Origin of the sequence: Pseudomonas sp. R1-18, assembly GCF_051132095.1 — a bacterium.
GTDB lineage: Bacteria > Pseudomonadota > Gammaproteobacteria > Pseudomonadales > Pseudomonadaceae > Aquipseudomonas.
Map to the genome: position 1 here is coordinate 855,578 of NZ_CP071658.1, position 112,052 is coordinate 967,629.

The window sequence follows — 112,052 nt, forward strand, 5'->3', positions numbered from 1 at the left end:
GGCCGCGTTGGCGAGAAGGTCGCGTCCAGCCTGTGCACCATCGTCGACGACGGGACTTTGGCCGGTCGCCGCGGTTCGCTGAGCGTCGATGACGAAGGCACGCCAACCGAATGCACCACCCTGATCGAGAACGGCATTCTCAAGGGTTACATGCAGGACAAGCTGAACGCCCGTTTGATGGGTGTTGCGCCTACCGGTAACGGTCGACGTGAATCCTATGCGCACCTGCCGATGCCGCGTATGACCAACACCTACATGCTTGGCGGTCAGAGCGACCCGCAGGAAATCATCGCCTCGGTAAAGAAAGGCATCTACTGCGCCAATCTGGGTGGCGGCCAGGTCGATATCACCAGCGGCAAGTTCGTGTTCTCCACCAGCGAGGCCTATCTGATCGAGGACGGCAAAATCACCGCGCCGGTCAAGGGCGCGACCCTGATCGGCAACGGGCCGGAAGCGATGAGCAAGGTGTCGATGGTCGGCAACGACATGTCGCTGGACAGCGGCGTCGGGACTTGCGGCAAGGACGGGCAGTCGGTGCCGGTGGGCGTCGGTCAGCCGACGCTGAAGATCGATGCGATCACGGTCGGTGGCACGGGCAATTGAATGTGAGCCGGGGCTGGCGGTGCGTCGCCAGCCCCAAGGTCGAAATCAGCGCAGGCCGCGTTGAATTTCGTCCAGCTCGCGGATGTATTTGAAGATTTTGCGGCTGGTGGCCGGCGGTTTGTTGCGCGCAACTTCGTGTTGGGCCTGGCGGATCAAAGACCGCAGTTGCTGGCGATCGGCGTCCGGGTACTCGACAACGAATTTTTCCAGGTCGCTGTCGTCGCCCCCGATCAACCGGTCGCGCCAGCGTTCCAGCGCGTGGAAGCGTTCGTTGTACTGGCGAGTGGAGGCATCGAGTTGGTCGAGCAGTTCCAGAATGGCTTCCTGGTCCTGATCGCGCATCAGCTTGCCGATGAACAGAATGTGCCGTTTGCGCGCGATATGAGCCGTGTGCTTGGGCGCTTCGGCCAGGGCCTTGCGCAGCGCATCGGTCAACGGCAGCTTGGCCAGCACGTCGGGCTTGAGTGTTGTCAGTCGCTCGCCGAGATCAACCAGAGCATGAAGCTCTCGCTTGACCTGGGTTTTGCTTTTCTCCCCGTCGAGGGAGTCGTCGTAAGAATCAACCATGGGGGCAGTCCGCAAATAAACGCCGCCATGATAACCAGTCGGGGGCCGCTTGTCCGGCCCGCTCGGTATTCGGCCTGTGCCGGAAGCAGAATTTGATGGAGAAAGTCATGAGTGCAACCCAAAGCGTCGGCCCGCAGGCCCTGCCCGAACTGCAAGACCAGGTCGAGCAGATCATCGCCGAAGCCAGGCGCCAGGGCGCCAGCGCCTGCGAGGTAGCGGTTTCGCTGGAGCAGGGGCTGTCGACATCCGTACGTCAGCGTGAAGTCGAGACAGTGGAGTTCAACCGCGACCAGGGTTTCGGTATCACCCTGTACGTCGGCCATCGCAAAGGCTCGGCCAGCACGTCGGCCAGCGGTGCCGATGCCATCCGTGAAACCGTCGCAGCAGCGCTGGCCATTGCCAGACACACTTCCGAGGACGAAAGCTCCGGGCTTGCCGATGCGGCGTTGATGGCGAAGGAAAACAAGGATTTCGACCTGTTCCATGCCTGGGACATCAGCCCCGAACAGGCCATCGAAAAGGCGTTGATCTGCGAAGCCGCGGCGTTCGATGCCGATAGCCGGATCAAGAACGCCGATGGCACCACGCTCAATACCCATCAGGGCTGCCGGGTGTATGGCAACAGCAATGGCTTTATTGGCGGTTACGCGTCTACGCGGCACAGCCTGAGCTGCGTGATGATCGCCGAAGGCGACGGCCAGATGCAGCGCGACTATTGGTATGACGTAAGCCGCCAGGGCGAACTGCTGGCCGATGCGCAAAGCATTGGCCGCAAGGCTGCACAGCGTGCGGCCAGCCGTCTGGGCGCGCGCCCGGTTCCGACCTGCGAGGTGCCTGTACTGTTTTCCGCGGAGCTGGCCGGCGGCTTGTTCGGCAGCTTCCTTGGCGCGATTTCCGGCGGCAATCTTTACCGCAAATCATCGTTCCTCGAAGGCGCGCTGGGCCAGCGCCTGTTTCCCGAGTGGCTGACGATCGATGAGCGCCCGCATCTGATGCGCGCCATGGGCAGCTCCGCGTTCGACGGTGACGGCCTGGCCACCTATGCCAAACCGTTTGTCGAAAATGGCGAGCTGGTGTCTTACGTGCTCAGCACTTATTCGGGCCGCAAGCTGGGTCTTCCCAGCACGGCGAACGCTGGCGGAGTGCACAACCTGTTCGTCACTCACGGCACCGAAGACCAGCAAGCGCTTATCCGCCGGATGGGCCGCGGGTTGCTGGTGACCGAGCTGATGGGCAGCGGTCTGAACATGGTGACCGGCGATTACTCGCGCGGAGCGGCCGGGTTCTGGGTAGAGAACGGTGAGATCCAGTTCCCGGTCCAGGAAGTGACCATCGCTGGCAACATGCGTGACATGTTCAAACAGATCATGGCCGTTGGCAGCGATCTGGAACTGCGTGGCAACATCCGCACCGGCTCCGTACTGATCGAGCGGATGACCGTAGCCGGTAGCTGACATTCCTTTCCGCCTGCCTCGTTCAATGGGGGCGGAACGTCTCGCGTTCCGGCCCCACATGTCAGTCATCCTGCCGATAGCCGCCATCTGCCGCGCCCCTCTTGTTTTGATTCTTGATCTCATTTAATAATGAATATCATTGTCTGACAGGCGTCGTGACGAGTTCCGACGCTTCTGGAGGGATGTCATGCAGCATTGGAAACGCACTATCGAGCAAGCCAATCGCTGTTTCAGCCTCGGCGAATGGGTTGAAGCCCGCGAGCTGTATCTTCAAGCGCTGGCGCTGGCGCAAGTACTATTCGAGCGCTGGCCAGACGCTGATGAGGCGGTGGCCGCCTGTGTCATTTCCCACCACAACCTGGCGGACCTGCATCTGAGTCTCGGCCAGCCGGAAGAGAGCGCCGAATACCTGTGCGCCGTCCACCAACTGTTATTACAGACCGTGCAGAACAACCGCTTGCCGCCAGCCTTGCGTGAGGCTGCGCTGCGTCACAGCAACAAGACCTACGTCGAGCTGCTTGGCTTTATCAGCGAGCACGGCGAATACCCGCGTACCCATCGGTTGCTGAACAGCAACGGCGAGCACTCAAGCTCGGCGGTGCTCGGCGATTCAACCGCTAGTCTTTCCTACGGAGTACATTGATATGCCTTACACGCTGCCTGCAATGCCTTACGCCTACGATGCGCTGGAGCCGCACATCGATGCGCAAACCATGGAAATCCATTACACCAAGCACCATCAGACCTATATCAACAATCTCAACACCGCCGTTGAAGGCACCGAGTTCGCCGAATGGCCGATTGAAAAGCTGGTCGCCAGCGTCCAGCAGCTACCGGAAAAACTGCGCCCTGCGGTCATCAACCAGGGCGGCGGGCACGCCAACCACACGCTGTTCTGGACGGTCATGGCCCCCAACGGCGGCGGCCTCCCAAGCGGCGCGGTGGCCAAGGCCATTGACGAGCAGCTGGGCGGGTTCGACAGTTTCAAGGAGGCCTTCACCAAAGCGGCACTGACTCGCTTCGGCAGCGGCTGGGCCTGGCTGAGCGTGACTCCGGAGAAGAAACTGATAGTAGAGAGCAGCGGTAACCAGGACAGCCCGCTGATGAATGGCAACACGCCGATTCTCGGTCTGGACGTCTGGGAGCATGCTTATTACCTGCGCTACCAGAATCGCCGTCCCGAATACATCAACGCGTTCTACAACGTCGTCAATTGGGACGAGGTTTCGCGGCGTTACGACGCAGCGCTGGCCTGATTCCGCGTCACCCGCGCGCTCCTGCAAGGCAACCATGCTTGCGGAGCGTGCCTGCGGAGCCTGTCCGGGCGGCGCTTACTCGCCTTCGTCGAATTTGTTGTTGATCAGTTCGACCAGACCATCCAGCGCGTCCTGCTCGCCTTCACCTTCAGTCGACAGATGAATTTCTGTGCCTTTGCCGGCAGCCAGCATCATCACGGCCATGATGCTTTTGCCGTCGACCATGCTTTCAGGTGTGCGACCTACCCGGATCTGGCAAGGATATTTGCCGGCTACGCCCACGAACTTGGCGGCTGCGCGGGCATGCAGCCCCAGTTTGTTGATGATGGTGATTTGACGAGCGGGCATCGCAGTGAAAATCCTTCAGCTTAGGTCGCGGTGGCGGACTTGAACGTTCTTGAGTGTCTGTTGCAGCACCTTGCCCAACCGTTCGGTCAGGTAGACGGAGCGGTGGTGCCCGCCAGTGCAGCCGATAGCGACAGTGACATACGAGCGATTGCTGGCCGCGAAGCGGGGTAGCCATTTGTTGAGGTAGGTGGAGATGTCCTGGAACATTTCCTCGACGTCCGGTTGCGCCGCTAGGTACTCGATAACCGGTTGCTCCAGACCTGAATGGTCGCGCAGCTCCGGTTTCCAGTAGGGATTTGGCAGGCAGCGAACATCGAACACCAGGTCGGCGTCCACGGGCATGCCACGCTTGAAGCCGAATGACTCGATGAGAAATGCGGTCCCGGGCTCCGGCTTGTTGAGCAGCCGCAGTTTGAGGGTGTCGCGCAACTGATAGAGATTCAGATGCGTGGTGTTTATCTTCAGGTCCGCCAGATCAGTGATCGGGCCGAGAAGGGTGCTTTCGTCACGAATCGCTTCGGCGAGCGAACGATCCGATGTGCTGAGCGGATGACGCCGCCGGGTTTCGGAAAACCGCTTGAGCAGTGTCGCTTCGTCCGCATCCAGATAGAGCACGTCGCACTGGATATTGCGGGCGCGCACTTCGGCGAGCATCAATGGGAAGCGGGTCAGGTGGCTGGGCAGGTTCCGGGCATCGATGGAGACCGCCAGCAACGGCTCAGCCAGCTCGGTATTGATCAGCGCACGTTCGGCGAGCTCCGGAAGCAGGCCGGCCGGAAGGTTGTCAACGCAGTAGAACCCGCTGTCTTCCAGCACATCGAGCGCCGTGCTCTTGCCGGAGCCTGAGCGGCCACTCACGATGATCATGCGCATGTTCAGTGGCCGTTCTGTACGTCCAGCACCACTTGATAAAGCGTTTCACCGCTTTCGGCACTGCGTAGGCGGTCGCGCACTTCGGCACGGTCCAGCATGCTTGCGATCTGACGCAGCAGCTCCAGGTGTTCATCGGTGGCGGCTTGCGGGACCAGCAGGACAAACAGCAGGTCGACCGGAGCGCCGTCGATGGCATCGAATTCCACAGGTGCATCGAGGTGAATGACTGCGCTCACGGGTGCGGTGCAGTTGGGCAGGCGGCAGTGAGGAATGGCGATGCCATTGCCAAAGCCTGTCGAGCCCAGCTTTTCGCGGGCAACGAGGCTCTCGAAAACGGTTTGCGAATCCATTTGTGGCACTTCACGGCCGATCAGATTGGCAATGGTTTCGAGTACGCGTTTTTTACTGCCACCCGGCACGTTCACGAGAGAACGGCCGGGGGTCAGGATATTTTCAAGTCGGATCATTTGAATGAGAGTTAGCGAGCTGTCGCACCTTTAAGGATGTTCTGCTGCTTTTCCTTATGCTTGAGCAATTGTCTGTCTAGCTTGTCAGTGAGCAGGTCGATGGCTGCATACATGTCGTCGTGTTCAGCATTCGCTACTACTTCCCCTCCGGGAATATGCAACGTGGCCTCAACCTTCTGCTTCAGCTTCTCGACCGTCATGATGACCTGCACATTGGTAATCTTGTCGAAATGCCCCTCCAGCTTCTTGAGCTTGAGCTCCACGTATTCACGCAGGGGCTTGGTCACTTCCAGTTGGTGTCCACTGATGTTGACTTGCATACAGCTTCTCCTTTGCCAGTGCATAAAGAGGTGGGCTGAAGACCCACCGCTGGAACGCTGTGGCGCGGCCTGCATCACATCAGTCGCTTACGCTCGCTCGACGGTGCGATCCCGAGAGATTCACGGTACTTGGCGACTGTGCGGCGGGCTACTTGAATGCCTTGTGCCTCCAGTAAACCAGCGATCTTGCTATCACTCAACGGCTTTTTCTGATTTTCGGCGGCAACCAGTTTTTTGATGATTGCGCGAATCGCCGTGGACGAGCATTCGCCGCCCTCGGAGGTGCTTACGTGGCTGGAGAAGAAGTATTTCAGCTCATAGATACCGCGTGGCGTATGCATGAACTTCTGCGTGGTAACGCGCGAGATCGTCGACTCGTGCATGCCAACCGCCTCGGCGATGTCATGCAGAACGAGCGGCTTCATCGCTTCATCGCCGTATTCAAGGAAGCCGCGCTGATGCTCGACGATCTGAGTGGCAACCTTCATCAGCGTTTCGTTGCGACTCTGCAGGCTCTTAATGAACCAGCGGGCCTCTTGCAGCTGATTGCGCATGAACGTGTTGTCGGCGCTGGTATCGGCGCGACGGACAAAACCTGCGTATTGCGGATTGACTCGCAGGCGCGGAACCGACTCCTGATTGAGCTCAACCAGCCAGCGTTCGTTGTCCTTGCGCACGATCACGTCAGGGATGACGTATTCCGGCTCGGTCGACTCGATCTGCGATCCAGGGCGCGGGTTGAGGCTCTGTACCAGTTCGATCACCTGGCGCAGTTCGTCTTCCTTGAGTTTCATGCGGCGCATGAGCTGCGCGTAGTCACGGCTGCCCAGCAGGTCGATATATTCGGTGACCAGACGCTGCGCTTCGGCGAGCCATGGCGTTTTGCCGGGCAGCTGGCGCAGCTGCAGCGCCAGACACTCGCTCAGGTTGCGGGCACCGATGCCGGCTGGTTCGAACTGCTGGATACGGTGCAGAACGGCTTCGATCTCATCCAGTTCGACATCCAGCTCCGGATCGAAGGAATCGAGGATCTCTTCGAGGGTTTCGTCGAGATACCCCTGATTGTTGATGCAGTCGATCAGGGTGACGGCAATCAGCCGGTCCTTGTCGGACATCGGGGCGACGTTCAGTTGCCAGAGCAGGTGGCTCTGCAGGCTTTCACCGGCCGAAGTGCGGGTGGTGAAATCCCACTCGTCATCGTCGTTGCTCGGCAGACTGCTGGCACTGGTCTGGTAGACGTCTTCCCAGGCGGTATCCACCGGAAGCTCATTGGGGATGCGTTCGCCCCACTCGCCATCCTCCAGATTGTCCACCGTGGATGCGGCGGTTTCCTGATAGGTCGGTTCCTGAACCTCGACGGTGGGCTTTTGATCGATGTTGTCTGCCAGCGGGTCGGAATTGTCGAAGTCGTCGCCTTCTTCCTGGCGTTCCAGCATAGGGTTCGACTCCAGCGCCTCCTGAATCTCCTGCTGGAGGTCCAGGGTCGATAGCTGGAGCAAGCGGATGGCCTGTTGCAGCTGCGGCGTCATCGTCAGCTGCTGGCCCATTCTCAAGACTAGCGATGGTTTCATGGCAGGGGCTTAAACCTTATTCGCCGGCGCACATGCGCCATCCACTACAGGGCGCCGAAGCGCCAACTTAAGCAAATTATATGCCTGAAACCGGAGGCTTTGCCTAGAGCGTCGTGACAAATAAAGCATTGTCAAGCCGGGCCTTAGGCATGAATCGCCTGAGCGGGCGACTCTCGGGATCTTTACAGGCGGAACTCGTGGCCGAGGTAAACCTCTTTCACCAGCTGGTTGGCCAGAATGGTTTGCGCGTCGCCCTCGGCGATCAGCTGTCCATCGTTCACGATGTAGGCTGTTTCGCAGATATCAAGTGTCTCGCGGACATTGTGGTCGGTAATGAGCACACCGATGCCTTTGGCCTTCAGGTGATGGATGATCTGCTTGATGTCGCCAACAGAGATCGGGTCAACGCCTGCGAATGGTTCATCGAGCAGGATGAATTTCGGGGCCGTCGCCAGCGCCCGCGCGATTTCCACCCGACGACGTTCACCACCCGACAGGCTCATGCCCAGGTTGTCGCGAATATGGCTGATATGGAATTCCTGCAGCAGGCTCTCCAGTTCCTTGCGACGAGCAGCCGTGTCGAGTTCCTTGCGGGTTTCAAGGATGGCCATGATGTTGTCGGCCACGGAAAGCTTGCGAAAGATCGAGGCTTCCTGCGGCAGGTAACCGATACCGGCGCGTGCGCGACCGTGCATTGGCTGGTGGCTGACGTCCAGATCATCAATCAGAACGCGGCCCTGATCCGCCTGGACCAGACCGACGATCATGTAGAAGCAGGTCGTCTTGCCGGCACCGTTGGGTCCCAGCAGGCCGACGATCTGACCGCTTTCGATGGACAGGCTGACATCGCGCACGACCTGGCGGCTCTTGTAGCTTTTAGCCAGATGCTGGGCTTTGAGCGTCGCCATTTACTGGGCCTTCTGCGGTTGTTCGGATTTCTTCTTCGGCTGGATGACCATGTCGATCCGCGGGCGAGGCGTGGTGACCTTGCTGCCGCCGTTGGCGCGGCCGGCGCTCACGATCTGCCTGACGGTGTCGTAGACGATCTTCTCGCCTTCGGACGTGTTGCCATCGTTGACGACCTTGGCCTTGTCGATCAGCACGATGCGATCCTGCGCCGCGTAGTACTGAATCGTCACGGCGTAAGCCTGCACGATCGGTTTGTCCACCGAAGGCTTCTGCTCGTAGTACGCAAGGTTGCCGACCGACGTGAACACGTCGACTTCGCCCTGGGCATTACGGGTGATGGTCACGGTGTTGCCAGTGATCTTCATCGAGCCCTGGGTGATGATCACGTTGCCCTTGTAGGTCGCAACGCCTTTCTTGTCATCGAGCTGAGCGTCGTCGGACTGGATGTGGATCGGCTGATCCCGATCGGTTGGCAGGGACCAGGCGCTCGCGCTTCCCAGTGCCGCGCCCAGACCGAGCAAAAAAGGAAGGGTTTTAACGAGCCTCATACTGTCCTCTTACGTTGGACAGCAGGTCCATCCTGCCGTCGTTCAAATACGCTTTCATTCCCTTGGCCGTAGTCGCACCGCCGCCGGCGTCGATTCTAACGACTTGCTGGGTCTGCGCATATTGCTTCTGCGGGAATACGGTCATGCGACTACTGGTGATGATAGTCGTACGTTTCTTTTCATCGGTGCGCGCGATACGCACGGCGTCAATCAGCTCGACTTCTTCGCCACCAGGCGAAACCTCGCCGCGCTCGCTCTGGATGTGCCACGGGAACGCGGTCCCACGGTACATCTGCAGATCGGGTGTGGTCAGCAAGGTCACGTCGGTCGCTTTCACGTGTTCGACCTTGTCGGCAGTCATCTCGTACTGCATCTTTCCGTCAGGCAGGTACTGAACACTACGCGCGTTGATCGCGTAAAAGTCGATGGCAGCCTCGTCGACGCCGGCGGCGGGCTGGTCCATGAAGCGTTCCGGGCTGACGTTCCAATAGCCGGCCGCAGCGACCAACAGGCCGATCACGCCGAATACCAGGAACTTGCGAATTTTTTTGCTCAACATGATCGGCTTCTGGCTTCTATAGATAGGCGGCATGGGCCGCTTCGAGGTTGCCCTGAGCGCTCAGGATCAGCTCGCAGAACTCACGCGCAGCGCCTTCGCCGCCGCGCGCCTGCGTCACGCCGTGCGCATGCTGGCGGACGAAACTCGCCGCGTTCGCAACCGCCATGCCTAATCCGACCCGTCGAATGATCGGAAGGTCCGGAAGGTCGTCGCCCAGGTGCGCGACCTGTTCGTAGTCGAGATTGAGCGTGGCGAGCAATTGATCGAGTACAACCAGTTTGTCTTCCCGGCCTTGAATCAGATGCTCGATGCCGAGACTCTGGGCGCGTCGCTCTACCATCGATGACTTGCGGCCACTGATGATTGCGGTCGTCACGCCTGAAGCGATCAGCATCTTGATGCCCTGACCGTCCAGTGTATTGAAGGCCTTCATCTCGCTGCCGTCCTGCAGAAAGTACAGGCGACCGTCGGTCAGAACCCCGTCCACGTCAAAGACGGCCAGTTTGATCTGCTTGCCGCGTTGCATCAGTTCAGTAGTCATCGCAGTACCTTCCATTACATGACACCGGCGCGCAAGAGATCCTGCAGGTTGAAAGCGCCGACCGGACGGTCGTCCGCGTCCACGACGATCAGCGCGCCGATCTTGAAGTCTTCCATTATTTTCAGCGCCTCGGCGGCGAGCATGTCCGGGCGGACAGTCTTGCCATGGGCAGTCATGACGTCGTCGATGGCGCACTGGCGGATATCCAGCGCGCAGTCCAGCGTGCGACGCAGGTCACCGTCAGTGAAGATTCCGGCCAGCTTACCATCCGGCTCGACGATGGCGGTCATGCCCAGGCCCTTGCGTGTCATTTCGAGCAGTGCGTCACGCAACGGCGTGCCGCGCTGAACCATGGGCAGGCTGTCGCCGCTGTGCATGACGTTCTCGACTTTGAGCAGCAAGCGCCGCCCAAGTGCGCCGCCTGGATGGGAAAATGCGAAATCTTCCGCGGTAAAGCCACGGGCTTCGAGCAAAGCGACTGCCAGCGCATCGCCCATGACCAGCGCCGCGGTCGTCGACGACGTCGGAGCAAGGTTGAGCGGGCAGGCTTCGTGTTCCACCCGAGCGTTGAGATTGACATCAGCCGCTTTGGCCAGCGTCGAGTCGGGGTTGCCGGTCAGGCTGATCATCTTGATGCCCAGGCGCTTGATCAGCGGGAGCAGCGTGACGATTTCGCTGGTGGAGCCCGAGTTGGACAGCGCCAGGATAATGTCGTCCGAGGTGATCATCCCCATGTCGCCGTGGCTGGCTTCGGCGGGATGAACGAAAAACGAGGTGGTACCAGTGCTCGCCAGCGTTGCTGCGATTTTATTGCCCACGTGTCCGGATTTACCCATGCCGACCACTACAACGCGGCCTTTGCTCGCCAGGATCATTTCGCACGCGCGTACGAAATCCGTGTCGATGTGCGCGAGCAGGCCTTCGATAGCCTCGATTTCAAGGCGAATGGTGCGTTGCGCGGATTGAATCAGGTCGCTGGATTGGCTCATGTGTTGAATCAGTCAGACTGTGAAAAGGCGGCGATTATAGCGGTAATGTAGATTTCCCTCACGTCTGATCGTCGCCGTGTGTTCTCAAGGCGTTTTCGTGCGTCTTCATTACCGTGTAAATGGCTGGCCAGATTCAAATGGCTTTCACAGAACAACAATGGATATTCATCGGTACGCCGGTTCTCTTCTTGGGTGGCATGTCGGTGGGTGATATAGTTCGCCGCTTGTTCGGCCCACCCGGGCGGCGCCCATCCCGCAGGGCTGTGCAGCCAGCGGACCGGGCCGTATCGCAAGGAGTTTAGATGAGTGCCGATGACGCCTACGCGGTCGAGTTGAAAGGACTTTCCTTCAAACGAGGGACGCGCAGCATTTTCAATAATGTCGATATTCGTATCCCGCGTGGCAAGGTCACCGGGATCATGGGGCCGTCGGGCAGTGGCAAGACGACCCTGTTGCGCCTGATGGGCGCCCAGTTGCGGCCCAGCGCCGGTCAGGTGCTGGTCAATGGCCAGAACCTGCCGGAGCTGTCGCGCAGCGATCTGTTCGATGCGCGCAAGCAGATGGGCGTGCTGTTCCAGAGCGGCGCGCTGTTCACGGACCTGGATGTGTTCGAGAACGTTGCGTTTCCACTGCGGGTTCACACTCAGCTGCCCGAAGAGATGATCCGCGATATCGTCCTGCTCAAGTTGCAGGCCGTCGGCCTGCGCGGGGCGGTCGAGCTGATGCCGGACGAACTGTCCGGCGGCATGAAGCGCCGTGTGGCGCTGGCGCGTGCAATCGCTCTGGACCCGCAGATTCTCATGTATGACGAGCCTTTCGTCGGGCAGGACCCGATTGCGATGGGCGTTCTGGTCCGTCTGATCCGGCTGCTCAATGACGCACTGGGCATCACCAGCATTGTGGTTTCCCATGATCTGAACGAGACGGCGAGCATCGCCGATTATCTGTATGTGGTGGGTGACGGCCAGGTGCTGGGGCAGGGTACGCCTCAAGAGCTGATGACCTCGGACAACCCGCGCATCCGTCAATTCATGACCGGCGAGCCGGACGGCCCCGTGCCGTTCCATTATCCGGCGCCGGATTTCCGCGAAGACCTGTTGGGGAAGCGCTGATGCGCAAGAAGTCACTGATGGACCGCGTTCGCCTGCTGGGACGCTCGGCCCTGGATATCGTTACCGTGCTGGGTCGCTCCGGCCTGTTCCTCAGCCACGCGCTGCTCGGGCGGGGCGGGCTCGGCGGCAGTTTTCAGCTGCTGGTCAAGCAACTCTATTCCGTCGGGGTGATGTCGCTGGTCATCATTGTGGTGTCCGGCATGTTCATCGGCATGGTGCTGGCGCTGCAGGGTTACAGCATTCTGACCAAATACGGTTCGGAGCAGGCGGTAGGCCAGATGGTCGCCCTGACTTTGCTGCGCGAACTCGGGCCGGTGGTGACCGCGCTGCTGTTCGCGGGTCGCGCCGGGTCCGCGCTGACCGCCGAGATCGGCAACATGAAGTCCACCGAGCAGCTGTCGAGCCTGGAAATGATCGGCGTCGACCCGCTCAAGTACATCGTCGCGCCTCGCCTGTGGGCCGGGTTCATCTCACTACCTATCCTGGCCATGATCTTCAGTGTGGTCGGCATATGGGGTGGGTCATGGGTGGCGATTGACTGGCTGGGAGTCTATGAAGGCTCCTTCTGGTCGAACATGCAGAACAGCGTTTCTTTTCCCGGCGATGTGCTCAATGGGGTCATCAAGAGCGTCGTATTTGCCTTCGTCGTGACCTGGATTGCCGTGTTCCAGGGATATGACTGCGAACCCACTTCCGAAGGGATCAGCCGTGCCACGACCAGGACGGTCGTTTACGCATCGCTGGCCGTGCTGGGCCTGGACTTTATTTTGACCGCCTTGATGTTTGGAGATTTCTGATGCAAAACCGCGCCATCGAAACCGGTGTCGGCCTGTTCCTGCTGGCCGGAATATTGGCTTTGCTCCTGCTGGCCCTGCGAGTCAGCGGTCTGAGCGCCGGAGCGACCAATGACAGTTACAAACTTTACGCATATTTCGACAATATCGCGGGTTTGACTGTCAGAGCCAAGGTCAGCATGGCTGGCGTGACTATCGGCAAGGTCACCGCGATCGATCTGGATCGCGACACCTTCACCGGTCGTGTCACGCTGGAGATCGAGAAAAAGGTTGATAACCTGCCTTCGGACTCCACCGCGTCGATCCTGACGGCCGGCCTGCTGGGTGAAAAATATGTCGGTATCAGCGTGGGCGGCGACGATGCATTGCTCAAGGATGGCGCGACCATCCATGACACCCAGTCATCGCTCGTGCTGGAAGACCTGATCGGAAAATTCCTGCTCAATACCGTGAGTAAAGACGCCAAGTGAGGAGCTTCAAATGATCTCTATTCTGCGCCGAGGCCTGCTGGTATTGCTGGCTGCCATGCCTCTGATGGCCAACGCGGCCGCCGCACCGACCGCTCATGATCTGGTTGACCGTACGACCAGGGAACTGCTGAGCGACCTGGAACAAAACAGAGAACAGTACAAATCCAACCCCGGCGCCTTCTACGATGCCTTGAATCGCATTGTCGGCCCGGTGGTGGATGCCGATGGCATCTCGCGCAGCATCATGACCGTCAAATATTCGCGCAAGGCGACGCCTGCGCAGATGCAACGCTTTCAGGAAAACTTCAAACGCAGCCTGATGCAGTTCTACGGCAACGCTTTGCTGGAATACAACAATCAGGGCATTACCGTATCGCCGGCGAAAGAAGAGGGCGCCGATCGCACCAGCGTGGAAATGCTGGTCAAGGGCAACAACGGCGCGACTTACCCTGTTTCCTACACGCTGGAAAAGATTTCCGGCGAGTGGAAAGTGCGTAACGTGATCATCAATGGCATCAACATCGGCAAGCTGTTCCGTGATCAGTTCGCAGACGCCATGCAGCGCAACGGCAACGACCTGGACAAGACCATCGACGGCTGGGCCGGCGAAGTGGCCAAGGCCAAGCAGACCACCGACGAAGCTACCCAGAAGGCGGCGCAATGAGCGAGTCCGCCGTCCGTCTTGTCGGACCGGGTGAGCTGAAGCTGGTCGGTGTACTGGATTACCGCACCGGGCCGCACCTGCGCAAGCAGGGCGCGGCACTGATCAAGTCAGGCGATCTGCGTGAATTGGTCCTCGATTGTTCTGGCGTGGAGAAGTCCAGCAGCGTGGGTCTGGCACTGGTGCTGGCATTCATGCGTGACGCCGACGAGGCCGGCAAGTCGATCAAGGTCCGATCGCTGCCCGAAGACATGCGTAAAATCGCTCAGGTGTCCGGTTTGAGCGAGTTGTTGGACATCCATTAACAGGTCGTATCGGAAAAGCCCTTTGTCTGGCATCCCCCGAGCGGGGTTCGCATAACATGGGCTTTTTTGTATGATGGCCGACCCGCGCGCGTCCGGCGCCGATCGAGGTTAAGCATGCAGGCCGTAGAAGTTAAAAGCTTCCTTGAAGGAAAGCTGCCCGAAATCAAGGTGGAAGTTGAAGGCGAAGGCTGCAACTTCCAGCTGAACATCATCAGTGACGAGCTGGCCAGCCTGAGCCCCGTCAAGCGTCAGCAACAGATCTATGCCCATCTGAACCCTTGGATTGCCGATGGCAGCATCCACGCGGTAACTATGAAATTTTTCAGCCGCGCTGCCTGGGCCGAGCGCACCTGAGCCAATTGGTGTCGAGATTCTAATGGATAAATTGATTATTACCGGCGGTGTTCGTCTTGATGGCGAAATCCGCATTTCCGGTGCAAAGAACTCTGCCTTGCCGATTCTCTCGGCAACCTTGCTGGCCGATGGGCCGGTAACCGTTCAGAACCTGCCGCACCTGCACGACATCACCACCATGATCGAGCTGTTCGGTCGCATGGGCATTGAGCCTGTGATCGACGAAAAGCTCAGCGTCGAGATCGACCCGCGGACCATCAAGACCCTGATTGCACCGTACGAACTGGTGAAAACCATGCGCGCGTCGATCCTGGTTCTGGGCCCGATGGTTGCGCGTTTCGGTGAAGCTGAAGTCGCATTGCCCGGCGGTTGCGCCATTGGTTCGCGTCCGGTCGACCTGCACATCCGCGGCCTCGAAGCCATGGGCGCGATCATCGACGTCGAAGGCGGCTACATCAAGGCCAAGGCACCTGAAGGTGGCCTGCGCGGCGCCAACTTCTTCTTCGATACCGTCAGCGTGACCGGTACCGAGAACATCATGATGGCGGCCAGCCTGGCCCGGGGTCGCAGCGTGCTGCAGAACGCCGCGCGCGAGCCTGAAGTCGTCGACCTCGCCAACTTCCTGATCGCCATGGGTGCGAAAATCCAGGGCGCGGGCACCGATACCATCACCATCGATGGCGTCGAGCGCCTTGGCTCCGCCACCTATAAGGTGATGCCTGACCGTATCGAGACCGGCACCTATCTGGTAGCCGCCGCGGTTACCGGCGGTCGCGTCAAGGTCAAGGATACCGATCCGACGATCCTCGAAGCGGTTCTGCTCAAGCTTCAGGAAGCCGGCGCTGAAATCACCACCGGCAACGACTGGATCGAGCTGAACATGCACGGCAAGCGTCCCAAGGCCGTCAACGTGCGTACCGCGCCGTACCCGGCGTTCCCGACCGACATGCAGGCGCAGTTCATCTCGCTCAACGCCATTGCCGAAGGCACCGGCGCTGTGATCGAAACGATCTTCGAGAACCGCTTCATGCACGTGTACGAAATGCACCGCATGGGCGCGCATATCCAGGTCGAAGGCAACACCGCCATCGTGACCGGCACCGAAACCCTCAAGGGCGCGCCAGTGATGGCGACCGACCTGCGCGCATCGGCCAGTCTGGTGATCTCTGCCCTGGTGGCCGAAGGCGACACGCTGATCGACCGCATCTACCACATCGACCGTGGTTACGAGTGCATCGAAGAGAAGCTGCAGATGCTGGGCGCCAAGATCCGCCGCGTTCCGGGCTAGTAACGGTCGGCCCCGCGCCATGCCGGCGTCGGGGCCGCATGCGTCACGACAAGTATTTCCTGATAAGGAATCACGTTTTCCATGTTGACCATCGCATTGTCCAAGGGCCGCATCCTTGACGACACGCTGCCGCTTCTCGCTGAAGCCGGCATCGTGCCGACCGAGAATCCGGACAAGAGCCGCAAGCTCATCATCCCCACGACGCAGCCCGACGTTCGCCTGCTGATCGTGCGCGCTACCGATGTGCCGACTTATGTCGAGCATGGCGCCGCCGATCTGGGCGTAGCAGGCAAGGACGTGCTGATGGAGTACAGCGGCCAGGGCCTTTACGAACCTCTGGACCTGCAGATTGCCAAGTGCAAGCTGATGACCGCGGGTGCCGTCGGTGCCGTAGAGCCCAAGGGACGCCTGCGCGTCGCAACCAAATTCGTCAATGTTGCCAAGCGTTATTACGCCGAGCAGGGTCGTCAGGTCGACATCATCAAGCTGTACGGCTCGATGGAGCTGGCGCCTCTGATCGGTCTGGCCGACAAGATCATCGACGTTGTGGACACCGGCAACACGCTGCGCGCCAACGGCCTCGAACCTCAGGAGCTGATTGCAACCATCAGTTCGCGTCTGGTGGTGAACAAGGCTTCCATGAAAATGCAGCACGCGCGCATCCAGGCGCTCATCGACACCCTGCGCAAGGCAGTGGAGTCGCGACACCGCGGCTGACCCGATCACGCGACGCTGAGTCGCGTCCAGCTATCCGTGTCATAGCCAAATTTTCTCAGGTGCCTGCGCGGATAGCTTGGTAGCTTTAGGCACCTGAGCATCCGCCAATTATTGAGGCCCTCGCTATGACCACTTCCACTGCAATACGCCGACTCGATGCTGCCGATCCGGATTTCGCCCGACATCTGGATCATCTGTTGAGCTGGGAAAGTGTGTCTGACGACTCGGTCAATGAGCGGGTGCTGGACATCATCAAGGCCGTGCGCGAGCGCGGCGACGCGGCGCTCGTTGAGTTCACCCAGCGCTTCGACGGGCTGCAGGTCCAATCGATGGCCGACCTGATCCTGCCTCGCGAGCGCCTGGAACTGGCATTGACCCGCATCACGGTGGCGCAACGCGAGGCGCTTGAAAAAGCCGCACAGCGCGTGCGCAGTTATCACGAGAAACAGAAGCAGGACTCCTGGAGCTACACCGAGGCCGATGGCACGGTGCTGGGCCAGAAAGTGACGCCGCTGGATCGCGCGGGGCTGTACGTGCCCGGCGGCAAGGCATCGTACCCGTCGTCGGTGCTGATGAACGCCATCCCGGCCAAAGTCGCCGGGGTAGCTGAAGTGGTCATGGTTGTGCCGACGCCGCGCGGTGAGATCAATGAACTGGTGCTGGCGGCTGCCTGCATCGCAGGCGTGGACCGGGTGTTCACCATTGGCGGCGCTCAGGCTGTCGCGGCGCTGGCTTACGGCACCGAAAGCGTGCCGAAGGTCGACAAAGTAGTCGGCCCCGGCAATATCTACGTGGCGACCGCCAAGCGCCACGTGTTTGGCCAGGTCGGTATCGACATGATCGCCGGGCCTTCGGAAATCCTGGTGGTGTGCGACGGCCAGACTGACCCCGACTGGATCGCCATGGACCTGTTCTCCCAGGCAGAGCACGACGAAGACGCGCAGGCGATTCTGGTCAGCCCGGATGCCGAATTCCTGGACAAGGTGGCGGCAAGTATCACCAGGCTGCTGCCAACCATGGAGCGCGCGGCCATCGTCGAGACGTCCATCAACGGTCGTGGCGCACTGATCAAGGTCGCCGACATGCAGCAGGCCATAGACGTCGCCAACCGCATCGCGCCGGAACACCTTGAGCTGTCGGTTGCAGACCCTGAAGCCTGGCTTCCACAGATTCGCCACGCTGGCGCGATCTTCATGGGGCGTCACACTTCCGAAGCGCTTGGAGACTACTGCGCCGGCCCCAATCACGTGCTGCCGACTTCCGGCACGGCGCGTTTTTCGTCGCCGCTGGGCGTCTATGACTTCCAGAAACGCTCGTCGATCATCTTCTGCTCACCGCAGGGCGCGTCCGAACTGGGCAAGACCGCGTCGGTGCTGGCACGCGGCGAGTCGTTGAGTGGCCATGCGCGCAGCGCCGAATACCGCATCACCGATCCCGACTGGAAAGCTGGCAGCACTGAGGAAGGTCAATAACATGAGTAAATTCTGGAGCCCTTTTGTCAGCAGTCTGGTGCCCTATGTGCCGGGCGAGCAGCCGAAACTGACCAGACTGGTCAAGCTCAACACCAACGAAAACCCCTATGGCCCGTCACCCAGAGCCATTGCCGCGATGCAGGCAGCGCTGACTGACGACCTGCGTCTGTACCCCGATCCCAACAGCGATCTGCTCAAGCAGGCCGTTGCCGATTATTACGGCGTACAGACCGGGCAAGTGTTTCTCGGCAACGGGTCCGACGAAGTGTTGGCGCATATCTTTCACGCGCTCTTTCAGCACGACAAACCGCTGCTGTTTCCGGATATCAGCTACAGCTTTTACCCGGTGTACTGCGGTCTGTATGGCATTGAGCACGAAGCCGTCCCGCTGAGCGATGAATTCCAGATCCGCGTGCAAGACTACGCCCGGCCCAATGGCGGGATCATTTTCCCCAATCCGAATGCGCCGACCGGCTGCCTGCTGCCTCTGGAAGCAGTCGAACAGATGGTTCAAGCGAGCCCGGATTCGGTGGTCGTGGTGGATGAGGCCTATATCGATTTCGGTGGCGAAACCGCGATCAAGCTGGTGGACCGTTATCCGAACCTGCTGGTCACCCAGACGCTGTCCAAGTCTCGCTCGCTGGCCGGGCTTCGTGTCGGCCTGGCGGTGGGGCATCCGGATCTGATCGAGGCGCTGGAGCGAGTCAAGAACAGCTTCAACTCCTATCCGCTGGACCGCCTTGCGAATGTGGGCGGAGCTGCAGCGTTCGAAGATCGCGAGTATTTCCAGTCCACCTGCAATGTGGTGATCGAGAGCCGTGAGGCCTTGGTCGAACAGCTCAAAGACCGGGGATTCGAAGTGCTGCCATCGGCCGCCAACTTCATTTTCGCTCGTCATCCGCAACATGATGCCGCAGCGCTGGCGGCCAGACTGCGCGAACAAGGTGTGATTGTGCGTCACTTCAAACAAGAGCGGATCGCGCAGTTTCTGCGTATCAGTATTGGCACGCCCGAGCAGCATCAGGCGCTGCTGGATGGTTTGGGCGAGCTCTGAGGTGCGAGGCTCGCGCAGCATACTTGATGCTGCGCGGGCCCAACGGCGTTACTTCTGCGGTGCCGGCACTGCGGCAGCGGGAGCGGGCGGCGGACGCATGCCGACTTCCGCGGTAAGGCGCAGCTCCTTGCCATTACGCATCACGTCGATCGCAATCTTGTCCTTGGGCCGGGCGCGGGCCACCTGATTCATCGAGCGGCGTCCGTCGCCTGCCGGTTCGCCGTTGATGCTCAGGATCACGTCGCCCAGTTGCAGGCCGGCTTTCTGGGCCGGGCCATCACGGAAGATACCCGCAACCACAATCCCGGGCCGGTCCTTCAAACCGAAGGATTCAGCCAGTTCCTGAGTCAACGGTTGAACTTCAATCCCCAACCAGCCACGAATGACCTGACCGTGCTCGATGATGGACTTCATGACGTCCATCGCCAGCTTGGTCGGGATGGCGAAGCCGATGCCCTGAGAACCGCCCGATTTGGAGAAGATGGCCGTGTTGATGCCTGTCAGGTTGCCGCTGGCATCGACCAGCGCGCCGCCCGAGTTACCGGGGTTGATGGCCGCGTCGGTCTGGATGAAGTCTTCGTAAGTGTTGAGCCCCAGCTGGTTGCGGCCGGTGGCGCTGATGATGCCCATGGTCACGGTCTGGCCCACGCCAAAGGGGTTGCCGATGGCCAGTGCCACGTCGCCGATACGAATCGCGTCCGAACGAGCGATGGTAATCGCCGGCAGGTTCTTGAGATCGATCTTCAGAACCGCGAGGTCGGTCTCCGGGTCGTTGCCGATCACCCGGGCGATGGTTTCGCGGCCATCCTTGAGGGCCACGACGATCTGGTCGGCGCCGGTGGTCACGTGATTGTTGGTCAGCAGGTAGCCTTCGGGGCTCATGATTACACCGGAGCCGAGACTTGATTCCATGCGTTTCTGCTTGGGGGCGTTGTCGCCGAAGAAGCGCCGGAACTGTGGATCTTCGAACAGTGGGTTGCTGCTCTTGTTGACCATCTTAGTCGTATACAGGTTGACCACCGCCGGTGCCGCAGCGCTTACGGCATCGGCATAGGACGAAGGACCCTGCAGGATATTGGTGGGCTGCGGGGCCTGTTGCAGATTGACGTCCAGACTGGGCAGTCCGACCCATTCTGGAAAACGCTGGATAATCAGTAGGGCGATAAGCACGCCGACCAGCAACGGCCAGCCGAAAAAGCGCAGTGCCTTGAACATTGAGCAAGTCCCGGTAATGACAGGCGCGAAATTTTTTGTCACAGGCGCGCCAGAATGGCGGGCATTATACGAGCACAAAGCAGCTCTGAACTGCATATTTAGGAGTCTTTTATGGCTGTCGCCCTGAGCACCCTGGTCGAAGAAGCCGACCGCTATCTCAACAGTGCCCGGATCCAGGATTACTGCCCCAACGGCTTGCAGGTCGAGGGCCGTCCGCAGGTCATGCGCATCGTCAGCGGCGTGACCGCCAGCCAGGCATTGCTGGATGCGGCCGTGGATGCTCAGGCTGATCTGGTCCTGGTCCATCACGGCTATTTCTGGAAGGGTGAAAACCCCTGCGTGGTCGGCATGAAACAGCGCCGCCTCAAGACCTTGCTCAAACATGACATCAGCCTGCTGGCCTACCACCTGCCGCTGGACGTGCATCCGGACGTCGGCAATAACGTGCAGCTGGCTCGCCAGCTCGACATTACCGTCGAAGGTCCGCTGGACCCCGAGAACCCGCGCGTCGTCGGCCTGGTGGGATCGCTCGCCGAACCCATGTCGCCTCGCGACTTCGCTCGACGGGTGCAGGAAGCGCTGGGGCGCGAGCCGCTTTTGATCGAAGGCAGCCAGATGATTCGCCGCGTGGGCTGGTGTACCGGTGGCGGTCAGGGTTACATCGACCAGGCAGTACTGGAAGGGGTCGACCTGTTCCTCAGTGGCGAGGCGTCGGAACAGACGTTTCACAGCGCCAGGGAAAACGACATCAGCTTCATCGCGGCCGGCCATCACGCTACCGAACGCTACGGCGTGCAGGCGTTTGGCGACTATCTCGCGCGTCGGTTCGCGGTCGAACATCTGTTCATCGACTGTCCGAATCCGATCTGAGTATCCGAACAGGCAGGCATATCGATAGATCGTTTCGATATAGCCGCGTCGCTGATCTGGCCGTATAGGGCATGATAAAGTGCGCGGCTCGAATACGGCCCGCTGGCCGCCCCGGGTCAACCGCCCGGCCCACAACGAATTGCAATCCGTGAGTACCCATGGTCGACAAACTGACGCATCTGAAACAGCTGGAGGCGGAAAGCATCCATATCATCCGCGAGGTCGCCGCCGAGTTCGATAACCCGGTGATGCTGTACTCGATCGGCAAGGATTCGGCCGTGATGCTGCATCTGGCGCGCAAGGCCTTCTTTCCGGGCAAGCTGCCGTTCCCCGTCATGCATGTCGATACCCGCTGGAAATTCCAGGAGATGTATCGCTTCCGCGACAAGATGGTCGAGGAAATGGGGCTGGACCTGATCACTCATGTGAACCCGGACGGCGTGGCGCAGGGCATCAACCCGTTCACCCACGGCAGTGCCAAGCACACCGACATCATGAAGACCGAAGGTCTCAAGCAGGCGCTGGACAAGCACGGTTTCGATGCGGCCTTCGGCGGCGCGCGGCGCGATGAAGAGAAGTCGCGGGCCAAGGAGCGGGTTTACTCGTTCCGTGACAGCAAACACCGCTGGGACCCGAAGAACCAGCGTCCCGAGCTGTGGAATGTCTATAACGGCAACGTCAACAAGGGCGAGTCGATCCGCGTATTCCCGCTGTCGAACTGGACCGAACTGGACATCTGGCAGTACATCTATCTGGAAGGCATCCCGATCGTGCCGTTGTACTTCGCCGCAGAGCGCGATGTGATCGAGAAAAACGGCACGCTGATCATGATCGACGACGACCGCATCCTCGAACACCTGACCGACGAAGAAAAAGCGCGCATCGTCAAAAAGAAAGTCCGTTTCCGTACCCTTGGCTGCTACCCGCTGACCGGCGCCGTCGAGTCCGAGGCCACGACCTTGACCGACATCATTCAGGAAATGCTCCTTACGCGCACTTCGGAACGCCAGGGCCGCGTCATCGACCACGATGGTGCCGGGTCCATGGAAGAGAAAAAACGCCAAGGCTATTTCTAAGCGGCAAGTGAGCGGCTTCGGGCCTTGGCCTGAAGCACACTTGAATAAACAGGTTTCTGACTAGCTGAACGCCGACAAGCTTGCCGCTTGAAGCTTCCAGCTTGGAGCTCCAATAGATGAGTCACCAATCCGATCTGATCAGCGAGGATATCCTCGCTTACCTGGGCCAGCACGAACGCAAGGAAATGCTGCGTTTTCTGACCTGCGGCAATGTCGATGACGGCAAGAGCACCCTGATCGGGCGCCTGCTGCACGACTCCAAGATGATCTACGAAGACCATCTGGAAGCCATTACCCGCGACTCGAAGAAGTCCGGCACCACGGGCGACGACGTCGACCTGGCATTGCTGGTGGACGGCCTGCAGGCCGAGCGCGAGCAAGGCATCACCATTGACGTTGCGTACCGGTATTTTTCGACCGCCAGGCGCAAGTTCATCATCGCCGACACGCCGGGCCACGAGCAGTACACCCGCAACATGGCGACCGGCGCGTCGACCTGCGATCTGGCGATCATTCTGGTGGACGCCCGTTATGGCGTGCAGACCCAGACCCGCCGTCACAGCTACATCGCCTCGCTGCTGGGTATCAAGCACATCGTGGTTGCCATCAACAAGATGGACCTCAACGGTTTCGATGAAAGCGTATTCGAGTCGATCAAGGCCGATTACCTGAAGTTCGCCGAAGGCCTGGCGTTCAAGCCGACCACCATGGCGTTCGTACCGATGTCTGCCCTCAAGGGCGACAATGTGGTGAACAAGAGCGAGCGTTCGCCGTGGTACACCGGCCAGTCGCTGATGGAAATTCTGGAAACTGTGGAGATCGCCAACGACCGCAACTACGCGGATCTGCGTTTCCCGGTGCAGTACGTCAACCGTCCGAACCTGAACTTCCGCGGTTTCGCCGGCACTCTGGCCAGCGGCATCGTGCACAAGGGCGACGATATCGTTGTACTGCCTTCTGGCAAGAGCAGCCGCGTGAAGTCCATCGTCACCTTCGAAGGCGAGCTGGAACACGCCGGGCCGGGTCAGGCTGTGACGCTGACCATGGAAGACGAGATCGATATTTCCCGTGGTGACCTGTTGGTGCATGCCGACAACGTTCCGCAGGTCAGCGATGCGTTCGACGCCATGCTGGTGTGGATGGCCGAAGAACCGATGCTGCCGGGCAAGAAATACGACATCAAGCGTGCGACCAGCTACGTGCCGGGGTCGATCGCCAGCATTACCCATCGTGTTGACGTGAATACCCTGGTTGAAGGGCCGGCGAGTGCGCTGCAACTCAACGAAATCGGTCGGGTCAAGATCAGCCTTGATGCGCCAATCGCCTTGGATGGCTACGACAGTAACCGCACCACCGGCGCATTCATCGTCATCGACCGCCTGACCAATGGCACCGTTGCGGCGGGCATGATCATCGCCAAGCCGGTCAGCGCTGGCGGTTCCACGCACCATGGCGAGCAGGCCCACGTGTCCACCGAGGAGCGCGCTCAGCGTTTCGGTCAGCAACCTGCGACCGTGCTGTTCAGCGGCCTGTCGGGCGCTGGCAAGAGCACTTTGGCGTACGCGGTAGAGCGCAAACTGTTCGACATGGGCCGTGCGGTTTATGTGCTGGACGGGCAGAACCTGCGCCACGACCTGAACAAGGGCCTGCCGCAGGACCGCGCCGGTCGTACCGAAAACTGGATCCGCGCCGCTCACGTTGCGCGTCAGTTCAACGAAGCCGGCCTGCTGACCCTGGCGGCATTCGTCGCACCGGACGCCGAAGGCCGCGAACGCGCCAAGGCGCTGATCGGCGCGGAGCGCATGCTGACCGTCTACGTCCAGGCCTCGCCAGCCGCCTGCCGCGAACGCGACCCACAGGGCCTCTACGCCGCCGACGGCGACAACATCCCCGGCGAGTCTTTCCCGTATGACGTTCCGCTGAATGCCGATCTGGTGATCGACACGCAGAGCCTGAGCGTGGAAGAAAGCGTCAAGCAAGTGCTGGAGTTGCTGCGCAAGCACGGCGCGATCTGATTTGACCGCTGCTAAAAAGCCCCGTCCGGACGAAAGTTCGGGCGGGGCTTTTTGGTATATGCAAAATTCTATTGCATAGGAGCGCGCCCGCGACTAAATCAGCCATCGCCAGCAAGCTGGCTCCTACAACACCGCGCGGTCTTCGTAGGAGCCAGCTTGCTGGCGATGCTATTGATGTGCGGAAATATCGGTTTTTGCTATATGTTTTCGACCTCTAAAAATAACTATGTACCACATGTTGGCAGACGCCCCGTGATTGCTTAAGTACTCATTCCACTCTGAGTACAGAAACATGAGCATTAAATATTCGGCTTTTCAAAACAGTGGCTCACCTGTATTGCCACCTAATCAAATGATGACGCCGGGGCAATTCCTTCAGTCGCCTAATGGGCGTTTTCGTCTTGATCTGCATTCCGATGGCAATCTGGTGATCAAAGATAACGGCAATATTATCTGGGTGGCTGATGGGAATCAGCCTTACAGCCGTACACTCTCGCGTAAGCAGAAAGGCGCTCCGTGGTTGGTGGTAAGTAACAGTGGTTTTCTCTACGATCCCGCCAGGTCGAGACTCTGGATTGCCGAAAGCACGCACACCCGAGACAAGTCCTATTGGCTCCACAGCCATATGTCCATACAGGATGATGGGAACCTGGTCATTTACGATAGTCGGGCAGGCGCTCTTCGGTGGGCACGGTTTGGTTTCACTCCAGGTCGGTCGAAACCAGTCAAGAAGATTTATGTTAATGGCCCCCACAATGTTAAGGATATTTATACCTGGCACTTTGGTTGAGTTCGCCATTAGGGTTTGACGGGACAGTCATGCAGGTAAGGATCCATATCGCATTTATGTTCCCGGTCCTGGTTTCGCCACTCGACTAGATAACAATCCTTAACGCAATCGCCTGGAACGCAGCCTGCGATTACCAAGAAGCTCACAAGCGTAGCCAATGTTTTCATGATGCTCTCCCTTTGTGATGCGCAAGAGTAGAGGCGCCTCTTGAGGGTGAACAGGTTGTGATGTCCGTAATGGGTGTAGGGCGTTTCTGCTTCAAGGATTCAGGGCCGGTGTAGTGAGCCGCGGGGTGCGAAAACACTGGCCCTGCTGGGTGAGTACGCCTGACGAAGATGGCGCGATCAGATCCGCTCTCGCCAGCAAGCTGGCTTGTATGGTAGGACTTGAAGGGAGGAGGTCGCCGGTATGGGGGCCTTATCCGGTGTGGGTGCACAAGTTCTGAATTGCATCAACGCTGCACTGCAGTCGGATCTCATTGGATCCATATTGCATTTGTGCAGAAGTTCAAGATTTTGTTTGCCCCAGATATAGCAATTATTGGCGCAATCCCCTGATACGCACCCGGACAGCAACAGGCTCACTGCAACTATGATTGTTTTCATGCGTCCTCCGTTTTTCTGAAAAGGATGGACGTCAAAAGAAAAAATGAATATCAGCAGCGGTCCTGAAAAACCGTAGGAAGTTTCTCTCCTGAATCCACGCGCCTGGCGCACGCGCAAAAAAGCCCGCCACTCTTGCGAATGGCGGGCTTTTCGTGTGGCTGGTCGGGCGTTATTTCTTCAGGCCGTAATGCTCGTCGAGCATGCCCGGCGCGTTGGGCGACTTCGGCGCGTAGTCCTTGGGCGCTTCGGTGTCACGCGGGGGCGTCAGGCGGTCGCGAGGAGCCGGGTTCGCGTCCGGGTGCAGGGCGGCCAGCAGACGCTGGCGGGTAATTTCGTCGAGAGCCAGACGGTTGGCGCCCTCGGCGAGGTGTTCCTGTACATCGTGATAGCTTTGCGACAGTTTCTGCACCAGGCTAGCCGTGCTGTTGAAGTGAGTGACCACCTCGTTCTGATAGGCATCGAAACGCTCCTGAATGTCATCCAGCTGACGCTGGGTGCTGTTCGGAACGGTGTTGGGCAGCAGACGTGCGGCCAGGAAACCAATGACGACACCGGCAACCAGGGCGAGAGTCGGCAACAACCAAACTAAGAGCGAGTGTTCCACGAGTCCTTCCTCTATAAACGGCTTTGCTTTACGTTAACGGCTCGAACCTGCGCTGTATACCCGCGACGCGTCGTTGATATGCCAGCCACAGACAATCAGCTAGACGAGTCGACCCATTTCGAGGTCACGGAGTTCTATTTTACCCATGCGTGAGACCCCCGTTTTTATCGATGGCCCCGAAGGCCAGCTTGAAGCGCTCTACCAGGATCAGCCCGAGGCCCGAGGCATCGCGCTGATCTGCCATCCTAACCCGATCCAGGGCGGAACCATGCTCAATAAAGTGGTCTCGACGTTGCAGCGCACCGCGCGCGACCAGGGCTTGATCACCTTGCGTTTCAACTACCGTGGCGTGGGCGCCAGCGCCGGTACGTCGGTTGCCGGCCCTGGGGAGATCGAGGACGCCGAAGCCGCGGCCAGATGGCTGCGTGAACAACAGCCGGAGCTGCCGCTGACGCTGTTCGGGTTTTCCTTCGGCGGTTATGTCGCCGCCAATCTGGGCGGTCGCCTGGAAAGCCGGGGCGAAAAGCTCAAGCACCTGTTTCTGGTAGCCGCGGCGGCATCGCGCCTGACCGATCAGAGCGTGCTGCCGCAAGATTGCCCGCTGACCATCATCCAGCCGGAAACCGATGAGGTCATCGACCCCGAATCGGTGTACGCCTGGTCCGCTGCGCTGCAACGCCCCCATGAGCTGCTGAAAGTGGCAGAATGCGGACACTTTTTTCACGGCAAGCTCACCGACCTGAAAGACCTGGTCGTGCCGCGCCTCTCGAATTGATTGCAGCATCTGGATAAGCGACCCGCCATGACCACTCGTATCCTGACCGGTATCACGACTACCGGCACCCCTCATCTGGGCAACTATGCCGGCGCCATCCGCCCGGCCATCGTTGCCAGCCGTCAGCCGGACGTGGATTCGTTCTACTTCCTGGCCGACTACCATGCCCTGATCAAATGCGATGACCCGCTGCGCATTCAGCGCTCGCGTCTGGAAATCGCCGCGACCTGGCTGGCCGCTGGTCTGGATGCCGAACGCGTGACTTTCTACCGCCAGTCCGACATTCCTGAAATCCCCGAGCTGACCTGGTTGCTGACCTGCGTTGCGGCCAAAGGCCTGCTCAACCGTGCGCATGCCTACAAGGCGTCGGTGGACAAGAACGTTGAAACCGGGGAAGACCCGGATGCCGGCATCACCATGGGGCTATACAGCTATCCGGTGCTGATGGCCGCGGACATCCTGATGTTCAACGCCCACAAGGTGCCGGTGGGGCGCGACCAGATCCAGCACGTCGAAATGGCGCGCGATATCGGTCAGCGTTTCAACCACCTGTTCGGCAATGGCAAGGAATTCTTCGTCATGCCTGAAGCGTTGATCGAAGAAAGTGTTGCGACGCTGCCGGGGCTGGACGGGCGCAAGATGTCCAAGAGCTACGACAACACCATTCCGTTGTTCAGCGGCGCCAAGGACATGAAGGACGCGATCTCGCGCATCGTCACCGACTCGCGCGCGCCCGGCGAGGCCAAGGACCCGGACAACTCGCACCTGTTCACGCTGTTCCACGCGTTTTCCACGCCGCAGCAGAGCGCCGAGTTCCGTTCCGAGCTGCTGCAGGGGCTGGGTTGGGGCGAAGCCAAGAATCGTCTGTTCAACCTGCTGGACGGCGGACTGGGTGAAGCGCGCGAGAAATACAACACATTGATTCAGCGTCCTGCCGATCTGGAAGACATTCTGTTGGCCGGTGCCCAGAAGGCCCGTCGTGCGGCAACGCCGTTCCTCGAAGAGCTGCGCGAGGCGGTGGGCCTGCGCTCGTTCCGCAACGTCGTGCAGGTCGCCGAAACCGGCAAGAAAAAAGCTGCCAAAGGTGCGCGCTTCGTCAGCTTCCGCGAGGAAGATGGCAGTTTCCGCTTCCGCATGCTGGCAGCCAATGGAGACCAGTTGCTGTTGTCGAAGAAATTCGACGATGGCAAGGCGGCTGGCGCTGCCAGCAAGGCTCTGGTGGAAAACACTGCGCCTGCAATCATCGAATATCAGGACAGCTTTGCAGTGAACCTTGGCGATGGCGTTGCCGAAAGTGGCAAATTCGATAGCCAGGAAGCACTTCGCGCAGGCATTGCCCGGTTTGAGGCTGAACTCAAATCCATGCAGGACTGATTGCCAATCCCCGGGGCCGTCGCTACAGTGACGGCCCGTTTTTGTTGCCTTGCTAACGAATATGACGCCCCTAGAACGATATCAAGCAGATCTGAAACGCCCGGACTTCTTCCACGATGCCGCGCAGGAAAATGCTGTGCGTCATTTGCAGCGCCTTTACGATGATCTGGTGGCTGCCAGCGACAGCAAGCCGGGTATCTTCGGCAAGCTGTTTGGCAAAAAAGAGCCGACCCTGGTCAAGGGCTTGTACTTCTGGGGCGGAGTAGGCCGGGGCAAGACCTACCTGGTCGATACGTTCTTCGACGCCTTGCCGTTCGAGCAGAAGGTCCGCACTCACTTCCACCGCTTCATGAAGCGCGTGCATGAAGAGATGAAGACGCTCAAGGGCGAAAAGAACCCGCTGACTATCATCGCCAGGCGCTTCTCCGACGAGGCCCGGGTGATCTGCTTCGACGAGTTCTTCGTATCCGATATCACCGATGCCATGATCCTTGGCACCCTGATGGAAGAACTGTTCAAGAACGGGGTTACGCTGGTAGCCACGTCCAACATCGTGCCGGACGGTCTGTACAAAGACGGCCTGCAACGTGCGCGCTTTCTGCCGGCCATCGCGCTGATCAAGGAAAACACGGATATCGTCAACGTCGACAGCGGCGTCGATTACCGTCTGCGGCACCTTGAGCAGGCCGAGCTGTTTCACTTCCCGCTCAACGAAGCGGCGCAGGAAAGCATGCGCAAGAGCTTCAAGGCGTTGACGCCAGAGTGCGCGAAGACAATCGAAAACGATGTGCTGATCATCGAGAACCGCGAGATCCGTGCGCTGCGCACCTGCGATGACGTGGCATGGTTCGACTTCCGTGAACTCTGTGACGGGCCTCGCAGCCAGAACGACTACATCGAACTGGGCAAGATCTTCCACGCCGTGTTGCTCAGTGGCGTCGAACAGATGAACGTTTCAACCGACGACATCGCCCGACGCTTCATCAACATGGTTGACGAGTTCTACGACCGCAACGTCAAGCTGATCATCTCAGCTGAAGTGGAGCTCAAGGACCTGTACACCGGCGGACGCCTGATGTTCGAGTTCCAGCGGACCCTGAGCCGGCTGCTGGAAATGCAGTCTCACGAATTCCTGTCACGGGCGCATAAGCCTTGATGGCGAACCGGTAAAAACAAAAGGCCTGCATTGCAGGCCTTTTTGATGTGGCGACTGTGCTGGCCCCTTCGCGAGCAAGCTCGCTCCCACAGTGACCGCAGCGTTCTCACGATCACTTTGGCAAGCGCGCTCCTACTGGGTTGGCTGCCATACCTGTTCTCCTCAAGCCGCTTGCTGAAACTGTTGCCGATACTGATTCGGCGACAGTTCTGTATGTTGGCGGAACAGGCGGGCGAAGAAGCTGGCGTCGTCGTAGCCCACTTCGTAGCTGATGGTCTTGATGCTTTTGCGCGTGCCCGATAGCAATCCCTTGGCCGTTTCGATTCTCAGACGTTGCAGATAGTGAAGCGGCTTGTCGCCGGTCGCGGTCTGGAAGCGACGCATGAAGTTGCGGATGCTCATGCCGTGCTCTCTGGCCACGTCTTCAAAGCGGAACTTGTCCGCGAAGTGCTCCTCAAGCCAATGCTGGATTTGCAGGATGATCACATCCTGATGCAGCTTCTGGCCGCCAAAGCCGATGCGGCCGGGTGAATAGCTGCGCCTGACTTCATAAAGAATGTCGCGGGCTACGGCCTGGGCGATATTCGCGCCGCAGAAGCGTTCGATCAGGTAGACGTAAAGGTCGCAGGCCGAGGTAGTGCCACCGGCGCAATACAGGTTATCCGCGTCGGTCAGATGCTTTTCGTGATTGAGCAGCACCTTGGGGTAACGTTCAGCGAATGCGTTGAAGAAGCGCCAGTAGGTGGTTGCTTCCTTGCCGTCCAGCAGACCGGCCTCAGCCAGCCAGAACACGCCTGTCGCCTCGGCGCATAGCACCGCGCCGTTCGCGTGCTGCTCGCGCAGCCAGGGGACGACCTGCGGGTAGCGTTGGCAGAGGGACTCGAAATCATCCCAGAAGGCCGGGATAACAATGATGTCGCATGGGCCCAGCTTTCCGTCCACCGGCAAGGTGACGTCGCTGAAGCTGCCAACTGGCAGGCCGTCCGGGCTAACGAGGCGGGTCTCGAATGCGGGGACCAGACCCTGGCCGAGCTGCTTGCCGTAGCGCAGGCTGGCCAGGTGGAAAAAGTCTTTGGCCTGCATCAGCGTCGAGGCGAACACCTTGTCAGTGGCCAGGATATTTACGCGCCGCAGATACGCGGATTGTGGAGTCGACATATTCTTTTATTCTTATAGGGTTTATCGGTCAGGCAACGGCTGGATCGTCTTATATTTTGGCCGGGGCTGTCCAGCCTTCCTCCGCAGCGCTCCGCTGGCGGTGGTGCTGTGGCAAAAAAAGCCATGGGTCAAAAATCAGGTTGAGGATATTTTCTCAGCCTGTATAATCCGCCAGCTCTTTGCAGTGGAAGTGATGCGCCGTCTGCCGAAGAATCTTGCCGTATAACGGACGCGCTGACCCGAGCCCCCGATAGCGTCTGTTTCCGGCTGCCTTTGACTTGTCAAAGTACGCACTATTCAGTAAGATCCGCCGTCTCATTTTCAGGGCGGCCCCTGAGGCTATAAAGAATGAAAACTTTTACTGCTAAACCGGAAACAGTTAAGCGCGACTGGTTCGTCGTCGACGCTGCTGGTCAGACCCTGGGTCGTCTGGCCACCGAAATCGCGAGCCGTCTGCGTGGCAAGCACAAGCCGGAATACACTCCGCACGTCGATACCGGTGATTACATCGTCGTTATCAACGCTGAGCAGATCCGCGTTACCGGTGCTAAAGCTTCCGACAAGATTTACTACTCACACTCCGGTTTTCCGGGCGGGATCAAATCGATCAACTTCGAAAAGCTGATCGACAAAGCTCCTGAGCGCGTGATCGAGACCGCGGTCAAAGGCATGCTGCCTAAGAACCCGCTGGGTCGCGACATGTATCGTAAGCTGAAAGTCTATGCGGGCGCTGTTCACCCTCATACTGCTCAGCAGCCCCAAGAACTGAAGTTTTAACGGAATAGTTCATTATGTCGGCGACTCAAAATTACGGCACTGGCCGTCGCAAGACCGCAACCGCACGCGTTTTCCTGCGTCCGGGCACTGGTAACATCTCGATCAACAACCGCTCCCTGGACTCGTTCTTCGGTCGCGAAACTGCCCGCATGGTAGTTCGTCAGCCGCTGGAACTGACCGAGACCGTTGAGAAGTTCGACATCTACGTCACCGTTCTCGGTGGCGGTGTAAGTGGTCAGGCTGGCGCAATCCGCCACGGTATCACTCGCGCTCTGATGCAATACGACGAGACTCTGCGTGGCGCACTGCGTAAAGCAGGCTACGTCACTCGTGACGCTCGTGAAGTTGAACGTAAGAAAGTCGGTCTGCGTAAAGCGCGTAAGCGTCCGCAGTACTCGAAGCGTTAATTCGCACTTCGTTCAAAAAGAACGCCCAGCTCTTCGCAGAGCTGGGCGTTTTTTTATGCCTGTTAATCCTGTGTGACAACGTGACACACGTCTGGAAGGCCCGGTTTACAATGTTTCCTACTTTTTGTACGGTTTAATGACCTTGTTGCTTGAAGGGTTTTTCATTTACCATCCGGCAAAATTTTTAACAGCTAGATTGTTATTAAGTAGACGCCTGATTGAACAGGCCATAAAGCGGATGGGAGAGGACGGAATGAGCAATGACGGCGTGAATGCAGGCCGGCGTCGCTTCCTCGTGGCAGCCACATCTGTGGTGGGTGCTGCGGGAGCGGTGGGGGCGGCGGTCCCGTTCGTGGGGTCATGGGTTCCCAGTGCCAAAGCCAAGGCGGCAGGGGCGCCTGTCAAAGTGAACATCAGCAAAATCGAGCCTGGCCAGCAAATGGTCGCCGAGTGGCGCGGTCAGCCTGTGTTCATCGTTCGTCGCACCCAAGAGACTCTAGACAACCTGGGCAAGCTCACGGGTCAACTGTCCGATCCTGAGTCCAAGGCTTCAGTCCAGCCTGATTATGTTGACCCCGCCGTGCGCTCGATCAAGCCGGAAATCGTGCTTCTGGTCGGCATCTGTACACATCTGGGATGTTCGCCAACCTTCCGTCCCGAAGTTGCGCCGGCCGATCTCGGCAAGGATTGGGTGGGTGGCTATTTCTGTCCCTGTCATGGCTCTCACTACGATCTGGCCGGTCGAGTCTACAAAGCGCAACCAGCGCCTCTGAATCTGCCGGTGCCGCCACATTCCTATGAGTCGGACAGTGTCATTGTCATTGGCGTCGATAAGGAGGGTGCGTGATGAGCAAATTCATGGATTGGGTAGATGCACGTTTTCCCGCGACCAGAATGTGGGAAGACCACCTCAGCAAGTATTACGCCCCACGCAATTTCAATTTTCTTTATTACTTTGGCTCGCTGGCCTTGCTGGTTCTGGTCAATCAGATCCTGACCGGTGTCTGGCTCACCATGAGTTACACGCCTACCGCCGAGGGCGCTTTTGCCTCCGTCGAATACATCATGCGTGATGTGGAGTACGGGGCGATTCTTCGTCTGCTGCACTCGACGGGCGCGTCGGCGTTTTTCGTCGTCGTGTATCTGCACATGTTTCGCGGCTTGCTTTACGGCTCGTATCAGAAGCCGCGTGAGCTGGTGTGGGTGTTCGGCATGTTGATTTACCTGACGCTGATGGCCGAGGCGTTCATGGGTTATCTGCTGCCGTGGGGGCAGATGTCGTACTGGGGCGCGCAGGTAATCATCTCGTTGTTCGGGGCGATTCCACTCATAGGTGACGACCTCACGCAATGGATTCGCGGCGACTACCTGATTTCGGGGATCACGCTGAACCGCTTCTTTGCCCTCCACGTAGTGGCGCTGCCTATCGTTATCCTCGGGCTTGTGGTGCTGCATCTCCTGGCACTGCACGAGGTTGGCTCCAACAACCCCGATGGCATCGACGTGAAAAAGCTCAAGGATGAAAATGGCAAGCCGCTGGACTGCATTGCTTTCCACCCGTATTACACGGTGAAAGATATCGTCGGCGTGGTGGTCTTCCTGTTCGTGTTCTGCTCGATTGTTTTCTTCTTCCCGGAAATGGGTGGCTATTTCCTGGAAAAGCCCAACTTCGAGGCGGCCAACGCATTCAAGACGCCTGAGCACATCGCGCCGGTCTGGTACTTCACGCCGTTCTACGCGATTCTGCGGGCGATCCCGGACAAACTCATGGGCGTCATGGCCATGGGCGCGGCCATCGCGGTGCTGTTCGTGCTGCCCTGGCTGGATCGCAGCCCGGTCAAGTCGATGCGCTACAAAGGCTGGTTAAGCAAGATCTGGCTGCTGCTGTTCTGCGTGTCGTTCGTGATTCTCGGCGTACTGGGTGTGCTTGCTCCTACGCCTGGCCGCACGCTGCTGTCTCAGGTCTGCACCTTCCTCTACTTTTCCTACTTCATTCTGATGCCGTTCTATACCCGGCTAGAGAAGACCAAACCGGTTCCAGAAAGGGTGACTGGCTGATGAAAAAGTTACTGGCTGTTTGGCTTCTGGCGATGCTGCCTGTTATCTCTTTCGCCGCCGAATCTGGGACCGAGCTGGAGAATGTGGATATCGACGTCTCGGACAAGGCCGCGATGCAGGACGGGGCGCGCACCTTCGCCAACTACTGCATGGGCTGCCACAGCGCCCAGTACCAGCGCTATGAGCGGGTGGCGGATGACCTTGGCATTCCACACGAGCTGATGCTGGAAAAACTGGTGTTCACGGGAGCCAAGATCGGCGATCACATGAACATCGGCATGCGGGCCAATGACGCCAAGACCTGGTTCGGCTCTGCGCCACCCGACCTGACTCTGGTAGCCCGAGTGCGCGGCACCGACTGGCTCTACGGTTATCTGCGTTCCTTCTACGAGGACCCGGCGCGACCGTGGGGGGTCAACAACAAGGTCTTTCCCAACGTTGGCATGCCCAACGTGCTGGTCGGCCTTCAAGGGCGGCAGGTGATCGGCTGCAAACAGGTTCAGGTGGTCGAAGACGGCAAGAAGCAATATGACACGCTGACCGGCGCGCCGTTGACGCACGAGGCTTGCGATCAGCTGACCATCGTGCCCAAAAGCGGCAGCCTGACCGAAGAGCAGTTCGACGAGAAGATCAAGAATCTGGTGACCTTCCTCGCCTATTCGGCCAATCCGGTTAAACTCCAGCACCAGCGAATCGGTACCTATGTGCTGCTGTATCTGGCGCTCCTGTTTGTGTTCGCCTATCTGCTCAAGCGCGAATACTGGAAGGACGTTCACTGATCGGCCGCTCTGTCGCCGTTCGACAAAAGCGCTCCAGTAGCGCCTCGATAAGCTGAAGATCGCGGGGCGGGTAGCGTAGCAGCGCAAGATTGCAGAATTTACATCGCGTAAATGAGCTATCTTGTCGCCCGCGACGAACACCTGCCTGGGTCCATTCGTTATCGGAGGCGCCGCTGGGGCGCTTTTGTCTGTCTGTTCAATAAATTTCAACATGCGAGGAGGATCGCCATGGGCGTGACCAATCGGTTGGCCTGTTACTCCGACCCCGCCGACCACTATTCCCACCGCGTGCGCCTGGTGCTCGCTGAGAAGGGTGTCAGCGCCGAGATCATCGACGTTGTCGCGGGGCGGCAACCGCCTCAACTCATCGAAGTGAACCCCTATGGCAGCGTGCCGACGCTTGTCGACCGTGACCTGGCGTTGTACGAGTCCACGGTGGTGATGGAATATCTGGATGAGCGTTACCCACATCCGCCACTCATGCCGGTCTATCCGGTTGCGCGTGGCAATAGCCGGTTGCTGATCCACAGAATCCAGCGGGACTGGTGTGGTCTTGCGGATCTGATTCTGGATTCGCGAGCTAAAGAAGCTGCCCGCGTACAAGCCCGCAAGGAGCTGCGTGAAAGCCTGACCGGGGTTTCGCCGCTGTTCGCGGATAAACCTTTTTTCCTGAGTGACGAGCAAAGCCTCGTCGATTGCTGTCTACTGCCCATACTCTGGCGTTTGCCGGTTCTGGGTATTGAACTGCCGCGGGCTGCCAAGCCGCTGCTCGATTACATGGAGCGTCAATTCACGCGTGAAGCCTTTCAGTTGAGTCTGTCTGCCGCCGAACGCGAGATGCGCTAAGGCTTAAGGAGCCGTTGATGAACTCCAGTCGCCCTTATCTGGTTCGTGCTCTTTATGAGTGGATCGTCGATAACGATTGCACCCCGCATGTGCTGGTGAATGCGGAATACCCATCCGTGCAGGTCCCTCAGGGCTTTGCCAGCGATGGCCAGATTGTCCTGAACGTTTCGCCCAGTGCCGTGCGTCATTTGCACATGGACAACGAAGCGGTCAGTTTTGAAGGCCGCTTCGGCGGCGTGCCTCACACGTTGTACGTGCCTGTCGCCGCTATCCTGGGCATCTATGCCCGAGAGAATGGCCAAGGCATGGTGTTCGACCTCGAAACGCCCATGGGCGAGGAAGAGGAGATCGAGCTCGACGAGGACGCGCCTCCGCCAGACAGCGAGCCGCCGCGCCCCAGCGGCCGGCCAAGTCTGAAAGTGGTGAAGTAAAAAGGCGGTCCGGAAGTTCTTTGCAGTCCTTCTGGATGTACTGAAGCCGAAAAATAGCCCTCATTTCGAGGGCTATTTTTTTGCGTCGGAATTACAGCACCTGCTGACGGGTAACGAGTTAATAAACGGGATGCTCGCGAATCATTTTTGAGCCAGCAGTGCCTTTCTTGCCGCTTTCTCATCTTTCATGGCGGCGATTTCGCGCTCGCAGGCCTCGACATCGAAGGAGTTGTCCCACTTGGCGATGGCGATGGTGCCAATGCCGTTACCGATCAGGTTGGTGACAGCCCGCGCTTCGTTCAGGAACCGGTCGATACCCAAGAGAAGAACGAGGCCAACCAGAGGAATGGAGTGGATGGTCGTGAGCGTTGCGGCAAGCGTCACGAAGCCAGCACCGGCCACGCCAGCCGAGCCTTTGGAGGTCAGCAGGAATACGCCCAGCAGAATCATCTGATCCATGAACGTCAGTGGCGTATTGGTCGCCTGAGCGATGAAGATCGCCGCCATGGTGAGGTAGATGCAAGTGCCGTCCGCATTGAAGGTGTATCCCGTTGGCAACACCATGCCTACCACGGATTTTTTGCAGCCGAGCTTTTCAAGCTTCACCATCATTCGAGGAAGCACGGCTTCGGTCGAGCAAGTGCCAAGCGTGATGAGGATTTCGTCCTTGAAGTAGCGGAGAAACTGCATCAACGGCATGCCCGACCATCTGGCCACCGCGCCCAGTATTACCACAATGAAAATCAAGGTCGTGATGTAGAGCGCGACCAGCAACTGGCCGAGCGACAGCAAAGTACCGATCCCGTACTTGCCGATTGTGAACGCCATACCGGCACCGGCTCCGATCGGCGCCAGGCGCATGACCATCGCCACGATCTTGAACAGGCCTTGAAGGAACAGATCAATGGTATTGATCAGCGGCTTGCTGGTTTCGCCCATTTGAACCAGGGCGACGCCCATCAATACGGACAGCAGGATGACCTGAAGCATGACGCCATTAGAGAAAGCGCCGAGGAATGTATGGGGGATGATATTGAGAAAGAAATCAATCGTGCCGCCTTGCTCGCTGGCGGCCTGGCTGTATTTGTTAATGGCATTTTCATCTAGCGCGTTGACGTTGATGTTCATACCCACGCCAGGTTTGACGACGTTGACCACGATCAGGCCGACGACCAGAGCGATGGTAGACAGGATCTCAAAGTAGATCAGCGCTTTTACGCCAATTCGTCCGACCTCCTTGATACTGCCCATCTTCGCGATACCTACCACGACCGTACCGAATATAATGGGTGCCAACAGCATTTTGATCAGTTTGATAAAGCCGTCCGCAAAGGGTTGGAGCTTGGCTCCGATATCGGGAACGAAGTAACCGATAGCTGCACCGATCACAATGCCGATCAGCACTTGCACATACAGCTGGCTATACCAGCGGGATTTGGAGATTTCCACGGAAGCACCTCATGTTATTTTTGTGGTGGGCATGTGGCTTGGCGTCAGCGGTGACGCCTGGGTCTGCGACCTCTTGCAAAGAGGCCGCAGATCGAGGGTGATCAGCCTTCGCCCAACTCTCGCATCACTGCGTACAGAGCGGACTTGGCTTCGAAGCCGACACCAGGAATATCCGGCAGACCGACATAGCCGTTTTCGACGCGAATACCGTCAGCGAAGCCGCCGAAAGGCTGGAACACGTCCGGGTAAGATTCATTACCGCCCAGGTGCAGACCCGCTGCGATGTTCAGGGACATCTGGTGACCGCCGTGCGGAACTACACGGCGGGAAGACCAGCCCATTTCTTCCATTACCTTCAGCGTGCGCATGTACTCCACGAGCCCGTAGGACAGAGCGCAGTCGAATTGCAGGAAGTCGCGATCAGGGCGCATCCCTCCATGACGCAGAAGGTTGCGGGCGTCCTGGTGGGAGAACAGGTTTTCCCCGGTGGCCATGGGCAGTTCATAGTGATTTGCAAGCTCGGCCTGGAGCGCGTAGTCCAGCGGATCGCCGACCTCTTCGTACCAGAAGAGGTTGTACTTCTTGATGGCCTCGGCGTAAGCGATACCGGTCTGAAGATCGAAGCGACCGTTGGCATCGACTGCCAGTCGACGACCGTCCCCGACCACTTCAAGTACCGCTTCAATGCGGCGGATATCTTCTTCCAGTGGTACCGCACCGATCTTCATCTTGACGACGTCGTAGCCACGATCCAGATAGCTCTGCATTTCTGCCTTGAGCTTGGACTGGTCTTTGCCGGGGTAGTAGTAGCCTCCCGCCGCGTAGACCCAGACCTTGTCGTCAGCGACGCCGTCGCGGTAACGGTCAGCCAGCAGGCGATACAGTGGCTTGCCTTCGATCTTGGCAACGGCATCCCATACCGCCATGTCGATGGTGCCGACTGCTACCGAACGTTCGCCGTGGCCACCTGGCTTTTCGTTGGTCATCAGGGTTTTCCAGATGGCGAACGGGTCCAGGTTATTGTTTTCATGATCAACGAGCGTATCGGGATCGGCTTCGGTGATACGCGCCAGGAAGCGATCACGCATCAGCGCGCCTTGGCCGTAGCGACCATTGGAGTTGAAACCGTAACCGATGACAGGTTTACCATCGCGAATCACATCCGTGACGACAGCGACGACCGAGCAGGTCATTTTCGAGAAATCGATGTAGGCGTTGGCGATAGGAGACGCGATTGAGACAGTTTTTTCACGGATGTCTACGATACGCATGACGGGTTCCTCTTGTTGTTGGTGGCCCAACGTTATGCGTTGCGATGACCCCCGCCCAATGCTATTAATGCCGCGCCCTATGCACAGGAGGCATTGCCCTTGGAACTCGTCTGGCTTGAGGATCTTTCAGCGCTTGCGGAGTACGGCAGCTTTGTTCGGGCGGCTGAAGCGCGCCACGTTACTCAGCCCGCGTTCAGTCGCAGGGTCCGCTCCTTGGAGAACTGGATGGGCGTCGAGCTGTTTGTACGCACACCCCAGGGGGCAACGTTGACTGAGGCGGGAAGGCAGATTTTGCCGGCGGCCCAAGAGGCTGCCAGGCGTTTGTACCGGTTGCGGTCCGAGGCACAGGAAGTGGCGGGAACCGCCGCCAAAACCCTGCAGTTCGCAGCCACTCACTCCTTGTCGTTCACCTTTTTCCCAAGATGGTTGAGAAGTGCGGAAAATGGCGCGCCGATAGATGCAGTACGTTTACATTCGGACAGCATGGCCGTTTGCGAACAGATGCTGATTCACGGTCAGGTTCAGTTCCTGCTTTGCCATCGCCACCCCGACGTCCCGCCAATGCTGGCCCCTGATCAGTTCATCGGGAAAAAGGTTGGCGAGGACGTACTCGTGCCGCTGGCAAGCGCCTCCGCCAATTTCGGCACCTCGCCTGAAACGCTGCCGTATCTGGCATACACCCATGAGTCGGGTCTGGGCCGGATCGTCGCTCACCGACTCCGTGGAAAAGAGGATTATCTTCATCTCAAACCTCTTTTCAGCAGCCATCTTGCCGCCGTGCTGATGTCGATGGCGCTGGAGAGCAAGGGCGTGGCGTGGTTACCGAACAGCCTTACGGAACAGGAAATAGCCGATGGACGTCTTGTCCGGGCGCTCGACGAAAGCTGGGACATTCCGTTGGAGATTCACCTCACTCGTCCAACGGCACCGATGAGCCCTTCCGCAGAAGAGTTCTGGGCCAAACTGAGCGGCTGAGTTACGGCTTATCTCATGGCAAGACAACTGAGCTGATTATTCACAGTTCGTGTTTATAGCTTTCACTTTCAAGCTCTTTTTGCGCGATCCGGGATCAATATGCTGTAGGCATGTCGTACCGTGATTTCCAGTCAGGCAGAGAACGATCAGCCATGAATATGCCGCGCACGCTTTATCAGAAGCATATCGACAGTCACACCGTGTGCTCGCTTGATGATCAGGGCCATGTGCTTTTGTACATCGATCGCCAGGTCGCCAACGAGTACACCAGCCCTCAGGCATTCAGCGGGATGCGCGAAGCCGGCCGCAAGGTATGGCGTCCGAGCGCGACGCTTGCGGTGGTCGACCATGTAAACCCGACCGCGCCGGTTCGTATCGCAGCCATGCCCGATGCGGGCGGTTCGCAGCAGGTCTCGTATTTCGAGGAAAACTGCCGGGACTTTGGAATCGAACTCTTCGATGTGCTGGACAAAAGACAAGGTATCGAGCACGTCGTCGCGCCAGAACAAGGCTTCATATTGCCCGGCATGGTCGTCGCGGCAGGTGACAGCCACACCACGACCTACGGCGCGCTGGGTGCCTTCGGATTTGGCATTGGTACCTCCGAGATCGAGCACCTGCTGGTCTCCCAGACGCTGGTCTACAAACGCCTGAAAACCATGCGAGTGACGGTCAACGGGCTGCTCGGCAGCGGGGTCACCTCCAAAGACATCATCATGGCGCTGATCAAATTTATCGGCGCATCAGGCGCTACCGGTTATGCCATCGAATTCGCCGGGCCGGTGATCTCCGGGCTCAGTGTCGAAGCCCGAATGACGATCTGCAACATGGCCGTGGAAGCGGGCGCCAGGGGCGCGTTCATGGCGCCGGACGACAAAGTCTTCGCTTATCTGCGAACCAGGCCCCGCGCGCCCCAGGACGATATGTGGAATCAGGCAGTTGCCAAATGGAAAGAACTGCACACTGATGACGGGGCCGTATTTGACCGCGAAGTGATACTCAACGTCGACGATCTGGAACCGATGGTCACGTGGGGGACGAGCCTCGATCAGGCCGCGCCGGTCAGCGATTGTGTGCCGGATCCCGCCGCTCAGTCCGACCTCATCCTGCGCCAGGGCATGCAACGCGCTCTGGACTACATGGGGCTGCGACCGGGCATGCCACTGAGCGAAGTCGTCATCAGCCATGCGTTTATCGGTTCCTGCACCAATGCTCGAATCGAAGACTTGCGTGACGCTGCCCGCGTCGTGCGCGGCAAGCGTGTCGCGACGCACGTCCGGGCAATGATCGTTCCTGGCTCGACACTGGTTCGTGCTCAAGCCGAGCAGGAAGGCCTTGCGAAGATTTTCCAGGATGCGGGTTTCGAGTGGCGCCAGTCGGGTTGCTCGATGTGTCTGGCCATGAACGATGACGTCCTGGCTCCGGGTGACCGCTGCGCATCAAGTACCAATCGCAATTTCGAAGGACGGCAGGGTGCCGGCGCGCGTACCCATCTGATGAGCCCGGCGATGGTCGCGGCCGCGGCAATCGCCGGGCATCTGATCGACGTTCGTTCTTTCGCTCCGGAGGCTTGAACATGCAACCTTTCAACACGGTAAGCGGCAGCGCCGCGCCACTTCTGGCTGCCAACATCGACACCGACGTCATCATGCCCAAGCAGTTTCTCAAGGGTATCGACCGGAAAGGGCTGGATCGCGGTCTGTTCTTCGATTTGCGCTTCCTGAAATCAGGCGAACCCAACCCCGAGTTCATTCTCAACCAACCTCCGTGGAACGACGCAGCGTTCCTGGTAGTCGGTCCCAACTTTGGTTGCGGGTCCAGCCGGGAGCATGCCGTCTGGGGCCTGAAACAGGTCGGCATCAGAGCACTCATCGGCACCAGCTTTGCCGGGATTTTTTATGACAACTGTCAGCGTAATGGGGTGTTGGCCATACAGCTTCCCGAAGCCCGGTTGAAGCAGATTGCAGGAGTGATCAGTGACGCAGCGACAGCACGCGTGGAAGTTGACTTGCCAGAGCAGAAAATCAGGCTGGCGGACGGCGCAGTGATTCCTTTCGAGATCGATCAATTGCGCAAACAGTCTTTGTTATCAGGGCTTGATGCAATTGGTACGACGCTACAGCGTGCCGATCAGATTCGAAACTTCGAGTCTCGACATCTGGCCCAGAATCCCTGGCTGAGATAGCGGGAAATGCCGGCGGAAGATCACTAACATCGATCTTCCGCACATGTCAGCCAACAGAAAGATCGCGAAAGTGTTCTTCCAGAAACTCGACGCAGACGCGCAATTTGGCCGACTCGCTGAGGCGAGTAGGGTAAACAGCCCAGACATTGGCGCTTTGTGAGTAATCAGCGAGCACCTGCACAAGGCGCCCTTTTTCCAGCATCGGTTTCACATCCCAGATCGAACGCAGCAGAATTCCGCCACCGCTCAGTGCCCATTCCAGAACAATTTCTCCGTTGTTGGAAGACAGTGGCCCGCTGACCCGCACCGACTCTTCCTGCCCGTTTCTGGTGAGGTTCCAGACGCCGAAAAGGTTGTTGCGCTCCTTGAGCACCAGGCAATCATGGTGTTTGAGATCTTCCAGTGAAACAGGCGTGCCACGCCGTTCCAGATACTCAGGCGTTGCACACAGCACGCGGCGATTACTTGCCAGCTTGCGGCCCATATGCTGGTCCGGCAGGTCATCGCCCACAAGTATCTCCAGATCAAACCCCTCGTTGACGAGGTCAACGACACGATCAAACACGTCGAGGCGAATATCGAGCTTCGGATAGGTCTGTGAGAGCTTGCAGATGGCTGGCGCCACATGGTTGCGGCCAAAGCCGAAGCTGCTGCAAATGTGCAGCGAGCCCATTGGTTGATGTCGCGCTTGCGATATCTCCCCGACAAAATCGTCGAAATCGCCGAGCAGCTTTTCGGCCCATACCCGCACCCGCTCGCCATCATCGGTCAACGCGATACGTCGGGTCGTGCGGTGGAACAGTTTCGTCGATAGAGTGGTTTCGAGCACCGATACCCGCTTGCTGATGTAGGCCGGCGAATAACCCAGCTCTTCAGCCGCGCTGGAGAAACCATTTTTGCGAACGACAGTGAGGAAAACCTTGAGGTCTTCGGGTAACGGAAATTGATCACGCTTCGTATTCATGCGTCACAGACTTCCGCTGTTCCTCAAGTGGTTTGCGAAAGATACATTGAAGCATCGAGGCGCAGCCTGAAACCAGAGGCTGCGCTCTCACTCCAGCCTGTCGTTGCTCAGTTGATGTATTCGAACAGCTTCACGATCTTCTGCACGCCGGACACGCCTTGCACCAGACTGGTGGCACGGTTGGCTTCGTCCTGAGTGACAAGGCCCAGCAGGAATACGATGCCGTTCTCGGTCACGACCTTGATGCGTGAGCCTGGGATCGATTCGTCGGCCAGCATCTGGGTCTTGATCTTGGTGGTCAGCCACGCATCGTTGTTGCGCGCCAGCAGCGAGGAGGGGGCCATGACCTGAAGTTCATTGTTGACCTTCTTCACGCGCTGTACGGAGCTGGCAGCCTGCTCGGCCATGCTCTTGAGGTCGGCGCGAGGCGTCTGCCCGGCGAGCAGCACGACACCGTTGTAGCTGGTGACAACGATGTGCGAGCCCTCGGCCAGATCCGGGTGGGCCTTGGAGATATTGACCGAGGCCTTGGTTTCGATCAGGGAATCGTCGATCTTGCTGCCGAAGGTCCGCGTGCCGCGGTCATCCTCGATCGGCTTGTCGCGAGCCGCCGTGAGTACCGAGCTGCAGCCGCTGAAACCGAGGCACAGGGTCAGGACCAACAGGCTGAGGCGATTAGGGGTCATTCTTCACTCCCGAACAGTTGGCTGTCGATCAGATCGCAAAGGCAATGGATCGCCAGCAGATGGACTTCTTGTATGCGGGCCGTAACATTGGCCGGTACGCGGATTTCCACGTCCTCGGGCAACAGCAGCGATGCCATGCCGCCGCCGTCGCGTCCCGTCAATGCTACGACAATCATTTCGCGATCATGTGCGGCCTGGATGGCCTGAATAATATTCGCCGAGTTGCCGCTGGTGGAGATAGCCAGCAGGACATCGCCCGGCTGGCCAAGGGCGCGGATCTGCTTGGAAAAGATTTCGTTATAGCTGTAGTCGTTGGCAATGGACGTGATCGTCGAGCTATCGGTCGTCAGCGCCAGAGCTGGCAGGCTGGGACGCTCACGCTCGAAACGGTTGAGCAGTTCGGACGAAAAATGCTGCGCATCGCCAGCGGAACCGCCGTTGCCACAGGCCAGCATCTTGCCCTCGTTCAGCAGGGCGTTGACCATCACCTGACTGGCTTGCTCGATAAAGGGTGCAAGAACTTCCATCGCCTGTTGCTTGGTATCGATGCTGGCCTGGAAGAGCTGGCGAATTCGGGATTGCATGTCCATCAATGTGACCTTAATGAGAGCGTACAGCGGCTGGTCGGACGCCCGGGGTTTCCGAAGGCTGTCCGGCACACAGAGTGTGCGGCCCGCAAAACAAAATAGCGAAATCGGGGTTGGAGGCTTGCTCGTCAGGATCGGACGCTCGGATTATTACCGGTCCGATCAACTGTCGAAGGCGTTCTTGAGCCAGTTCAGCGGAGCAGCGTCATGCGGGTCTCCCTCGACCGCGATGACATCGAAGCGGCACGGATAAGCGGCCCATTGCGGCTCCTGCTGCAAGAACAGTTGTGCGGCTGTAACAAGCCGCTCCTGCTTGCGAAAATCCACGCTGCCCATGGCTCCACCCCATCCGGAATGGCGCCGGTAGCGAACTTCGACGAATACTACTGCATCGCCGTCGAGCATGACTAGATCAAGCTCACCACGTTTACATAACCAGTTGCGGGTGATCAGTTGCAGGCCATGCTGCTGAAGATGCAACAGGGCGAGGGCTTCCGCCTCTCGCCCTGCCTGTTGCCGGGTACCGCGTTGCATCAGGGAGCGGTGTCGGGGAGGCGCTGGATGCTGCCGTCCACGAACTCGGCCCAGGGCAATTGCCGCTCGACACGGCGGCTCGGGTTCATGCTCAGGCTTCCGGACAGACCGTCGATGCGGCTATCAGGCAGTGCCTTGAGCTGAGCGAGGCGAGGGGCCAGGCGATAGGCGTCGATACCCATCGCATACAGGCGGCCAAGGCTGCCTGCCGCTTGCGGCCACTGGGCGGTAACCTGCTGACGCAGCGGGTCGTTGGCGTTGAGCAGCCAGGGAGTTTCGCAGAAGCGTACGCCGTTCAGGTCCAGATACTGAGCCCGATCGTTGCTGTTGGTGAACAGGTGCGACGTGGCGTAGACCGGCACATCACCGGCGTACTGGAACACCATGGTGGGCTTGATCTGCTGGGCCTGTTGCGGCGTTGCGGCGAGGAACATGAAATCGATGTCCTGACGACGCGATGGTTGTGCGGCTACCTGCGTGCCGACGGTGTTCTGTACCTGCTGGGCGCGACCTTCGCTCTTGCGCAGCTGGAACAGGTCGGCAACCTGCTGAGCCAGCGCGACTGGCTGATCGACATGCTCGGCGGCGATCAGAGTTCCGCCCTTCGCCTGCCAGCTCTGGCGGAATGCCTCCAGCACGCGGTCGCCCCATTCGCCTTTCGGCACCATGGCCACGGCGCTGCGCTTGCCATCCGCCCAGGCGCGGCGAGCGACTTCGCGGGCCTCGTCTTCAGCGGCCAGACCGAACTGGAACAATTGGGCAGGGCCTTCGCTGCCGGCGTCGCTGTAGTTCAGCGCCAGTGTAGTGATAGGCAACTGCTCACGGCTGTTCAGCTGTTTGACCAGGTTCTTTTCCAGTGGACCGACCACCAGTTGCACGCCAGCCGCTTTCGCCTGGGTATAGAACTCGTCCATCGAGGTCAGGCGCGAGCTGTCGAACACTTGAATGGCCGGAGGGTTCTGGCCGGCCTGCTGGGCCTGGAAATGCGCGGCCATGAAGCCTTCGCGCAACGCCTTGGCAACCGACGCCAGTTGGCCTTCCTGAGGCAGCAACAACGCGATTTTGGTCAATGGTTCGCTGGTCAGGGAGCGCAACTGGGCGAGGGTGGTCGGAAGCTGCAATGCCGCCGGATGCTGAGGGTGCTGCGCTTTCCAGGTGTCGATGGCCGCCTGTTGCTGCTCCAGCGTCCCGGCACCTTTGACCGAACGGGCCAGGTTGAGCCAGCCGCCCATGTCGTCACTGGCGGTGCTTTGCAGCTGATCGGCCGGCAGCGAAGACACCAGTGCCCAGATGGCATCGTTGTTGGCGAGAGCATCCGGACCTTGGAGTAACGGGCCCGCAAACACACGCTCGCTGACCGCAGGCAGGATCTGACCATCGGCTTCAAGCGCGCGCGCCTTGACCGTATGGGTGCGAACCTGCTGCTCGACCGACAGCTCGCCCAGGCGCTGCATGCTCGGGTGGTTGAGGGCAGTCAGCGCAGCCTTTGGCTGATTTCGACCCATTGCCAGCTCGGCGGAAAGCGTGCTGGCGAAGACTTGCAGGCCGGGCTTGAGCTGGTCGATCTGCACCTGGCCCAGAATCTGCGCGGCGCGGCCGGCATTGTTCTGACGGTTGGCCAGATCAGCGGCACTCAGCCGCAGCGTCGCGGCCTGCTCCGGCGTCTTGGCGGCAGCAGCCTGATCGAGCAACTGCTCGATGGTGGCGTCGGGAGTGCGAGGCAACTCACCAAGGCTGGAGGAGGGTGAGCTGGCGCAGGCAGCCAATAAGGCAGCGAGGCAGAGGGCAGAGAACAGCCGCAGACAAGCGATCATGTATGTGTTCCTGATACTCAAGCGAATTAACGGGGAATTGTACCCAAGCACTGGCCGGGGTGCGACTTCGATGGTGTTATAAATGGTGATGCCGGTCTTGCCGCTGCCTTGTGAGGGCGTCGGACGTCGCGTCGAGATTGGGCTTGATCATCGAGAGTGTTCCTTATTTATGACTAACCTGCGGCGCGCGCCTTTCGTCGACCCGGTAGCCTGTACAATGGCGTCTTTTGAGACATCAGGACTAACAAACATGAGGTCTGCGCTTTGACTGCCCCGGTTGCTTCGAATTCCGCCACAGGTTCGCTTTATGTGGTGGCGACACCTATCGGCAATCTGGACGACATGAGCGTGCGTGCATTGAAGGTACTGCGCGAGGTAGCGCTGATCGCCGCCGAGGACACGCGTCACTCTGCGCGCCTGATGCAGCATTTCGGTATCGGTACGCCCCTGGCGGCATGCCATGAACATAATGAACGCGATGAAGGTAGTCGTTTTATCACCCGTCTGCTGGCGGGCGACGACGTTGCGCTGATTTCCGATGCGGGCACACCGCTGATCTCCGATCCGGGCTATCACCTGGTCCGACAGGCAAGGGCGGCGGGAATACCGGTGGTTCCGGTGCCGGGCGCGTGCGCGCTGATTGCTGCCTTGTCCGCTGCGGGCCTGCCTTCCGATCGCTTCATGTTCGAAGGCTTTCTGCCGGCCAAGGCTGTAGGGCGTCGGGCCAAACTGGAATTGGTCAAGGAAGAGCCGCGCACGCTGATTTTCTATGAAGCTCCGCATCGCATCCTTGAATGCCTGCAAGACATGGAGCAGGTGTTCGGTGCCGATCGTCCGGCGTTGCTGGCTCGCGAGCTGACCAAGACGTTTGAAACGCTCAAGGGGCTGCCGCTGGGCGAACTGCGCGCGTTCGTCGAAGCGGACAGCAACCAGCAGCGTGGCGAGTGCGTGGTGCTGATTGCAGGCTGGACGCCGCCGGAGGATGAGGACGTGGTCGGTGCCGAGGCGCGCAGGATTCTTGGTCTGTTGCTCGAAGAAATGCCGCTCAAGCGTGCGGCCGCGCTCGCGGCGCAGATTACCGGTGTACGAAAGAACCTTCTTTATCAGGTCGCACTGGACAGTCAAAGCGACAAATAAGCTGGTTTTTCAAGGGTTCGCGACAATCTGCCCGGCTTTTAAAGCTTGTCCTCAAGGGCGTGTGCCGCTAACCTTGGCGGCGGAGAGTCGATTGGGCAGTCGCTGCCTCTTGCTGCTCGCAGCAAGGGGGGGAGGAAAGTCCGGGCTCCATAGGGCGGAGTGCCAGGTAACGCCTGGGGGGCGTGAGCCTACGGAAAGTGCCACAGAAAATAACCGCCTAAGCACTTCGGTGCCGGTAAGGGTGAAAAGGTGCGGTAAGAGCGCACCGCACGTCTGGCAACAGTTCGTGGCTAGGTAAACCCCACTCGGAGCAAGACCAAATAGGGTTCCAAGGCGTGGCCCGCGCTGGAACCGGGTAGGTTGCTAAAGACGTCCAGTGATGGCCGTCGTAGAGGAATGACTGTCCTCGACAGAACCCGGCTTATAGATCGACTCTCCACCTTATTCCCTCGTCTGCTATACGCGGCAGACCGACCTTCGTAAGACCAAAAAATTCTTACACCTCATAAGTCACTTTAAGTTCGGACCGTAATGGACTGAATTAAGTGAGTTTTATCTCTCGCAAGTGCTCATAAATTCCCTCTGATTCTTCAATACCGCTCCTAAATCTCCGAAATGTAAGGCTTTTCCTTGAGAGCGTGCCTTGACTGTGTGGTGGGCGGATTCCTATAGTGTGCGCAAGTGGCAGAAAGTGGCACGAAGTGGGTTTTTCTAGCGCAAAAAGATAATATCCGGAGAATGCGCCTGTGTTCCGTGGTGCCAACGCGATCAACCTCGATGCAAAGGGCCGTCTCGCTATGCCGAGCCGGTACCGTGACGAGCTGGATTCGCGTAGTGGCCGGCAACTGATCGTGACCATCGATGCCGTTGACCCCTGCTTGTGTCTTTATCCGCTGTCCGAGTGGGAACTGATTGAGGCAAAACTGCGTGATCTCGCCACTTTTCGGGAAGAAAACCGCCGCTTGCAACGGCTTCTGATTGGTAATGCAGTCGATCTGGAGCTGGATGGCAGCGGGCGTTTTCTCGTGCCGCCGCGTCTGCGTGAATATGCCAGCCTGGATAAGCGCGTAATGCTGGTCGGCCAGCTCAACAAGTTTCAACTGTGGGACGAGGACGCCTGGAACGCGCTTGCTGACGCTGACCTTGCTGCCATTCAACAACCTGGCGCGATGCCTGATGAATTACGTGACCTGATCCTGTGACTATGAATAGCGGCTATACCCACATCACCGTACTGCTCGAAGAAGCCGTCGAGGCTCTCGCGGTGCGCGCCGATGGCTGCTATCTGGATGGCACGTTCGGACGCGGCGGCCATAGCCGCCTGATACTCGAAAACCTCGGGCCGGACGGATGGCTCCTGGGGTTCGACAAGGACCCTCAAGCGATTGCCACCGGGCAAGCGCTGGCGGCCGAAGACGGCCGCTTTGTCATTGTGCAGCGCAGCTTTGCCGAACTGGGCGCCGAAGTGGAAGCACGCGGGCTGGCCGGCAAGGTCAACGGCGTGCTGCTGGACCTTGGCGTATCGTCGCCGCAGCTTGACGATCCGGAGCGCGGCTTCAGTTTCATGAATGATGGCCCTCTGGACATGCGCATGGACCCCAGCCGTGGTGTCAGTGCTGCCGAGTTCATTGCCACGGCGTCGGCCGAAGAAATCGCTCGCGTATTCAAGGAATACGGCGAAGAGCGGTTCGCCAAGCGCATGGCCAACGCCGTGGTGCAGCGTCGTGAAGTCCAGCCTTTCGAGCGTACCGCCGATCTTGCCGAAGTCCTCAAGGTCGCCAACCCTGCCTGGGAAAAGGGCAAGAATCCTGCGACGCGCGCCTTTCAGGGGTTGCGCATCCACGTCAATAACGAACTGGGCGATCTTGAAGCCGGCCTGGAAGCTGCGCTTGATGCCCTGGAAATCGGCGGCCGTCTGGTCGTGATCAGCTTCCACTCGCTGGAAGACCGCATCGTCAAACTGTTCATGCGCAAACTGGCCAAAGGTGAAGCGGATAACATGCCGCGTAACCTGCCGATCCAGTTCAAGGCCTTTGAGCCGAAGATCAAGATTCACGGCAAGGCCCAATTCGCATCCGACGAAGAAACCCGCGCCAATCCACGCTCACGCAGTGCTGTCATGCGTGTCGCGGAGAAGCTCAGGTGAGCCGTCTGTTTCTCAAACCCCTTCCCGGCGGTAGCTTCTTCATGTTGCTGCTGTTTATTGCCGTCCTGGTTTCGGCCATTGGCGTCTCCTACAGCGCCCACTGGAACCGCCAACTGCTCAACGCGCTGTATGCGGAAATGAGCGTGCGCGACAAGGCACAAGCCGAGTGGGGCCGCCTGATTCTTGAGCAGAGCACCTGGACCGCGCACAGCCGAATCGAGACGCTGGCCACCGAACAGCTGAAGATGCGTATTCCGAACGCTGCCGAAGTGCGGATGGTGGCGCCATGATGAAGCTCGAAGGCGCGCTGTATCCGTGGCGCTTCCGCGTTGTGGTCGGCCTGTTGGTGTTGCTCGTGCTCGCCATCTGCTGGCGCATCATTGACCTGCAAGTCATCGACCACACCTTCCTGAAGGAACAGGGCGATGCGCGTAGCGTTCGTCATATTCCGATTCCGGCGCACCGTGGCCTGATCACCGACCGCAACGGCGAGCCGCTGGCGGTGAGTACGCCTGTCACGACGCTGTGGGGCAACCCCAAGGAAATGCAGCAGGACAAGAGCAAGTGGCCGGCACTGGCTGCGGCGCTCGGGCAGGACCTCAAGGGCTTCACCGAGCGCCTCGATTCGCAGGCCGGCAAGGAATTCATCTATCTGGTCCGCGGCCTGACCCCCGAGCACGGCCAGTCGGTGCTCGATCTGAAGGTGCCCGGTGTCTATGGCATCGAAGAATTCCGACGCTTCTATCCGGCCGGGGATGTCACCGCGCACATGGTCGGCTTCACCGACCTTGATGACCATGGTCGAGAGGGCGTCGAACTCGCCTACGATGACTGGCTCGCCGGGGTGCCGGGCAAGCGGCAGGTCATCAAGGACCGTCGAGGGCGACTGATCAAGGACGTCCAGGTAACCAAGAACGCCAAGGCCGGTAAGACCTTGGCTTTGTCTATTGACCTGCGCCTGCAATATCTGGCGACCCGCGAACTGCGCAACGCCATCGTCGAAAACGAAGCGAAGGCCGGCAGTCTGGTGATCATGGACGTCAAGACCGGTGAAGTCCTGGCGATGGTCAACTCGCCTACTTACAACCCGAACAACCGCCGCACCATGGTGCCGGCCGCCATGCGCAACCGGGCGATCATCGACGTATTCGAGCCCGGTTCGACGATGAAGCCGATTTCCATGACTACCGCGCTGGACAGCGGCCGCTGGAAGCCGACCGACAAGGTCGAGGTCTATCCGGGCACGCTGCAGATCGGTAAATACACCATTCGCGACGTGACCAAGACCGAAGGCCCGATCCTCGATCTGACCGGCATTCTGATCAACTCCAGTAACGTCGGCATGAGCAAGGTAGCGTTCGATGTAGGTGGTGAAGCCATCTTCCGCACCATGCAGCGCGTCGGCTTCGGTCAGTACACCGGCCTGGGCTTCCCCGGCGAGCGTGTCGGCAACCTGCCCAACTACCGTGAATGGCGCAAGGCCGAGACGGCGACCCTGTCCTACGGCTATGGCCTTTCGGTGACGGCGCTGCAGTTGGTGCACGCCTATGGCGCGCTGGCCAATGACGGTCGCATCGTGCCGCTGACGATTCTGAAAAGCGATGCGCCGCCAACGGCCGTACAGGCGATCCCCGAAAACACCGCCAAGACCCTGCAAGGCATGTTGCAGCAGGTGATCGAGGACCCGCGCGGCGTCTACCGCGCCCGCGTGCCGTCGTATCACGTCGGCGGCAAGAGCGGTACCGCGCGCAAGACGTCGATCGGTACCAAAGGCTACGCCGAGAATTCCTATCGCTCGCTGTTCGCGGGCTTCGGTCCGATGAGCAACCCGCGCTACGCCATCGTCGTGGTGATCGACGAGCCGAGCAAAGGCGGCTATTACGGCGGCCTGGTTTCGGCTCCAGTGTTCAGCAAGGTGATGTCCGGCACGCTGCGTCTGATGAACGTGACGCCCGACAACCTGGCTCCAATTCCCCCGGAGCAAGTGAATGTTGCACCGGTAGCCAAAGGAGGGCGTGGGTGATGGCTTTCAATCTGAGCAAGATCTTTCCTCATACCGACCGCGACCCGCTGATCCGCGAACTGACCATTGACAGCCGCAAGGTGCGTCCCGGCGACCTGTTTCTGGCAGTGCCCGGCATTCAGGTCGACGGCCGGGCGCATATCGCCGACGCGCTGCACCGCGGCGCCGCCGCCGTGGCCTATGAGGCTGAAGGCGCAACCGTGTTGCCGCTCACCGATGTGCCTTTGATTCCGGTCAAAGGCCTGGCTGCTCAGCTGTCGCATATCGCCGGACGTTTTTACGGCGATCCGAGCCGTAGCCTGAATCTGGTCGGCGTGACCGGCACCAACGGCAAGACCAGCGTGACCCAACTGGTCGCTCAGGCGCTGGATCTGCTGGGCCAGCCGTGCGGGATCGTCGGTACGCTTGGCACCGGCTTTTACGGCGCATTGCAAAGCGGTCGGCATACGACGCCCGATCCGATTTCCGTGCAGGCTACCCTCGCTGACCTCAAGAAGGCCGGCGCGCGGGCTGTTGCGATGGAAGTGTCTTCCCATGGTCTGGATCAAGGCCGTGCGACTGCGCTGGCATTCGACGTGGCGGTGTTGACCAACCTGTCCCGCGACCATCTGGATTACCACGGCACGATGCAAGCCTATGGCGCGGCAAAGGCCAAGCTGTTCGCCTGGCCGGACCTGCGTTGCCGGGTGATCAATCTGGACGATGATTTCGGTCGCCAACTGGCCGATGCCGAGCACGAATCCAGGCTCATCACCTACAGCCTGCATGACAAAAGCGCCCGGCTGTATTGCCGTGATGCAAAGTTCGATGACGACGGCGTGCGCGCTACTCTGGTGACGTCCCACGGCGAGCACCTGTTGCGCAGCCGCCTGCTGGGCAGGTTCAACCTGAGCAACGTGCTTGCCGCAGTCGGCGCACTGCTGGGGCTGGAGTACGCGCTGGACGAAATTCTCAAGGTGCTGCCAAAGCTTGAGGGCCCGGTCGGGCGCATGCAGCGTCTGGGTGGCGCCGACAAACCTCTCGTTGTGGTCGATTACGCGCACACGCCCGACGCGCTGGAACAGGTGCTTGCAGCCTTGCGTCCGCACGCCAAGGGCCGACTGCTGTGCCTGTTCGGCTGCGGCGGCGACCGTGACCGTGGCAAGCGCCCGTTGATGGCCGAAGTGGTCGAGCGCCTGTCCGACGGCGTCTGGGTTACCGATGACAATCCGCGTACCGAATCCCCGCTGCGGATTTTCGATGACATCCGTCCTGGCTTCTCCAACGCCGAAACCGTGCGTTTTGTCGAGGGCCGCGGCCGCGCCATCGCCGAGCTGATTGCCAGCGCGAGCGCGCATGACGTGGTGGTGCTGGCCGGCAAGGGCCACGAGGACTATCAGGAAATCCACGGCGAGCGGCAAGCGTTCTCGGATCTCGAAGAAGCAGCCAAGGCGTTGGCGCAGTGGGAGCCAAAAGATGTTTGAGCCGATGACTTTCAGCGACCTGACCGCACCGCTCGATGCTCGCGCGGTAAACGGCGATTGCCGTTTCGACGGTGTGAGCACCGACAGCCGGGCCATTCAGCCTGGGCAACTGTTTGTTGCGCTGACCGGGCCGCGTTTCGACGGTCATGAATATCTTGAGCAAGTCGCGGCCAAAGGCGCGGTCGGTGCGCTGGTCGAGCGTGAAGTGCCGGATGTCGCACTGCCTCAGCTGGTTGTGCTCGATACCCGCAAGGCCCTGGCACAACTCGGCGCGATGAACCGTAATGCGTTCGTCGATCGTCCGGTCGCAGCCATTACCGGTTCGAGCGGCAAGACCACCGTCAAGGAAATGCTCGCCAGCATTCTGCGCACGCGCGGACCGGTGCTGGCGACTCGCGGCAATCTGAACAACGAACTCGGGGTGCCGCTGACGCTGTTGGAGCTGGCGCCTGAATACACTTCGGCAGTCATTGAACTGGGCGCTTCGCGCGTGGGCGAAATCGCCTTCACCGTGAGCCTCGCCAAGCCACATGTCGCCGTACTCACCAACGCAGGCACCGCGCACGTGGGCGAGTTCGGCGGTCCGGACCGCATCGTCGAAGCCAAGGGCGAAATCATCGAAGGGCTGGATGCCAATGGCGTCGCCGTTCTGAATCGCGACGACAAGGCGTTCGACATCTGGCGTGCGCGCGCCGGTTCTCGCAAGGTCCTGAGTTTTGCGCTCCGCGACACGTCGGCTGACCTGCATGCCAGTGATATCAGTCGGGACGTACGAGGCTGCGCCAGTTTTACAGTGCACAGCCCGCTGGGCAGCGCGCCGGTGCAGTTGAACCTGCTGGGCACGCACAACGTGGCCAACGCGCTGGCCGCGGCGGCTGCCGCTTATGCGCTGGGCGTATCGCTGGACGGGATCGCCGCTGGTCTGAATAACGTACAGCCGGTCAAGGGCCGCGCGGTTGCGCAGATCACCGCCAGCGGTCTGCGCGTGATCGATGACACCTACAACGCCAACCCCGGTTCGGTGAATGCCGCTGTCGACATTCTCACCAGCTTTCCCGGTCGCAAAGTCTTGGTGCTGGGCGATATCGGCGAACTCGGCGACTGGGCCGAGCAGGGCCATCGCGACGTCGGCGCTTACGCCAGGGACAAGGTTGACGCGCTGTATGCCGTCGGGCCGCTGATGACTCACGCAGTCGAAGCATTCGGCGAGCATGCGCACCACTTCGCCACTCAGGCCGAGCTGATAACGGCGCTGGCGAGTGAGCAGGAACAAAACACCACTTTATTGATCAAGGGCTCGCGCAGCGCTGCGATGGAAAACATCGTGGCCGCATTGTGCGGTTCTAGCCTGGAGAAACATTAATGCTGCTGCTGTTGGCCGAGTTCTTACAACAGTTTCACAAAGGCTTCGCGGTCTTTCAGTACCTGACCCTGCGCGGCATTCTCGGCGTGCTGACCGCGCTGACGCTGTCGTTGTGGCTGGGCCCCTGGATGATCCGTACCTTGCAGATGCGCCAGATCGGCCAGGCTGTGCGCAACGACGGGCCACAATCGCACCTGTCGAAGTCCGGCACGCCAACCATGGGCGGCGCGCTGATCCTGTCGTCCATCGGCATCAGTACTCTGTTGTGGGCTGACCTGAGTAACCGCTACGTCTGGGTTGTGCTGCTGGTGACCCTGCTGTTCGGCGCCATTGGCTGGGTCGATGACTACCGCAAGGTGATCGAAAAGAACTCTCGTGGGCTGCCGAGCCGCTGGAAGTATTTCTGGCAGTCGGTATTCGGTCTTTGCGCCGCGATCTTCCTGTACGTGACGGCGCCTTCGGCGACCGAAACCACGCTCATCGTGCCGATGCTCAAGGACGTCAGCATTCCGCTGGGCATCGGTTTCGTGGTGCTGACCTACTTCGTGATCGTCGGCTCCAGTAACGCGGTGAACCTCACTGACGGCCTGGACGGTCTGGCGATCATGCCAACGGTCATGGTGGGTGGCGCGCTGGGTATCTTCTGCTACCTGTCCGGCAACGTGAAATTCGCCGAATACCTGCTGATTCCCTACGTGCCCGGTGCGGGCGAGCTGATCGTGTTCTCCGGCGCGCTGATCGGCGCGGGGCTCGGCTTTCTATGGTTCAACACCTATCCGGCGCAAGTCTTCATGGGCGACGTCGGTGCGCTGGCGCTGGGTGCTGCGCTGGGCACCATGGCGGTGATCGTTCGCCAGGAAATCGTGTTGTTCATCATGGGCGGCGTGTTCGTGATGGAAACCCTTTCAGTGGTCATTCAGGTCGCGTCCTTCAAGCTGACCGGCCGCCGTGTGTTCCGCATGGCGCCCATTCATCACCACTTTGAACTCAAGGGCTGGCCTGAGCCACGCGTGATCGTCCGTTTCTGGATCATCACGGTGATCCTCGTACTGGTCGGCCTTGCAACGCTGAAATTGAGGTAAAACGAGTGTCCCTGATCGTTTCCGACCGCTTCCGTATTGTCGTCGGTCTTGGCAAAAGCGGCATGTCTCTGGTTCGCTTCCTGGCGAACCGGGGCGTGTCGTTTGCCGTGGCCGATACGCGGGAGAATCCACCGGAGCTGGCGACCTTGCGTCGTGACTATCCGCAGGTGGAAGTGCGTTGTGGCGAGCTGGACGTGGAATTCCTATGCCGCGCCGACGAGCTCTACGTAAGTCCGGGTCTGGCGCTGGCAACACCTGCCTTGCAGCAGGCGCATGCGCGCGGCGTCAGGATGTCCGGCGACGTTGATCTGTTCGCGCGTTACGCGAAGGCGCCAATCGTTGCGATTACCGGTTCCAATGCGAAAAGCACCGTCACCACGCTGGTCGGCGAAATGGCTGCGGCAGCCGGCAAGCGCGTGGCCGTTGGCGGTAATCTCGGGAAGCCGGCACTTGAACTGCTTGATGATGACGTCGAACTGTACGTACTGGAGCTTTCCAGCTTCCAGCTCGAAACCATCGACCAGCTCAACGCTGAAGTGGCCACCGTGCTGAACGTCAGCGAAGACCACATGGACCGCTACAGCGGGCTGCCGGCGTATCACCTCGCCAAGCACCGCATCTTCCGTGGCGCCCGACAGGTTGTCGTCAATCGGCAGGACGCGCTGTCTCGCCCGCTGCTTGGCGAAGGCATGCCTTGCTGGACGTTCGGTTTGAACACGCCTGACTTTCACGGCTTCGGGCTGCGCGAAGAGAACGGCGAGAAGTATCTGGCGTTCCAGTTCGAGACCCTGATGCCGGTGCGCGAACTGAAAGTGCGTGGCGCGCATAACCAGGCCAACGCCCTTGCTGCTCTGGCGCTGGGCCACGCGGTCGGCTTGCCGTTCGATGCCATGCTCGCCAGCCTGCGTGAGTTCACCGGCCTGGAGCACCGCTGCCAGTGGCTGCGCGAGCGCGCCGGCGTTCATTACTACAACGATTCCAAGGCTACCAACGTGGGGGCGGCACTGGCCGCCATCGAAGGTCTTGGCGCGGATACCGCCGGCAAGCTGGTGCTGATCGCCGGCGGTGACGGCAAGGGCGCCGACTTCAGCGGCCTGCGCGCAGCCGTCGCGCAGCACTGCCGTGCCGTCGTATTGCTGGGTCGGGATGCCCAGGCCATCGCTAACGTGCTGCAGGACACGGTGCCGCTTCTGCATGTCGCGACGCTTGAAGAAGCCGTACAGCGCAGCGCCGAACTGGCCGAGGCGGGCGATGCAGTATTACTGTCACCGGCCTGCGCCAGCCTCGATATGTTCAAGAATTATGAAGAGCGCGGGCACTTGTTCGCGCAGGCAGTGGAGCGCTTGTCATGATCTTCGGTGTGATCAAGCCTTATCCGTCGCCATTGATCAGCGGACGAGGCATCGACCTCGATTTCCCGATGCTCGCCGGTTGCCTCGCATTGCTGGGCCTGGGCCTGGTGATGATTACTTCGGCATCCTCGGAAGTGGCCGCCGTCCAGTCGGGCAACACGCTGTACATGATGACCCGCCACCTGATCTATCTGCTGATCGGGCTGGGCGCCTGCGGCGTGACGATGATGGTTCCGGTCGCCACCTGGCAGCGTCTGGGCTGGCTGATGCTGCTCGGCGCGTTCGGTCTGTTGTTGATGGTGCTGGTCCCTGGCATTGGCCGCGAGGTCAACGGTTCCATGCGCTGGATCGGCTTCGGTGCATTCAACGTGCAGCCGTCGGAAATCGCCAAGGTGTTCGTGGTGATCTTTCTGGCAGGCTATCTGATTCGCCGCCAGCAGGAAGTCCGGGAAAGCTGGATGGGCTTCTTCAAGCCCTTCATCGTGCTGCTGCCGATGGCGGGGCTGCTGCTGATGGAGCCCGACTTCGGCGCCACGGTAGTAATGATGGGCTCGGCTGCCGCGATGCTGTTTCTGGGCGGCGTCGGCCTGTTCCGTTTTTCGATGATGGTCGTGCTGGCCGTGGCGTCGGTAGTGGTGCTGGTTCAAGCCCAGCCATACCGGATGGCGCGTCTGACCAACTTCACCGACCCCTGGGCTGACCAGTTCGGTTCCGGCTACCAGCTGACTCAGGCCCTGATCGCCTTCGGGCGCGGGGAGTGGTTTGGCGTCGGTCTGGGTAACAGCGTGCAAAAGCAATTCTATCTGCCCGAAGCGCACACCGACTTCGTGTTCTCGGTACTCGCCGAAGAGCTGGGCGTGATCGGTTCGCTGCTGACTGTCGGCCTGTTCCTGTTCGTCAGTATCCGCGGCATGTACATCGGCCTGTGGGCGGAACGAGCCAAGCAGTTCTTCGGTGCTTACGTGGCGTACGGTCTTTCGTTTCTGTGGATCGGCCAGTTCCTGATCAACATCGGCGTGAACGTCGGCCTGCTGCCGACCAAGGGCCTGACCCTGCCGTTCCTGAGTTACGGTGGCAGCTCGCTGGTGATCTGCTGCGCCAGCCTCGGGCTGTTGCTGCGGATCGAGTGGGAATCGCGCAACAACATGGGCAGCGAGGAAGCCGAGTTCAAGGAAAGCGACTTCGCCGAGGAGACGCCCCATGGACGCTAATGTGCTGATCATGGCCGGTGGAACCGGGGGGCACGTGTTCCCGGCGCTGGCTTGTGCTCGCGAGTTCCAGGCGCGTGGCTACAAGGTCCATTGGCTGGGCACCCCGCGCGGGATCGAAAACGAACTCGTACCGCAAGCCGGGCTGACCTTGCATCTGATCGACGCCACAGGCCTGCGCGGAAAGAGCAAGCTGTCGTTGTTCAAGGCGCCGCTCATGTTGATAAAGGCACTGCAGCAGGCGCGTCGCGTCGTCCGTGAACTCAAACCGGTGTGTGTCGTGGGTTTCGGTGGCTATGTGACCGGTCCGGGTGGTCTGGCCGCGAAGCTGGCCGGCGTGCCGTTGATCATCCACGAACAGAATGCCGTTGCCGGAACCGCCAATCGCAGCCTGGCGTCGTTCGCCAGCCGCGTTTGCGAGGCGTTCCCTGACACGTTCGCGGTGTCGGACAAGCGCCGCACCACCGGCAATCCGGTACGCACAGAACTGTTTCTTGAAACACCGCGTCAGGCTTTGGCCGGTCGCAAGGCTCGTCTGCTGGTATTGGGTGGAAGTCTGGGTGCCGAGCCGTTGAACAAACTGCTCCCGGATGCCCTCGCGCAATTGCCTGAACAGATCCGCCCGGAAGTCTTCCATCAGGCGGGCAAACAGCACGATCAGATTACCGCCGAGCGTTATCGCAATGCAGGCGTAGAGGCGCAAGTCGCGCCTTTTATCCAGAACATGGCGCAGGCCTATGGCTGGGCCGACATGGTGGTATGCCGTGCCGGCGCGTTGACCATCAGCGAACTGGCGGCCGCAGGCCTGCCGTCGTTGTTGATCCCGCTGCCACACGCGATCGACGACCACCAGTCTCGCAACGCTGACTATCTGGCCCGCGAAGGCGCTGCCTTCGTCATGCCGCAAGCGACAACCGGCGCAGCCCAAATGGCGGAGCGTCTGAAAGAGGTTTTGATGCAACCTGAATTACTGAGCCGCATGGCTACCACCGCACGCCGCCTGGCCAAACCCGATGCAACCAACACCGTGGTCGACGTCTGTGTGGAGGTGGCCAATGGTTGAGAATCAACGCGCCATGCCACAACCGGAAATGCGCCGTATCCGTCGTATTCACTTCGTCGGTATCGGCGGCGTGGGTATGTGCGGCATCGCCGAGGTGTTGCTCAATCTGGGCTATGAGGTATCGGGTTCGGACCTGAAGAATTCGCCGGTCACCGAGCGGCTCGAATCCTTCGGTGCGCAGATTTTCATAGGCCACCGCGCCGAGAACACAGCCGGTGCCGACGTGCTGGTGGTATCCAGCGCCGTGAACACTTCCAACCCGGAAGTCGCGACCGCGCTTGAGCGTCGCATCCCGGTAGTGCCGCGCGCCGAAATGCTGGCCGAGCTGATGCGCTACCGTCATGGCATCGCCGTCGCGGGTACCCACGGCAAGACCACCACCACCAGCCTGATCGCTTCGGTGTTCGCTGCCGGTGGTCTGGACCCGACCTTCGTGATCGGTGGCCGTCTGAATGCCGCCGGCACCAACGCGCAGCTGGGCACCAGCCGCTATCTGATCGCCGAGGCTGATGAAAGCGACGCCAGTTTCCTGCATTTGCAGCCGCTGGTTGCAGTCGTGACCAACATCGATGCCGACCACATGGCGACCTACGAAGGGGACTTCAACAAGCTGAAGAAAACCTTCGTCGAATTCCTGCATAACCTTCCGTTCTACGGTCTTGCGGTCATGTGCATCGACGATCCGGTAGTGCGTGAAATCCTGCCACAGGTCAAACGCCCGACGCTGACTTACGGGTTCAGCGAAGGCGCAGACGTCCGCGCGATCAACGTTCGTCAGGACGGCATGCTGACCTTCTTCACCGTGCTGCGTCGCGACCGCGAGCCGCTGGATGTGTCGGTGAACATGCCGGGCAACCACAACGTGCTCAACTCGCTGGCGACCATCGCCATCGCCACCGACGAAGGCGTCAGTGACGAAGCCATCGTTCAGGGCCTGTCGGGCTTCCAGGGCGTCGGTCGACGTTTCCAGGTCTATGGCGAGCTGCCGGTCGAAGGCGGCAACGTCATGCTGGTCGACGACTACGGCCATCACCCGCGTGAAGTCGCCGCGGTAATCAATGCCGTGCGTGGCGGCTGGCCTGAGCGTCGTCTGGTGATGGTTTACCAGCCGCACCGCTTCAGTCGCACCCGCGATCTGTACGACGACTTCGTGCAGGTACTGGCCGACGCCAACGTGCTGTTGCTGATGGAAGTCTACCCGGCCGGCGAAGAGCCAATTCCTGGGGCGGACAGCCGCAACCTGTGCCACAGCATCCGCCAGCGTGGACAGTTGGACCCGATCTACATCGAGCGCGGCGTCGAGCTCGCGCCACTGGTCAAGCCGCTGCTGCGCGCAGGCGACATCCTGCTTTGCCAGGGCGCCGGCGATATCGGCGGCCTCGCTCCGCAGTTGCTCAGAAGCGCATTGTTTGCCGGTGCCACGGTCGCCTCAACCGAAGGGAAGCTGAAATGACAGCCGTCCTGCAATCCTCCCTGCGCTCGACCCTTGAGCCGAAAAGCTTCGGCCGCGTCGCCGTGCTCTTCGGCGGCAAGAGCGCCGAGCGGGAGGTGTCGCTCAAATCCGGTCAGGCAGTGCTCGACGCATTGCAGTCTGCGGGTGTCGAGGCGTTCGGTATCGACGTGGGCGATGACTTCCTGCAGCGTCTGGTCAGCGAAAAGATCGACCGTGCATTCATCGTGCTGCACGGTCGAGGTGGCGAAGACGGCACCATGCAGGGCCTGCTGGAGTGCCTGGAAATCCCCTACACCGGCAGCGGCGTACTGGCTTCGGCGCTGGCAATGGACAAACTGCGCACCAAGCAGGTCTGGCAGAGCCTCGGCCTGCCGACGCCATTGCATGCTGTGCTCGCCAATGAATCCGACTGTATTTGTGCCGCGACGGAACTGGGCTTTCCTTTGATCGTCAAACCGGCCCATGAAGGTTCAAGTATCGGTATGGCCAAGGTGACTAGCGTCGAACAGCTGCTCGACGCCTGGAAAGCCGCCAGTACCTACGATTCGCAAGTGTTGGTCGAACAATGGATCGAAGGTCCGGAGTTTACGATTGCCTGCCTGCGCGACCAGATTCTGCCGCCCATCGGCCTGGGCACTCCACACAGTTTCTACGACTACGACGCCAAGTACCTGGCTTCCGACACTCAGTACCGGATTCCGTGCGGGCTGGACGACGCTCGTGAACAGGAGCTCAAACAGCTTACCGCTCGCGCCTGCGAAGCCATCGGCGTCAGCGGCTGGGCGCGCACGGACGTCATGCAGGACGCTCAGGGCAAGTTCTGGCTGCTTGAAGTCAATACTGTGCCTGGCATGACCGACCACAGCCTGGTTCCGATGGCGGCACGCGCCGCGGGACTGGATTTTCAGCAACTGGTGTTGGCGATTCTGGCCGACAGCGTTCAGGCGCGAGGTTAAGGCATGCACGGCGCGTCGGCACGTCATCAGCCACCCGCTCCCGGCCGCAAGCCGGTGCCGCGTGGCGCGAGTCGAATGGTGGCCAAGGAGCCGCTGTCGGCGCGCCTGCCTAAACCGAAATTCAGTTTCCTGAAGCGTCTGTTCTGGCCAGTGATGCTAATCGTCCTGGGCTTCGCTACCTATGAAGGCGCGCAGCGCCTGATGCCGTATGCGGACCGGCCGATCACCAAAATCAACGTCCAGGGCGATCTGAGTTACATCAGCCAGCAGGCAGTGCAGCAGCGGATTGCTCCGTACGTCGCGTCGAGCTTTTTCAAGATTGACCTGGCGGGCATGCGCACCGAGCTTGAGCAGATGCCATGGATCGCCCACGCCGAAGTGCGTCGCGTCTGGCCCGATCAGGTGGTCATCCGTCTTGAAGAGCAATTGCCGGTGGCCCGCTGGGGTGACGAGTCGTTGCTGAACAACCAGGGCCAGGCGTTCACGCCGCGCGAACTGTCGAATTATGAACACCTGCCGCAGCTGTTCGGCCCGCAGCGGGCGCAACAGCAGGTCATGCAGCAGTACCAGGTCTTGAGCCAGATGTTGCGGCCCATGGGCTTCTCCATCGTGCGCCTGGAACTGCGTGAGCGAGGCAGCTGGTTTCTGACCACTGGAGCCGGCAGTGCCGGACCGGGCATCGAGTTGTTGCTGGGACGCGATCATCTTGTGGAAAAAATGCGCCGCTTTATCGCGATCTACGACAAGACCTTGAAAGAACAAATTACGAATATTGCGCGCGTCGACCTGCGCTACGCCAACGGCCTCGCGGTCGGCTGGCGTGAGCAGGTAACGCCGACGACGGACAAACCCGCCGTCGCGAAGAATTGATAAGAGGCAGGACCATGGCAAATGTGCAAAGCGGCAAAATGATCGTCGGCCTGGATATCGGTACCTCCAAGGTGGTGGCGCTGGTAGGCGAAGTCGCGGCTGATGGCTCGCTGGAAATCGTCGGTATCGGTACTCATCCGTCCCGCGGCCTGAAGAAGGGCGTGGTGGTGAATATCGAGTCGACCGTCCAGTCGATCCAGCGCGCAGTGGAAGAAGCGCAGCTGATGGCCGGCTGCCGCATTCACTCGGCGTTCGTCGGTGTTGCCGGCAATCACATCCGCAGCCTCAACTCGCACGGCATCGTGGCGATTCGTGACCGTGAAGTGAGCTCCGCGGATCTGGAGCGCGTACTCGACGCGGCTCAGGCCGTTGCCATCCCTGCTGACCAGCGTGTCCTGCACACCCTGCCTCAGGATTACGTGATCGATAACCAGGAAGGCGTTCGCGAACCTCTGGGCATGTCCGGCGTACGTCTGGAAGCCAAGGTTCATGTCGTGACCTGCGCGGTCAACGCCGCCCAGAACATCGAGAAGTGCGTGCGTCGCTGCGGTCTGGAAGTCGACGACATCATTCTTGAGCAACTGGCTTCGGCCTACGCGGTCCTGACCGACGACGAGAAAGAACTGGGCGTGTGCCTGGTGGACATCGGCGGCGGTACCACCGACATCGCAATCTTCACCGAAGGCGCGATTCGCCACACCGCGGTAATCCCGATCGCCGGCGACCAGGTCACCAACGATATCGCGATGGCCCTGCGCACGCCGACTCAGTACGCCGAAGAAATCAAGATTCGTTATGCCTGCGCTCTGGCCAAGCTGGCCGGCGCCGGCGAAACCATCAAGGTACCGAGCGTGGGCGATCGCCCGCCTCGCGAGCTGTCGCGTCAGGCCCTGGCCGAAGTGGTGGAGCCTCGTTACGACGAGCTGTTCACTCTGATCCAGGCCGAACTGCGTCGCAGCGGTTATGAAGACCTTATCCCGGCCGGCATCGTGCTGACCGGTGGTACCTCGAAAATGGAAGGTGCGGTCGAGCTGGCCGAAGAGATCTTCCACATGCCGGTACGCCTCGGCGTGCCGCATAGCGTCAAAGGACTCGCGGATGTCACGCGCAACCCGATCTATTCGACAGGCGTAGGCCTGTTGCTCTACGGGCTGCAGAAACAGTCGGACGGCATCTCGCTTTCCGGCCCCGGCATCAGCAGTTACGGCGACGAACCCAAGGCTCCTGTGCTTGAGCGTATCAAGCGTTGGGTCCAGGGCAATTTCTAAGAGATTCAATGCTTCAAAGCGGTAGCGGCAGTAGGCACAAACAAACTAGAGAGCGGAAGGAGAGAGAAAATGTTCGAACTCGTAGACAACGTCCCGCAAAGCCCGGTAATCAAAGTCATCGGTGTGGGTGGTGGTGGCGGTAACGCTGTCAATCATATGGTCAAGAGCAACATCGAGGGCGTGGAATTCATCTGCGCGAATACCGATGCTCAGGCACTGAAAAACATCGGTGCGCGTACCATCCTGCAACTGGGTACCGGCGTAACCAAAGGCCTCGGCGCCGGCGCCAACCCTGAAGTCGGTCGTCAGGCTGCTCTGGAAGATCGCGAGCGCATCGCGGAAGTTCTGCAGGGCACCAACATGGTGTTCATTACCACGGGCATGGGCGGCGGTACCGGTACCGGTGCAGCGCCGATCATTGCCGAAGTGGCCAAGGAACTGGGGATTCTGACCGTTGCGGTCGTGACCCGTCCGTTCCCGTTCGAAGGCCGCAAGCGTATGCAGATCGCCGATGAAGGCATCCGCATGCTGTCCGAAAGCGTCGACTCGTTGATCACTATTCCCAACGAGAAGCTGCTGACCATCCTGGGCAAAGACGCCAGCCTGCTGTCGGCATTCGCCAAGGCTGACGATGTACTGGCCGGTGCCGTTCGCGGTATTTCCGACATCATCAAGCGTCCGGGCATGATCAACGTCGACTTCGCTGACGTGCGCACTGTCATGAGCGAAATGGGCATGGCAATGATGGGTACCGGCTTCGCCAGCGGTCCTAACCGTGCGCGTGAAGCGACTGAAGCCGCAATCCGCAACCCGCTGCTCGAAGACGTCAACCTGCAGGGCGCGCGCGGCATCCTGGTAAACATCACCGCCGGTCCGGATTTGTCTCTGGGCGAATACTCGGATGTGGGCAGCATTATCGAAGCCTTCGCATCCGAGCACGCCATGGTCAAGGTCGGCACCGTTATCGATCCCGATATGCGTGACGAGCTGCACGTGACTGTAGTTGCCACCGGTCTTGGCGCGAAAATCGAGAAGCCGGTCAAGGTCATCGACAACACGCTGCAAACCGCCGCCCAGCAGGCTCCGGCCCAACAGGCTGCGCGTCAGGAAGCTCCTTCGGTCAACTACCGTGACCTGGATCGTCCGACCGTAATGCGCAATCAGGCTCATGCCGGTGCTACTGCGGCAGCCAAGATGAACCCTAACGATGACCTGGACTACCTGGACATCCCGGCTTTCCTGCGTCGTCAGGCCGATTGATGGAATGTATCAGGGGTATTAGGGTGATTGGTGTTCAGCAAAGGCGTGGTCTGCTATCATCGCCAGCCTTTGTTGATACCAGTTCGCAACTTGCGCTGAAGCGGCCATGCCATGATTAAACAACGCACCCTGAAAAATATTATCCGTGCCACAGGTGTAGGCCTGCATTCCGGGGAGAAGGTTTATCTGACTCTCAAACCTGCGCCTGTGAATACCGGCATTGTGTTCTGCCGAGCTGACCTCGACCCTGTCGTGCAGATTCCTGCACGTGCGGAAAACGTCGGAGACACCACGCTGTCGACCACTCTGGTCAATGGCGACGTCAAGGTCGATACGGTAGAACACCTGCTTTCGGCCATGGCTGGCCTTGGCATCGATAACGCCTACGTCGAGCTCTCTGCCTCCGAAGTTCCGATCATGGATGGTAGCGCAGGCCCCTTCGTATTCCTGATTCAATCGGCAGGCCTGGAAGAACAGGACGCGCCGAAGCAATTCATCCGTATCCTGCGTGAAGTGTCAGTGGAAGAGGGCGGTAAACGCGCCACTTTCGTGCCTTTCGAAGGATTCAAGGTCAGTTTCGAGATCGACTTCGATCACCCCGTCTTCCGTGACCGCACCCAGAGTGCAAGCGTGGACTTTTCCAGCACTTCCTTCGTGAAGGAAGTCAGCCGTGCCCGTACTTTCGGGTTCATGAGTGACATCGAGTACCTGCGCAAGCACAACCTCGCACTCGGCGGCAGCGTGGAAAACGCCATCGTGGTCGACAAGGACGGCGTTCTGAACGAAGACGGTCTGCGTTACGAAGACGAATTCGTCAAACATAAAATCCTGGATGCCATCGGTGACCTCTACCTGCTGGGCAATAGCCTGATTGGTGAGTTCCGCGGGTTCAAGTCCGGTCATGCCCTGAACAATCGCCTGCTGCGCACGTTGATCGCGCAGAAAGACGCTTGGGAAGTCGTGACCTTCGAGGATGCCAGCACCGCACCTATTTCTTACATGCGCCCTGTCGCGGCCGTGTGAGCTAGCTCTACTCTCTTTCCTTTTGCACTTTAAAGGCCGCCTCAGGGCGGCTTTTTTTATGTCGTGCAAGAGCGCGCAGTACCTGTAGATACTCTGTTCCCGGTCAAGCTTTCAGCAGGTGCTTTTCGCTGAAAAGCTTGGCCGTGTCGAAATCTTCTCCTATGCGGATGCAAGCCCACAAGCCTGTCAGGTATTTGCGCATAACCGCGCAGATGGCCTGCATTTTCCGCTTCCCACGTGCGATCAACCCTTCGTAAAAAGCCTTCACATTCGAGTCGCAGCGAATCGCTGACATTGCCGGCATAAACATCGCCGAACGCAGGTAGGCATTGCCGGCCTTGCTCAGACGCCCCGGTTTGTCGATGCTCGTTCCGGACTGGTTCAGTCTCACGTCCAACCCCGCATAACGACTCACCTGCGGGGCTTTGAGTGTGACTGGCAGCGTCGCCAGTTCTGCCAGCACTGCAAAGGTCGAAACGTCGCCCATTCCCGGCGCAGCCACCATGTGATCGAACTGGCTCTGCAATATCGGACAACTGGCGATGATTGCTTGCCCGGCTTGCCTGAACCGCTCAATGCGCTTGCCAAACATCGCAATAGCCTCTTCCTCGTCCTCGATCAGCAGCGCTGAAGTGGTTCCAGTCGCCCGCAGGGCGTGCAGCTCATTCTTGGCCCGGGTGCAGTGGCCGTTCAACCGGTTGATGTGGCGTCCAATGGCGCGCAGCTCAAGCTGCGCGGGGCTTGGCGGGATCCACAGGCGAGGCGTCATGCGTTCGCCATACTCGGCTAGCAGTTGGGCATCGATGGCGTCCGTTTTACTGTGCTGAAGCATCAGCCTTGCAAAATTGCGAGAGCTTTTCGGGTTGATCACCGAGACCGGCAACCCAGCCGCGTTCAACTCCAGAGCCAGATCCAGGTAATAAATACCGGTGGCTTCCATAACGACAGACAGCGGTTTTAGCGCTATCAGCTTTTTCACCGCCGCTTTGCGGCCCTTGGGCGTTTGAGCGATATCCCACGGACCGGCTGCGCGGCCCTTGTCACGCCAAACCATCACAGTGCTACGAGAACCGACATCCAATCCGACGTGAACACTCATGCTTTCCACTCCGAAGAAACTGGGTGAAGATGGCTCCTGGTTCCCCTGACCTCGAACTTCATGCCGCTGCAACCTTGTAATGCGAAGTCCGACTTGTCGGCTTCTCGATACTCTTCGTGGTGGGCAATGAGGCGGGGGAGCCTCTCTACAGACAAGGTCAGGAGCAAATCCTGCCTTCAGGAGCAGTCGGCCTCCCCCAGAAACACATCTTTGGGACAACACCGATGAGCTTAGTTGCTCTCATTGGGTGTTTGGCCAACATACAAGGAGCCAGCTTGCTGGCGATAGCGTTTGATCAGGCAAGGAAGATGTGTGGGTCGAACTGGCGCTGTCGCCAGCAAGCTGCCTCCCACTGTCTTGAGCCTGACCTTGGCCCAAGAACAGTCGCCTGCTGCCGCTGCGCGGCAAAGTGATGAAAGACAGTTGGCCCCTTCGGTTTATCAGCTTCAAGCCGCGTCGGAAATACCGGCTTCCCTGCGCTTGATGATCGCGCGGCTGGCCAGCAGGCCGACTTCGAACAGCATCCACATCGGCACGGCGAGCATCGTCTGGGAGAAGACGTCTGGCGGTGTCAGCAGCATGCCGACCACAAAGCAGCCGACGATCACGTAAGGGCGGCTCTTGCTCAATGTTTCCACGTCGGTCACGCCGGCCCAGACCACCAGGAAGGTCGCAACCGGTATCTCGAATGCCAGCCCGAATGCCAGAAACAGCGCAAGGATGAAGTCCAGATACAGACCAATATCGGTCATCATCTCGACGCCGTCCGGCGTCACGCTGGCGAAGAACCCGAACATCATTGGGAACACCAGAAAGAAGGCGAAGGCCATACCGGCGTAGAAAAGCACCACGCTGGCAATCAGCAGCGAGATCGCGACCCGCCGTTCCGTGCGGTAGACCGCAGGAGCGATCAGGCCCCAGATCTGATGCAGCAGCAGCGGCATGGCGATGAACAGCGCCGTCATCAGCGTCAGCTTGAACGGCGCCATGAGCGGCGAGGTCACGCTGGTCGCAATCATGCTCGCGCCTACGGGCAGAAACGCCCGAAGCGGCGCGGAAATGAAGGTATACAGCTGCTGGGCAAAGGGGAACAAGGCCGCGAACAGCACGGCGATGGCGAGGATGCAGCGCAGCAGGCGCGTACGCACCTGACGCAGATGGCCTACCAGCATTTGCGGGGCCTGGTGTTCGATCAGGTTCATGGTCCGGTCTGCCCGCTGACGGTCTGGGCGGTCACGCTCGGCGTCGGCTCAAGACGAATGCCTTCGCGCAGTTCCTGCTCAAGTTGCAGCAGCGGCTGGCGCTCCAGCTCCTGGCGCAACTGTTCGGTGTCCATTTCCCGCTCGAGCTGCGCCTTGATGCCGCTCATGGTCCGTTTGGCCTGACCCATCCAGCGTCCGGCGGTAGCGGCTGCCTTGGGCAGGCGTTCAGGGCCGAGCACCAGCAGTGCGATCACGCCCACCAACATCAGTTCGGTGAAACCTATCTCGAACATCAGTGCTTGCTGTCCGTTTGTACAGGCGCCTGCGCGTTGTCGTTCAGATAAGGCTTCGGTGCGTCCTGCTGCTTGGCTTCGTCGCCGCCCACCGAATTGCGGAAGCCCTTGATCGCTTCGCCAACGTCCGCGCCCAGGCCTTTGAGGCGTTTGGTGCCGAACAGCATGAAAACGATTAGCAGCACGATCACCAACTGCCAGATTCCGATTCCGCCCATGAAGGTTCTCCAGGTCATTGATTTGAAATGCGAGCAGGCATTCTGCCGAGCCTTTATGACGGCGCGGTGACGGTTTTATGGGGTTTTCATGAGGCTGCCACTTACCTGAAACATTGGCCGTGTTGACTGGCTCATCGGTTGAATGGATGGGCAGGAAAATGAAGAAAAGGCAGCAACGAGGTGCCGCGCTGCTAATGGTGCTGGTGGCGCTTGCAATGCTCGCGGGCGGGCTGGCCTGGATGGTCGAGCAGGGACGTAATGAAGTCGCCAGCGTGCAGATCGTGCAACAACGGGTGCAGGCCAGAGCTATCGAAAAGGCGGCACTGGCCTTTGCCGAACAGGCGCTCAAGGACCCGGTCTGGCGGGCCAGTCCATTGTTCTGGCAAGCATTGCGTGGTCAGCCGCTGAGCTACGATTTCGCCGGCGGCAAGTCGAGCATCCGCATCGTCGATCTGCATCGCTGTTTCAACGTCAACAGCCTGATCGGCCCGGACGCGGAGCGGGCGCAACGGCAACTGGTCCATCTGCTGGGCGACGACATGGCTGCGGAGCGTCTGACCCAGACGCTGAATGACTGGCTGGACAGCGACCAGCAGAGCCGGCAGCAAGGTGCGGAAAACAACGAGTACCTGCGCCTGACCCCGCCGCGTCTGGCGGCGAACCAGCGGATGGTCGATACCAGCGAGCTGAACCTGCTGCTACCGGCCAACAGCCAGCGCGAACTGCGTCTGCGCCAGTTATGCGCGCTGCCGGAAACCGACGGCTGGCGGCTCAATGCCAACGCGCTGAATCTCGACGAATTGCCTTTGCTTGAAGCGTTGTATGAAGGTGAAATCGGCCGAGCGCAGCTGACGCGATTGATCAGCGGACGACCGCCAGGTGGCTACAAGGACGCCAGCGAGCTGCGTCAGGCGATGGGGGCCATGGAAGACGAGCTGTTCGCGCAGCTGACTGAAGGCCTGTTGCTCAATGGCGATCATTTCCTGGTGCAGCTGGAGACCGAACTGGATGGGCAGATGTTTCGCAGCCAGTACCGGGTAGAAGCGCAGGGCGTCGTGAAATGGCACAGCCGGGTGCCGGCGCAGGAGATGGTGGTACGCGAACGGCAGGTGGGGATGTAAAAGGATCGCAGCGGTGTAGGTGCGACCTTGGTCTGGGCGGCTACCCGACGATCTGGCGCGTAGCGGCAGCAAAATGAGCCAAGCGCTGGTGTGGAAAGGGTGATGCGGGAACGGGAGTTTACTGCCGCTACGCGCCAGATCGCCAGCAAGCTGACTCCTACAGGGTTAACTGTGGGAGCCAGCTTGCTGGCGAGACAATGCTACCGACGAATCAAACGCCCAGTTCGCCACCATCGGCGCGCTGGATGACCACGGTCGATGCCCGTGGACGGACAGTGCCTGAGGTGACGTCGGTCGCTACGTCGGTGGACGGCCAGTTCTCCGGATGCTGGATGTTGACGAACATCGTCTTGTTATCCGGAGTGAAGGTGATGCCGGTCACCTCGGAGCCGTTCGGGCCGACGAAGAAGCGGCGCAGGTCCGACTGGTTCTGAGCGTTGACCGGAATTTGCTTGCCGGAAGCGTCCACCAGGTTGGTCGGGATCACGGCGAGCATCTGGTCGTTGGTATAGCTGGTGATCGTCGACTCACCGTTGTCAGTCTGGACCCAGAGGATGCCGCGGCTGTCGAAGGTCATGCCGTCAGGGCTGGCGAACTGGTTGAGTTCGGTCAGGCCGGAGCGGTTGACGTCCGGGCTGCCTGCGGCGTTGGCGCCGAACACGAAGATGTCCCAGGTGAACGACACCTGATTGTCCGCATCATGCCAGCGGATGATATGGCCGTGCTTGTTGGGCACCCGCGGGTTGGCGGCGTTGGCCGTGGTGCGGCTGGTGTTGTTGGTCAGCGTCAGGTAGACGTCGCCATTGAGCGGGTTGACGGCGGTCCATTCCGGACGGTCCATCGGCGTTGCGCCGACTGCGTCTGCGGCACCGCGGGTGTTGAGGATGATGCCGGGCAGGTCGGTGAATTTGGCGCCCAGCGTGCTGCCGTCGGTGGTCGGGGTGATCACGTCAAGCAACAGCCAGGTACCGCTGCCATCGGCGTTGAAGCGCGCGACATAAAGCTTGCCGCTGTCCATGTACTTGGCGCCGGTGGCCAGACGATCACTCGGGTTGGCGTCGGCGGCTTCCCACAGTGCGGTGGAGACGAATTTGTAGAGGTATTCGTTCTGCGAGTCGTCACCCATGTAGAACACGACCGGCTTGCCGACCGTGGTCAGGCCCGGCCAGCAGCCCTCGTGACGGAAGCGCCCGAGTGCGGTGCGTTTGACTGGCAGCGTGTTGGCGTTGTACGGGTCGATCTCGACGATGTAGCCATAGGTGCTGGCTTCGTTGCGGTAGTCGTCGGTCGCGGTGGCGCCGGTCGGAGTGACGTTGAAGCGGGTGAACTCATCGTTCACTTCCGAGGCGTCGCCAGCAGCGGTTTCCCAACGGTAGTTGCCCGCCGAAGTGCCCACGCCGATGCGAACCTGGTCCGCCGGGCGCACGCCCTTGTTAACGAAAATCCCTGGCCAGTTTTCTTCACAGGTCAGGTAGGTGCCCCAAGGCGTATAGCCGTTGCCGCAGTTGTTGTTGGTGCCGCGGGTCTGCGTGCCGCCCACCGAGAAGCGGGTCTTGACGTGATCGGTGCCTTTGAGCGGCCCCGACAGATCCATGACCGAAGCCGTGGTGAAGCGGCGGTTCAGCGGATCGTTTTCCACGACCTGCCAGCGGTCGCCGGACTTGCGCACGCGCACGACACCCGCGCCATGGGCGTTGATTTCCTTGCGCACTTCCTCCACCGGACGTTTGCCGGCAACAGTCGTTGCGCCGGCAGGGTGCAGCGCGTCCTGATCGATGTATTCGAAGTTGATTGCGATCAGGCCGTCTGTCGAGCTGCCGTTGATAGGGAAGTAGTGCATGCCGTCATGGTGCATGCCCATGGCATTGGCCTGATCAGCCGAGCTGTTGGTGCCGTCGCTTTTCCACTGTTCGGTGGCGCCGCTCAAGCGAGTGCCCCACGGGGCGAGTACATAAGCGGTGTAACCGGCGGCGATCGACACGGCATCGGTGCGTGAGCCTGGAATCGAGTTGAAACCCAGTTTCAGTTTCGCCGGCTCTGGCGTTGGTGTCGGCGTCGGCGTCGAGGGCGAGTCATTATCGCTGCCGCCGCCGCTGTCGAAACAGCCGGTCAGGCCGGTTCCCGCAATCATGGCAATCGCAGCACCGAGACCGCCACGCACCACGCTGCGACGGCTCAGATACGTGTCCAGCACGGAAGCCATCGGTTCGTTGGTGCTGAGGTTGCGGTTCTGGTTATCGCCAGTATTTCGACTCATGCATCAGGCCCTTTTTATGAAGTTGGTTTGAAAGGAACCGGGACTGTAGAAGCCGAGTGTGATGATTCTTTGGCAGTTTTATTAAGAAGTTGTCTCAGAACTGATCCACATGTATCAAATTGTTACCTTGCGCCGATGTATGTCGCCGTTAAAAAACTGCCATCAAACTGTCATTTGCAATCTCCAATATGCCGCCCCTGACAAGAATCAGCCTCAGGATGTGCAAGATGGCTTCAATGGCGCGGCGCGATGTGTTGGGATGGATGACGGTCGGAGCCTTGGCACCGCTGCTGTCAGGCTGTTCCAGCCTTCAGGGACTGGGCGCTTCCGCCAGTACCGGGCAGGTCGACCTGTTGTATGTGGCCGATACGCTCGATGCACGCCAGCCTGGCAAGCCTGTGGTTCCGGCGACGCGTCTGGGACCTGCGACCCGCATCGGCCAGGCGCCCTGGATCAGTGGCGCCAACGCACGCGTAGCGACGCCCGATCAGGCACAGCTCAATGGCCTGCTGGATACCAGCCTCAGCCAGAACCTGCAGACTGGCGGTTATCCGGTGCTGGGCGCGCTGCTGCAACGCTTCCGTCGCGAAGCGGGCGAGGGCAACAGTCTCACTCTTGAGAATGGCCAGTGCTGGAACGGCAGCGGTCTGGCTTACCTTACCCATGGCCAGTCCGGCGTGCAGGGCAGCGCTTTGCTGGGCACCGAAGTACGCGTCAGCAGCGATGAACGCTTGCTCTGGCCGCAACAGTGCGCCGGGCTCTATCGACAATTCGCTCATCCGGTGCTCGGCGCTGGTCTGGCTGCCGATGTCGCTCAGCGCCTGGGCACCGAAAGCGTTGCGTTCTTCAAGCGCGGCGGAATCCGCATCGCGGTTGTGGGCGTCACCGATCCTTATGCCCGCGATCAGCAAGCTTCCCTTAAACAGTGGAACGACAGTCTTCAACCGCTGCTCGACAAGGCCCGCGCCGATGCCGATCTGGTCATTGCGCTGGCTGACGTGGGCACCGGCCCGGGCTTCTGGATGGCGGAACGCCTGCCTCAGGTCGACCTGGTGTTGTGCGCGCGTGGTCAGGATCTGTGGCCGCAACCTGTCGAGGTCACGCAGCCTTCCGGCAAGCGGGTGCCGGTGGTGTTGGGCGGCACTCGCGCCAGTGGCGCGTTTCGTATCCGCTGCCGGCAGGCAGGCGGGCAGTGGGAGTTCACAGCGCGTTTCCACCCGGCGCTCGACAACGCGCTGAGCGCAGAAGATCACATAGAGGCCCAGCGCATTCGCCAGCTGGCCCGACAGCAACGCGTCGCGCATGCCGGCTGGCTCGACCAACCGCTGGCGCGCGCACCGGAAAACCTCTGGCGGCGGGATGTGCGTGGCGGCAGCTGGGACCGGCTGCTGCATATGGCGCTGGCGGAAAAACACGACAGTGCCGTGTTGCTGCCGGGCTTGCGCTACGACAGCCCGCTTGACGAAGGGCAGTCCATCACCCGTGACCACCTGATCAGCCTGACCGCCAGTTACCCGGCTCCGGTGGTCGACGTGCCCGCTCGCCAGGTGCCGCGTGTACTGGAAAACGCCGCCGAGCAGATGTTCGGCGAACCGTTGTTGCTGGACAACAGCCAGGACTTGCCGCGCTGGCTGGGCCAGGCCTGGCAGGTCACTTACAGCGCGGGCGGCAAACGGGTCAGTGGCGTGGGCGAACCTGCCGGCCAGTGCCGTACTTTCGGTCTGGGCTTCGACGCCCAGGCCGGGCAGCCGCTCTGGCAGCACCTCGAAGCATGGCTGCGCGAGCAGCCTGCGAACTGGCGAATCGCCGCGTTGCAACTGCCGCAAATGCGCTATGTGCAAGGCCATCCCGGCTGGCACCCGCGCGAGATCGCCAGTTGAACCGTGTTGTCGGCGCCAGCCATGTGATTCTGGTCGCGCTCGCCGGTTGGCTGGCGGCGCAATGCGTATTGCAGGTCTGGCGTGGCTCCGCGCCGCTGGCCTCAGCCGGCATGCCCACGGCACCGGCGCCACGCATGCTGGTCGGCCACTGGCAGGCCGGGCCGATCATCAGCAACGAGCTGCCGCTGACCACGCTGCCCGTGGAATATCTGGGCGGGTTCAAGGCTCGCCAGGTGAGCGCAACGGTGGTGGTGCTGCGTTACGAGCAGCGCCAACGCACCCTGGCCCGCGGCCAGCGGCTGGCCCCCGGCATTCTTCTGCAGGACATCGATGAGCTGGGTCTGGTGTTCGACAACAACGGCAAGCGCGAGCGTTTGCCATGGCCTGCGCAACGTCCGTCGTTCGGCTTCAAGCAACAGGGATAAGCATGACTTTCTATCGCCTCAAGCAACCTTTGCGCCTCGCTGTTCTGCTGTGCGCCCTGGCCGTCAGCCATGCGGGTGCCGAAGAAGAACCGGTCTACGAAGTCAATTTCGTGGACACCGAACTCAGCGAGTTCATCGACAGCGTGTCGCGCATTACCCATACCACCTTCATCATCGACCCGCGGGTGAAAGGCAAGGTGACCGTTCGCAGTACAGAGATGCTCGGCAGCGAAGAAATCTACGCCATTTTTCTCTCGCAACTGCGTGCCCAGGGTTTCGCCGCCGTCGATCTGCCCAACGGCAGCGTGAAGATCGTTCCGGATCAGGCTGCGCGCCTGGAGCCGGTTCCGGTGGAAAACGCGCGGCCGATCGGCCCGGTCAATGACGGCATGGCCACACGCGTGTTCAACGTGCGCAATGCGGCCAGCGAACAGATGCTCAATATCCTCAAGCCGCTGATCGACCCGCGAGTGGGCGTCATCACGCCGTATCCGTCGGCCAACCTCTTGGTGATTACCGACTGGCGCAGCAATCTGGATCGTATCGACAGCCTGTTGGTGCAGCTCGATCAAGTCAGCCAGGAGCCGCTGGAAGTTCTGTCGCTGAAGAACGCCAACGCCAATGACACTGCCTTGCTGGTCACTCGGCTGCTGGCGCGCGAGCAGGGCGCCGACAGCGCGCAGGTGGTGGCGGACCCTCGCAGCAATGCCTTGCTGGTGCGCGGTAGCGCTGACAGCCGCGAGCGGGTGCGGGCGCTGCTCAAGCAGCTCGATACGCCGCGCGATCCGCAACAGAACGCCAACACCGTGGTGATTTACCTGCGCCACGCCAACGCCGCCGAAGTGGTCAAGGTGCTGCGTGGTCTGAGCCAGGACAGCGCAGTGCCGACAGCTGCGGGGCAGGAAGGCGAAAAAGCTGTGCCGGTGAGCACCAGCGGCATTCGCATGGAGTACGAAGAAGGCACCAACGCGGTAGTGATGGTCGGCCCGGACAGCGAGCTGAGCGCCTATCGCAGTATTGTCGAGCAGTTGGACATCCGCCGTGCGCAAGTGGTGGTCGAGGCGATCATCGCCGAGGTATCCGATACTCGCGCCCAGGAGCTGGGCGTGCAGTGGTTGTTCCAGGGCGACAGTATCGGCGGTGGCGCAATCAATTTCAGCGGCAATAATGCCCCGAGCATCACCAGCGTGGCGGCGTTGGCCCAGGCCGGCAACACCACCGGTCTCGGTCAGTTGTTGTCCGGCGTTCAGGGCGTGACCGCAGGCGTCGGCAACCTCAGTGGCGGCGGGCTGAATTTTCTGGCGCTGCTCAACGCGCTCAAGAGCCAGAGCGGTTTCAATCTGCTGTCGACGCCGACGCTGTTGACCCTGGACAACGCAGAAGCGTCGATTCTGGTCGGCCAGGAAGTGCCGTTCGTGACCGGCTCGGTCACCCAGGACAACACCAACCCGTACCAGACCATCGAACGTAAGGAAGTCGGCGTCAAGCTGCGCATCAAACCGCAGATCAACATCGACAACACGGTGCGTCTGGACATCGTCCAGGAAGTCTCCTCGATTGCCGACAGCGCCACCGCCAGTGACGTGATCACCAACAAGCGCGAGATCAAGACCAAGGTCATGGTCGAAGACAATGGCCTGGTGGTGCTCGGCGGCCTGATCGGTGACGAGACCACCTCGACCGATCAGCGCGTGCCGTTTCTGGGTGACGTCCCGTTTCTGGGCCGGCTGTTCCGCTCGGATGCGACGCAGCGGGTCAAGCAGAACCTGATGGTGTTCATCCGGCCGCGTATCGTGCGCGACGGGCAAACCCTGGCTCAGCTCAGCAGCGAGAAATACCGCAACCTCAAGGCCAGCACTTCACTGGCGCTGCCGGGGGCGGAGCAGGGCGACACATTGCTGCAACTGTTCCCGGCCAGCCGCGAACGCATGGGGCAGGGCATATGGTGAGTGGCTTGCTGCCTTACCGGCTTGCCCGTCAGGCCGGTGTCGCCAGGGTACCAGGCGAATCCGGCTGGCAACTGTGGCTGCGGCCCGACGCGGACACCGACACGCTGCAGGAAGTGCTGCGCGTACACGGCCTGCCGAACGCGGTGGAGCACGTCTGCGCTCAGGAATACGACACGCGGCTGGGTTCGCTCTATCAGGCAGGCGAGTCCGCCACTGCGGCGCTGATCGAAGGCATCGGCGATCACGTCGACCTGGACAGCCTGATGAGCGAGCTGCCCAAGGTCGAAGACCTGTTGGAGAACGACAACGATGCACCGGTGATCCGCCTCATCAACGGCCTGTTCGCCGAGGCCTTGCGCCTGCGCGCGTCAGATATTCATGTGGAAACCTTCGAGGCCAGTCTGGTGATCCGCCTGCGCGTCGACGGCCATCTGCGCGAAGTGTTGCGACCACCACGCGCGCTTTCGACCATGCTCGTCTCACGCATCAAGGTCATGGCGCGGCTGGATATCGCCGAGAAGCGTCAGCCCCAGGACGGACGGATCACCCTGCGTTCCGCCGGGCGGGAAGTAGACATCCGGGTCTCGACGCTGCCCGGCATTTACGGTGAGCGCGTGGTCATGCGGGTGCTGGACAAGCAGGCCAGCCTGCTCGATCTGAGCAATCTCGGCATGCCGGCGGAAGTTGAGCAGGGTCTTCGCGCCTGCCTGCTGCGGCCCAACGGTATTGTGTTGAGCACCGGCCCGACTGGCTCGGGCAAGACCACCACGCTTTATGCCAGTCTCAACAGCCTGAACGACGGCTCGTGCAACATTCTCACTGTCGAAGACCCGGTGGAATACGCCATCACCGGTATTGGCCAGACCGCGATCAACCCGCGTGCCGGCATGACCTTCGCCAGCGGCCTGCGGGCCATTTTGCGCCAGGACCCGGACGTCATCATGCTCGGCGAAATCCGTGATCGCGAGACCGCGCAAATTGCCGTGCAGGCCAGCCTCACCGGGCACCTCGTACTCTCGACTCTGCACACCAACAGCGCGGTAGGCGCAGTGACCCGCCTGCGTGATATGGGCATCGAACCGTTTCTGATCGCCTCCAGCCTCAAGGGCGTCATGGCCCAGCGGCTGGTGCGGCGTCTTTGTGGCTGTGCCCGGCCAAAACCTTTGCAGGACGCCGAGCGCGCTTTGTGGCCAGAGCTCGCCGGGTTGAGCGAAAGCTTTCATCCTCAAGGCTGCGAAACCTGCCAGGGCAGTGGTTACGACGGGCGGATGGGGCTGTATGAATTCATCGAGCTGGATGCCGGGCTGATCGCGCTGCTCTACGACGGGGCCAGCGAGGTTGCCATGCACGACTACCTCGCTGACAAGCGCCAGAGCCTCGCGGCGATGGCCACCGAATGTCTGCGCCGCGGCGAAACCAGCCTGGCGGAAGTGCTGCGCGCGGTTCGGGGCTGATCAATGCCGACTTATCGCTACCAGGCGCTCGACCCGGCAGGCCGTACCCGCAAGGCCAGCCTGCAGGCGGAAAACGAACGCCATGCCCGGCAACTGCTACGTGAACAGGGGCTGTTCGCGCGCGATCTGCAACTTCAGGATGCCGCCTCGCGCAGCCCGCGCGGACAGCGCCTGAGCCACGCTCAACTGTGCGAACTGACGCGCCAGCTGGCGACCTTGTTAAGCGCCGGCATCCCCTTGGTCGACGCGCTGTCGACGCTTGAGCGGCAACTTGCCGAAGCGGCGATTCGCAATCTGTTGGTGGCTGTGCGCGGCGCGCTGGACGAGGGTCACAGCCTGGCGCAGAGCCTGCGGCGTCAGGGCGGGCTGTTCAACGGGCTGTATTGCGCGCTGGTGGAGGCGGGCGAACGCTCCGGAAAACTGGCCCCGGTGCTGGAACGTCTCGCCGAGCATCTTGAACAGGTCCAGCGCCAGCGGCACAAGGCGCGCACCGCGATGATTTATCCAGCGGTGCTGATGCTCGTCTCGCTGCTGGTGGTGGTTGGTCTGATGACGTTCGTCGTTCCCAAGCTCACCGAGCAGTTCAACCACAGCGGTCAGGCCTTGCCGCTGATTACCCGTCTGCTTATCGGCATCAGCGAAGGGTTGGTGCTGGTCGGGCCGTGGCTGCTGGGTCTGGCGGTGCTGGGCGGGTTCGCCGCGACCTGGCTACTGCGCAAACCACTCTGGCGTTTGCGCCGCGACCGCAAGTTGCTGCGCCTGCCGAAAGTCGGCGCCTTGCTGACAGTGCTGGAGAGCGCGCGGCTGGCCCGCAGCCTGGCAATTCTGGTGGGCAGTGGCGTGCCGCTGCTCGAAGCCTTGCAGGTTGCGACCGCGACGGTCGGCAACCGCGAGATTCATGGCGCCCTGCAAACGGTGCGAGATCAGGTCGAAGGCGGGGTCAGCCTGCATCGCGCGCTGACCGGTGCCGGTCATTTTCCGCCGCTGCTGCTCAACATGGTTGCCAGCGGCGAGGCCAGCGGCACCTTGCCCGACATGCTCGAACGCGTCGCCGACAACCAGGAGCGCGGCTTCGCCCGCCAGGTGGACACGCTCATGGCGCTGTTCGAACCGCTGATGATTCTGGTGATGGGCGGCGTTGTGCTGTTCATCGTGCTGGCCGTGCTGTTGCCCATCATGCAGCTCAACCAGGGGCTTACTTTCTAAACCATGGAGATCTTGATCATGCCCGCTACTGTTTCGTCCCGACACCGCCAGCGCGGCTTCACGTTGATGGAAATCATGGTGGTGATCTTCATCATCGGCCTGCTCATCGCCGTGGTCGCGCCCAGCGTGCTCGGCAACCAGGACAAGGCCATGCGCCAGAAGGTCATGGCCGACCTGTCGACGCTTGAGCAGGCGCTGGATATGTACCGACTCGACAATCTGCGTTACCCGACCAGCGAGCAAGGCCTGGGCGCGCTGACCAGCGCGCCGAAGGTCGAACCGCTGGCCCGCTCGTGGCGCGCCGACGGCTACATCCGCCGCCTGCCGGACGACCCATGGGGCAACCCGTATCACTATCGTGCGCCGGGCGAACACGGGCGCATCGATATCTACTCGCTGGGCGCTGACGGAGCGCAGGGCGGTGAAGGCACCGACGGCGATATCGGGAACTGGAATCTGTAAGTGAAGCGTTCGCGAGGCTTTTCGCTGCTGGAGATTCTGGTCGTGCTGTTGATCGTCGGACTGTTCAGTGCAATGAGCGTTGCCTGGCTGGATGCCGGGCCCGCGCCCTTGCATCGGGCGCTGGATCAACTGGCGGCAGAGGCCCGCGCGCAGGCGGCGCAGGCCCGACACAGCGGGCAGGTGCGTGGCCTGCGCTGGAATGGCCGGCAACCGGAATTCGTGCATTTGCAGTTCGGCAAGGATCAGCCTCGCTGGGTGGCCGATGAGCAGACGCCCAAGGCCTGGCCCGACAACCTCAAGGCCGACTGGCCGGCCTCCAGCGACCCGACGGTGGTGTTCACCCCGACGGGCGTCGCCCTGCCGGTGGCGCTGAACTGGCGCTGGCCCGAAGGTGGTCAGCGCTGGCAATGGTCAAGCGACGACGGTCTGAGCCGGGTCGACTTGCCATGAAGCGTCAGCGCGGATTCACGCTGCTTGAAGTCATGGTCGCGCTGGGCATCGCCGCGGTAATGACCGTGATGGTCAGTCAGCTGCTGCGCCAGCGCATCAATGTGCATCAGGCAGTGCAGCAGCATCGGCTTGGCAGTCTGTGCGCCCGCGAGCTGGAGGCGCAATTCACGGTCGAGCGTTACTGGCCGCAGATCAATCAGGTGCGCGGCGAATTGCGCCAGGGCGAGTCGACTTGTTACTGGCGGCTGGATCTGGGCATGACCGGCGTGCAACGCCTGCGCCGCGGTGAACTGGCGCTGTATGCGGCAAAGGATGAGCGTGAGCCGTTAGGTCGGTTTACCCTTTTTCTGGTGCGACCGTGAAACAGCGCCAGCGAGGTCTGACGCTGATCGAGTTGCTGGTGGCGCTGGCGCTGACAGCCGTGGTTGGCGTGGTGCTGGCGGCGTTGGTCAATGGCTGGTTGAAAGTGCGCGAGCGCCTGACCGAGCCGGGCAACGAGCCGCTGGTGCTGGAGTTCTGTCTGGCGCTGGAGCGGCGATTCGATGGGCTGGTGCTGCGTCAGCTCTACGAAAACCGTCTGCCGCTGACGCTGGGCTGGCTTGACTGGCAGCCCTCGGCCAACCAGCTGCAATGGGTTGCGCTGAGCGCCTGGCCGGGCGCTGCGGGGCAGTCGCGGCTGGAACGCCAGCGTCTGACTTTCAATCCCGGGCAGCGGCGCTTAGGTCTGTCTGCTTCGGCTGATCTGTACGCACCTGGCGAACCGCGCTGGGACGGTCGTGAAAGCCTGGACGCGGTCGACAGACTGCAAATCAGTTTTTATCAGGGAACCCGTTGGCTGGCGTTTCCTTCCACGGTCGCGGTGCAGCCCAATCGGGGTGTGCGGCTCGAATTCGAGCGTCATGGAGCACCTTATGTGTGTACGTTCGCTTTACCCGATACCCGCCCATGAAACGGCTCGACGTCATGTTTGAAAAGCTGCGCGCCCGTCGTCACGACGCTCGCAGCTGGTTGCTGGTACGTCCGGGCAGTCTGGCGTCGGATCCTTGGCAATGGTGCCATGTACCTGAAGGCCAGTCCGGCGACTGGCCGCCGCCTGCGGCTTTGCTTCAGAACACCGTCGCGCTGGTCGCGCCCGCCGCATCGTGCAGTCATTTTCTCGTGCAGGCACCGCCGGGGCTCAAGCGCCATGAATGGCCAATGCTGTTGGAAGACCTGTTGCAACAACCGGTGGCCCAGGTGCAAGTCCACTGCCTGTCGCGGGTCGACGGCCAGTTGGAATTGCTGGTGATCGAGCGGGAAAGGATCAGTGGTTGGCTGGCCGACTGCGAAGCGCTCGGCATCGCCCCGGCCTGCCTCTGGACGGAAATGCAGTTGTTGCCCCATCAACCGCCTGGCCAGATGCTGCGCTGGACTCGTCGCGACGACAGCTGCTGCAAACGGGGCGGCGATGCCGGCGCGCAACACTGGCTCGCCTGGCCGCACCTGTTGGGTGAGCTTCCGGAAACCTGGCGCGAGCCGACCGAAGAAATGACCGGGGCGTGGCCCAACCAGTGGACGCCGCTTGGCCGTGTGCAGAATCTGCTGGCTGCGGATGCTTCACGGCGCGTCAAAACCCAGCGACGCCCCGCGTTGTTTAGCCGGACCCAACGTCGGCTGACCGGCTTATGCGCGCTGCTGGCATTCACCTGGGCGGCGGTTGCAGCGGTGCAGTTCTGGCAGCAAGTACCGGTCTGGAAAGCCCAGGTCGAGGCGGTGACCGGGCCGGTCGGCAGCGCGCAGCAGGCCGCCCGCTCGCTGGCGCGCCTTCAGGCGCAGCAGACCGACTGGCGCAGCCGCCAGCAGCAGGTTGCCGAGCTGGAACGTGCAATCTCGGACTGGCTTGCCGGCCAGCAAGGCTGGGGCGTGTCCGGCAATTACTTCGACGGGCGTAGCTGGCGGTTGGTGCTCAACGGCGATCTGCCTGCGCCACCGCTGACCCATTGGCAGGCGATGGGCAAGGCCGTAGGCGCGACCGCAAGCGTTGAACCCGATACGAAACCCTCGCTGCTCACCATCAATTTCGATCTCGGTGTACAGCCATGAACAGGTTGATTCAGCGCGCGTTGAGCGCCGTCGCGGCACTGCCGCCAGCACGACGTTATGCACTGCTCGCCGGTTGGGTGGTGGTTCTGACCTTGCTGCTGGTGCTGCTCGGTCGACCGTTGGTCGCGGTTGTGAAGGACATCAGCCAGTGGCCGGCGCTCGCCCGGCAGGCGCAGACGCTGAGCCCCGGCCCGGCGTTTACCAGTGAATACTGGCAGGCCGTCGCCAGTGCGCGGGGTCTGGTGCTGACCAAGGTAGAGCAGCGCGGCGACATCTGGCAGCTGCGCGGCGAACTGAGCCGCGCCGAACCGCTGGCACAGCTGATGCGTAGCGTGCAGGAGCACGGCGGTCGACCGCTGCGCTGGAGTCTGGAGCAGGGTCATCAGGCGATGATCTTCAGTCTCGACGTTGGCCGGGGGAACACGCAGCCATGACCCGCAAACTATGGATACTGGGTGCGTCGGTGTTCATCCTGACCCTCTTGTTGAACCTGCCTGCGGCGGCTGTCGCACGGCTGATCAACTGGCCGCCCGGCTGGCAGCCTCAGACCGTGAGCGGAACCCTCTGGGACGGGCGCGTGGAAAGTATCGGCATGATCGGTCCGTTGGCCTGGAAGCTTCAACCCTGGTTCGGCAAGGGCCTGCTCGAAGGTGGCTTCCAGCAACAGGTCTGGGCGCTGGCGCTTAATGGCTGGCCATGGGCGTGGCGAGCGGAACTGATCCCCGGCGCGCCACTGGTCGCGCCAGCTTCAGGCTATGCGCTCGACGGGCAGTGGCAGGGCAGCGTTCATGTTCAGGGCCGCGGTTCACGATGCACGGCCGGCAGTGGTGAGCTGCTGGGTCATGATATGGCGCTGTTATCGCCCTGGATGATGGTCCTGGGTAATGCCCGGCTGACGGTGGAGTGTCGAGACAGTCTGCAGCTGCTGGTCGACGTGCGGCGCGAAGGCGAGCATCGGTTCGAAGGGCGTATGGACCCGTTTGCGCAATGGGCGCAGATCAGCGGCGAGGTTTGGCCCGAGGCAAGCGTCACGCCGTTGCTGATTCAGAGCGGGATGTTGAAAGCCGGGAACTCGCGGTTCGAGAGAACCCTCGGCAAGCGCTGAACCGCCTAGGTTTTGCTCTTGCCGTGGCTGGCGAGGCGTTCGAGCGCGGCGCGCAGTTTCGGGTCGGTGATGCCTTCGGCAGTGGCCTGGATGTTTTGCGCGGCAACCGGTGACAGGTCGATGGTGTGCCCCGCCGACCTGCTCTGGACGGTAGGCGGCTGCACCTTGAAGACGATGCGGGTCAGGCTGGCGAATTCCTCGAAGGCCAGCATCTGGCGGTGCAGACGCTTCTGCTGATAACGCAGGCGCGTGGCCCAGTGGCCATCGGTGACGATCAGCAGCAGGCAGCCCTCGCGCCATGACGCGACATGGCAATGTTCACGCGCGGCGGGTTGCAGCTGGCTTTCAAGCAGGCGTTGCAGATGGCCCAGGCGTTCGGCGTGGCGGAAAATGGCTTTGAGCGGCTTGGCGTCGCGCAGCAGGACAGCGGGCGCGCGGGCATTGAGAGGACGAAAGGCCATGGTGACGATGCCTGGGGGGTGACAAGGCGCTTATCTTAACAGAAAGCGTTCGTGAGGCTGGGTCGTGAGCGATTTCCGTGCTTTCATAGGCAAATCAATGAGTAACTTCTCCAAACCATGGGTTGAAGTGCTGAAAATCGGCCCCATTGTAGATCTGCCCCGTCACAGCGCTGTGCCAGCATCGTGGAATAACGCCACTTTCCTCACCATCGTTTCCGGGTAGAATGCTCGTTCGCATGCGGCCATCGAGGCTGCACGGGCGACTCACGGGGCCGCCCTCCATTCCTATGTGTGGAAGATCCTGTCGATATGTTTGCGCCTTTGTTAAAAAAACTTTTTGGAAGCAAGAACGAGCGTGAAGTCAAACGCATGCTCAAGACGGTACAGATCGTCAATGCCTTCGAAGAGCAAATGTTGGCCCTCACGGACGAGCAGTTGCGTGCCAAGACTGAAGAGTTCAAGGCCCGCATAGCCAAAGGCGAGACCCTCGACCAGCTTCTGCCGGAAGCCTTTGCCGTCACCCGTGAAGCGGGCAAGCGCATCATGGGCATGCGTCACTTCGACGTGCAGCTGATCGGCGGCATGACCTTGCATGAAGGCCAGATCGCCGAAATGCGTACCGGTGAAGGCAAGACCCTGGTAGCCACCCTGGCGGTGTACCTCAACGCGCTGTCCGGCAAGGGCGTGCACGTGGTGACCGTCAACGATTACCTGGCTCGCCGCGACGCCAACTGGATGCGTCCGCTGTACGAATTCCTCGGCCTGACGGTCGGTATCGTCACGCCGTTCCAGCCGCCGGAAGAGAAGCGCGCCGCTTACGCCGCCGACATCACCTACGGCACCAACAACGAATTCGGTTTCGATTACCTGCGCGACAACATGGCGTTCAGCATGGACGACAAGTTCCAGCGTGAACTCAACTTCGCCGTGATCGACGAAGTCGACTCGATCCTGATCGACGAAGCGCGTACCCCGCTGATCATCTCCGGCCAGGCCGAAGACAGCTCCAGGCTGTACACCGAAATCAACCGCCTGATCCCCAAGCTTGAGCAGCACATCGAGGAAGTGGAAGGCGAAGTCACCAAGCCGGGCCATTTCACCGTCGACGAAAAAAGCCGTCAGGTCGAACTCAACGAAGCCGGTCACCAGTTCATCGAGGAAATGCTCACCGAAGCCGGTCTGCTGGCCGAGGGCGAAAGCCTGTACTCGGCGCATAACCTGGGCCTGCTGACTCACGTCTACGCCGGTCTGCGCGCGCACAAGCTGTTCAACCGCAACGTCGAATACATCGTTCAGGACGGTCAGGTCCTGCTGGTCGACGAGCACACCGGCCGTACCATGCCGGGCCGTCGCCTGTCCGAGGGCCTGCACCAGGCCATCGAAGCCAAGGAAAACCTGAACATCCAGGCCGAGAGCCAGACCCTGGCATCGACCACGTTCCAGAACTACTTCCGTCTGTACAACAAGCTGTCCGGCATGACCGGTACCGCGGACACCGAAGCGTTCGAATTCCACCAGATCTACAACCTGGCCGTGATGGTCATCCCGCCGAACAAGCCGCTGGCGCGCAAGGATTTCAACGACCTCGTCTACCTGACGGCGGAAGAAAAGTACGCGGCCATCGTCACCGACATCAAGGCGTGCCTGGCAGAAAACCGCCCGGTGCTGGTGGGTACGGCGACCATCGAAACCTCCGAGCACATGTCCAACCTGCTCAAGAAGGAAGGTATCGATCACAAGGTCCTGAACGCCAAGTTCCACGAGAAGGAAGCCGAGATCATCGCGCAGGCCGGTCGTCCGGGTGCGCTGACCATCGCCACCAACATGGCCGGTCGCGGTACCGACATCCTGTTGGGCGGCAACTGGGAAGTCGAGGTTGCCAACCTGGAAGACCCGACGCCCGAGCAGATCGCGCAGATCAAGGCTGACTGGCAGAAACGCCACCAGCAGGTAATCGAGGCGGGCGGTCTGCACGTGATCGCGTCCGAGCGTCACGAATCGCGTCGTATCGACAACCAGCTGCGCGGTCGTGCCGGTCGTCAGGGCGATACCGGTTCCAGCCGTTTCTATCTGTCGCTGGAAGACAGCCTGATGCGCATCTTCGCATCGGACCGGGTCAAGAACTTCATGAAGGCACTGGGCATGCAGTCCGGTGAGGCCATCGAACACCGCATGGTGACCAACGCCATCGAAAAAGCGCAGCGCAAGGTGGAAGGTCGCAACTTCGACATCCGCAAGCAGCTGCTCGAATTCGACGACGTGGCCAACGAGCAGCGCAAGGTGATCTACCACATGCGCAACAGCCTGCTGGCTGCGGAGAACATCGGTGACACCATTGCCGATTTCCGCGAAGAAGTGCTGAACAACCTGATCAGCCAGCACATTCCGCCGCAATCGCTGCCCGAGCAGTGGGACGTGCCGGGTCTGGAAGCCGCGCTGAACACCGATTTCGCCGTCAAACTGCCGATTCAGCAGTGGCTCGACGAAGACGATCACCTGCACGAAGAAACCCTGCGCGAGAAGATCATGGCGCAGCTGCTGCTCGCCTACAACGAGAAGGAAGACCAGGCCAGCGCCGAAGCGCTGCGCACCTTCGAGAAGCAGATTCTGCTGCGCGTGCTGGACGATCTGTGGAAAGACCACCTGTCGACCATGGATCACCTGCGTCACGGTATCCATCTGCGCGGCTATGCCCAGAAGAACCCGAAGCAGGAATACAAGCGCGAGTCGTTCACCCTGTTCCAGGAACTGCTGGATTCGATCAAGCGCGACACCATCCGCGTCCTGTCCCATGTTCAGGTGCGTCGCGAAGATCCGGAAGAAGAAGAGGTGCGTCTGCGTCAGGAAGCCGAAGAGCTGGCCAAGCGCATGCAGTTCCAGCATGCCCCGGCACCGGGCATCGAGCAGCCTGCGCTGGAAGAAGAAGCCGGTGACGTTGCGGTTGCCGCGGCGCCGGTACGCAACGACCATAAGCTGGGCCGCAACGAACTGTGCTGGTGTGGTTCGGGCAAGAAATACAAGCATTGTCACGGCCAGATCAACTGACGCCTGACCTGCAGTAACCACGCCGCGACCGGCTTACCTGTCGCGGCGTTTTTTCATTGATAGCCGTACCGTTCTGGGCGGCGCAGATTGTCCTTGAGGAGCACACCCATGGCTGTTGGTCTTGGTCCTTTGCCTACGCTGCATCCGGTTCCCGGCTTTGAATTGGGTATATCGTCCGCCGGCATCAAACGCCCCGGGCGCAAGGACGTCGTGGTTATGCGTTGCGCCGAGGGTTCCAGCGTCGCGGGCGTGTTCACGCTGAACGCTTTTTGCGCGGCACCGGTGATCCTCGCCAAGCAGCGCGTGCAGGGCGCCGTTCGCTATCTGTTGACCAACACCGGCAACGCCAACGCCGGTACCGGCGAGCCGGGCCTGGCTGCGGCACGTCGTACCTGCGAAAAGCTGGCCGAGCTGACCGGCGTCGATTCGTCCGCCGTTCTGCCGTTTTCCACCGGAGTCATTGGTGAACCGCTGCCGGTCGAGAAGATCGAAGGCGCGTTGCAAGCCGCGCTCGATGACCTGTCTGTGGACAACTGGGCCGCTGCGGCTACCGGTATCATGACCACCGACACGCTGCCAAAGGGCGCCAGCCGCCAGTTCGAGCATGACGGCGTGACCGTTACCGTGACCGGCATCAGCAAGGGCGCGGGCATGATTCGTCCGAACATGGCAACCATGCTTGGCTACATCGCCACCGACGCCAAGGTATCGCAGAACGTCCTCCAGGACCTGATCCGCGATGGCGCCAACAAGTCCTTCAATCGCATCACTATCGATGGCGACACCTCGACCAACGACTGCTGCATGCTGATCGCCACCGGCCAGGCCAATGTGCCTGAAGTGACTGAGGCCAGTGGCCCGCTGTTCGAGGCGCTGAAAAAAGCGGTGTTCGAGGTCTGCATGGAAGTCGCTCAGGCCATCGTCCGCGACGGCGAAGGCGCGACCAAGTTCGTGACCGTTGAAGTCAATGGTGGCGGCAATCATCAGGAATGCCTGGATGTAGGCTACGCCGTGGCTCATTCTCCGCTGATCAAGACCGCACTGTTCGCCTCCGACCCGAACTGGGGCCGGATTCTGGCAGCCGTCGGCCGCGCAGGCGTGCCGGACCTGGACGTGAGCAAGATCGACGTATTTCTCGGCTCGGTCTGCATCGCCAGCAAAGGCTGCCGCGCCACGACCTACACTGAGGAGCAGGGCTCGGCGGTGATGGCCCAGGAAGAAATCACCATCCGCATCGAGCTGGGCCGCGGCCAGTGCAGCGAGACGATCTGGACCACCGACCTGTCCCACGAGTACGTGAAGATCAACGCCGAGTACCGCACGTAAACGGCCTGTAGGGACCGGACAAGTAGAACAGACCTGTGGGACCCGGCTCTGTGGGAATGTGGGAGCGGACTTGTCCGCGAATACGTATATGCACACGCACATATGCGCCTGTACCGGCCCATTCGCGGACAAGTCCGCTCCCACAGGTCCGCTATTCCAACAGGTCCGGCTGCCACGGAGTCTGTACGGGCTGATGGATCACCTTAATTTTCTGGAGTCACCAACATGCCTCTGCACCTGATTATCGGCGACAAACGCTACTCCTCCTGGTCGCTACGGCCATGGCTGGTGCTGGAGATGATCGGCGCGCCGTTCACCGATCAGGTGATCCGCCTCAACCAGCGCGACACCCGCCAGAAAATCCTTCAATACTCGCCAAGCGGCAAAGTGCCCGCGCTGCAATGCGAGCACGGCACCATCACAGATTCGCTGGCGATCTGTGAGTATCTGGTCGAGCGTTTTCCCGAAGCCGACCTCTGGCCGCGTGATACGGCGGCGCGTGCTCAGGCCCGTTCTGCCTGCGCCCAGATGCACAGCGGCTTCGTGAGCCTGCGCACTAACATGCCGATGGACTTGCGGCATGACCAGCCGCTGGAAGTCATTCCCGTCGACACGCAGAACGACATTGACCGGATCGTCGAGCTTTGGGGCGAATGCCGCGCGGCTGCCGTTGAAAGCGGCCCGTTTCTGTTCGGTCGGCCGAGTATTGCCGATGCATTCTTCGCGCCGGTTGCGATTCGTCTGCGTACCTACCACGTTGACCTGCCGCCCGAAGCGCTTGCCTATATCGAAACCATTTACCAGTGGCCGGCTTTCAAGCGTTGGCAGCAGGCGGGCCTGGAGGAATCCTGATCGTGAAACGCGTGCATGTAGCTGCGGCTGTGATCCGTGGCGCCGACGGCAGAATCCTGATCGCCAGGCGCGCCGACACCCAGCACCAAGGCGGTCTCTGGGAATTTCCCGGTGGCAAAGTCGAGGAGGGTGAAACCGTCGAGGCGGCTCTGGGCCGTGAATTGCTCGAAGAGCTGGGCATCGTGGTCAGTGCGTCACGTCCGCTGATCAAAGTCCGCCATGATTACCCTGATAAGCAGGTGCTGCTGGACGTCCGCGAGGTGTCGGCGTTCACTGGCGAGCCGCACGGCGCGGAAGGCCAGCCGCTGCGCTGGGTCACGCCTCGGGAGCTGGGTGACTACGATTTTCCAGCCGCGAATCGACCGATCGTTGCGGCGGCGCGCTTGCCCGGCGAGTACCTGATCACGCCGCAAGGGCTGGAAACGCCTCAGTTACTGCGCGGCATCCAGAAAGCCATTGCCAGCGGCGCTCGGTTGGTCCAACTGCGCGCGCCGGGCGGCTATGATCCGCAGTATCGCGATCTGGCGGTTGATGCAGTCGGTCTGTGCGCAGGCAAGGCGCAGCTGATGCTCAAGGGCCCGTTGGAATGGCTAGGTGATTTCCCGGCTGCCGGCTGGCACCTGACGGCCGAGCAGCTGCGCAAGTACGCCAGCCGCGGTCGCCCGTTCCCCGAGCATCGGTGGCTCGCTGCTTCGTGCCATAACGCCGAGGAACTGGCGCTGGCCGAGCTGATGGGCGTTGATTTCGTTACCTTGTCGCCGGTCCAGCCTACCCAGACCCATCCCGACGCGCAGCCGTTGGGCTGGGAGCTGGCGGCCGAGCTGATCGCCGGGTTCAGCAAGCCGGTGTACCTGCTCGGCGGCGTCGGTCCCGACCAGCGCCAGCAAGCCTGGGAAGTCGGAGCGCAAGGCGTGGCAGGCATCCGCGCGTTCTGGCCTGAGGAAATCTGAGGCTTGAGGTTTCATTGTGGGAGGCAGCTTGCTGGCGACACCGTAGTCGCCGGCAAGCTGCCTCACACAGGTTCGCCGCCGGGCACGCCTCAAGCGGGTTTTTCAGCCGCCTGCCACAAAATCTCTGCCACACCCTGGCGACGCGCAATCAGGCGCGCCGCGACGAACAGCAGGTCTGACAGCCGGTTGATATACGCCAGCCCGACACCTTCCAGCGGCTCCACCGCATTGAGTTGCTGACAGCGACGTTCCGCGGTTCGGGCCAGGCTTCGGCAGACGTGGGCCTGAGCAATCAGCGCCGAACCGCCCGGCAGAATGAAATTCTCCAGCGGGCCCAGCTCATCGTTCCAGCGGTCTATCGCGGCTTCCAGCCGCTCGATCTCGGCACCATTCAGCGCCCGGTAGCTCGGCATCGCCAGCTCTCCGCCCAAGTCGAACAGCCGGTGTTGACAAGGCGCCAGCACCTCGATGACGTCGCCCAGGGCTGGCATCCGCTCAGCCTGCTGATGCAATTGCGCGAGCAGCAGTCCGAGCTGGCTGTTAAGCGTATCGACTTCGCCGATAGCTTCCACTCGCGGATGGTCCTTGGGCACCCGACGACCGTCGCCCAGCCCGGTCTCGCCGGTATCTCCGGTGCGGGTGTAAATCTTCGACAAACGAAAGCCCATGTGTGGCTCCTGACTACAGCTTTGAAATGACCTGCTCGCGCTCATTCACCTGAGTCGCCACCAGCGGCAGCCTCAGCGTGAAACAGGTCCCGGAGCCGACGGAAGAATGCACTTCCATCTGGCCTTTATGGTTGTTGGTGATGATGAAGTACGACACTGACAGCCCAAGGCCGGTGCCCTGACCGATTTCCTTGGTGGTGAAAAACGGCTCGAAGGTCCGCTTGCGGACGCTCTCGGACATGCCGATGCCATTGTCCTCGACCTGGATTTCCGCCCATGGCGGATTCAAACGGGTGCGCAGGATAATCCGCCCCGGTTCGTCGCTGTCGGGCCGTTGATGAATGGCCTGCGCGGCGTTTTTCAGCAGGTTGAGCAGCACCTGTTCCAGCTCGTTGGCGATACACGGCACCTGACCGAGCTCAGGGTCGAACTGGCGGACGATGTTCTGTCCCTTGAAGTCAAAGCCAATGGCCAGGTCAAAGTCATTGCTGGCGATTTCCACTGCCTGATCAATCAAGGCCGGCAGATCACAGGGTGACAGCTGGCGATTGCTCAAGCGGCTGAAGTTGAGCATGTGGCTGACGATCTTCGCCGCGCGCCCGCCGGCCTGCTGGATGCCGTCGAGCAGTTGCGGGACTTCACGGCTGACCAGATAGCTGTTGACCATCGCCAGATCGACGCCGTCGGCTTGGGCCTGCTCGATGTTCTTGGGCAGGTCGGGGGATAGACGGCGACGAATGTTCTGCACGTTATGCAGAATCGCGCCCAGCGGGTTGTTGATCTCGTGAGCCATGCCGGCCGCCAGACCGCCGACCGAGAGCATCTTTTCGGACTGCACCATCATTTCTTCAAGCGAGATGCGTTGAGTGATGTCGTCGATACGGATCACCACGCCACGGCCCGCATCGCCGGTCAGCGGGTAGAAGGTCAGGGCGTAGTGGTGAGTCTCTTCGTTCTTGATCCAGGTCACGCGCTCGATCTTGGTCACGCTGTGCCGTTCGACGGTCTGCTTGAGCTGCGGCAGAAAGGCTCGCATCGGCTCGAAAGCGATAAAGATCGGCTGATTGAGCGCTTCGTCCAGCCGGGTGCCGGAAAGCGCGGTGGCTTCCTGGTTCCATTGGGTCACGTAAAGCTGTTCGTCCAGCGCGATCATGGCCGACGGCATGGAGTCGATGATGCTATTGAGGTAGTTCTGAAAGCCGGTGAGCTTTTTCTCGATCTTGCTGCGCACCTGGACTTCAAGCTCCAGCTTGCGGTTGGTGTGTCGGGTTTCCTCGGCGAGCCCCTGAGCCTGATCGTAGGCTTCCTGCGAGTCGTCGCGAGCGCGTTTGAGCTGCTGCTCGCGAGCTTCGATGCGTGACAGCATGGTGTTGAACGCTTCCGCCAGGCTGCCGATTTCATCCTCGTTGCCTGGTTTGGCGCGCAGCGCGTAGTTTTCCTCGCGGGTGACCTGGCGCGACAGTTCTTCGAGCTGATAGATCGGCTCGGTGATCAGACGCCGGATCTGCCGGGCCACGATGAGCCATAACAGAACACTGAACACCAGAATTCCGAGGCTGGCGGTCAGCGTCCCGGTATAGAACGCAGGCGGCAGCTCACTGCTGGCCACCAGCAGCAGGTGACCGGGTGCTTGCTGACCCTTGGGGATATCAATCAATCGAGTGCTGCGAAATTCGGTCAGGCGCCAGCTTTCGACGTCCTGATAACGCACCGGCAGCGCGAGCTCTTCACCTTGCTGAGCCTGCGCCAGCCGGGTGCCGTCGTTGTCGTAGATGGCCGCCGCGCGCAGAGGGCCGTAACTCTTGAGTTCCCTGAGCAACGCCCGCGCATCGGCCGGAGAGTTCAAGGCTCGCTCATTGAGGTTAGGGCTGCTGATCAGACGACCGATGGTCTGCAGCGCCTGAGGAGCCATCGCCTCTTGGGAGATGTAATAAGCGGCGCTGATGAACGTCAGGTTGGCAACGACCAGTACGGTGGTCATCAGGACCAGCAAGGCTGCGAGCAGCTTCTGGCCGACAGGCAGGTTTTCCAGGCGTTGACGCAAAGGCATGGGCGGTTCACACACGGATCAGGAATCAGCAGGGTAGCGCGGGCTAGTCGGTACGCAAACCCTTGGCTGCGAGATAAGCCGTCAGGCGAGTCTGCAACTGCTGCAGGTGGGGAACCGGGCACTGATGACGCTGGGCGGTGGCGCAGGCGTAGCCGAGCAAATAGCTGATCTCCGTGCGCCGGCCATGGGCAACGTCCTGGTACATCGAGGAATAGTTCGCCGCGGTCGCCTGAATGACCCGCTGAACTTCGTTATTGAGGTCCAGCGCCGCGGCAGGCTGGCCGCAACAGGTGAGCAGCTCGGCCAGCTCTGCGCACAGGGTGGCGACCTCGCAATGGTGATCCGTGAGCCCGCCGTTGCGACATTGATGCAGCACGGTCAGCGGGTTGATCGCACAGTTGAGCGCCAGCTTGCGCCACAGGCGGGTCAGGATGTCCGGCGTCCATTCGTGAGCGATGCCGCAGGCGTGCAGCGCCCGCAGGAAGCTGGGCGGCGTCGGGTCAGCCGGGTCACCTAGCCAGGTGTAGCCGTGGCCGGCGAACACCACGCGCCAGTCCGCCTCGCGAAAAGCGCCTTCGGTGCTGGAGGCGAAGATGCAGCGCGCTTGCGGCACACGCGCCGCAACCGCGTCCTGACTGCCAAGACCATTCTGCAACAGGATCACTTCGGCGCCGACGGTCAGTCGCGGCGCCAGAGCCGCCACAGCCTGCTCGGCGTCATAGGCCTTGCAGGCCACCAGCAATCGGCCGACAGGCTCGGCGTAGTCCGGGGTTTGCGCGGTAATGGCAAAGGGTTGCGCCACATCCCGTTCCACCAGCGTCAGACAGCCGCCAGCCGCGTTGTAGGCCTGCAACCGGCGCTCATCACGCAGGATCAGGCGTACCGTCAGCCCGGCGCGCACCAGCCGGGTCGCCCATAACGTGCCGAGACTGCCCGCGCCCAGAACATGCCAGACGTCGCTCATCGGCCTGGACCGGTCAACGGATTGAACAACCCGGCCGCATGGAAATCAGAGAACGACATGAAAGGCTCCAGTGAACGCCGGAAAAGTCTCGTTATAATGAGCGGTCTTTCATACCGTCAAGTCATGCGTGCCTTTTGCTTCTCGGGCACGCCGTTTACCTGGAGAACATACATGCCCTCGTTCGACGTAGTGTCCGAATTGGATAAACATGAAGTCACGAATGCCGTCGACAACGCCATCAAAGAGCTGGACCGTCGCTATGACCTCAAAGGCAAAGGCACTTTCGAGTTCAAGGAACTGACCGTCACGCTGACCGCCGAAGCCGAATTCCAGCTCGAAGCGATGATCGAGATCCTCAAGCTAGCACTGGTCAAGCGCAAGATCGACGTGAAATGCCTGGAAGTGAAGGAAGCTTACGCCTCCGGCAAGTTGATGAAGCAGGAAGCGGTTCTGCGCGAAGGAATCGACAAGGAGCTGGCCAAGAAAATCGTCGCTCATATCAAGGACGCCAAGCTGAAGGTCCAGGCCGCCATCCAGGGCGAGCAGGTGCGCGTCACCGGCAAGAAACGTGACGACCTGCAAGAAGCCATCGCCGTGCTGCGTGCCTACGATTCGGGCATGCCGTTGCAATTCAACAACTTTCGCGACTGAGTGAGTAATCGACTGCCGGGGAACCCATCATTCCCCGGCCAGTCCGAACCTTTTCCGGTATGGCTGAAACGATTGCGTTCTGCGATGTTTCTACGTCAGCTCATGACAGGCAAGGAGAGAAACGATGGATTTGAATGCAGAAGTCGACCAGCTGTGGAAAGCCTCCCAGAACTGGATTCCGATGCTCATGCAGTACGGCAGCCGTTTGCTGCTGGCGCTGGCGACGCTGTGCATCGGCTGGTGGCTGATCAACAAGGTCACCAACAAGCTCGGGGCGTTGCTGGCTCTGCGTCACGCTGACCAGGCACTGCAAGGGTTTGTCAGCAGCCTGGCGAACATCATTCTGAAGATCCTGCTGATCGTCAGCGTCGCATCGATGGTCGGCATTGAAACCACGTCGTTTGTCGCTGCAATAGGTGCTGCCGGTCTGGCTATCGGCCTTGCATTGCAAGGCAGTCTGGCGAACTTCGCCGGCGGAGTGCTGATTCTGCTGTTTCGTCCGTTCCGCATCGGCGACTGGATCGAGGCACAAGGCGTGCAGGGTACCGTGGACAGCATCCAGATCTTCCATACGGTGGTGCGCACTGGCGATAACCGCACCGTCATCATTCCCAACGGCAATCTGTCCAACGGCATCATCACCAACACCAACCGCCAGCCAACCCGCAAGATCGTCTTTGATGTGGGGGTGAACTACGAAGCCGATCTGAAGAAGGCTCTCGAAGTACTGCTCGACATGGCCGGTGATCCCCGAGTGCTGCAGGATCCAGCACCACAAGCCGTGGTGGCGACCTTGGGCGAAAGTGCGATTACCCTGTCGTTGCGGGTCTGGACCAAGACTTCCGACTATGGCGACGTAATCTCGCTGTTCAACGTTGAAGCGCGCGACCGCCTGAAAGCAGCCGGAATCGACATCCCGTTCCCGCAACGCGTGATCCGCGTGGTGCAAGACACTCCGCAGGCCTAATCTCGCGGCGGTCCTGCAGGAGCGCGCTTGCCCGCGACGACTTAGCATCTGACGACAAAAACGTGTTGGATGCACGGGCGCCGTCGCGGGTAAACGCGCTCCTACAGCTTTTCGGCCCCGGGGGCTTCGGTAGCTTCCTCGGCCGGCGTGCCGCGTCCTTCCTTGCTCCACTGCAACAGGATCATCACCAGGGTTGGAACACCCAGCAGGGCGGTGATCAGGAAGAAGTTGTGATAGCCGAATTTCTCCACCATTACCCCTGAGTAACCGCCAATCAGCCGTGGCAGCAAGAGCATGATCGAGCTGAGCAGGGCATATTGGGTGGCGGAAAACTTGAGGTTGGTCAGGCTCGACAGATAGGCCACGAAGGCCGAGGTCGCCAGTCCTGAGCTGAGATTGTCCAGCGAGATGGTCACGATCAGCATTTTCAGGTTCGGCCCCATGTCGGCCAGCAGCAGGAACAGAATGTTGGTCGCCGCCGAGCTGAGCCCGCCGATGAACAGAATCGGCATGATGCCGAAACGCACGATCAGCAGACCGCCTACGCCTGCGCCCAGCAGCGTCATGATCAGCCCGAATATCTTGCTGACACTGGCGATCTGGTCCTTGGTGAAACCCTGGTCGATATAAAAGACGTTGGCCATCACGCCCATGACCGTATCGGACATCCGATAGGTCGCGATCAGACCCAGCAACAGCAACGCTTGCCAGCGATAACGCAGGATGAAGTCATTGACCGGTGTGAGAACCGGCGCCAGGCCGCGTCGTCCCGCAGAAGACAAGCAGGCGATGGTCAGCAGCGTGTACAGGATCGAGCGCAGGAAGGCGCGATCTTCCAGCAGCAGATCCAGCCAGCTGGTGCCATGGAACAGCACGCTGGCGAAATCGGTGTTGTAGAACTGGGTGAACATGGCCGGAACCGAAACCAGCAGCGTGATCAGCACGAACACCGACGCCAGTTGGTGGATGAAGCCATAACGGGCCGCGGAAAGTTGGGTACGCAGTGGCACCGGTGGCTCGCGCATGATCAGCGTGGTAATCAGCGCGGGCACCATCAGCAGGCCGAACAGGACGTAAGTGCCGGTCCAGGCCGAGTGCTTGTAAGCGAAGCCGGTCGACCCGAAGCCCTCGGCAAAATACAGCGCTCCGGCGGTGGCCAGCAAAGCGGCGACCCGATAGCCGGACATATAGCTGGCGGCTAGCGCCGCTTGTTGCGTGTCATGGGCGATTTCCAGACGATAGGCATCGATGGCAATGTCCTGGGTTGCCGATGAGAACGCGACGACAACCGCGATGGCAATCAACCACGACAGGTGCTGCTGCGGATCGCAGAAGCCCATGCCGATCAGACCCAGAATCACCAGCGATTGCGACAGGACCAGCCACGATCGCCGACGGCCCAGGCGGCCAAGAAATGGCAGCCGCCATTGGTCGAGCAGCGGCGACCAGACCCATTTGAAGGCGTAGGCCAGACCGATCAGGCTTGCATAGCCGATGGTCTCGCGGGCGACACCGGCCTCGCGCAGCCAGACGGATAACGTTGAGAAGACCAGCATGTAGGGCATGCCTGCGGCGAATCCGAGCAGCAGCAATACGAGTGTCGACGGGCTGGCATAGGCGGCAAGCGCGGCGCGCCAGGTTTTACGGGGCATGGGCTGGAATCTGCCTGAGGTTGCGAAACAAAGGGCGCACTCTAACCGCTGTGCTACATGGGACGCCAGCCATCGCGCCGGATATCGACCCGATTGTTGGTGATGGTAAGACCTTCGGCACGCAAGCGGGCACGCTGTTCGTCACCTGAAGCGCTGCCGACCGGCAGGCTGAGCCGCCCGTCGGCGCCCAGGACGCGATGCCAGGGCAATGAAGAACCCTCCGGCAGCTGACTCAAGGCGCGACCGACCCAGCGTGCCGCTCGTCCGAGCCCCGCCAGTTCGGCCAACTGGCCGTAGCTGACGACGCGGCCTTCCGGGATCTGGGCAAGCGTCAGGTAAAGCGCCGTGCGCCGTGCCTCAGCGGGCGACAGCCCGGTCGGATCTCCCGAATCTTCAGCGGCGTGCTTCAAGCCCGTCTCCCTGTTCAGCGTCATGTTGAAATTTGCCTCCGGGAACTACGGAAATTTCCGACTGTCAGTCATACTCGTGCCCGCTCATCCATCAGGATAACGCCCCCATTTTCCGCTAACAGAGCCCTGACGTCGCATATGTTGTCCAGAACTTTGCTGTGCCTCGCAATATCCACTGCCTCCGCTCCATTGTTCGCCGACACCGTATGGTTGAAGAACGGTGACCGGCTGACTGGGACCATCAAGGTCTTCGACGGCGGCAAACTGTTGCTTGATACCAAGTACGCCGGAGCAATCCCGCTGGATTGGAAAGAGGTCAAAACCCTCGAAAGCGATCATCCTCTGCTGGTCAAGCAGGGCCATGCCGATGGCGAAGTCAGCAAATCGCTGAAGGCCGCCGACGACGGCAAAGTCATTCTGGCTAACGGCGATGCACCCAAGACCGTCGAGCTGGCCAGCATCGACCAGCTCATCAAGCCCAAGCCGGTCATTACCGACCTGGTGTGGAAGGGTAACATCGACGCCGCGCTGGACTTCCAGCAAGCCGAGAATGACACCGACGATTACAACATTTCGTTCGACACTTCGGCGCGTCACGGCCAGTGGCGACATAACGCCAATGGCGAATACAACCGCGAGTCGACCGACGAAGTGGTCGGCACCGACAACTGGAGCGCCGAGTACTCGCTCGATCGCTTCATCACCGACAAGTTCTTCTGGGACGCGCGCATTAACTACAAGCGCGACAAGATCGAAGACTTGTCTCGCCAGCGCACCGTCGGTACCGGTCCCGGCTACCAGTTCTGGGACGACGAGTTGGGCGCGTTCAAAGTCGGCGGCCTGCTGAACCGCACTGACTACCAGTTCTCCAACGGCGAGAAGGAAAACTTCTACTCCGTGGCGGGTACCTGGGATTACAACCGTTATCTGGTGGGCAAGAAGTTCGAATTCTTCACCAATGGCGAGGTGAGCAAGCCGCTCAGTGGCGTGGCGGACTATGCCCTGGATGTTCAAGCGGGCCTGCGTTACAAGGTTACCGACTGGGCCTCGCTGAATCTCAAGGCCGAGAAGGACATCATCAGCGGTGCCGACAATGGCAACGTGGATAAGACTCGGTATACCGCAGGCTTCGGCGTAACCTGGTAAACCGCAGGGGCAAGACGCTGCATCAGCATCTTGCCCCTGCTCACCTACGCGTATGCGCTACAGCCGCATCGCGCCATCGAGCTCAAGAATCCGCCCGCTGAAGTAATCGTTCTCAAGGATGTATGCCACCGAGTGGGCGATTTCCTGCGGTGTGCCCATGCGTTTGAGCGGGATCGCGGAAGTCATTTTCTCCAATGCCTCAGGCTTCATGCTGCCGGTCATCTCGGTCTCGATGAAGCCCGGCGCGACGCCCGCTACTCGAATGCCATAGCGCGCCAGCTCTCGTGCCCAGGTGACAGTGGCAGCCGCCACGCCTGCCTTGGCTGCCGAATAGTTGGTCTGCCCAACGTTTCCTGCGCGGGAGATCGACGAGATATTAATGATGGTACCCGCCGTTTTGCGTTCGATCATTTTCGCCGCCACTTCCCGTGTACACAGGAACACGCCGGTCAGATTGACGTCGATCACGGCCTGCCATTGCGCCAGGCTCAGTTTGGTCATGACGCCATCCTTGACCTTGACCAGCAGACCATCGCGCAGGATTCCCGCGTTGTTGATCAGGCCGTCGATCGCGCCAAAGTCATTTGCGACCTGGTCGACCATCGCCTCGACCTGCGCCTCGTCGGCCACATTACACAGATACGCACGCGCCTCGACGCCCAGGGACTTGCAGGCAGCGACCGTCTGGTCGAGCTTTTCCTGATTGAGGTCCACCAGCGCCAGTCGCGCGCCCCTGGCGGCCAGATACTCTGCCATCGCTCGGCCCAGGCCCTGGCATCCGCCGGTTATTATTATTAACTTGTCTTTCAATTCCATGTGCGTGCCCAATCAGCTGATTTCATCATGGCATCGCCAGCGTCTTGCTCGCGCAGTGCCATGGCCAGTGCACGTTATAAGCTTTTTCCATGCGTGCGTCTTCAACCCGACGACCACGTTGCAAGGAGTCACCGATGAGCGCAAAAGCCTCCAGTCGAGCCCGAAAACTGCTGCTCGGCGAGTATCGCGGCGTGTTGTCCACGCATTCCAGATCGATGCCGGGGTTTCCGTTTGGCTCGGTCGTGCCGTATTGCCTGGACGGGCAGGGCAGACCGCTGATTCTGATCAGTCGTATCGCCCAGCACACCCACAATCTGGCTCATGACCCGAAGTGCTCGATGCTGGTCGGTGAGCGTGAGGCCGAGGATGTGCAGGCGGTCGGACGGGTCACGGTCATGGCCGAAGCACGCAAGCTGACGGAGCCCAAGGCGATAGAAGAAGGGGCTTCCCGTTATTACCGGTTTTTCCCCGAATCGCAGAGTTACCACACCGCCCATGATTTCGACTTCTGGGTGCTTGAGCCGGTGCGCTACCGCTATATAGGTGGCTTCGGTGCCATCCATTGGCTGGACGAGATCGCACTGGCCAACCCGTTTGCCGGAACCATCGAGGCCGGCATGGTCGACCATATGAATGACGATCACGCCAAAGCCATTGCGCACTACGTTCAACTGGCCGGGCTGCCACAAAACGAGGCAGCCCGGTTGGTTGGCATTGACAGCGAAGGCATGCACCTGCGCATCGGCCAGAGTATTCATTGGCTTGCGTTTAACGAGCCTTGCAATACACCGAAACAAGTGCGCGAAGCCTTGGTATCGCTGGCTCACGCTACGATCTGGCCTGTGAATGATGACCGGGAAGCTTGATTTAACGACTTTCTGACATCACTTAGGGTCTACTGGAAGGCATTCTTCCGCTTAGGAACTGATTTGATGCGTGTTTTTTTGCTGCTGTTTCTACTGTTTCCTGTGCTCGAACTGTTCATTCTGGTTCGGGTCGGGATGTCCATCGGCTTTTTCTGGACATTCCTGCTGGTGCTCGCCACGTCGGTGCTCGGGTTCCTGGTGATGCGCGTGGCGGGCTTTGCCACCGCGCTGCGCGCCCGTGAGAGCCTGGCCCGCGGCGAGCTGCCCGCGCAACAGATGCTCGAAGGCCTGATGGTTGCGGTTGGCGGCGGGCTTCTGTTGTTGCCTGGTTTCATCAGCGACATTCTGGGCGTGATCTGCCTGTTGCCGATTACCCGCAAAATTCTGGTCGCCAAGGTCCGCCAGCGTGCCGAGGATCAGGCCATGCGCCAGCGCGCCTTCGCCGACGATCTGCAGGGCCATGCCAATCCCGGGCCTGCTCACCGTCCCGGCGCCATCCATCAGCCGACCCGCGAGCCTGATGTGATCGAAGGTGAATTCGAGCACCGCGACAAGTAACCGCCACTTTGGCGAACACGGCACCTTCGGGTGCCGTATTTGTTTCCATGCCCTTGGCGATACTGCAAAAATTTTCTTGCCCACCACTTGTAATCACCTTGCCCGCCCTCATGTATGGGTCACCGCAAGGTTTCTGGCCCAGTGCCAGACCGTTTTCTGCGGTTCGCTTGTCGAACCGTAACCGGCAAGGCCGGGATTTTTAACCCGCCGGTGTAGTCACCGGGCGTCAAAAACCATAATCAGGAGATCGACAATGAAGCTTCGTCCTCTGCATGACCGCGTCGTAATCCGTCGCAGCGAAGAAGAAACGAAAACTGCCGGCGGTATCGTGCTGCCAGGTTCGGCCGCTGAAAAGCCTAACCGTGGCGAAATCGTTGCTGTAGGCACCGGCCGCGTGCTGGACAACGGTGAAGTACGTGCGCTGGCCGTCAAAGTAGGCGACAAAGTAGTGTTCGGCCCTTATTCCGGCAGCAACACTGTGAAAGTTGACGGCGAAGACCTGCTGGTGATGAGCGAGAACGAAATCCTCGCTGTCGTCGAAGGCTGAGTGCTCCCGCTGATTTCCGTTACTACAAAGTATTCAAGGAATAATGATCATGGCTGCTAAAGAAGTTAAATTCGGCGATTCTGGCCGCAAAAAAATGCTCGCTGGTGTGAACGTCCTGGCTGACGCAGTAAAAGCGACCCTCGGCCCGAAGGGTCGTAACGTCATTATCGAGAAGAGCTTCGGTGCTCCTCTGATCACCAAAGACGGTGTATCGGTTGCCAAAGAAATCGAGCTGAAAGATCGCTTCGAAAACATGGGCGCGCAGCTGGTCAAGGACGTTGCCTCCCGTGCCAACGACGACGCCGGCGACGGTACCACCACTGCAACCGTACTGGCTCAAGCCATCGTCAACGAAGGCCTGAAGGCTGTCGCTGCCGGCATGAACCCGATGGACCTCAAGCGCGGCATCGACAAGGCGACCATCTCCATCGTTGCCGAGCTGAAGAAGCTGTCCAAGCCTTGCACCGACTCTAAGGCAATCGCCCAGGTCGGTACTATCTCCGCCAACTCCGACAACTCCATCGGTGACATCATCGCTGAAGCGATGAACCGTGTGACCAAAGACGGCGTCATCACCGTTGAAGAAGGTTCGGGTCTGGAAAACGAACTGTCCGTCGTTGAAGGCATGCAGTTTGACCGTGGCTACCTGTCCCCGTACTTCATCAACAAGCCGGACACCATGGTTGCCGAGCTGGACAGCCCGCTGCTGCTGCTGGTTGACAAGAAGATCTCCAACATCCGCGAAATGCTGCCAGTTCTGGAAGCTGTCGCCAAAGCCGGCCGTCCTCTGCTGATCGTTGCAGAAGACGTCGAAGGCGAAGCGCTGGCGACTCTGGTCGTGAACAACATGCGTGGCATCGTCAAAGTGGCTGCCGTCAAGGCGCCAGGCTTCGGCGACCGCCGCAAGGCAATGCTGCAGGACATCGCTGTCCTGACTGGCGGTACCGTTATCTCCGAAGAGATCGGTCTGAGCCTGGAAAGCACTACCCTGGAGCACCTGGGTAACGCCAAGCGCGTTGTACTGAACAAAGAAAACACCACCATCATCGACGGTGCTGGCGAAAAAACCGAAATCGACTCGCGCATCGCTCAGATCCGCCAGCAGATCGGCGACACCAGCTCCGACTACGACAAAGAGAAGCTGCAAGAGCGCCTGGCCAAGCTGTCCGGCGGTGTTGCTGTGATCAAGGTCGGCGCCGGTTCCGAAGTCGAAATGAAAGAGAAGAAGGCCCGCGTTGAAGACGCCCTGCACGCTACTCGCGCAGCCGTCGAAGAAGGCGTGGTACCTGGCGGTGGCGTAGCGCTGGTTCGCTCGCTGCAGGCAATCGAAGGTCTGAAAGGCGACAACGCCGATCAGGACGTCGGTATCGCTCTGCTGCGTCGTGCAGTTGAAGCGCCTCTGCGCCAGATCGTTGCCAACTCCGGTGGCGAGCCAAGCGTTGTCGTGGACAAGGTCAAGCAGGGTGCGGGTAACTACGGTTACAACGCTGCTACCGGCGAATACGGCGACATGATCGAAATGGGTATCCTGGACCCGGCCAAAGTGACTCGTTCTGCTCTGCAGGCCGCATCTTCCATCGCCAGCTTGATGATCACCACCGAAGCGATGATCGCTGACGTGCCTGAAGACAAGCCAGCAGGCGGCGGCATGCCGGACATGGGCGGCATGGGTGGCATGGGCGGCATGATGTAAGCCGGCTTTACCCTCAGCGATACCAAAAAAACCCCGCCCCGTGCGGGGTTTTTTTATCCCGGCAGTCCCACAAGGGTTTTGCGCCCTTGGGTCCAATCGGTACTGGCCCTCGCGCGCGCTTCGTCTTAAAGTGCGCCAGCCTAAACTGCATACGAGAATGCCCATGCGAATTCTTCTGGTGGAAGACAACCGCGACATCCTGGCGAACATGGCCGACTATCTGGGCATGAAAGGCTACACAGTCGACTGCGCGCAGGATGGCCTCTCGGGACTGCATCTGGCGGCCACCGAGCATTATGACCTGATCGTGCTCGACATCATGTTGCCGGGCATCGACGGCTACACCCTGTGCAAGCGCCTGCGTGAAGACGCCCGTCGCGACACACCGGTAATCATGCTTACAGCCCGCGACCAGCTTGATGATCGTCTTCAGGGCTTTCGTTCGGGCGCTGACGATTATTTGCTCAAGCCATTTGCCCTGTCCGAGCTGGCGGCACGTATCGAAGCGGTATTGCGTCGCGCCCAAGGGGGCGGGCGGCGAACGCTGCAGGTTGCCGATCTGGTCTACGACCTCGACACGCTGGAAGTGACGCGTGACGGTCGCATGCTCAAGCTCAACCCCGTCGGCCTGAAGCTGCTGGCGGTACTGATGCAGAAGAGCCCGCACGTCCTGCGTCGGGAAATCCTGGAAGAAGCGCTGTGGGGCGACGATTGCCCGGACAGCGACAGCCTGCGTAGCCATGTGCACCAACTGCGTCAGGTCATCGACAAACCATTCCCCAAACCGCTGCTGCAGACCGTTCATGGTGTGGGCTATCGGTTGGCCGAGGGCCGGGATGGAGTTTAAGCAAAGTCTTGCCCAGCGGATCATCATTGCCTTTGCCCTGATGAGCGCACTGGTCGCCGGGTCTTTCGCGATGGGGATCATTTCTACGGTTCATCTGGTGGAAGAAAAGCTGATCTCGGCGCAGCTTGGCGGCGATCTCAATCGGTTGATGCTGATGGACAGCGTCAGCGACTGGAGCCACCGGCCCAAGCCCGATCAGTTGTTCTACTTCAGCGGCGGACCTGGCGACTTCGACCTGCCACAGGACCTACGCCATCTTCAGCCGGGCTTCCATGAAGTGTTTCGCGGAGACTTGTCGTATCACGCCATGATTGAAGTGGTGGACGGGCGGCACTACGCGTTGCTGCAGGATCAGAGCGACTTCGAAGAGCGCGAGCGGGTGCTGTTCGCCGTCGTGCTGGTGGGCTTTGTCCTGGCGCTGGCGCTTGCGGTGTTTCTGGGCTGGGTACTGGCACGCCGAGTCATGGCACCGGTAGTGCGTCTGGCTCGACAGGTGCGACATCGCGACCAGTTGCTGGGCCTCGCTCCGCCGCTGGCACCGGATTACGCCGCCGACGAAGTCGGAGAGTTGGCCGTGGCATTCGACGCAACATTGGGCCGTCTTCGCCAGGCGTTGATCCGTGAGCGGATGTTCACCAGCGACGTGAGCCATGAGCTGCGCACGCCACTGATGGTGCTGGCGAGTTCCTGTGAGCTGCTGCTGGAGAACCCGGCCCTTGACCAGCGTGCTCGCCTCCAGGTGGAACGTATTGCGCGGGCTTGCGAGGAGATGCGCGATCTGGTGCAGACGTTCCTTATGCTGGCACGCACCCAGCGTGAAGACCCGACCATGACGCCGAGCGCGACGTTGTCCGGAGTCGCAGAACAGCTCGTTTCCCAATGGCGTGGTCCTATCGAAGGCAAAGGGCTGGAACTGATCTATAACGCACCACAGCCGGGCCATTCGTCGGAAGCGCGCTACAACGCGACCTTTCTTCACGCGGTCATGGGCAACCTGCTGCGTAACGCCTTGCATTACACCGACGTGGGGTTCATTGCCCTGACGCTTTACGACGACGGCTTCATGGTCGAGGACAGTGGTGTCGGAATCCCTGAGGAAAAGCGCGAGGCGATGTTCGAACCCTTTGTTCGCGGCAACGAGCAGCGCGGCGAAGGGCTGGGTCTAGGGCTCTCGCTGGTACAACGGATCTGTGCCAACCAGGGCTGGAGCGTGAATCTCACGCCGCGCGAGCCCAACGGCTGCTGCTTCAAGGTCCGCCTGGATCTTGCCAAAGCCTGAACCTGATGTGTCACCGCATTGCATCGGCAGTGTCTCGCACGTGAGAGGCTGCCGATCCTCGTTTGAGTTTTTGAAAGCTCAACACAGACAGGGGAATCCCGCTTAACATTTTTTTCACCTGAACATGACCTGAAGATGACAGCGCGGCGAATACGTTGGCGCGCATCGGAATCAGGAGACGTTCCCATGAGCAAGCGCATCGAGCTCGAATTTTCCAACAAGTACGACCGGCAGCATGCCGCTCAATATCTTCAGAAACACCAGAACGGTTTATGGCGCAAGCTGTCACATCAACGCGATGAGCAACTGGCTCGCAAAGCGTTGAGTCTGGCTGGCGATCCAGGCCTGGTGCTGGACTTGCCTTGCGGAGCAGGGCGTTTCTGGCCGTTGCTGGCTGAAAAGTCAAACCGTCACATCATCGGTGCAGATTACTCGGCCGGCATGCTGGACATCGCCTGTCGTTCCCAGCCTGCGGAGGTGGTGAAACGGGTACAACCCTTGCAGACATCTGCTTTCGCCATCGACCTGCCCGATAACGCCGTGGACAGCATTTTCTGCATGCGACTGTTGCACCACGTCGGGAAGTCGGACGACCGGATGGCTCTATTACGGGAGTTTCACCGCGTGACGCGGGATAGCGTCATCGTTTCCTTGTGGGTCGACGGCAACTTCAAAGCCTGGAAACGCAAGCGCCTTGAACAGAAGCGCGTGCTCAGAAATGGGCAGGAAAGTTACCAGAACCGCTTTGTGTTACCGGCGGCGGTAGTGGAAGCAGAATTCGAACGGGCAGGTTTTTCAGTTCAGAAGCAAATGGATTTCCTGCCGCTCTACGCCCTCTGGCGGGTCTACGTGTTGCGTAAAAGGTAGTCGAATGATTCAGGCCGCAGATCAATCAGGCGTGGTCGCAAGCAAGGAACCCTTCAAGCACTTCTGGGAGCAGCGCGGCGAATGGGTGGAAGCACCCAACATGCGCCGCGGCGGCGAAAGTGGCGTGCAACGGGTCGTGGCCAGTGATGGCCGACTGTTGTACAGCAAGCGCCAGACCGGGCATATCTACCGCAGCTGGCTGCACCCCTTCGGCCGGCCGACGGTTCTGCGCGAGCGCGATGCGCTGGAAGGCCTGCGCCAGCTGAAGGTCGCGGTTCCTGAAGTCGTGTTCTGTGGGGCCGAGCGTGATGAGAACAATGATTGGCGCGCCTTGCTGGTAACCGCCGCACTGGATGGTTTCGAAGAAGTGGATCACTGGTGCGCCGCGGGCGGACGTGAGCGCTACGGCGAGCTGCTTTGGGAGCAGATGCTCAGGGAAATCGGCGTGACCCTGGCGCGCATGCATCTGGGCCGTTGGCAGCACAGCTGCCTTTATAGCAAACATATTTTTGTGAGAGTCACGGGTGAGGGCGCTCAGGCGACCGTCCAGGTTGCGCTTCTGGATCTGGAGAAAGGTCGCCGTCGCTGGACCGCCGCGGGTGCCGCGCAGCATGACATGAAGCAGCTTCGACGCCATTCGTCATTCACTGATGCAGATTGGCGCAAGCTGGTCTATTTTTACGAGGCGGCGTTTGGCAGCTCTATCAAAGGTTTAGAGTCATGAAGCTCGAAATTGCTAGAGGTTTGTTTGTTTTCGGGGCGCTGGTAACAACCACGGTTGCTGTGGCGGCATGGCAGCAACCTCCTACAAAGATACTGAGTGCTCAGCATGGTGAAGGAAACTGCCCCATGCCTCGTGTCGCCAAGGCTCAGGAAGTGGTCAAACCCGATCACGACTTGTTGCTCTTGATGTACAGTCTGGCTCAGGGAACGGGATCGAAACATTGAAAACAGCTCCACCTTGAAAGGCCCCATGAACGGGGCCTTTTTAATGCGTGGCTGTCGCCGGGAGCCGGTCTGGTTCCTTGTCCCGCGCCGCCAGTAATGTGTACACGCAGGGCAAGACCAGCAGCGTGAACATTGTGCCCACGGACATTCCCGTGGCGATCACCACGCCGATATCGAACCGGCTCACGGCACCGGCTCCGGTCGCCAGAATCAACGGCACCATGCCAAAGACCATGGCCGCAGTGGTCATCAGAACCGGTCGCAAGCGTATTGCGGCTGCCTCTTCGACGGCCTCGCGGACCGAATAGCCCTTCTCCCGCCGCAGCTGATTGGCGAACTCGACGATCAGAATGCCATGTTTGCTGATCAGACCGATCAGCGTCACCAGGCCGACCTGGGTGTAGATGTTCAGGCTCGACAGACCGAGAAACAATGGGATCAGCGCCCCGCAGATCGAAAGAGGCACCGTCACCAGAATCACCAGCGGGTCCCGGAAGCTCTCGAACTGCGCGGCCAGCACCAGAAAAATAATCGCCAGCGCCAGCGCGAAGGTCACCCACAATGCGCTTCCTTCCTGCACGTACTGTCTGGATGCTCCGGCGTAATCGTAAGAGAACCCGGCGGGTGCTTCTTCGCTGGCAATCTGGCGGACCGTTTCGATGGCTTCGCCCATGCTGACAATCGGGAAGCCCTGGATGATGGCGGAGTTGAGTTGCTGAAACTGGTTAAGCTGACGCGGCCTTGCCCGGTCACTGATGGTGATCAAGGTGGACAGCGGCAACAGCTTGTCCTCCTTGCTCTTCACGTAGTAACTGTTCATCCAGCCGGGGTTGTCCCGATAAGGGCGCTCCACCTGCGCGATGACTTTGTAGCTACGACCGTCGATGGTGAAACGGTTGATTTCCGCTTCGCCCAGCAGGGTTCCCAGCGTCCCGCCCAGATCCTGCATGGACACGCCCATCTGCGCCGCCTTGGCCCGGTCTATGTCGACCACCACCTCTGGCTTGTCGTACGCCAGATCGATGTCCATGAAGGCAAACTTGCCCGATGCTTCGGCGCGCTTTCGGATCCGCTCGGCGACTTCAAGCAACGCCGGATAATCGTTGGGCGTGTTTACGACGAACTGAAAAGGCAGGCCTTCGCCCGTACCCGGAAGCGACGGCAGGTTGAAGCCGAAGATCTGCAGCCCGGGTATGTCCGCCAGTCGCGCCTGCACTTGCGGAAGAATTTCCATCTGGGTGCGGTCCCGTTCGTTCCAGGGCTTGAGCAGAAAGCCGCCGACCCCGGTCTGAACCCCGTTGAATCCGTTGATCTGAAACGAGGAGTAGTACTCCGGGAAGTCTCTGAAGATCCGGGTGAACTGGTCTGTATAGGCGTTGATGTAATCCAGGTTGGTCGGCTGGGGGGATGTTGACATCATGAAGATGATTCCCTGATCTTCATCCGGGGCCAGCTCCGAACGGGTAAACATCAGCAGGACCGGGATCAGGCACAGAACGATGACCGCAAACACCAGAACGACGGGACGGGTATCCAGAGTAGCGTGCAGCAGACGCTGATAACGGGCCTTCAGACCGTCGAACAGCTCATCCAGTTTATGGGCGAACCCACTAGGGTTCGGGTCGTGGCGCAACAGCATCGCGCACATCATCGGCGACAGGGTCAGGGCCACGACTCCGGATATCACCACGGCTCCGGCCAGCGTCAACGCGAACTCCTTGAACAGCGCGCCCGTGAGCCCCTGCAAAAACCCGATCGGCGCATACACCGCCGCAAGCGTGATGGTCATGGACACCACCGGCATGGCGATTTCCCGCGCGCCCTCCAGTGCCGCGTCCAGTGGCGTTTTACCCTCCTCGATATGCCGATGAATGTTCTCCACCACCACGATGGCGTCGTCCACTACCAGGCCGATTGCCAGAACCATGGCCAGCAGGGTAAGGAGGTTGATTGAGTAACCCATCAGTTGCATGAAGAACAGCACGCCGATCATCGACAGCGGAATCGTGATCACCGGGATGAGGACCGAGCGCAGCGCGCCCAGAAACAGAAACACCACCACTATCACGATCAGCACTGCTTCGATGAGCGTCTTCACCACTTCGTCGATGGAGGCCTGGATGAATAGCGTCGCGTCATAAGCGATGGACACCTTGAGGTTGGGTGGCAACTGGCTTTCCAGCTCGGGCATGACGCGCCGGACTTCCTTGATCACCTCCAGAGGGTTGGAGCTGGGAGTGCCCTTGATCCCGATATACACCGACGGCGTACCGTCGAACGAGCTGACCGAGTCGTAGTTTTCCGCACCCATCTCCACGCGGGCCACATCACCGAGCAGCACCCGGCTGTCGCCCTCGGTCTTGAGCGGAATCGCCGCAAACGCCTCGGCGGATTTGAGTTCTGTCGCGGCATTGATGCTGGTGACCACATACTCGCCCTTGACCTCGCCTGCCGCCGAAAGAAAGTTATAGCGTCGTACCGCGTCGGTGACGTCAGCGGCGGTCAGGCCGTATCCGGCCAGGCGCACGGGATCGAGCCACAGGCGCATGGCGAAGACCTGATTGCCGAGTATTTCCGCCTCCGCCATGCCCGGCAAGGTGGCGAGCTTGGGCTGGATGACCCGGGAGAGGTAATCGGTAATCTGTGGATTGCTGAGTTCGGAGCTGTAGAAACTGACGTACATCAGAGCCGATGCATCAGCAGCTTCCTTGCTGAGCACCGGGTCTTCTGCGTCTTGCGGCAGCTTGTTCTTGACCTCGTTGGCCTTGGCAAGCAGTTCGGTGAAGAGGCGGTCGCTGTCCGCGCCGATTCGCGCGTAGATCGACACGATGGAGAAGTTCTGGCGGCTGACCGAGGTCATGTAGTCGATGCCTTCCGCGCTCGCCAGACTCTGCTGCAACGGCTGGGTGATATACCCCTGGATGGTCTCCGCGTTGGCGCCGGGATAAGCCGTGGTCACCGTGATCAGCGCATTCTCCATCTGCGGATACTGACGGATGCTCAGGGCGCTGAACGCCTGAAAACCGAGAAGGACGATCAGAAGGCTGACGACAGTCGCAAGGACCGGGCGGCGGATGAACGGGTCGGTAAAGGCCATGAGGGTTCCCTGATCAGTCAGCACGCGGCAAATCGGACGGCTGGGCAGCCAGCTTGTCCGGCGTAATGGCTACGTGTGCACCGTTATCGAGTTTGAGCTGGCCACCACTGACCACCTGCTCGCCTGCCGTGAGGCCTTTACCTATCACCACAAGTCCGCCGCGCCTTTCTCCGGTTTCGACAAAGCGCCTTTCGACCGCCAGTTGCTGCTGCCCTTTGGCGTCTTTTTCCGGTTCACCCTTGTCGTTCTTTGCAGGCACCACGACGTAAACCGAATTGCCGTAAAGCGTGTAGGTGATCGCGCTTTCCGGAATTACCAGTCGGCTGGCGGTGCCTGGGAGCAACACTTGCAGGTTGGCGAACATGCCGGGCAGCAGCCGATTGTCTCGATTGGGGAGGGTGGCGCGAATCAGGATGTTACGAGTGCTGTCATCGACTTTCGGATTGATCGCGCTGATCGACGCCTCGAAATTTTCCTGCGGATAGGCAGCGACGCTGACTTGCACGATCTGCCCGACGGACAGCGAAGGCAGTGCCTGTTCGGGAACGTAAAAATCCAGATAGAGGCTGCTGAGATCCTGAAGCGTCGCTATCACCGTGCCGCTGGCCAGGTAATCCCCGACGTCGACCTGCCGGATTCCGATAGTGCCGGCGAATGGTGCGTGGATCTGCTTCTTTGCCAGCGATGCCTTGAGTTGCGCAACGGTCGCTCCGGCTTTCTTGAGCTGGGCGGCAAGCTTGTCGAAGTCGCCCCTGGAGATAGCCTGATCGCCTACGAGCCGGCTGCCCCGACCGTGTTCGACCTGCGCCAGACCGAAGTCCGCTTCCGCCGTTCCCAGCAGGGCTCGCTCTACGTCGCTGTCGAGCCTCAACAGCGGTTGACCCGCGCGAACCTTCTGCCCCGACTCGAATTGCACGGCGATCACCGTACCGGCGACTTCCAGACTGAGATCGACCCCTTGCAGGGCCTTGAGCGTACCAATGGCCGGAAGGCGGCTCTGCCAAGGCTGCTCGCGGGCTGTGACGACGGCAACGCTGATCGCCGGCTTCGGAGCGGTGAACTGCTGAATCTGTTGATAAACGGAATAAGCCTTGTAACCCGCCAGCGCAAGCACCACGAGCAACACCACACCGAGCATGACCAGCATACGTCGACGCAACATGATTCCACATCCTTGGGAAATTTGGCGGGTGATCCCGCCGACTCAGATCAGCTCGCAGTATTTCAAATTTGTTCGGTTATGCAAGTTTTACCAGCGACTAATTAGGCGTTTTATCTAACTTCAAGTTTTGTAGAAAGATCCTACTTTTTTAAAGGATAGTTCTGGCAGATCTCAAAAATTATATATGTCACCTTTTGCCCGCTTGAGTATCAAGCCCCAGCCTTCACACCTGTCGTTCGCGTCGTAAAAGGAATTCGTCATGGGCCGCATCTGGACAAAAATAGCGACCGCTCTAAGAGGTGGAGCCAACGAACTGGCCGACGCGGTGGTTACTCCGCATGCGTTGCGCATTCTCGACCAGGAAATTCGTGAAGCCGATGAGCACTTGGGCATCGCTCGTTCCAGCCTTGCGACCCTGATGGCCAAAAGCGTTCTGGCCGCGCAGGACCTGAATCGAACCGAGGCGCAGCTGGCGACCCTGACCCAGAGCGCTGAAATGGCGCTGGCGGCAGGTCGCGAGGATCTGGCGCTGGACGCTGCGGAGCAGATCGCCAGGCTTGAAAGGCTGCGAATGGACGATGCCCGTGTCGCGCAGCAGTATTCGAGCAGCGTCGATAGCTTGCGGGCTGCGTTGCAAACCAGCAAAGACAAGCTCGCCGAACTCAAGACCCGGCTTGAAATGGTCCGCGCCACCGAGATCACGCATCAGGCCAGAGCGATGTTGTCC

The 112,052-nt window shown here is 60.3% G+C and carries 113 protein-coding genes and 1 other RNA gene (2 of these 114 running past the window's edge); 79 read left to right on the forward strand and 35 right to left on the reverse strand.

Going from position 1 to position 112,052, the window contains the following annotated elements; translation table 11 throughout:
* On the forward strand, positions 1-603 hold the final stretch of the coding sequence (gene tldD, locus J3P77_RS03955) for a metalloprotease TldD (protein WP_434679756.1). 837 nt of this gene lie to the left of the window's left edge; only the last 603 of its 1,440 coding nucleotides appear in the window; its start codon lies off the left edge, out of view; it ends in the stop codon at positions 601-603.
* 45 nt (positions 604-648) lie between these two features.
* On the opposite strand, the gene yjgA is transcribed toward tldD, so the two are convergent.
* The gene (gene yjgA, locus J3P77_RS03960) at positions 649-1,170 is read right to left on the reverse strand and encodes a ribosome biogenesis factor YjgA (RefSeq protein WP_434679757.1); all 522 of its coding nucleotides are present in this window, start codon (positions 1,168-1,170) and stop codon (positions 649-651) included.
* A gap of 107 nt (positions 1,171-1,277) precedes the next feature.
* Between yjgA and pmbA the strand changes: the two genes are divergently transcribed.
* The 3 genes from pmbA to J3P77_RS03975 all read left to right on the forward strand — a co-directional run bounded on the left by pmbA (position 1,278) and on the right by J3P77_RS03975 (position 3,880).
* Complete coding sequence (gene pmbA, locus J3P77_RS03965) at positions 1,278-2,624, forward strand: metalloprotease PmbA (protein WP_434679758.1); 1,347 nt, start codon at positions 1,278-1,280, stop codon at positions 2,622-2,624.
* Positions 2,625-2,811: 187 nt separating this feature from the next.
* Complete coding sequence (locus J3P77_RS03970) at positions 2,812-3,267, forward strand: hypothetical protein (RefSeq protein ID WP_434679760.1); 456 nt, start codon at positions 2,812-2,814, stop codon at positions 3,265-3,267.
* 1 nt (position 3,268) lies between these two features.
* Positions 3,269-3,880 (forward strand): superoxide dismutase, encoded by a 612-nt coding sequence (locus J3P77_RS03975; RefSeq protein ID WP_434679761.1) that lies wholly within the window; start codon positions 3,269-3,271, stop codon positions 3,878-3,880.
* 75 nt (positions 3,881-3,955) lie between these two features.
* Here J3P77_RS03975 and J3P77_RS03980 read toward each other — a convergent pair whose 3' ends face one another.
* The 10 genes from J3P77_RS03980 to J3P77_RS04025 all read right to left on the reverse strand — a co-directional run bounded on the left by J3P77_RS03980 (position 3,956) and on the right by J3P77_RS04025 (position 11,005).
* Complete coding sequence (locus J3P77_RS03980; protein ID WP_434679762.1) at positions 3,956-4,228, reverse strand: HPr family phosphocarrier protein; 273 nt, start codon at positions 4,226-4,228, stop codon at positions 3,956-3,958.
* A gap of 15 nt (positions 4,229-4,243) precedes the next feature.
* On the reverse strand, positions 4,244-5,101 hold the full coding sequence (rapZ, locus tag J3P77_RS03985; RefSeq protein ID WP_434679763.1) for an RNase adapter RapZ: 858 nt from the start codon (positions 5,099-5,101) through the stop codon (positions 4,244-4,246).
* Positions 5,102-5,103: 2 nt separating this feature from the next.
* Positions 5,104-5,568 (reverse strand): PTS IIA-like nitrogen regulatory protein PtsN, encoded by a 465-nt coding sequence (ptsN, locus tag J3P77_RS03990; protein WP_434679765.1) that lies wholly within the window; start codon positions 5,566-5,568, stop codon positions 5,104-5,106.
* 11 nt (positions 5,569-5,579) lie between these two features.
* Complete coding sequence (gene hpf / locus J3P77_RS03995; protein ID WP_125831624.1) at positions 5,580-5,888, reverse strand: ribosome hibernation-promoting factor, HPF/YfiA family; 309 nt, start codon at positions 5,886-5,888, stop codon at positions 5,580-5,582.
* A 74-nt stretch (positions 5,889-5,962) separates the two neighbouring features.
* Positions 5,963-7,459, reverse strand: coding sequence for an RNA polymerase factor sigma-54 (locus tag J3P77_RS04000; protein WP_434679768.1), 1,497 nt, complete (start codon positions 7,457-7,459; stop codon positions 5,963-5,965).
* Positions 7,460-7,641: 182 nt separating this feature from the next.
* Entirely contained in the window at positions 7,642-8,367 is a 726-nt protein-coding gene (lptB, locus tag J3P77_RS04005; RefSeq protein WP_434679770.1) for an LPS export ABC transporter ATP-binding protein, read from the reverse strand.
* A complete protein-coding gene (gene lptA, locus J3P77_RS04010; protein WP_434679772.1) occupies positions 8,368-8,916 on the reverse strand; it encodes a lipopolysaccharide transport periplasmic protein LptA in 549 nt (182 codons plus the stop codon). It lies immediately after the preceding gene.
* A complete protein-coding gene (gene lptC / locus J3P77_RS04015; RefSeq protein WP_434679774.1) occupies positions 8,903-9,475 on the reverse strand; it encodes an LPS export ABC transporter periplasmic protein LptC in 573 nt (190 codons plus the stop codon). The genes lptA and lptC overlap by 14 nt, the downstream gene beginning before the upstream one ends.
* A 16-nt stretch (positions 9,476-9,491) precedes the next feature.
* Positions 9,492-10,016 (reverse strand): KdsC family phosphatase, encoded by a 525-nt coding sequence (locus J3P77_RS04020; protein ID WP_434679776.1) that lies wholly within the window; start codon positions 10,014-10,016, stop codon positions 9,492-9,494.
* 14 nt (positions 10,017-10,030) lie between these two features.
* A complete protein-coding gene (locus J3P77_RS04025) occupies positions 10,031-11,005 on the reverse strand; it encodes a KpsF/GutQ family sugar-phosphate isomerase (RefSeq protein WP_434679777.1) in 975 nt (324 codons plus the stop codon).
* Positions 11,006-11,307: 302 nt separating this feature from the next.
* Between J3P77_RS04025 and J3P77_RS04030 the strand changes: the two genes are divergently transcribed.
* From J3P77_RS04030 to hisC, 10 genes are all read left to right on the forward strand, one after another.
* The gene (locus J3P77_RS04030; RefSeq protein WP_434679779.1) at positions 11,308-12,117 is read left to right on the forward strand and encodes an ATP-binding cassette domain-containing protein; all 810 of its coding nucleotides are present in this window, start codon (positions 11,308-11,310) and stop codon (positions 12,115-12,117) included.
* On the forward strand, positions 12,117-12,914 hold the full coding sequence (gene mlaE / locus J3P77_RS04035) for a lipid asymmetry maintenance ABC transporter permease subunit MlaE (RefSeq protein ID WP_434679781.1): 798 nt from the start codon (positions 12,117-12,119) through the stop codon (positions 12,912-12,914). Before J3P77_RS04030 ends, mlaE begins: the two co-directional genes overlap by 1 nt.
* Positions 12,914-13,381 (forward strand): outer membrane lipid asymmetry maintenance protein MlaD, encoded by a 468-nt coding sequence (gene mlaD, locus J3P77_RS04040; protein WP_434679784.1) that lies wholly within the window; start codon positions 12,914-12,916, stop codon positions 13,379-13,381. The genes mlaE and mlaD overlap by 1 nt, the downstream gene beginning before the upstream one ends.
* A 10-nt stretch (positions 13,382-13,391) precedes the next feature.
* A complete protein-coding gene (locus J3P77_RS04045) occupies positions 13,392-14,045 on the forward strand; it encodes an MlaC/ttg2D family ABC transporter substrate-binding protein (RefSeq protein ID WP_434679786.1) in 654 nt (217 codons plus the stop codon).
* The gene (locus J3P77_RS04050; RefSeq protein WP_434679789.1) at positions 14,042-14,347 is read left to right on the forward strand and encodes an STAS domain-containing protein; all 306 of its coding nucleotides are present in this window, start codon (positions 14,042-14,044) and stop codon (positions 14,345-14,347) included. Before J3P77_RS04045 ends, J3P77_RS04050 begins: the two co-directional genes overlap by 4 nt.
* Before the next feature lie 114 nt (positions 14,348-14,461).
* A complete protein-coding gene (locus J3P77_RS04055; RefSeq protein WP_125831612.1) occupies positions 14,462-14,701 on the forward strand; it encodes a BolA family protein in 240 nt (79 codons plus the stop codon).
* 22 nt (positions 14,702-14,723) lie between these two features.
* Entirely contained in the window at positions 14,724-15,989 is a 1,266-nt protein-coding gene (gene murA, locus J3P77_RS04060) for a UDP-N-acetylglucosamine 1-carboxyvinyltransferase (RefSeq protein ID WP_434679792.1), read from the forward strand.
* A gap of 81 nt (positions 15,990-16,070) precedes the next feature.
* A complete protein-coding gene (hisG, locus tag J3P77_RS04065) occupies positions 16,071-16,706 on the forward strand; it encodes an ATP phosphoribosyltransferase (protein WP_333401486.1) in 636 nt (211 codons plus the stop codon).
* Between the two features lie 125 nt (positions 16,707-16,831).
* Positions 16,832-18,178 carry a histidinol dehydrogenase gene (hisD, locus tag J3P77_RS04070; protein WP_434679794.1) on the forward strand — a complete coding sequence of 449 codons (1,347 nt, stop codon included), beginning with the start codon at positions 16,832-16,834 and terminating at the stop codon, positions 18,176-18,178.
* A 1-nt stretch (position 18,179) separates the two neighbouring features.
* Positions 18,180-19,232, forward strand: a complete 1,053-nt coding sequence (gene hisC, locus J3P77_RS04075) for a histidinol-phosphate transaminase (protein WP_434679796.1) — start codon at positions 18,180-18,182, stop codon at positions 19,230-19,232.
* Between the two features lie 48 nt (positions 19,233-19,280).
* Here hisC and algW read toward each other — a convergent pair whose 3' ends face one another.
* Positions 19,281-20,447: a Do family serine endopeptidase AlgW gene (algW, locus tag J3P77_RS04080; RefSeq protein WP_434679798.1), complete on the reverse strand. Its 1,167-nt coding sequence runs from the start codon at positions 20,445-20,447 to the stop codon at positions 19,281-19,283.
* Positions 20,448-20,558: 111 nt separating this feature from the next.
* Here algW and J3P77_RS04085 point away from each other — a divergent pair, with 111 nt between their 5' ends.
* From J3P77_RS04085 to J3P77_RS04100, 4 genes are all read left to right on the forward strand, one after another.
* On the forward strand, positions 20,559-21,317 hold the full coding sequence (locus J3P77_RS04085) for a Nif3-like dinuclear metal center hexameric protein (protein WP_434679802.1): 759 nt from the start codon (positions 20,559-20,561) through the stop codon (positions 21,315-21,317).
* Between the two features lie 158 nt (positions 21,318-21,475).
* Positions 21,476-22,393 (forward strand): sulfate adenylyltransferase subunit CysD, encoded by a 918-nt coding sequence (gene cysD / locus J3P77_RS04090; RefSeq protein WP_434679804.1) that lies wholly within the window; start codon positions 21,476-21,478, stop codon positions 22,391-22,393.
* Between the two features lie 116 nt (positions 22,394-22,509).
* Positions 22,510-24,408 (forward strand): sulfate adenylyltransferase subunit CysN, encoded by a 1,899-nt coding sequence (gene cysN / locus J3P77_RS04095; RefSeq protein ID WP_434679806.1) that lies wholly within the window; start codon positions 22,510-22,512, stop codon positions 24,406-24,408.
* Between the two features lie 292 nt (positions 24,409-24,700).
* A complete protein-coding gene (locus tag J3P77_RS04100; RefSeq protein ID WP_434679808.1) occupies positions 24,701-25,198 on the forward strand; it encodes a hypothetical protein in 498 nt (165 codons plus the stop codon).
* A 774-nt stretch (positions 25,199-25,972) separates the two neighbouring features.
* On the opposite strand, the gene J3P77_RS04105 is transcribed toward J3P77_RS04100, so the two are convergent.
* Positions 25,973-26,407, reverse strand: a complete 435-nt coding sequence (locus tag J3P77_RS04105) for a YhcB family protein (protein WP_434679810.1) — start codon at positions 26,405-26,407, stop codon at positions 25,973-25,975.
* A 145-nt stretch (positions 26,408-26,552) separates the two neighbouring features.
* Between J3P77_RS04105 and J3P77_RS04110 the strand changes: the two genes are divergently transcribed.
* The 3 genes from J3P77_RS04110 (at position 26,553) to zapE (ending at position 29,712) form a co-directional block, all read left to right on the forward strand.
* Positions 26,553-27,182 (forward strand): alpha/beta hydrolase, encoded by a 630-nt coding sequence (locus J3P77_RS04110; RefSeq protein ID WP_434679811.1) that lies wholly within the window; start codon positions 26,553-26,555, stop codon positions 27,180-27,182.
* A 27-nt stretch (positions 27,183-27,209) separates the two neighbouring features.
* On the forward strand, positions 27,210-28,556 hold the full coding sequence (locus J3P77_RS04115) for a tryptophan--tRNA ligase (RefSeq protein ID WP_434679812.1): 1,347 nt from the start codon (positions 27,210-27,212) through the stop codon (positions 28,554-28,556).
* Between the two features lie 61 nt (positions 28,557-28,617).
* On the forward strand, positions 28,618-29,712 hold the full coding sequence (gene zapE / locus J3P77_RS04120) for a cell division protein ZapE (RefSeq protein WP_434679813.1): 1,095 nt from the start codon (positions 28,618-28,620) through the stop codon (positions 29,710-29,712).
* A 162-nt stretch (positions 29,713-29,874) separates the two neighbouring features.
* Here the strand turns inward: zapE and J3P77_RS04125 are convergent, their stop codons facing one another.
* Positions 29,875-30,771: a GlxA family transcriptional regulator gene (locus J3P77_RS04125; RefSeq protein ID WP_434681875.1), complete on the reverse strand. Its 897-nt coding sequence runs from the start codon at positions 30,769-30,771 to the stop codon at positions 29,875-29,877.
* Between the two features lie 447 nt (positions 30,772-31,218).
* Here J3P77_RS04125 and rplM point away from each other — a divergent pair, with 447 nt between their 5' ends.
* The 7 genes from rplM to J3P77_RS04160 all read left to right on the forward strand — a co-directional run bounded on the left by rplM (position 31,219) and on the right by J3P77_RS04160 (position 36,168).
* Positions 31,219-31,647 (forward strand): 50S ribosomal protein L13, encoded by a 429-nt coding sequence (rplM, locus tag J3P77_RS04130; protein WP_025261754.1) that lies wholly within the window; start codon positions 31,219-31,221, stop codon positions 31,645-31,647.
* A gap of 14 nt (positions 31,648-31,661) precedes the next feature.
* Entirely contained in the window at positions 31,662-32,054 is a 393-nt protein-coding gene (rpsI, locus tag J3P77_RS04135; RefSeq protein WP_434679814.1) for a 30S ribosomal protein S9, read from the forward strand.
* Between the two features lie 253 nt (positions 32,055-32,307).
* Positions 32,308-32,901 carry a ubiquinol-cytochrome c reductase iron-sulfur subunit gene (gene petA, locus J3P77_RS04140; protein WP_434681877.1) on the forward strand — a complete coding sequence of 198 codons (594 nt, stop codon included), beginning with the start codon at positions 32,308-32,310 and terminating at the stop codon, positions 32,899-32,901.
* A complete protein-coding gene (locus J3P77_RS04145) occupies positions 32,901-34,112 on the forward strand; it encodes a cytochrome b (protein ID WP_434679815.1) in 1,212 nt (403 codons plus the stop codon). Before petA ends, J3P77_RS04145 begins: the two co-directional genes overlap by 1 nt.
* Positions 34,112-34,891, forward strand: coding sequence for a cytochrome c1 (locus tag J3P77_RS04150; RefSeq protein ID WP_434679817.1), 780 nt, complete (start codon positions 34,112-34,114; stop codon positions 34,889-34,891). The genes J3P77_RS04145 and J3P77_RS04150 overlap by 1 nt, the downstream gene beginning before the upstream one ends.
* Before the next feature lie 228 nt (positions 34,892-35,119).
* Positions 35,120-35,737 carry a glutathione S-transferase N-terminal domain-containing protein gene (locus tag J3P77_RS04155; protein WP_434679820.1) on the forward strand — a complete coding sequence of 206 codons (618 nt, stop codon included), beginning with the start codon at positions 35,120-35,122 and terminating at the stop codon, positions 35,735-35,737.
* A gap of 17 nt (positions 35,738-35,754) precedes the next feature.
* Positions 35,755-36,168, forward strand: coding sequence for a ClpXP protease specificity-enhancing factor (locus J3P77_RS04160; RefSeq protein ID WP_434679821.1), 414 nt, complete (start codon positions 35,755-35,757; stop codon positions 36,166-36,168).
* Positions 36,169-36,309: 141 nt separating this feature from the next.
* Here J3P77_RS04160 and dctA read toward each other — a convergent pair whose 3' ends face one another.
* Complete coding sequence (dctA, locus tag J3P77_RS04165; RefSeq protein WP_434679823.1) at positions 36,310-37,617, reverse strand: C4-dicarboxylate transporter DctA; 1,308 nt, start codon at positions 37,615-37,617, stop codon at positions 36,310-36,312.
* A 101-nt stretch (positions 37,618-37,718) separates the two neighbouring features.
* Positions 37,719-38,888, reverse strand: a complete 1,170-nt coding sequence (locus J3P77_RS04170) for a mandelate racemase/muconate lactonizing enzyme family protein (protein ID WP_434679824.1) — start codon at positions 38,886-38,888, stop codon at positions 37,719-37,721.
* 99 nt (positions 38,889-38,987) lie between these two features.
* On the opposite strand from J3P77_RS04170, the gene J3P77_RS04175 reads away from it, so the two are divergent.
* The 3 genes from J3P77_RS04175 (at position 38,988) to leuD (ending at position 42,048) form a co-directional block, all read left to right on the forward strand.
* Positions 38,988-39,863 (forward strand): LysR family transcriptional regulator, encoded by an 876-nt coding sequence (locus J3P77_RS04175; protein ID WP_434679825.1) that lies wholly within the window; start codon positions 38,988-38,990, stop codon positions 39,861-39,863.
* Positions 39,864-40,015: 152 nt separating this feature from the next.
* On the forward strand, positions 40,016-41,437 hold the full coding sequence (leuC, locus tag J3P77_RS04180; RefSeq protein WP_434679827.1) for a 3-isopropylmalate dehydratase large subunit: 1,422 nt from the start codon (positions 40,016-40,018) through the stop codon (positions 41,435-41,437).
* A gap of 2 nt (positions 41,438-41,439) precedes the next feature.
* Positions 41,440-42,048 carry a 3-isopropylmalate dehydratase small subunit gene (gene leuD / locus J3P77_RS04185; RefSeq protein ID WP_434679828.1) on the forward strand — a complete coding sequence of 203 codons (609 nt, stop codon included), beginning with the start codon at positions 41,440-41,442 and terminating at the stop codon, positions 42,046-42,048.
* Between the two features lie 46 nt (positions 42,049-42,094).
* Here leuD and J3P77_RS04190 read toward each other — a convergent pair whose 3' ends face one another.
* The 5 genes from J3P77_RS04190 to J3P77_RS04210 form a co-directional block, all read right to left on the reverse strand.
* Entirely contained in the window at positions 42,095-43,012 is a 918-nt protein-coding gene (locus J3P77_RS04190; RefSeq protein ID WP_434679829.1) for a LysR substrate-binding domain-containing protein, read from the reverse strand.
* 107 nt (positions 43,013-43,119) lie between these two features.
* Entirely contained in the window at positions 43,120-43,698 is a 579-nt protein-coding gene (locus J3P77_RS04195) for a BON domain-containing protein (RefSeq protein ID WP_434679831.1), read from the reverse strand.
* Complete coding sequence (locus J3P77_RS04200; protein ID WP_434679832.1) at positions 43,695-44,288, reverse strand: phosphoheptose isomerase; 594 nt, start codon at positions 44,286-44,288, stop codon at positions 43,695-43,697. The genes J3P77_RS04195 and J3P77_RS04200 overlap by 4 nt, the downstream gene beginning before the upstream one ends.
* 159 nt (positions 44,289-44,447) lie before the next feature.
* Entirely contained in the window at positions 44,448-44,819 is a 372-nt protein-coding gene (locus tag J3P77_RS04205; protein WP_434679833.1) for a YraN family protein, read from the reverse strand.
* Complete coding sequence (locus J3P77_RS04210) at positions 44,819-46,633, reverse strand: penicillin-binding protein activator (protein ID WP_434679835.1); 1,815 nt, start codon at positions 46,631-46,633, stop codon at positions 44,819-44,821. Before J3P77_RS04210 ends, J3P77_RS04205 begins: the two co-directional genes overlap by 1 nt.
* A gap of 342 nt (positions 46,634-46,975) precedes the next feature.
* Here J3P77_RS04210 and rsmI point away from each other — a divergent pair, with 342 nt between their 5' ends.
* The 18 genes from rsmI (at position 46,976) to lpxC (ending at position 66,300) form a co-directional block, all read left to right on the forward strand.
* Positions 46,976-47,770: a 16S rRNA (cytidine(1402)-2'-O)-methyltransferase gene (gene rsmI / locus J3P77_RS04215; protein WP_434681879.1), complete on the forward strand. Its 795-nt coding sequence runs from the start codon at positions 46,976-46,978 to the stop codon at positions 47,768-47,770.
* Between the two features lie 83 nt (positions 47,771-47,853).
* Positions 47,854-48,210, forward strand: an RNA gene (gene rnpB / locus J3P77_RS04220) — RNase P RNA component class A.
* Between the two features lie 306 nt (positions 48,211-48,516).
* Positions 48,517-48,972 (forward strand): division/cell wall cluster transcriptional repressor MraZ, encoded by a 456-nt coding sequence (gene mraZ / locus J3P77_RS04225; RefSeq protein WP_434679836.1) that lies wholly within the window; start codon positions 48,517-48,519, stop codon positions 48,970-48,972.
* 2 nt (positions 48,973-48,974) lie between these two features.
* Positions 48,975-49,916 carry a 16S rRNA (cytosine(1402)-N(4))-methyltransferase RsmH gene (rsmH, locus tag J3P77_RS04230; protein WP_434679838.1) on the forward strand — a complete coding sequence of 314 codons (942 nt, stop codon included), beginning with the start codon at positions 48,975-48,977 and terminating at the stop codon, positions 49,914-49,916.
* On the forward strand, positions 49,913-50,206 hold the full coding sequence (gene ftsL / locus J3P77_RS04235; RefSeq protein ID WP_434679839.1) for a cell division protein FtsL: 294 nt from the start codon (positions 49,913-49,915) through the stop codon (positions 50,204-50,206). The genes rsmH and ftsL overlap by 4 nt, the downstream gene beginning before the upstream one ends.
* On the forward strand, positions 50,206-51,939 hold the full coding sequence (locus J3P77_RS04240; RefSeq protein ID WP_434681882.1) for a peptidoglycan D,D-transpeptidase FtsI family protein: 1,734 nt from the start codon (positions 50,206-50,208) through the stop codon (positions 51,937-51,939). Before ftsL ends, J3P77_RS04240 begins: the two co-directional genes overlap by 1 nt.
* Positions 51,939-53,402 carry a UDP-N-acetylmuramoyl-L-alanyl-D-glutamate--2,6-diaminopimelate ligase gene (locus J3P77_RS04245; RefSeq protein WP_434679841.1) on the forward strand — a complete coding sequence of 488 codons (1,464 nt, stop codon included), beginning with the start codon at positions 51,939-51,941 and terminating at the stop codon, positions 53,400-53,402. Before J3P77_RS04240 ends, J3P77_RS04245 begins: the two co-directional genes overlap by 1 nt.
* Positions 53,395-54,765, forward strand: a complete 1,371-nt coding sequence (locus J3P77_RS04250) for a UDP-N-acetylmuramoyl-tripeptide--D-alanyl-D-alanine ligase (RefSeq protein ID WP_434679843.1) — start codon at positions 53,395-53,397, stop codon at positions 54,763-54,765. Before J3P77_RS04245 ends, J3P77_RS04250 begins: the two co-directional genes overlap by 8 nt.
* Positions 54,765-55,847: a phospho-N-acetylmuramoyl-pentapeptide-transferase gene (gene mraY, locus J3P77_RS04255; protein ID WP_434679844.1), complete on the forward strand. Its 1,083-nt coding sequence runs from the start codon at positions 54,765-54,767 to the stop codon at positions 55,845-55,847. Before J3P77_RS04250 ends, mraY begins: the two co-directional genes overlap by 1 nt.
* Positions 55,848-55,852: 5 nt before the next feature.
* On the forward strand, positions 55,853-57,199 hold the full coding sequence (murD, locus tag J3P77_RS04260) for a UDP-N-acetylmuramoyl-L-alanine--D-glutamate ligase (protein WP_434679845.1): 1,347 nt from the start codon (positions 55,853-55,855) through the stop codon (positions 57,197-57,199).
* A complete protein-coding gene (gene ftsW, locus J3P77_RS04265; protein ID WP_434679846.1) occupies positions 57,196-58,410 on the forward strand; it encodes a putative lipid II flippase FtsW in 1,215 nt (404 codons plus the stop codon). The genes murD and ftsW overlap by 4 nt, the downstream gene beginning before the upstream one ends.
* On the forward strand, positions 58,400-59,470 hold the full coding sequence (murG, locus tag J3P77_RS04270; RefSeq protein ID WP_434679847.1) for an undecaprenyldiphospho-muramoylpentapeptide beta-N-acetylglucosaminyltransferase: 1,071 nt from the start codon (positions 58,400-58,402) through the stop codon (positions 59,468-59,470). Before ftsW ends, murG begins: the two co-directional genes overlap by 11 nt.
* On the forward strand, positions 59,463-60,923 hold the full coding sequence (gene murC / locus J3P77_RS04275) for a UDP-N-acetylmuramate--L-alanine ligase (RefSeq protein ID WP_434679848.1): 1,461 nt from the start codon (positions 59,463-59,465) through the stop codon (positions 60,921-60,923). Before murG ends, murC begins: the two co-directional genes overlap by 8 nt.
* A complete protein-coding gene (locus tag J3P77_RS04280) occupies positions 60,920-61,879 on the forward strand; it encodes a D-alanine--D-alanine ligase (RefSeq protein WP_434679849.1) in 960 nt (319 codons plus the stop codon). Before murC ends, J3P77_RS04280 begins: the two co-directional genes overlap by 4 nt.
* Positions 61,880-61,882: 3 nt before the next feature.
* The gene (locus tag J3P77_RS04285) at positions 61,883-62,749 is read left to right on the forward strand and encodes a cell division protein FtsQ/DivIB (RefSeq protein WP_434679850.1); all 867 of its coding nucleotides are present in this window, start codon (positions 61,883-61,885) and stop codon (positions 62,747-62,749) included.
* Positions 62,750-62,763: 14 nt separating this feature from the next.
* Positions 62,764-64,017 (forward strand): cell division protein FtsA, encoded by a 1,254-nt coding sequence (gene ftsA / locus J3P77_RS04290; protein ID WP_434679851.1) that lies wholly within the window; start codon positions 62,764-62,766, stop codon positions 64,015-64,017.
* A gap of 69 nt (positions 64,018-64,086) precedes the next feature.
* Complete coding sequence (gene ftsZ / locus J3P77_RS04295) at positions 64,087-65,277, forward strand: cell division protein FtsZ (protein ID WP_434679852.1); 1,191 nt, start codon at positions 64,087-64,089, stop codon at positions 65,275-65,277.
* Between the two features lie 111 nt (positions 65,278-65,388).
* A complete protein-coding gene (gene lpxC / locus J3P77_RS04300) occupies positions 65,389-66,300 on the forward strand; it encodes a UDP-3-O-acyl-N-acetylglucosamine deacetylase (protein ID WP_434679854.1) in 912 nt (303 codons plus the stop codon).
* 103 nt (positions 66,301-66,403) lie between these two features.
* Here lpxC and J3P77_RS04305 read toward each other — a convergent pair whose 3' ends face one another.
* From J3P77_RS04305 to tatA, 4 genes are all read right to left on the reverse strand, one after another.
* Entirely contained in the window at positions 66,404-67,399 is a 996-nt protein-coding gene (locus tag J3P77_RS04305) for an IS110 family transposase (protein WP_434677566.1), read from the reverse strand.
* Positions 67,400-67,845: 446 nt separating this feature from the next.
* Entirely contained in the window at positions 67,846-68,601 is a 756-nt protein-coding gene (gene tatC / locus J3P77_RS04310; RefSeq protein ID WP_434679855.1) for a twin-arginine translocase subunit TatC, read from the reverse strand.
* On the reverse strand, positions 68,598-68,894 hold the full coding sequence (gene tatB, locus J3P77_RS04315) for a Sec-independent protein translocase protein TatB (RefSeq protein WP_434679856.1): 297 nt from the start codon (positions 68,892-68,894) through the stop codon (positions 68,598-68,600). The genes tatC and tatB overlap by 4 nt, the downstream gene beginning before the upstream one ends.
* On the reverse strand, positions 68,894-69,112 hold the full coding sequence (gene tatA, locus J3P77_RS04320) for a twin-arginine translocase TatA/TatE family subunit (protein WP_434679858.1): 219 nt from the start codon (positions 69,110-69,112) through the stop codon (positions 68,894-68,896). Before tatA ends, tatB begins: the two co-directional genes overlap by 1 nt.
* 158 nt (positions 69,113-69,270) lie before the next feature.
* Between tatA and gspK the strand changes: the two genes are divergently transcribed.
* Complete coding sequence (gene gspK, locus J3P77_RS04325) at positions 69,271-70,233, forward strand: type II secretion system minor pseudopilin GspK (RefSeq protein WP_434679859.1); 963 nt, start codon at positions 69,271-69,273, stop codon at positions 70,231-70,233.
* Positions 70,234-70,444: 211 nt separating this feature from the next.
* Here gspK and J3P77_RS04330 read toward each other — a convergent pair whose 3' ends face one another.
* Positions 70,445-72,490 carry a PhoX family protein gene (locus tag J3P77_RS04330; protein WP_434679860.1) on the reverse strand — a complete coding sequence of 682 codons (2,046 nt, stop codon included), beginning with the start codon at positions 72,488-72,490 and terminating at the stop codon, positions 70,445-70,447.
* Positions 72,491-72,717: 227 nt separating this feature from the next.
* On the opposite strand from J3P77_RS04330, the gene J3P77_RS04335 reads away from it, so the two are divergent.
* Genes J3P77_RS04335 through J3P77_RS04390 form a run of 12 tightly spaced genes read left to right on the forward strand, consistent with a single transcriptional unit; the run spans position 72,718 to position 83,503 of the window.
* Positions 72,718-74,370: a lipoprotein UxpA gene (locus tag J3P77_RS04335; RefSeq protein ID WP_434679862.1), complete on the forward strand. Its 1,653-nt coding sequence runs from the start codon at positions 72,718-72,720 to the stop codon at positions 74,368-74,370.
* The gene (locus tag J3P77_RS04340) at positions 74,367-74,795 is read left to right on the forward strand and encodes a pilus assembly protein PilZ (protein ID WP_434679863.1); all 429 of its coding nucleotides are present in this window, start codon (positions 74,367-74,369) and stop codon (positions 74,793-74,795) included. Before J3P77_RS04335 ends, J3P77_RS04340 begins: the two co-directional genes overlap by 4 nt.
* Positions 74,796-74,797: 2 nt before the next feature.
* Positions 74,798-76,744: a type II secretion system secretin GspD gene (gspD, locus tag J3P77_RS04345; protein ID WP_434679864.1), complete on the forward strand. Its 1,947-nt coding sequence runs from the start codon at positions 74,798-74,800 to the stop codon at positions 76,742-76,744.
* Between the two features lie 5 nt (positions 76,745-76,749).
* The gene (locus J3P77_RS04350) at positions 76,750-78,198 is read left to right on the forward strand and encodes a GspE/PulE family protein (protein WP_434681883.1); all 1,449 of its coding nucleotides are present in this window, start codon (positions 76,750-76,752) and stop codon (positions 78,196-78,198) included.
* Between the two features lie 3 nt (positions 78,199-78,201).
* Positions 78,202-79,404 carry a type II secretion system inner membrane protein GspF gene (gene gspF, locus J3P77_RS04355; RefSeq protein WP_434679865.1) on the forward strand — a complete coding sequence of 401 codons (1,203 nt, stop codon included), beginning with the start codon at positions 78,202-78,204 and terminating at the stop codon, positions 79,402-79,404.
* Between the two features lie 18 nt (positions 79,405-79,422).
* Positions 79,423-79,866: a type II secretion system major pseudopilin GspG gene (gspG, locus tag J3P77_RS04360; RefSeq protein WP_434679868.1), complete on the forward strand. Its 444-nt coding sequence runs from the start codon at positions 79,423-79,425 to the stop codon at positions 79,864-79,866.
* Positions 79,867-80,316 carry a prepilin-type N-terminal cleavage/methylation domain-containing protein gene (locus tag J3P77_RS04365; RefSeq protein ID WP_434679869.1) on the forward strand — a complete coding sequence of 150 codons (450 nt, stop codon included), beginning with the start codon at positions 79,867-79,869 and terminating at the stop codon, positions 80,314-80,316. It begins immediately after the preceding gene.
* The gene (locus tag J3P77_RS04370) at positions 80,313-80,678 is read left to right on the forward strand and encodes a type II secretion system protein (RefSeq protein ID WP_434679870.1); all 366 of its coding nucleotides are present in this window, start codon (positions 80,313-80,315) and stop codon (positions 80,676-80,678) included. Before J3P77_RS04365 ends, J3P77_RS04370 begins: the two co-directional genes overlap by 4 nt.
* Entirely contained in the window at positions 80,675-81,265 is a 591-nt protein-coding gene (locus J3P77_RS04375) for a prepilin-type N-terminal cleavage/methylation domain-containing protein (protein ID WP_434679872.1), read from the forward strand. The genes J3P77_RS04370 and J3P77_RS04375 overlap by 4 nt, the downstream gene beginning before the upstream one ends.
* Positions 81,262-82,398, forward strand: a complete 1,137-nt coding sequence (locus tag J3P77_RS04380; RefSeq protein WP_434679873.1) for a type II secretion system protein GspL — start codon at positions 81,262-81,264, stop codon at positions 82,396-82,398. The genes J3P77_RS04375 and J3P77_RS04380 overlap by 4 nt, the downstream gene beginning before the upstream one ends.
* Complete coding sequence (gspM, locus tag J3P77_RS04385; protein WP_434679875.1) at positions 82,395-82,832, forward strand: type II secretion system protein GspM; 438 nt, start codon at positions 82,395-82,397, stop codon at positions 82,830-82,832. The genes J3P77_RS04380 and gspM overlap by 4 nt, the downstream gene beginning before the upstream one ends.
* Entirely contained in the window at positions 82,829-83,503 is a 675-nt protein-coding gene (locus J3P77_RS04390) for a hypothetical protein (RefSeq protein ID WP_434679876.1), read from the forward strand. Before gspM ends, J3P77_RS04390 begins: the two co-directional genes overlap by 4 nt.
* A 5-nt stretch (positions 83,504-83,508) precedes the next feature.
* Here the strand turns inward: J3P77_RS04390 and J3P77_RS04395 are convergent, their stop codons facing one another.
* Positions 83,509-83,964, reverse strand: coding sequence for a DUF721 domain-containing protein (locus J3P77_RS04395; RefSeq protein WP_434679877.1), 456 nt, complete (start codon positions 83,962-83,964; stop codon positions 83,509-83,511).
* Between the two features lie 309 nt (positions 83,965-84,273).
* Here J3P77_RS04395 and secA point away from each other — a divergent pair, with 309 nt between their 5' ends.
* The 4 genes from secA (at position 84,274) to J3P77_RS04415 (ending at position 90,137) form a co-directional block, all read left to right on the forward strand.
* Positions 84,274-87,009: a preprotein translocase subunit SecA gene (gene secA, locus J3P77_RS04400; RefSeq protein WP_434679879.1), complete on the forward strand. Its 2,736-nt coding sequence runs from the start codon at positions 84,274-84,276 to the stop codon at positions 87,007-87,009.
* A 108-nt stretch (positions 87,010-87,117) separates the two neighbouring features.
* Positions 87,118-88,335 (forward strand): bifunctional glutamate N-acetyltransferase/amino-acid acetyltransferase ArgJ, encoded by a 1,218-nt coding sequence (gene argJ / locus J3P77_RS04405; protein ID WP_434679880.1) that lies wholly within the window; start codon positions 87,118-87,120, stop codon positions 88,333-88,335.
* Between the two features lie 225 nt (positions 88,336-88,560).
* Positions 88,561-89,187 (forward strand): glutathione S-transferase family protein, encoded by a 627-nt coding sequence (locus tag J3P77_RS04410; RefSeq protein ID WP_434679882.1) that lies wholly within the window; start codon positions 88,561-88,563, stop codon positions 89,185-89,187.
* Positions 89,188-89,189: 2 nt separating this feature from the next.
* Positions 89,190-90,137 (forward strand): Nudix family hydrolase, encoded by a 948-nt coding sequence (locus J3P77_RS04415; protein ID WP_434679883.1) that lies wholly within the window; start codon positions 89,190-89,192, stop codon positions 90,135-90,137.
* 89 nt (positions 90,138-90,226) lie between these two features.
* Here J3P77_RS04415 and J3P77_RS04420 read toward each other — a convergent pair whose 3' ends face one another.
* The 3 genes from J3P77_RS04420 to J3P77_RS04430 are packed head-to-tail and all read right to left on the reverse strand — an operon-like array spanning position 90,227 to position 93,819.
* Complete coding sequence (locus tag J3P77_RS04420) at positions 90,227-90,805, reverse strand: cob(I)yrinic acid a,c-diamide adenosyltransferase (RefSeq protein WP_434679884.1); 579 nt, start codon at positions 90,803-90,805, stop codon at positions 90,227-90,229.
* A 13-nt stretch (positions 90,806-90,818) separates the two neighbouring features.
* Positions 90,819-92,855 carry an ATP-binding protein gene (locus tag J3P77_RS04425; protein WP_434679886.1) on the reverse strand — a complete coding sequence of 679 codons (2,037 nt, stop codon included), beginning with the start codon at positions 92,853-92,855 and terminating at the stop codon, positions 90,819-90,821.
* Positions 92,856-92,898: 43 nt separating this feature from the next.
* The gene (locus J3P77_RS04430) at positions 92,899-93,819 is read right to left on the reverse strand and encodes a putative 2-dehydropantoate 2-reductase (protein WP_434679887.1); all 921 of its coding nucleotides are present in this window, start codon (positions 93,817-93,819) and stop codon (positions 92,899-92,901) included.
* A gap of 171 nt (positions 93,820-93,990) precedes the next feature.
* Here J3P77_RS04430 and J3P77_RS04435 point away from each other — a divergent pair, with 171 nt between their 5' ends.
* A complete protein-coding gene (locus J3P77_RS04435; protein ID WP_434679888.1) occupies positions 93,991-94,470 on the forward strand; it encodes a YajQ family cyclic di-GMP-binding protein in 480 nt (159 codons plus the stop codon).
* A gap of 124 nt (positions 94,471-94,594) precedes the next feature.
* The gene (locus J3P77_RS04440; RefSeq protein ID WP_434679890.1) at positions 94,595-95,437 is read left to right on the forward strand and encodes a mechanosensitive ion channel family protein; all 843 of its coding nucleotides are present in this window, start codon (positions 94,595-94,597) and stop codon (positions 95,435-95,437) included.
* Positions 95,438-95,538: 101 nt separating this feature from the next.
* Here J3P77_RS04440 and J3P77_RS04445 read toward each other — a convergent pair whose 3' ends face one another.
* Both J3P77_RS04445 and J3P77_RS04450 read right to left on the reverse strand, forming a co-directional pair.
* Positions 95,539-97,089 carry an AmpG family muropeptide MFS transporter gene (locus tag J3P77_RS04445; protein ID WP_434679891.1) on the reverse strand — a complete coding sequence of 517 codons (1,551 nt, stop codon included), beginning with the start codon at positions 97,087-97,089 and terminating at the stop codon, positions 95,539-95,541.
* 53 nt (positions 97,090-97,142) lie between these two features.
* Positions 97,143-97,499 (reverse strand): MGMT family protein, encoded by a 357-nt coding sequence (locus J3P77_RS04450; protein ID WP_434679892.1) that lies wholly within the window; start codon positions 97,497-97,499, stop codon positions 97,143-97,145.
* Between the two features lie 138 nt (positions 97,500-97,637).
* Here J3P77_RS04450 and J3P77_RS04455 point away from each other — a divergent pair, with 138 nt between their 5' ends.
* On the forward strand, positions 97,638-98,645 hold the full coding sequence (locus J3P77_RS04455) for a DUF481 domain-containing protein (protein ID WP_434679893.1): 1,008 nt from the start codon (positions 97,638-97,640) through the stop codon (positions 98,643-98,645).
* 57 nt (positions 98,646-98,702) lie between these two features.
* Here the strand turns inward: J3P77_RS04455 and J3P77_RS04460 are convergent, their stop codons facing one another.
* Positions 98,703-99,461: an SDR family oxidoreductase gene (locus tag J3P77_RS04460; RefSeq protein ID WP_434679895.1), complete on the reverse strand. Its 759-nt coding sequence runs from the start codon at positions 99,459-99,461 to the stop codon at positions 98,703-98,705.
* Positions 99,462-99,595: 134 nt separating this feature from the next.
* Between J3P77_RS04460 and J3P77_RS04465 the strand changes: the two genes are divergently transcribed.
* The 9 genes from J3P77_RS04465 (at position 99,596) to J3P77_RS04505 (ending at position 107,066) form a co-directional block, all read left to right on the forward strand.
* On the forward strand, positions 99,596-100,327 hold the full coding sequence (locus J3P77_RS04465) for a HugZ family protein (protein ID WP_434679896.1): 732 nt from the start codon (positions 99,596-99,598) through the stop codon (positions 100,325-100,327).
* Positions 100,328-100,393: 66 nt separating this feature from the next.
* Entirely contained in the window at positions 100,394-100,885 is a 492-nt protein-coding gene (locus tag J3P77_RS04470) for an FxsA family protein (protein ID WP_434679897.1), read from the forward strand.
* Positions 100,886-101,138: 253 nt separating this feature from the next.
* Positions 101,139-101,432: a co-chaperone GroES gene (locus tag J3P77_RS04475; RefSeq protein WP_003304675.1), complete on the forward strand. Its 294-nt coding sequence runs from the start codon at positions 101,139-101,141 to the stop codon at positions 101,430-101,432.
* A 49-nt stretch (positions 101,433-101,481) separates the two neighbouring features.
* On the forward strand, positions 101,482-103,125 hold the full coding sequence (gene groL / locus J3P77_RS04480; protein ID WP_434679899.1) for a chaperonin GroEL: 1,644 nt from the start codon (positions 101,482-101,484) through the stop codon (positions 103,123-103,125).
* A gap of 163 nt (positions 103,126-103,288) precedes the next feature.
* Positions 103,289-103,972 (forward strand): two-component system response regulator ColR, encoded by a 684-nt coding sequence (gene colR / locus J3P77_RS04485; protein ID WP_125831543.1) that lies wholly within the window; start codon positions 103,289-103,291, stop codon positions 103,970-103,972.
* Positions 103,962-105,251 carry a sensor histidine kinase gene (locus J3P77_RS04490; RefSeq protein ID WP_434679900.1) on the forward strand — a complete coding sequence of 430 codons (1,290 nt, stop codon included), beginning with the start codon at positions 103,962-103,964 and terminating at the stop codon, positions 105,249-105,251. The genes colR and J3P77_RS04490 overlap by 11 nt, the downstream gene beginning before the upstream one ends.
* 186 nt (positions 105,252-105,437) lie before the next feature.
* Positions 105,438-106,118, forward strand: a complete 681-nt coding sequence (locus tag J3P77_RS04495; protein ID WP_434679901.1) for a class I SAM-dependent methyltransferase — start codon at positions 105,438-105,440, stop codon at positions 106,116-106,118.
* A gap of 4 nt (positions 106,119-106,122) precedes the next feature.
* Positions 106,123-106,842, forward strand: a complete 720-nt coding sequence (locus J3P77_RS04500) for a lipopolysaccharide kinase InaA family protein (protein ID WP_434679903.1) — start codon at positions 106,123-106,125, stop codon at positions 106,840-106,842.
* The gene (locus tag J3P77_RS04505; RefSeq protein WP_434679904.1) at positions 106,839-107,066 is read left to right on the forward strand and encodes a hypothetical protein; all 228 of its coding nucleotides are present in this window, start codon (positions 106,839-106,841) and stop codon (positions 107,064-107,066) included. Before J3P77_RS04500 ends, J3P77_RS04505 begins: the two co-directional genes overlap by 4 nt.
* 40 nt (positions 107,067-107,106) lie before the next feature.
* Here J3P77_RS04505 and J3P77_RS04510 read toward each other — a convergent pair whose 3' ends face one another.
* The gene (locus J3P77_RS04510) at positions 107,107-110,163 is read right to left on the reverse strand and encodes a multidrug efflux RND transporter permease subunit (protein ID WP_434679905.1); all 3,057 of its coding nucleotides are present in this window, start codon (positions 110,161-110,163) and stop codon (positions 107,107-107,109) included.
* A gap of 13 nt (positions 110,164-110,176) precedes the next feature.
* On the reverse strand, positions 110,177-111,325 hold the full coding sequence (locus tag J3P77_RS04515) for an efflux RND transporter periplasmic adaptor subunit (protein ID WP_434679906.1): 1,149 nt from the start codon (positions 111,323-111,325) through the stop codon (positions 110,177-110,179).
* Between the two features lie 259 nt (positions 111,326-111,584).
* Here J3P77_RS04515 and J3P77_RS04520 point away from each other — a divergent pair, with 259 nt between their 5' ends.
* A protein-coding gene (locus J3P77_RS04520; RefSeq protein WP_434679907.1) for a PspA/IM30 family protein crosses the window boundary here: on the forward strand, positions 111,585-112,052 show its 5' portion. The gene runs 228 nt beyond the window's last position; only the first 468 of its 696 coding nucleotides appear in the window; it begins with the start codon at positions 111,585-111,587; its stop codon lies beyond the right edge, outside the window.

Bases quoted from the DNA above. Each gene is read 5' to 3' on its own strand.
- yjgA (WP_434679757.1), bottom strand. From the start codon at position 1,170: ATGGTTGATTCTTACGACGACTCCCTCGACGGGGAGAAAAGCAAAACC.
- pmbA (WP_434679758.1), top strand. From the start codon at position 1,278: ATGAGTGCAACCCAAAGCGTCGGCCCGCAGGCCCTGCCCGAACTGCAA.
- J3P77_RS03970 (WP_434679760.1), top strand. From the start codon at position 2,812: ATGCAGCATTGGAAACGCACTATCGAGCAAGCCAATCGCTGTTTCAGC.
- J3P77_RS03975 (WP_434679761.1), top strand. From the start codon at position 3,269: ATGCCTTACACGCTGCCTGCAATGCCTTACGCCTACGATGCGCTGGAG.
- J3P77_RS03980 (WP_434679762.1), bottom strand. From the start codon at position 4,228: ATGCCCGCTCGTCAAATCACCATCATCAACAAACTGGGGCTGCATGCC.
- rapZ (WP_434679763.1), bottom strand. From the start codon at position 5,101: ATGCGCATGATCATCGTGAGTGGCCGCTCAGGCTCCGGCAAGAGCACG.
- ptsN (WP_434679765.1), bottom strand. From the start codon at position 5,568: ATGATCCGACTTGAAAATATCCTGACCCCCGGCCGTTCTCTCGTGAAC.
- hpf (WP_125831624.1), bottom strand. From the start codon at position 5,888: ATGCAAGTCAACATCAGTGGACACCAACTGGAAGTGACCAAGCCCCTG.
- J3P77_RS04000 (WP_434679768.1), bottom strand. From the start codon at position 7,459: ATGAAACCATCGCTAGTCTTGAGAATGGGCCAGCAGCTGACGATGACG.
- lptB (WP_434679770.1), bottom strand. From the start codon at position 8,367: ATGGCGACGCTCAAAGCCCAGCATCTGGCTAAAAGCTACAAGAGCCGC.
- lptA (WP_434679772.1), bottom strand. From the start codon at position 8,916: ATGAGGCTCGTTAAAACCCTTCCTTTTTTGCTCGGTCTGGGCGCGGCA.
- lptC (WP_434679774.1), bottom strand. From the start codon at position 9,475: ATGTTGAGCAAAAAAATTCGCAAGTTCCTGGTATTCGGCGTGATCGGC.
- J3P77_RS04020 (WP_434679776.1), bottom strand. From the start codon at position 10,016: ATGACTACTGAACTGATGCAACGCGGCAAGCAGATCAAACTGGCCGTC.
- J3P77_RS04025 (WP_434679777.1), bottom strand. From the start codon at position 11,005: ATGAGCCAATCCAGCGACCTGATTCAATCCGCGCAACGCACCATTCGC.
- J3P77_RS04030 (WP_434679779.1), top strand. From the start codon at position 11,308: ATGAGTGCCGATGACGCCTACGCGGTCGAGTTGAAAGGACTTTCCTTC.
- mlaE (WP_434679781.1), top strand. From the start codon at position 12,117: ATGCGCAAGAAGTCACTGATGGACCGCGTTCGCCTGCTGGGACGCTCG.
- mlaD (WP_434679784.1), top strand. From the start codon at position 12,914: ATGCAAAACCGCGCCATCGAAACCGGTGTCGGCCTGTTCCTGCTGGCC.
- J3P77_RS04045 (WP_434679786.1), top strand. From the start codon at position 13,392: ATGATCTCTATTCTGCGCCGAGGCCTGCTGGTATTGCTGGCTGCCATG.
- J3P77_RS04050 (WP_434679789.1), top strand. From the start codon at position 14,042: ATGAGCGAGTCCGCCGTCCGTCTTGTCGGACCGGGTGAGCTGAAGCTG.
- J3P77_RS04055 (WP_125831612.1), top strand. From the start codon at position 14,462: ATGCAGGCCGTAGAAGTTAAAAGCTTCCTTGAAGGAAAGCTGCCCGAA.
- murA (WP_434679792.1), top strand. From the start codon at position 14,724: ATGGATAAATTGATTATTACCGGCGGTGTTCGTCTTGATGGCGAAATC.
- hisG (WP_333401486.1), top strand. From the start codon at position 16,071: ATGTTGACCATCGCATTGTCCAAGGGCCGCATCCTTGACGACACGCTG.
- hisD (WP_434679794.1), top strand. From the start codon at position 16,832: ATGACCACTTCCACTGCAATACGCCGACTCGATGCTGCCGATCCGGAT.
- hisC (WP_434679796.1), top strand. From the start codon at position 18,180: ATGAGTAAATTCTGGAGCCCTTTTGTCAGCAGTCTGGTGCCCTATGTG.
- algW (WP_434679798.1), bottom strand. From the start codon at position 20,447: ATGTTCAAGGCACTGCGCTTTTTCGGCTGGCCGTTGCTGGTCGGCGTG.
- J3P77_RS04085 (WP_434679802.1), top strand. From the start codon at position 20,559: ATGGCTGTCGCCCTGAGCACCCTGGTCGAAGAAGCCGACCGCTATCTC.
- cysD (WP_434679804.1), top strand. From the start codon at position 21,476: ATGGTCGACAAACTGACGCATCTGAAACAGCTGGAGGCGGAAAGCATC.
- cysN (WP_434679806.1), top strand. From the start codon at position 22,510: ATGAGTCACCAATCCGATCTGATCAGCGAGGATATCCTCGCTTACCTG.
- J3P77_RS04100 (WP_434679808.1), top strand. From the start codon at position 24,701: ATGAGCATTAAATATTCGGCTTTTCAAAACAGTGGCTCACCTGTATTG.
- J3P77_RS04110 (WP_434679811.1), top strand. From the start codon at position 26,553: ATGCGTGAGACCCCCGTTTTTATCGATGGCCCCGAAGGCCAGCTTGAA.
- J3P77_RS04115 (WP_434679812.1), top strand. From the start codon at position 27,210: ATGACCACTCGTATCCTGACCGGTATCACGACTACCGGCACCCCTCAT.
- zapE (WP_434679813.1), top strand. From the start codon at position 28,618: ATGACGCCCCTAGAACGATATCAAGCAGATCTGAAACGCCCGGACTTC.
- rplM (WP_025261754.1), top strand. From the start codon at position 31,219: ATGAAAACTTTTACTGCTAAACCGGAAACAGTTAAGCGCGACTGGTTC.
- rpsI (WP_434679814.1), top strand. From the start codon at position 31,662: ATGTCGGCGACTCAAAATTACGGCACTGGCCGTCGCAAGACCGCAACC.
- petA (WP_434681877.1), top strand. From the start codon at position 32,308: ATGAGCAATGACGGCGTGAATGCAGGCCGGCGTCGCTTCCTCGTGGCA.
- J3P77_RS04145 (WP_434679815.1), top strand. From the start codon at position 32,901: ATGAGCAAATTCATGGATTGGGTAGATGCACGTTTTCCCGCGACCAGA.
- J3P77_RS04150 (WP_434679817.1), top strand. From the start codon at position 34,112: ATGAAAAAGTTACTGGCTGTTTGGCTTCTGGCGATGCTGCCTGTTATC.
- J3P77_RS04155 (WP_434679820.1), top strand. From the start codon at position 35,120: ATGGGCGTGACCAATCGGTTGGCCTGTTACTCCGACCCCGCCGACCAC.
- J3P77_RS04160 (WP_434679821.1), top strand. From the start codon at position 35,755: ATGAACTCCAGTCGCCCTTATCTGGTTCGTGCTCTTTATGAGTGGATC.
- J3P77_RS04170 (WP_434679824.1), bottom strand. From the start codon at position 38,888: ATGCGTATCGTAGACATCCGTGAAAAAACTGTCTCAATCGCGTCTCCT.
- leuC (WP_434679827.1), top strand. From the start codon at position 40,016: ATGAATATGCCGCGCACGCTTTATCAGAAGCATATCGACAGTCACACC.
- leuD (WP_434679828.1), top strand. From the start codon at position 41,440: ATGCAACCTTTCAACACGGTAAGCGGCAGCGCCGCGCCACTTCTGGCT.
- J3P77_RS04190 (WP_434679829.1), bottom strand. From the start codon at position 43,012: ATGAATACGAAGCGTGATCAATTTCCGTTACCCGAAGACCTCAAGGTT.
- J3P77_RS04195 (WP_434679831.1), bottom strand. From the start codon at position 43,698: ATGACCCCTAATCGCCTCAGCCTGTTGGTCCTGACCCTGTGCCTCGGT.
- J3P77_RS04200 (WP_434679832.1), bottom strand. From the start codon at position 44,288: ATGGACATGCAATCCCGAATTCGCCAGCTCTTCCAGGCCAGCATCGAT.
- J3P77_RS04205 (WP_434679833.1), bottom strand. From the start codon at position 44,819: ATGCAACGCGGTACCCGGCAACAGGCAGGGCGAGAGGCGGAAGCCCTC.
- J3P77_RS04210 (WP_434679835.1), bottom strand. From the start codon at position 46,633: ATGATCGCTTGTCTGCGGCTGTTCTCTGCCCTCTGCCTCGCTGCCTTA.
- rsmI (WP_434681879.1), top strand. From the start codon at position 46,976: ATGAGCGTGCGTGCATTGAAGGTACTGCGCGAGGTAGCGCTGATCGCC.
- rsmH (WP_434679838.1), top strand. From the start codon at position 48,975: ATGAATAGCGGCTATACCCACATCACCGTACTGCTCGAAGAAGCCGTC.
- J3P77_RS04240 (WP_434681882.1), top strand. From the start codon at position 50,206: ATGAAGCTCGAAGGCGCGCTGTATCCGTGGCGCTTCCGCGTTGTGGTC.
- J3P77_RS04245 (WP_434679841.1), top strand. From the start codon at position 51,939: ATGGCTTTCAATCTGAGCAAGATCTTTCCTCATACCGACCGCGACCCG.
- J3P77_RS04250 (WP_434679843.1), top strand. From the start codon at position 53,395: ATGTTTGAGCCGATGACTTTCAGCGACCTGACCGCACCGCTCGATGCT.
- mraY (WP_434679844.1), top strand. From the start codon at position 54,765: ATGCTGCTGCTGTTGGCCGAGTTCTTACAACAGTTTCACAAAGGCTTC.
- ftsW (WP_434679846.1), top strand. From the start codon at position 57,196: ATGATCTTCGGTGTGATCAAGCCTTATCCGTCGCCATTGATCAGCGGA.
- murG (WP_434679847.1), top strand. From the start codon at position 58,400: ATGGACGCTAATGTGCTGATCATGGCCGGTGGAACCGGGGGGCACGTG.
- murC (WP_434679848.1), top strand. From the start codon at position 59,463: ATGGTTGAGAATCAACGCGCCATGCCACAACCGGAAATGCGCCGTATC.
- J3P77_RS04280 (WP_434679849.1), top strand. From the start codon at position 60,920: ATGACAGCCGTCCTGCAATCCTCCCTGCGCTCGACCCTTGAGCCGAAA.
- J3P77_RS04285 (WP_434679850.1), top strand. From the start codon at position 61,883: ATGCACGGCGCGTCGGCACGTCATCAGCCACCCGCTCCCGGCCGCAAG.
- ftsA (WP_434679851.1), top strand. From the start codon at position 62,764: ATGGCAAATGTGCAAAGCGGCAAAATGATCGTCGGCCTGGATATCGGT.
- ftsZ (WP_434679852.1), top strand. From the start codon at position 64,087: ATGTTCGAACTCGTAGACAACGTCCCGCAAAGCCCGGTAATCAAAGTC.
- lpxC (WP_434679854.1), top strand. From the start codon at position 65,389: ATGATTAAACAACGCACCCTGAAAAATATTATCCGTGCCACAGGTGTA.
- J3P77_RS04305 (WP_434677566.1), bottom strand. From the start codon at position 67,399: ATGAGTGTTCACGTCGGATTGGATGTCGGTTCTCGTAGCACTGTGATG.
- tatC (WP_434679855.1), bottom strand. From the start codon at position 68,601: ATGAACCTGATCGAACACCAGGCCCCGCAAATGCTGGTAGGCCATCTG.
- tatB (WP_434679856.1), bottom strand. From the start codon at position 68,894: ATGTTCGAGATAGGTTTCACCGAACTGATGTTGGTGGGCGTGATCGCA.
- tatA (WP_434679858.1), bottom strand. From the start codon at position 69,112: ATGGGCGGAATCGGAATCTGGCAGTTGGTGATCGTGCTGCTAATCGTT.
- gspK (WP_434679859.1), top strand. From the start codon at position 69,271: ATGAAGAAAAGGCAGCAACGAGGTGCCGCGCTGCTAATGGTGCTGGTG.
- J3P77_RS04330 (WP_434679860.1), bottom strand. From the start codon at position 72,490: ATGAGTCGAAATACTGGCGATAACCAGAACCGCAACCTCAGCACCAAC.
- J3P77_RS04335 (WP_434679862.1), top strand. From the start codon at position 72,718: ATGGCTTCAATGGCGCGGCGCGATGTGTTGGGATGGATGACGGTCGGA.
- gspD (WP_434679864.1), top strand. From the start codon at position 74,798: ATGACTTTCTATCGCCTCAAGCAACCTTTGCGCCTCGCTGTTCTGCTG.
- gspF (WP_434679865.1), top strand. From the start codon at position 78,202: ATGCCGACTTATCGCTACCAGGCGCTCGACCCGGCAGGCCGTACCCGC.
- gspG (WP_434679868.1), top strand. From the start codon at position 79,423: ATGCCCGCTACTGTTTCGTCCCGACACCGCCAGCGCGGCTTCACGTTG.
- J3P77_RS04370 (WP_434679870.1), top strand. From the start codon at position 80,313: ATGAAGCGTCAGCGCGGATTCACGCTGCTTGAAGTCATGGTCGCGCTG.
- J3P77_RS04380 (WP_434679873.1), top strand. From the start codon at position 81,262: ATGAAACGGCTCGACGTCATGTTTGAAAAGCTGCGCGCCCGTCGTCAC.
- gspM (WP_434679875.1), top strand. From the start codon at position 82,395: ATGAACAGGTTGATTCAGCGCGCGTTGAGCGCCGTCGCGGCACTGCCG.
- J3P77_RS04390 (WP_434679876.1), top strand. From the start codon at position 82,829: ATGACCCGCAAACTATGGATACTGGGTGCGTCGGTGTTCATCCTGACC.
- J3P77_RS04395 (WP_434679877.1), bottom strand. From the start codon at position 83,964: ATGGCCTTTCGTCCTCTCAATGCCCGCGCGCCCGCTGTCCTGCTGCGC.
- secA (WP_434679879.1), top strand. From the start codon at position 84,274: ATGTTTGCGCCTTTGTTAAAAAAACTTTTTGGAAGCAAGAACGAGCGT.
- argJ (WP_434679880.1), top strand. From the start codon at position 87,118: ATGGCTGTTGGTCTTGGTCCTTTGCCTACGCTGCATCCGGTTCCCGGC.
- J3P77_RS04410 (WP_434679882.1), top strand. From the start codon at position 88,561: ATGCCTCTGCACCTGATTATCGGCGACAAACGCTACTCCTCCTGGTCG.
- J3P77_RS04420 (WP_434679884.1), bottom strand. From the start codon at position 90,805: ATGGGCTTTCGTTTGTCGAAGATTTACACCCGCACCGGAGATACCGGC.
- J3P77_RS04425 (WP_434679886.1), bottom strand. From the start codon at position 92,855: ATGCCTTTGCGTCAACGCCTGGAAAACCTGCCTGTCGGCCAGAAGCTG.
- J3P77_RS04430 (WP_434679887.1), bottom strand. From the start codon at position 93,819: ATGAGCGACGTCTGGCATGTTCTGGGCGCGGGCAGTCTCGGCACGTTA.
- J3P77_RS04435 (WP_434679888.1), top strand. From the start codon at position 93,991: ATGCCCTCGTTCGACGTAGTGTCCGAATTGGATAAACATGAAGTCACG.
- J3P77_RS04440 (WP_434679890.1), top strand. From the start codon at position 94,595: ATGGATTTGAATGCAGAAGTCGACCAGCTGTGGAAAGCCTCCCAGAAC.
- J3P77_RS04445 (WP_434679891.1), bottom strand. From the start codon at position 97,089: ATGCCCCGTAAAACCTGGCGCGCCGCGCTTGCCGCCTATGCCAGCCCG.
- J3P77_RS04455 (WP_434679893.1), top strand. From the start codon at position 97,638: ATGTTGTCCAGAACTTTGCTGTGCCTCGCAATATCCACTGCCTCCGCT.
- J3P77_RS04460 (WP_434679895.1), bottom strand. From the start codon at position 99,461: ATGGAATTGAAAGACAAGTTAATAATAATAACCGGCGGATGCCAGGGC.
- J3P77_RS04465 (WP_434679896.1), top strand. From the start codon at position 99,596: ATGAGCGCAAAAGCCTCCAGTCGAGCCCGAAAACTGCTGCTCGGCGAG.
- J3P77_RS04470 (WP_434679897.1), top strand. From the start codon at position 100,394: ATGCGTGTTTTTTTGCTGCTGTTTCTACTGTTTCCTGTGCTCGAACTG.
- J3P77_RS04475 (WP_003304675.1), top strand. From the start codon at position 101,139: ATGAAGCTTCGTCCTCTGCATGACCGCGTCGTAATCCGTCGCAGCGAA.
- groL (WP_434679899.1), top strand. From the start codon at position 101,482: ATGGCTGCTAAAGAAGTTAAATTCGGCGATTCTGGCCGCAAAAAAATG.
- colR (WP_125831543.1), top strand. From the start codon at position 103,289: ATGCGAATTCTTCTGGTGGAAGACAACCGCGACATCCTGGCGAACATG.
- J3P77_RS04490 (WP_434679900.1), top strand. From the start codon at position 103,962: ATGGAGTTTAAGCAAAGTCTTGCCCAGCGGATCATCATTGCCTTTGCC.
- J3P77_RS04495 (WP_434679901.1), top strand. From the start codon at position 105,438: ATGAGCAAGCGCATCGAGCTCGAATTTTCCAACAAGTACGACCGGCAG.
- J3P77_RS04500 (WP_434679903.1), top strand. From the start codon at position 106,123: ATGATTCAGGCCGCAGATCAATCAGGCGTGGTCGCAAGCAAGGAACCC.
- J3P77_RS04505 (WP_434679904.1), top strand. From the start codon at position 106,839: ATGAAGCTCGAAATTGCTAGAGGTTTGTTTGTTTTCGGGGCGCTGGTA.
- J3P77_RS04510 (WP_434679905.1), bottom strand. From the start codon at position 110,163: ATGGCCTTTACCGACCCGTTCATCCGCCGCCCGGTCCTTGCGACTGTC.
- J3P77_RS04515 (WP_434679906.1), bottom strand. From the start codon at position 111,325: ATGTTGCGTCGACGTATGCTGGTCATGCTCGGTGTGGTGTTGCTCGTG.